Source organism: Paraburkholderia jirisanensis (genome assembly GCF_054782355.1).
Genome location: NZ_BAAGSQ010000007.1, coordinates 55,199 through 156,452 on the forward strand (window position 1 = coordinate 55,199; position 101,254 = coordinate 156,452).

Genomic DNA, 101,254 nt, shown 5'->3' on the forward strand with positions numbered 1-101,254 from the left:
GTTTCAGGGCCAGGATATCGGTGCGCAGTCGCGTGATGGCCTGTACGCGCTGCGGCGCCGGATGGGCATGCTGTTCCAGTTTGGTGCGCTGTTCACCGATATGTCGGTATTCGACAACGTCGCCTTTGCGCTGCGCGAACACACCGACCTGCCAGACGAACTGATCCGCGATCTGGTTCTGATGAAGCTGAATGCGGTCGGCCTGCGCGGCGCGCGCGACCTCGCGCCATCGGAGATTTCCGGCGGCATGGCGCGGCGCGTGGCGCTGGCCCGCGCAATCGCGCTCGACCCCGAGCTGATGATGTACGACGAGCCGTTCGCCGGCCTCGACCCGATTTCGCTCGGCATCACCGCCAATCTGATCCGCACGCTGAACCAGGCGCTGGGCGCGACCTCGATCCTGGTCACGCACGACGTCCCCGAATCGTTCGCGATTGCCGATTACGTGTATTTCCTCGCGAACGGCGGCGTGCACGCGCAAGGCACACCCGACGAACTGCGCGCGTCGACCGATCCAACCGTGCGCCAGTTCATCGACGCGACGCCGGACGGCCCTTTCAAGTTTCACTACCCGAGCAGCCAGTCGCTGGCGGCCGACTTCGGCATCGGCGGAGGCCGCGCATGATTTCCGCAATCGGACGTTCGGTGCTGAGCGGTCTCGGCACGACCGGTTACGCGATGCGCATGTTCGTGCGCCTCGTGCTCGAATTCTTCCCGCTGCTGCGCCGACCACGGCTTGTCACAAAGCAGATTCACTTTGTCGGCAATTATTCGTTGGTGATCATTGCGGTGTCGGGGCTGTTCGTCGGTTTCGTGCTCGGCTTACAAGGCTATTACACGCTGAACCGCTATGGCTCCGAGCAGGCGCTCGGGTTGCTGGTTGCGCTGTCGCTGGTGCGCGAGCTCGGGCCGGTGGTCACCGCGCTGCTGTTCGCCGGGCGCGCCGGCACGTCGCTGACCGCCGAAATCGGCCTGATGAAGGCCGGCGAGCAACTCACCGCAATGGAAATGATGGCGGTCGACCCGCTGAAGGTGGTGGTCGCGCCGCGCATGTGGGCCGGCATCGTGGCGATGCCGATCCTCGCGGCGATTTTCAGCGCGGTCGGCATCGTCGGCGGTTATGTGGTGGGCGTGCTGCTGATCGGCGTCGATGCGGGCGCTTTCTGGTCGCAGATGCAAGGCGGCGTCGACGTGTGGCGCGACGTCGGTAATGGCGTGATCAAGAGCATTGTGTTTGGTTTCGCGGTGACGTTCATCGCGCTCTACCAGGGGTACGAAGCGAAGGCCACTCCCGAAGGCGTGTCGCGCGCAACGACGAAAACCGTCGTGTATGCGTCGCTTGCCGTTTTGGGCCTCGATTTCCTGCTAACTGCACTGATGTTCAGCTAAATCCTGCGCGGCAGTGCCGCGACGCGACGCGCGCCGACGGTGCGCGCTGCCGCGGCGGTGTGCAGCGGGCGCAGCAAGGATTCTCATTGGGATGACGATGAAAAAAACTGCTCTCGACTTCTGGGTCGGCCTGTTCGTGGTGCTGGGCTTCATTGCGCTGCTGTTTCTCGCGCTGAAGGCCGGCAACATGAGCTCGCTGTCGTTTCAGGCAACTTACCCGGTCAAGCTGAAGTTCGACAATATCGGCGGACTCAAGCCGCGTGCACCAGTGAAGAGCGCTGGCGTGACGGTAGGCCGCGTCGAATCGATCGGCTTCGACGGCAACACGTACCAGGCGGTCGTCACGATCGATCTCGACAAGCAATATCAGTTTCCGAAAGACAGCTCCGCGAAGATCCTGACCGCCGGCCTGCTCGGCGAGCAGTACATCGGCCTCGAGCCGGGCGGCGACAGCGAGATGCTGAAAGCGGGCGACACGATTGCGATGACGCAGTCCGCGCTCGTCTTAGAGAATCTGATCGGACAGCTTTTGTATAGCAAGGCCGCCGATGCCGGCGCGTCGAAACCGGGGGCCGCTGCTGCAAGCTCGGCCCCGGCGGCGCCCGCACCCGCGGCTCCCGCTGCTGTCGTGCCGGCGCAACCAGCGTCCGGCTCGGCTCAATAAGGAGAACAAGAATGCAGTTGCTCAAACCATCACGCGTCGCGGCGCTGACGTTCGGCGCGGTGGCACTCGCCGGTTGCGCAACCGTGCAGTCGCCGAGCAAGGAAGACCCGTGGGAAGGCTTCAACCGGACCGTGTTCACCTTCAACGACAAGGTCGACCAGTACGCGCTGAAGCCGGTCGCACAAGGCTACGTGAAGATCACGCCGCAGCCGGTGCGCGATAGCGTCACCAACTTCTTCTCGAATATCGGCGACGTGTATGTCGCGGCGAACAACCTGCTGCAGCTGAAGATTGCGGACGGTGTCGGCGACATCATGCGGGTTGTGATCAACACGATCTTCGGCGTCGGCGGGCTGTTCGACGTCGCGACGCTCGCCAAACTGCCGAAGCACGATAACGACCTCGGCCTGACGCTCGGTTACTACGGCGTGCCGGCCGGTCCGTACATGGTGCTGCCGCTGTTCGGGCCGAGCACCGTGCGCGATACGGCGGGCTACATCGGCAACTACTTCGCGAACCCGATTTCGTATATCGACTCGGATGCGATCAGCTGGAGCCTGTGGGGCGTGCAGCTGGTCAACACGCGTGCGAACCTGCTGAATGCAAGCGACGTGCTGGAAGGCGCGGCGCTCGACAAATACTCGTTCGTGCGTAATGCGTACCTGCAGCGCCGCCAGTATCTGCTGACCGGCGGCAACTCGGGCTCGCTGCCGAACTACGGCGGCGCTGCCGGTGGTGAAGCGCCGTTGCCGAAGTACGATACCGACGACGGTTCGGCCGCGCCGGCTGGTGGTACGGCGGCACCGCAAGGGGCTTCGGGTGCGACGGCTGCGCCGGCTGCAGGCGCAGCGGCGCCGGCCTCTGGCACACAAGCAGCGCCGCAGACGGATGAGAACGGCATGCCGTCGCCGACCACGGTACCGGGCGGCCAGGTTGTGCCGCCGGGCCGGTATCCGAACCTGCGGCTGCGCTAAGCCTGCGCGGAGCGGCGGCAAGGCTGTCCTGCGGGTAACAGCCTTGCGGGGGTAGCCGCCCTGCAGATAGCCGCCCCACGGATAGTCGCGTTACGGAAGGCCGCGGCGCGGTAAACGGCCTGCGGCAGGCCGCCTCGCGTAACAGTTGGATACGACTCTCGCAGGTCGTGAATGGATTAGGATCGAACTTGCGTGATATTGTCGGTTCGAAGCAAGCGTTCTCTTTTTTGCAGGATTGGAAATGAAAAAATTCTTCCTTATTCCGTTTTTTGCAGCTTTGTTTTCGTTTGGCAGCGCTGCGTTCGCGCAGACCGTCGACACCAACTCGCCTGACGGCATGGTGAAAACGGTCACCCAGCAGGTGATCGACACGATCCGTTCGGACAAGTCGATCCAGTCGGGCGACCTCACCCGGATCACGCAGCTCGTCAACGAAAAGATCCTGCCTTACATCGACTTCCGCCGCACCACGCAGCTGGCGATGGGCCGCAGCTGGCGCACCGCCACGCCGCAGCAGCAGGAGCAGGTGATCGAGCAGTTCAAGATGCTGCTGATCCGCACGTACGCCGGCGCGCTCGCGCAGGTGAAGAACCAGGAAATCCAGTACAAGCCGTTCCGCGCGAACCCGGACGACACCGACGTGGTGGTGCGTTCGACGGTGATGAACAACGGCTCGCCGCTCGAACTGGACTATCGCCTGTACAAGACCGCACAAGGCTGGCGCGTGTATGACATCAACGTGCTCGGCGCGTGGCTGATCCAGGCGTACCAGCAGCAGTTCGCCGAGCAGATCAACCAGCACGGCGTCGACGGCCTGATCCAGTTCCTCACGCAGCGCAACCAGCAACTGGCCGCGGGCAAGCAGTCGTGAACGACGCGTCGCAACACGCCGGCAGCTTCAGCACCGGTAACACGCTGACCCACGCCAGCGCGCGCGCCGCGCTGGCGGCGGGGCTCGAGCGGATCGCGGGCGGCGCGCGCAGCGTCGACTGCGCGCCGCTCGCGCAATTCGATTCGTCCGCGCTCGCGGTGCTGCTCGCATGGCAACGTGCCGCCGGCGCACGCGGCGCGCCGCTCGAAGTCGTCAATCTGCCCGCCGGGCTTGCCAGTCTCGCGCAAGCCTATGGCGTCGACACGTTGCTGTCGGCGCGACATTCACGCTCGACCGCCAGCGCCGAGCATCTGTCGACCTGAGCCGTATCGGGCGCCAGGTGCCGCGCGCGGCATGAAGCGCAGCGCGTTGCCGCTTGCTGTGCCTCGACACAGCACCCCGCTCACCTCATCAAACGCACCATCGTGGTCTTCACGCACAGCGAGTGCGTTTGAGTTTGCCCTATAATCAAACGTTTTTTGGGGCAGCCAGTTGGCCCCAATTTAGCCGCCCCCGTTTCGTTTTTTCCAGATTCCCCCTTGCGCGCACTGCGCACTTAAGAGCCGCCGTCAGCCGACGCGGCGCATAGTCATGCCAGCCATAGAATTCCGTAACGTCAAGAAGCGCTACAAAAGTCTGCAAGCGCTCAAGGGCGTCAGCCTGACAGTCGAAGAGGGCGAGTTTTTCGGACTACTCGGCCCGAATGGCGCCGGCAAAACCACGCTAATCAGCATTCTTGCCGGCCTCGCGCGCGCCGATGAAGGCAGCGTCGCGGTGCGCGGCCACGATGTCGTCGACGATTTCCGCCTCGCGCGCCGCGCCCTCGGCGTGGTGCCGCAGGAGCTGGTGTTCGATCCGTTTTTCACCGTTCGCGAGACTTTGCGCATCCAGTCCGGCTACTTCGGCTTGCGCAACAACGACGCGTGGATCGACGAGGTGATGGCCAACCTCGATCTGACCGAAAAAGCCGATGCGAACATGCGCGCGCTGTCCGGCGGCATGAAACGCCGCGTGCTGGTCGCGCAGGCGCTGGTGCACCGGCCGCCGGTGATCGTGCTCGACGAGCCGACCGCGGGCGTCGACGTCGAATTGCGCCAGACCTTGTGGAAGTTCATCTCGCGCCTGAACCGCGAAGGCCACACGATCGTGCTGACCACGCACTATCTGGAAGAAGCCGAATCGCTGTGCGACCGCATCGCGATGCTGCGGCGTGGCGAGGTGGTCGCGCTCGAGCGCACCAGCGAGCTGCTGCGGCGCTTCGCCGGCATGCAGCTGTTTCTGCGTTTTTCCCAGGGCGTGTTGCCGGCCGAACTGCGGGCACTCGAAGTCGATCCGGGCGCGGTCAATGGCCGTACGCATCTGCTGCGCCTCGCGAGCTACGACGACGTCGAGCGGATTCTCGCGCAATGCCGCGCAGCGGGCTGTACATTCGATGAGATCGAGGTGCGCAAAGCCGACCTCGAAGACGTGTTCGTTCAGATCATGAACGGTCCTGAAGTTGTAGAGGGGCTTGCATGAGCGGGTTTCAGACGCTGTTTTACAAAGAACTGCTGCGCTTCTGGAAGGTATCGTTCCAGACGGTGCTGGCCCCGATCATCACCGCGCTGCTGTATCTGACGATCTTCGGCCACGCGCTGCGCGGCCACGTCGAGGTTTATCCGGGCGTCGAGTACACCAGCTTCCTGGTGCCGGGCCTCGTGATGATGAGCGTGCTGCAGAACGCGTTCGCGAACAGTTCGTCGTCGCTGATCCAATCGAAGATCACCGGCAATCTCGTGTTCGTGCTGCTGCCGCCGCTCGGCCACTGGGAGATGTTCGGCGCCTACGTATTGGCCGCCGTGATGCGCGGCCTCGCGGTCGGCTGCGGCGTGTTCATCGTGACGATCGTGTTCGTGCCGGTCAGCTTCACCGCGCCGCTCTACATCATCGCGTTTGCGATGCTCGGCTCGGCGATTCTCGGCACGCTCGGCGTGATCGCCGGCATCTGGGCCGAGAAGTTCGACCAGCTCGCGGCATTCCAGAACTTCATCATCGTGCCGCTCACGTTCCTGTCCGGCGTGTTCTACTCGACGCACACGCTGCCGCCGCTGTGGCGCGAAGTGTCGCGCCTCAATCCGTTTTTCTACATGATCGACGGCTTTCGCTATGGGTTTTTCGGCGTCGCGGATGTGAATCCGCTGGCGAGCCTCGCGATCGTCTTCGGTTTCTTCGTGGTGCTGGCTGCGATCGCGATGCGTCTGCTCGCGACCGGCTTCAAGCTGCGCCATTAGACCAGGAGCCCCCATGTCCACGTTACCGACGCCCGAGCAGATCAAGGGTTACATCGCCGCCGGCCTGCCGTGCGAGCATCTCGAAGTCGACGGCGACGGCCAGCATTTCTTTGCGACCATCGTTTCGCCGAACTTCGAAGGCAAGCGTCTGATCCAGCGGCATCAGCTGGTGTATGCGGCGCTCGGCGACCGCATGCGCGAAGAAATCCACGCCCTGAGCATGAAAACACTGACGCCTGCCGAATGGCAGAGCGCGTAATCTGGAACACTAGTGCGTATTACACAAGACAGCCATGGCGCCATCAGCGGCGCCGCCAAACCTTCCACTGATGCGTCCACCGACGCACGCACAGATCAGGAACTGACCGGCATGGACAAGCTCGTTATCGAAGGCGGCCAGCAGTTAGCAGGGGAGATTACGGTATCGGGTGCAAAGAACGCGGCGCTGCCGATTCTTTGCGCGAGCCTGTTGAGTGCGGATCCGGTGCAGCTGTCGAACGTGCCCGACCTGCAGGATGTGCGCACCATGCTGAAGCTGCTGCGCATGATGGGTGTGGAAGCCGAGGCGCCGGGCGCGGGCAAGGTAATGCTCGACGCGTCGAAGGTGCATTCGCCGGTCGCGCCGTACGAACTGGTCAAGACGATGCGCGCGTCGATCCTGGTGCTCGGCCCGCTGGTGGCGCGCTTCGGCGAAGCGAAGGTGTCGCTGCCGGGCGGCTGCGCGATCGGCGCGCGGCCGGTCGACCAGCACATCAAGGGCCTGCAGGCGATGGGCGCCGAGATCAACATCGAGCACGGCTTTATCGAAGCGCGTGCCAAGCGGCTGAAGGGCACGCGCATCATCACCGACATGATCACGGTCACCGGCACGGAAAACCTGCTGATGGCCGCGGTGCTCGCCGAAGGCGAAACGGTGATCGAAAACGCCGCGCGCGAGCCGGAAGTGGGCGATCTCGCGCATCTGCTGGTGGCGATGGGCGCGAAGATCGACGGCATCGGCACCGATCGCCTCGTCATCCAGGGCGTCGACAAGCTGCATGGCGCCGAGCATACGGTGGTGCCGGACCGCATCGAAGCGGGCACTTTCCTGTGCGCGGTGGCGGCGGCCGGCGGCGACGTGACGTTGCGCAACGTGCGGCCGCAAACGCTCGAAGCGGTGATCGACAAGCTGCGCGAAGCCGGCGTGACGATCGACGAAGGCAGCGACTGGCTGCGCGTGCGGATGAACCAGCGCGCGAAGGCCGTGTCGTTCCGCACCTCCGAATACCCGGCGTTCCCGACCGACATGCAGGCGCAGTTCATGGCGCTGAACGTGATCGCGGACGGCGCGTCGCGCGTGGTCGAGACGATCTTCGAGAACCGCTTCATGCACGTGCAGGAGCTGAACCGGCTCGGCGCGAATATCACGATCGACGGCAATACTGCGCTCGTCACCGGCGTCGACAAGCTGTCCGGCGCGAAAGTGATGGCGACCGACCTGCGCGCGTCCGCCAGCCTCGTGCTGGCAGGCCTGTGCGCGCAAGGCGAAACGCTGATCGACCGGATCTACCACCTCGATCGCGGCTACGACCGGATGGAAGTGAAATTGACCAGCGTCGGCGCAAAGGTGCGGCGCATTTCGGGCAAAGAGGCATGAGCACGCAGCCGCAAACCTCCGCATCGCCGGCCGTCAGCGCGCCGCTGACCCTCGCGCTGTCGAAAGGGCGTATTTTCGAGGAAACCTTGCCGCTGCTGGCCGCGGCCGGCGTGCAGGTAGCCGAAGATCCGGAAAGCTCGCGCAAGCTGATTTTGCCGACTACCGATCCGAACCTGCGCGTGATCATCGTGCGCGCAACCGATGTGCCGACCTACGTCGAATACGGCGCTGCTGACTTCGGCGTGGCGGGCAAGGATGTGCTGATCGAGCACGGCGGCGGCGGGCTGTATCAGCCGGTTGATCTGGACATCGCGCGCTGCCGGATGTCGGTGGCGGTGAAGGCCGGTTTCGACTACGCGAACGCGGTGCGCCAGGGCGCGCGGTTGCGGGTTGCAACCAAATATGTCGAAACCGCGCGCGAGCATTTTGCCGCGAAGGGCGTGCACGTCGACCTGATCAAGCTGTACGGCTCGATGGAGCTGGCGCCGCTGGTGGGACTGGCCGACGCGATCGTCGACCTGGTCAGCTCGGGCGGCACGCTGCGCGCGAACAATCTGGTCGAGGTCGAAGAGATCATGCAGATCTCGTCGCGTCTCGTCGTGAATCAGGCGGCGCTGAAGCTCAAGCGCGCCGCGCTGCGGCCGTTTCTCGATGCGTTTGAACGCGCGTCGCAGCAGGCCGCGGTTTGACGTGGGCACACGATGCGAGACGCCGCAACTGATGCGGCGTCTCACGTCGCAGCAGTCACCGTAGTCGCAGTAAACGCGCATCGAGCCGGACGGACGATGCAAGACGGGCGGGGCGCCACCTGAAGAAAGGCAGCGCCATTCCGCGCGTTCTACCGAAACGGATACCAGCATGTCTATCAAGATTCGCAAACTCGATTCCCGCGACGCAGGCTTCCAGAAGGCGCTGCACGCCGTGCTCGCGTTCGAAGCGAGCGAAGACGAGGCGATCGAACGCTCGGTCGCGCAGATTCTGGCCGATGTGAAAGCACGCGGCGATGCCGCGGTGCTCGAATACACGAACCGCTTCGACCGGCTCGACGCACCGCACGTCTCGGCGCTCGAACTGCCGCTGACGGAGCTGGAAGCCGCGCTGGAAACGCTCGAGCCGAAGCGCCGCGCGGCGCTCGAAGCGGCGGCCGCGCGCGTGCGCGGCTATCACGAGAAGCAGAAGATCGAGTGCGGCAGCCATAGCTGGCAGTACACCGAAGCCGACGGCACGGTGCTCGGCCAGAAGGTGACGCCGCTCGACCGCGCGGGCATTTACGTGCCGGGCGGCAAGGCGGCGTATCCGTCGTCGGTGCTGATGAATGCGATTCCGGCGCGGGTGGCCGGCGTGCGCGAGATCGTGATGGTCGTGCCGACGCCGGATGGCGTGAAAAATCCGCTGGTGTTGGCTGCGGCGCTGCTGGGCGGTGTCGATCGCGTGTTCACGATCGGCGGCGCGCAGGCGGTCGGCGCGCTGGCGTACGGCACTGAAACGGTGCCGGCGGTCGACAAGATCTGCGGTCCGGGCAATGCGTATGTCGCGTCCGCCAAGCGGCGCGTGTTCGGCACGGTCGGTATCGACATGATCGCCGGGCCGTCGGAAATTCTGGTGTTGTGCGACGGCACGACCGATCCGCGCTGGGTCGCGATGGACCTGTTTTCGCAGGCCGAACACGACGAACTCGCGCAATCGATCCTGCTGTGCCCGGACGATGCGTTCATCGCGCGCGTGCACGATGCAATCAACGAACTGCTGCCGGCGATGCCGCGCCGCGATGTGATCCAGCAATCGCTGGAAGGGCGCGGCGCGCTGATCAAGGTGCGCGACATGGCCGAAGCGTGCGCGATCGCCAACGACATCGCGCCGGAACACCTCGAAATCTCCGCGCTCGAGCCGCAGCAATGGGCGCAACAGATCCGCCACGCGGGCGCGATCTTCCTTGGCCGCTATACAAGCGAAAGCCTCGGCGATTACTGCGCGGGCCCGAATCACGTGCTGCCGACCTCGCGCACCGCGCGTTTTTCGTCGCCGCTTGGCGTGTACGACTTCTTCAAGCGTTCGAGCCTGATCGAGGTCAGTGCGGAAGGCGCGCAGACGCTCGGCGAAATCGCGGCGGAACTGGCCTACGGCGAGGGTTTGCAGGCGCACGCGCGCAGCGCGGAATACCGGATGAAGCACACGGGCTGATCCGCCCATGCAGCGCCGCGATATGGCGGCGCCGAACCTCAGAACATAACCAGCCGGCTGTCCGGCGAAGATAGATGGCAGGCCGTATGCGGTATGCCGCGTGCGGCACAGAGCCGTACCGCAGCAGTGCCGCACCACGCGCAGCAGGCAAGCCTCACACCTACCATGACGAAGCCACAAGACATCATCCGCCGCGACGTGCTCGCGATGACGAGCTATCCGGTGCCCGACGCAACCGGCTTCGTGAAGCTCGACGCGATGGAGAACCCGTACCCGCTGCCCGCGCCGCTCGCGGCGCAACTCGGCGAGCATCTGGCAGCCGTCGCACTGAACCGCTATCCGGCGCCGCGCCCCGGCGCGCTGCTCGACAAGCTGAAGCGCGTGATGCAGGTGCCGGCCAACTGCGAGGTGCTGCTCGGCAACGGCTCCGACGAGATCATCAGCATGATCTCGGTGGCCTGCGCGCAGCCGGGCGCGAAAGTGCTGGCGCCGCTGCCGGGCTTCGTGATGTACCAGGTGTCGGCGCAACTCGCGAATCTGGAGTTCGTCGGCGTGCCGCTGAACGCAGATTTTTCGCTCGACACTGACGCGATGCTCGCCGCGATCGCCGAACACAACCCGGCCATCGTCTATCTCGCGTATCCGAACAACCCTACCGGTTCGCTATTCGACGAAGCCGGCATCGAGCGCATCATCGCGGCCGCAACGCGCAGTCTCGTCGTGATCGACGAAGCCTACCAGCCGTTCGCCGAACGCAGCTGGATGCCGCGCGCCGGCGAATTCGACAATGTCGTCGTGATGCGTACCGTATCGAAGCTGGGGCTGGCCGGGATCCGGCTCGGCTATCTGGCCGGGCGCCCGGCGTGGCTCACCGAATTCGACAAGGTGCGCCCGCCGTACAACATCAACGTGCTGACGCAGGCCACCGCCGATTTCCTGCTCGATCACATCGACGTGCTCGATGCGCAAGCCGCGCAACTGCGTGCCGAACGCGCGAAACTGGCGCAGGCAATCGCCGCGCTGCCCGGCGCCGAAGTGTTCACTAGCGCCGCCAATTTCCTGCTGGTGCGCGTGCCGGATGCCGCTGCGACCTTCGAATCCCTGCTACAAGCAGGGATTCTGATCAAAAACGTGAGTAAAATGCACGCATTGCTGCGTAACTGCATCCGTCTGACGGTGGGTTCCGCCGAAGAGAACCAGCAATTGCTCGCTGCGCTGCAAATCGCGCTGCATTGAGAACGCGGTCGTTAAGCCGCTTTTTCCCCACCACATCTTTCAAGCCAGTTTCGAGGAATTGTCATGCGCCTTGCGGAAGTCGTTCGCAACACGAGCGAAACGCAGATCCGTATCAAGATCAACCTGGACGGCACCGGTCAGCAGAAGCTGGCCACCGGTGTGCCGTTCCTCGATCACATGCTCGACCAGATCGCACGGCACGGCCTGATCGATCTGGACATCGAGGCGCATGGCGACACCCAGATCGACGACCACCATACGGTCGAAGACGTCGGCATCACGCTGGGCCAGGCCGTTGCGAAGGCGGTCGGCGACAAGAAGGGCATTCGCCGCTACGGCCACTCGTACGTGCCGCTCGACGAAGCGCTGTCGCGCGTCGTGATCGATCTGTCCGGGCGCCCGGGCCTCGAATTCCACGTGCCGTTCACGCGCGCGCGGATCGGCACCTTCGACGTCGATCTGTCGATCGAATTTTTCCGCGGCTTCGTGAATCATGCGGGCGTCACGCTGCATATCGACAATCTGCGCGGCCTGAACGCGCACCATCAGATGGAAACGGTCTTCAAGGCGTTCGGCCGTGCATTGCGCATGGCGGTCGAACTGGACGAACGCGCGGCGGGCCAGATTCCGTCGACCAAAGGAAGCCTCTAAAGGACGCCCCCAAAGCCGCCCTGAAGTGGATCAACCGGACTGGTCGCGTGGTCGCGCGCCCGGCTTGCGATGGATATCCTCAAGTCGTTTATCTCGCTGTTGGCGCTGATCAACCCGGTCGGCGCGGTGCCGTTCTTTCTGAGCCTGACTGCGCAGCAGTCGGACGTCGAGCGGCGCCGCACGATTCGCATCGCATCGATTTCGGTGTTTTGCGTGATCGCGATCACCGCGCTGTGCGGGCAGCAGATCATCAGCTTTTTCGGCATTTCGGTGGGCTCGCTCGAAGTGGGCGGCGGCATCATCATGCTGCTGATGGCGATCAGCATGCTCAATGCGCAGATCGGCAACGCGCGGGCCACGCCGGAAGAACGCTACGAGGCGGAGTCGAAGGACAACATCGCGGTCGTGCCGCTGGCGATTCCGCTGCTGACCGGGCCGGGTTCGATCAGCACGGTCATCGTCTATTCGGCTAGCTATCGGCATTGGTACGACCGGGTTAGTCTTATCGCTATTGGCGCGGTGCTGGCGGTGATCTGCTTTCTCGCGTTGCGGCTCGCCGAGCCGATCGCGCGCTGGGTTGGCCGCACCGGCATCAATATCGGCACGCGTTTGATGGGTTTGATGTTGTCGGCGCTGGCGGTGGAGTTCATCGTCGACGGTTTGAAGGCGTTACTGCCTAACTTGAAATGAAGACATCGATTGCGATTGTGGATTACGGAATGGGCAACCTGCGCTCGGTGGCGCAGGCGCTGAAGAAGGCGGCGCCCGAGGCGGAGGTGGCGATCGTCGACCAGCCCGAAGCGATTCGCGCGGCCGACCGCGTGGTGCTGCCGGGCCAGGGCGCGATGCCCGACTGCATGCGCTCGCTCGGCGAGTCGGGGCTGCAGGAGGCGGTGCTCGAAGCGTCGCGCAACAAGCCGCTGCTCGGCGTGTGCGTCGGCGAGCAGATGCTGTTCGACTGGAGCGCCGAAGGCGATACGCGCGGCCTCGGTCTGCTGCCGGGCAAGGTGCTCCGCTTCGACCTCGAAGGCCGGCTGCAGGACGACGGCTCGCGCTTCAAGGTGCCGCAAATGGGCTGGAACCGCGTGCATCAGACGCAGCCGCATCCGCTGTGGGACGGCGTGCCGGACAACAGCTTCTTCTACTTCGTGCATAGCTACTACGTCGCGCCTGACCAGGCCGCGCATACCGCAGGCGAAACCGTGTACGGCGCGCCGTTCACGTCGGCGGTCGCGCGCGACAATATTTTTGCTACCCAGTTTCACCCGGAAAAGAGCGCGGACACGGGCTTGCTCGTGTATCGCAATTTCGTGCAGTGGAACCCGTAAGGGCGACGCTGCGCATCGGTTTGCAGGACCTGGCTGGCCGCGCCCCGACATTGGCAAGGCCGCCGAAAGAGTTGTACTAAACTAGCGAGACGGTCCGGTGCCGCATTGCCGTTGGCGGCGCGCCGGCCGAATTTCAACTTTCTTCCCAGACATCACCCGATTGCTATGCTGCTGATCCCCGCCATCGACCTCAAAGACGGTCAATGTGTTCGCCTCAAACAGGGCGATATGGACCAGGCGACGATATTCTCCGAGGAGCCGGCAGCGATGGCCCGGCATTGGCTCGAGCGCGGCGCGCGGCGCCTGCATCTCGTCGATCTGAATGGTGCATTTGCCGGCAAACCCCGCAATGAGGACGCGATTCGCGCGATCATCGAGGCGGTCGGCAGCGAAATCCCGGTACAACTGGGCGGCGGCATTCGCGATCTGAATACGATCGAGCGCTACCTGGACGACGGTCTCGAGTACGTGATCATCGGCACGGCCGCGGTAAAGAACCCGGGTTTCCTGCTCGAGGCGTGCACCGCGTTCGGCGGCCATATCATCGTCGGCCTCGACGCGAAAGACGGCAAGGTCGCCACCGACGGCTGGAGCAAGCTGACCGGCCACGAAGTGGCCGATCTCGCGCGCAAATTCGAAGACTACGGGTGCGAATCGATCATCTACACGGATATCGGCCGCGATGGCATGCTGCAGGGCATCAATATCGAGGCAACTGTGCGGCTGGCGCGCGCGGTCAAGATTCCGGTGATCGCGAGCGGCGGTCTTTCGAATCTCGCGGATATCGAGGCGCTTTGCGAGGTCGAAGACGAAGGTGTCGAAGGTGTGATCTGCGGCCGCGCGATCTATTCCGGCGATCTCGACTTCGCCCAGGCGCAGACGCATGCCGACCGGCTGCGCGAGTCCGACGACGCGTGACGCGCGCCTGAGCCGCTGAGTGCTGCGTCGCCACCGTCTTGCGGTGGCGGTAGCCAGGCGGCTCGACCGGTCTCCCGACACCCGCCACGGTATGCCGCTCCGGCGGCGCGCGCCGCGCCCCCGGCAACTTATGCACGACCCATTGCACGATCATGGCCCTACCTAAACGCATCATCCCCTGTCTCGACGTCACCGCCGGGCGCGTGGTCAAGGGCGTCAATTTCGTCGAACTGCGCGATGCCGGCGATCCGGTCGAAATCGCGCGCCGCTACGACGACCAGGGCGCAGACGAACTCACCTTTCTCGATATCACCGCCACTTCCGACCAGCGCGATCTGATCCTGCCGATCATCGAAGCGGTCGCGTCGCAGGTGTTTATCCCGTTGACGGTCGGCGGCGGCGTGCGCGCGGTCGAAGACGTGCGGCGCCTGCTGAATGCCGGCGCGGACAAGGTCAGCATGAACTCATCGGCAGTCGCCAATCCTCAACTGGTGAGCGATGCAGCGGACAAATACGGCTCGCAATGCATCGTCGTCGCGATCGATGCGAAGCGCGTGTCGGCCGCCGGGGAAGCGCCGCGCTGGGAAGTGTTCACGCATGGCGGGCGCAAGCAAACCGGGCTCGACGCGGTGGAATGGGCGCGCAAGATGGCCGAACTCGGCGCCGGCGAAATTCTGCTCACCAGCATGGACCGCGACGGCACCAAGAGCGGCTTCGATCTGGCACTCACACGCGCGGTGTCCGACGCGGTGCCGGTACCGGTGATTGCATCGGGCGGTGTCGGCTCGCTGCAGCATCTGGCCGACGGCATCACAGATGGCCGTGCAGACGCCGTGCTGGCGGCGAGCATCTTCCACTATGGCGAGCATACGGTTGGCGAAGCCAAGCGTTTCATGGCCGATCAAGGCATTTCGGTGAGGTTCTGACGTGGTCAATGCAGCGGGTGTCGACTGGCTCGACAAGGTGAAATGGGATGCAAACGGCCTCGTGCCGGTCATCGCACAGGAAGCGTCCTCCAACGACGTGCTGATGTTCGCGTGGATGAACCGCGAGGCGCTGGCCAAGACGGTCGAGACCGGCCGCGCGGTGTACTTTTCGCGTTCGCGTCAGCGTCTGTGGTTCAAGGGCGAAGAATCGGGCCACGTGCAGCACGTGCACGAAGTGCGGCTCGATTGCGATGAAGACGTGGTGCTGCTGAAGGTCGAGCAGGTGTCGGGCATTGCGTGCCACACCGGCCGGCATTCGTGCTTCTTCCAGAAATTCGAAGGATCGGTCGACGAAGGCGAGTGGGTTGCCGTCGAACCGGTGCTGAAAGATCCCGAACACATCTACAAATGACTCAACTCTCGCAAGACACGCTGCAACGCCTCGCCGAGGTGATCGACAGCCGCAAGGGCGGCGACCCTGAAATTTCTTACGTGTCGCGGCTGTTTAGCAAGGGCGACGACGCGGTGCTGAAAAAGATCGGCGAAGAGGCGACCGAGGTCGTGCTCGCCGCGAAGGACGTGCGTCACGGTCGCGAGCCGAAGGCGCTGGTCTATGAGATGGCCGATCTGTGGTTTCATTGCCTGGTGGCGTTGTCGCATTTCGACTTGAAGCCGGCCGACGTGCTCGCCGAACTCGCGCGCCGCGAAGGTTTGTCCGGCATTGAAGAGAAGGCGCTGCGCAAGAGCCGCGACCGCGAGCAGAACGGCGACTGAGCGGCGGCTGGGCGTCGACGTGGCGGCATTCGTCGAGCCCGTCGCACGCAGCACGCAGCACGCAGCACGCAGCACGCAGCACAGCACGCGGCAGCTTTTGATCGCACCTGAAGGAGGATGCAAGCATGGAGCACTCGCACAGTGGATATCCGCCGCCGTCGTATCAGAGCGCGCTCGAGATCGACCGGCAGCGCAGCCTGCGCACGCTGACACACGTGTTGTACGCGCTCTATGCGGTGTACTGGCTCACCGGCGGCATTTCGGTGCTGGTGGCGATCATCATCAATTACCTGAAGCGCGCGGAGACCGTCGGCACGCCCTACGAGGCGCATTTCGAATGGCAGATCCGCACCTTCTGGATGGGGCTGATCGGCCACCTGATCGGCGTCGCGCTGTTTATCGTGCTGATCGGCGTGCCGATTTTGTGGGCTGTCGCGATCTGGACGTTGTACCGTATCATCAAAGGCTGGCTGTATCTGTACGATAACAAGCCGCTTGCAAGCCCGCGCGCGTGGTTTTGACGCTCGATTGCGCGCTGCGCGAGCGACTAACGTCCGTCCCGGAAATAGATCATGAGCCACGATCCGAACTGTCTGTTCTGCAAGATCGCCGCCGGCGAGATTCCGTCGACCAAAGTCCATGAGGACGACGAGTTCGTCGCGTTTCGCGACATCCGCCCCGCGGCCGAAACGCACGTGCTCGTGATTCCACGCAAACATATCGAGACGCTCACGCATTGCCACGAAAGCGACGCACCTCTGCTTGGTAGAATGCTGGTGCTCGTCGCGCGTCTTGCGGAGCAGTTGGGGATCGCGTACAAGGGCGGCGACACGGGCTTTCGTACGGTAATCAATACCGGTCCCGGCGGCGGCCAGGAAGTTTATCACCTGCACGCGCATATTCTGGCCGGTCCGCGGCCATGGTTGCGCATGGGGTGAAGCAAAGTCACAAGTTCATAACCTAATGCCCGCCATACTGCGGGTCTCGCGAATGCAGGCACCGGGTTATGGGTTCGTGCAACGAAAAAGAGGAAGCGGCCACGCTTCGATGAAGGCCGCAAGGTCAGATAGGTTTCGCCGCGTCGCATTGCGACCGGAGGTCAAGGAGAGTTTCCATGGGTTCGTTCAGTATTTGGCACTGGTTGATTGTTCTGCTGATCGTTGCACTCGTGTTCGGCACCAAGAAGCTGCGCAACATCGGCGGCGATCTGGGCGGCGCGGTCAAAGGCTTCAAGGAAGGCATGAAGGAAGCGGAAGCCACGCCCGAAGCACAAGCCACGCAGCAGCGTGAACTGGCGCGCGGCACGATCGACGTCGACGCGAAGGAAAAAGCGCCGCATTCGAGCGACTCGCGCTAAGCCGCCACGACAGCGCACTGACGGGAAGCTCATTCGATGCTGGATCTCGGTATAACCAAGATGGCGTTGATCGGCGTGGTCGCGCTGGTCGTGCTCGGGCCGGAGCGCTTGCCGCGCGTGGCCCGTACGGCCGGCGCGCTGTTCGGCCGCGCGCAGCGCTATATCAACGACGTCAAATCCGAAGTGACGCGCGAGATCGAACTCGACGAGTTGCGACGGATGAAGACCGAGTTCGAATCGGCCGCGCAGAACGTCGAAACCACGATCCACGATAACGTGCGCAAGCACGAAGCCGAACTGACCGAGGCGTGGAAGGACGGCACCTCGGTTTCGCCGAGCATTGCCGGCGGCGCGTCTTCATCCGATGAGCCGCGTGCGAGCACGACCTACTCCGACCCTTCGGCGTGGCTTGGCAGCAACGGCATGAATTCAGGCGCGTCGGGCTCGGGCTCGGCTGCGTCGAAGCGCAAGAACTGGCGCGTCAAACAAACTGCCGCACCGACGTGGTACAAGCGCGCCACCGCGCGTCGTACCCGCGTGCAATCGGGCGCTGCGCGTGTTGCGCGGCATACGCCGGTCAGCCTGAAACGCCCGACGCGCTTCTTCTGATGTCTCGTGAATCCATCTCCTACCGAGGGCCGGCGTGAGCGACCCCCAGCACAAGCAGAACGAAGGAACTGAAGAAACCTTCATCTCCCACCTCGTTGAACTGCGCGACCGCATCATCCGCGCCGGCATCGCTGTGATCGTCGTGTTCGTCGGGCTCGTCTATTGGGCGCCGGACATCTTCAAGCTGCTCGCGCGGCCGCTGATGATGAACCTGCCGAAGGACGGCAAGATGATCGTCACCGACGTCACCGGCTCGTTCTTCGTGCCGATGAAAGTGACGATGCTGGTGGCGTTCGTGATCGCGCTGCCGATCGTCCTGTACCAGGTCTGGGCGTTCGTCGCACCGGGGCTGTACCAGCATGAGAAGAAGCTGGTCGTGCCGCTGGTGGGCAGCAGCTACACGCTGTTCCTGTGCGGCATGGCATTCGCGTACTTCGTGGTGTTTCCGACCATCTTCCGCGTAATGGCGCACTACAACGCGCCGCTAGGCGCGGAAATGACCACCGACATCGACAACTACCTGAGCTTCGTGCTGACGATGTTCCTCGCATTCGGCGTGACCTTCGAGGTGCCGATCGTCGTGGTGATTCTGGTACGCATGGGCGTGGTGACGGTTCAGAAGCTCAAGCAGATCCGCCCGTATGTGGTGGTCGGCGCGTTCATCATCTCGGCGGTGGTCACGCCGCCCGATGTGTTCTCGCAGCTCATTCTCGCGATTCCGCTGATCGTGCTGTACGAGGCCGGCATAATCGCGGCGCGGCTGTTCGTCAACAAGCCGGCGGTGGCTGCGGAGAAAGAGGGCGAGGGCAACGCGGCACATTGACGCAGGCGGGGTGTAGCGAACCCGTCATCGAACCCGTAGCGCAGAAAGTTGAAGGGCCGCGTCACTCACAATGAGTCGCGGCCCTTCGTCTTTGGGTTTGTCGTCTTTGGGTTTGTCTTTAGGTTCGCCTCTAGGCAGCCGCGGCGGTTCGCAAGCCCTGAACCTCCACGCCCTCAGCCGCCTTCATCCTGATCGTCATCGTCCTGCGGCTGCTGCTTCGGCGGCGCCGGGCGCTTGCCGATCATCACGGTCAGATCCAGCTCCTTGTTCTTGCGCACCAGATGCACCTTCGCATCGGTGCCCGGCTTGATCTGCGCGATCACGTTCAACAGGCGCGTCGTATCGGTAATATCCTGCCCATTCACGCCGATCAGGATATCGCCCGGCTTGATCCCGGCCTTATCCGCTGGGCCGCCCTTGAGCACCCCTGCGACAATTGCGCCCGATTTCTGCTCGAGCCCGAACGATTCGGCGATTTCTGGAGTCACATCCTGCGGCTCGACACCGATCCAGCCGCGCGTGACGGTACCGGTCGAAATTATGCTCTCCAGCACGCTGCGCGCGGTCGACACCGGAATCGCAAAGCCGATGCCGAGCGAGCCGCCCGAACGCGAATAGATGGCGGTATTGATGCCGAGAAGGTTCCCGTGAATATCGACCAGTGCGCCACCCGAATTACCCGGATTGATCGGCGCGTCGGTCTGGATGAAATTCTCGAAGGTGTTGATGCCGAGGTGATTGCGGCCGAGCGCGCTGACGATGCCCATGGTGACGGTCTGACCGACGCCGAACGGATTGCCGATCGCCAGCACGACGTCGCCCACGCGCGTCTGGTCCATGCGGCCGAGCGTGATGGTGGGCAGATTGGTCATGTTGACCTTCAGCACCGCGAGGTCGGTTTCGGGGTCGACGCCGATCACTTTGGCTTCGGTGGTGCGGCCGTCGGCGAGCGCGATTTCGATCTGATCCGCGCCGTCGACCACGTGCTGGTTCGTTAGAATGTAACCTTCCGAACTCACGATCACGCCGGACCCGAGGTTGGCCGCCGGCTGTTGTTGCTGCTTGCGGTTGCGGTCGCCAAAGAAGTAGCGGAACAGCGGGTCTTTCGCGCGAGGATCGGGAGGCAGCGAGCCGTCCTTGCTCGAGAACACGTTGACCACCGCCGGCATGGCCTTTTGCGCCGCGTCGGCATAGGAGCTCTGCAGGGGGCCGCCGCCGATCCCCGGTGCCACTTCCCGCAGCGCGACGATGGGTTCGGCCAGTTGCTTGCCGAACTGCCCTTGCCGCTGCAGCCATTGCGGCTTGAGCGTCGCGATGATGAACATCAGCGCGAGCAGCACCGTTACCGCCTGGGCAAACAACAGCCAAAAGCGTCTGAGCATCTGGAAAATTAGAGGTTTATATATGGATCGGATCGAACTGGAATTGTACTTGAACAACGTTCTCGAAACCGTACGGTTCAAGGACTACTGTCCAAACGGACTACAGGTCGAGGGGCGCCGCAAGATCGAAAAAATCGCTACGGGCGTCACTGCTTCGCTAGCGTTTCTGGAGGCTGCGCTGGAGTGGGGCGCGGATGCCGTGCTGGTGCATCACGGCTACTTCTGGCGCAACGAGGCGCCGCAGATCACCGGTCGCAAATACCAGCGCCTGAAGCTGCTGCTCGCCAACGACGTCAGCCTGTTCGCCTACCATCTGCCGCTCGACGACCATCCGCTATACGGCAATAACGCTCAACTGGGCGCGAAGCTCGGTCTGATCGCCGACAGCCGCTTCGGCGACAACAACATCGGCTGGCTGTCCACCTCGCCGATGCCGATGTCGCTCAACCATTTCTCGGCGCAGGTCGAGCAGACCTTGGGCCGCACGCCGCTCGTGCTCGGCGACCCAGATCAGGAGTTGCGACGCATCGCGTGGTGCACCGGCGCCGCGCAAGGCTATTTCGACGCAGCGATCGAAGCCGGCGCCGATGTTTATCTGACGGGCGAGATTTCCGAGCAGATCATGCATATATCCGCGGAAAGCGGCGTCGCTTTTATTGCTGCGGGGCACCATGCCACCGAGCGTTATGGTGTGCAGTCACTCGGAACGCATCTTTCCGAGACATTCAATCTCGAACACCTGTTTATCGATATTCATAATCCCGTCTGATTACTCGACAAAATGGTTCGGAATACGGAGGGAACGCTTAAAAAAGCATATGTAAAAGTTAGCGATTGGTTCGGGAATACCCTTACTTTTCAAAGACTTCGCATGGATTTTGTCGCTCGGCCCTTGTAAATGCCGACTCCATTCGCGCAAACTAGCGGCGGTAGAAGCGACAGAAGGAAAAAATCCAACTCAGAAGTGGGGCGTGTGATGCGAGACAAGGAAGATGAGCGCGTCAATGGCAGCCGTCGTACCTGGCTGATTGCGACGACCGTAACAGGTGGCATTGGCGGAGTAGCCACTGTTGTACCCTTTGTTGGTTCATTTGCACCATCCGAAAAGGCCAAGGCGGCAGGCGCGCCGGTCGAGGTCGATATCAGTAACCTGAAGCCCGGCGATATGCTGACGGTCGCCTGGCGCGGCAAACCGGTGTGGATCATCAACCGCACCGACAAGATGCTGGTCGACGTCACCAAGGCGGACAAGGAAGTCGCCGACCCGCAAAGCAAGAACCCGTTTTCGATGCCTGAGCCGGCCTACTGCCAGAACGAGTACCGCTCGCGGGCCGATCGCAAGAATCTGTTCGTCGCCGTGGCGGTGTGCACTCACCTGGGCTGCACGCCGACCCCGCGTTTCCAGGAGGGCGCGCAGCCCAATCTACCGGACGACTGGCCAGGCGGCTTCCTGTGCCCGTGCCACGGTTCGACCTATGACATGGCCGGCCGCGTCTTCAAGAACAAACCTGCGCCGCAGAATCTCGACATCCCGCCCTACATGTTCACCAACAACGGCAACACCCTGGTGATCGGCAAGGACGAGAAAGGAGAAGCGTAAATGGCGACGACCGAAAAAGAGGTAGTAACGACGTCGGGCCTGGTCGGCTGGATCGACCGGCGCTTCCCGCTCACATCGACATGGAAAGCTCACCTTTCCGAGTACTACGCGCCGAAGAACTTCAATTTCTGGTACTTCTTCGGCTCGCTGGCGCTGCTGGTGCTGGTCAACCAGATCGTCACCGGCATTTTCCTCACGATGAACTACAAGCCCGATGCGACGCTCGCGTTCGCTTCGGTCGAGTACATCATGCGCGAGGTGCCGTGGGGCTGGCTGATCCGCTACATGCATTCGACCGGCGCGTCGATGTTCTTCGTGGTGGTCTACCTGCATATGTTCCGCGGCCTGCTGTACGGTTCATACCGCAAGCCGCGCGAACTGGTGTGGATCTTCGGCTGCGCGATCTTCCTGTGCCTGATGGCCGAGGCGTTCTTCGGCTACCTGCTGCCATGGGGCCAGATGTCGTACTGGGGCGCGCAGGTGATCGTCAACCTGTTCTCGGCGATTCCGTTTATCGGCCCGGACCTGTCGCTGTGGATTCGCGGCGACTACGTGGTGTCCGACGTCACGCTGAACCGGTTCTTCGCGTTCCACGTGATCGCGATCCCGCTAGTGCTGCTGGGCCTCGTGGTCGCGCATATCGTCGCGCTGCACGAAGTGGGCTCGAACAACCCGGACGGCATCGAGATCAAGGCGAAGAAGGACGAGAACGGCATTCCGCTCGACGGCATCCCGTTCCACCCGTTCTACTCGGTGCACGATTTCCTCGGTGTCAGCGTATTTCTGATGATTTTCGCCGCGATCATCTTCTTCGCGCCGGAAATGGGCGGCTACTTCCTCGAAGCGAACAACTTCGTGCCGGCCAACCCGCTGCAGACGCCGCCGGAAATCGCGCCGGTCTGGTACTTCACCGCGTTCTACGCGATGCTGCGTGCGACCACCGACCCCTTCAAGATCGTGCTGATGATCGTAGTGCTGCTGCTGGGTCTGGTCGCACTGGTGCGGGCGCGCGGCAAGTGGAAGCTCGGTTTGCCGGTGCTCGCGGTGCTGGTGGTGCTGGCGATGTATTTCACCGAATCGAAGTTTTGGGGCGTGGTGGTGATGGGCGGCGCGGTGGTGTCGCTGTTCTTCCTGCCGTGGCTGGACCGCTCGCCGGTCAAGTCGATCCGCTACCGACCGTTCTTCCACAAGGTGTTTTACGGGATCTTCGTGCTCGTGTTCCTGACTCTGGGGTTCCTCGGCACCAGGCCTCCATCGCCCGCAGCGACGCTGATCGCGCAGATCTGCGCGCTGATTTACTTCGCGTTTTTCCTCGGCATGCCGTTCTGGACGCCGCTTGGCCGTTTCAAGCAGCCGCCCGAACGAGTGCGGTTCAAACCCCACTGATCGCCCACATGATCGCAAGCGAGGAGACAAGAACATGAGAAAGCTGCTTTCGATGCTCGCGCTGGTCGGCGCGACGCTGTGTATGCTGACGGCCGCCCCGGCCTACGCGGATGAAAATTTTCCGCTCGACCGGGCGCCCGATAATGCGGACAATTTCGCTTCGCTGCAGCATGGCGCGCAATTGTTTGTAAACTACTGTCTGAATTGCCATAGCGCGAGCCTGATGCGCTACAGCCGGTTGCAGGATCTGGGCATTCCGCAGAAGGAAATCGAGAATAACCTGTTGTTCACGACCGACAAGGTCGGCAACACGATGACCGTCGCGATGCGTCCGGACGACGCGAAGGCGTGGTTCGGCGCGACCCCGCCGGATCTTTCGGTGGAAGCCCGGGCGCACAACCGCGATTGGCTGTACACGTATCTGCGCAGCTTTTACCGCGACGATACGCGGCCCACCGGCTGGAACAACATGGTGTACGAGAACGTGAGCATGCCTCACGTGCTATGGCAGCTGCAGGGGCAACGCACGGCGAAGTTCGAAGACGATGTCGACGAACATACGAAGGAAAAAGTGCGCAAGTTCGTGGGTTACCAGCAGGTCACGCCAGGGACGATGTCGCCGGTAGATTATGATTCGTCTGTGGCCGATCTCGTCGCGTACCTGTCCTGGATGGCCGAACCGACCCAGAAAACCCGCCAGCAGCTGGGTGTCTGGGTGCTGCTGTTCCTTGGCGTGCTGAGCTTTTTCGCCTGGCGGCTGAACGCGGCGTACTGGAAAGATATCAAATAAACACACCGTAGCGGGTGTGGGGCCGGCGCAAGGTAAAACCTGCAGGACGGTTTTTCCGCGCGACGGCCCTTCAGCTTTTTGAGGAAACGTAAACATGATGGTTCTGTATTCCGGCACTACGTGCCCCTTCTCCCAGCGTTGCCGGCTGGTGCTGTTCGAAAAGGGCATGGATTTCGAAATTCGCGATGTCGACCTGTTCAACAAGCCGGAAGACATTGCTGTGATGAATCCGTATGGTCAGGTGCCGATTCTGGTCGAGCGGGATCTGATCCTGTACGAATCGAACATCATCAACGAGTACATCGACGAGCGCTTCCCGCATCCGCAGCTGATGCCGGCCGACCCGGTGCAGCGCGCCCGCGCGCGATTGTTCCTGCTGAACTTCGAGAAGGAACTGTTCGTGCACGTCGGCACGCTCGAGAACGAGAAGGGCAAGGCCGCCGAGAAGAACCACGAGAAGGCGCGCCTCGCGATCCGCGACCGCCTGACGCAACTCGCGCCGATCTTCCTGAAGAACAAGTACATGCTCGGCGAAGAGTTCTCGATGCTCGACGTCGCGATCGCGCCGCTGTTGTGGCGCCTGGATCACTACGGCATCGAACTGTCGAAGAACGCTGCGCCGCTGATGAAATACGCCGAGCGTATTTTCAGCCGTCCGGCTTATATCGAAGCGCTGACGCCGTCGGAAAAGGTGATGCGTCGTTAAGTTGAGTGTGGCTTTGGGCGCGCGCCGCGTACCGGGACGCGGCCGCTCGCCCGGCATGAGGACTGTTGATGCAAGAAATTTCCACGAAGCCGTATTTGCTGCGCGCGCTCTACGAGTGGTGCACCGATAACGGTTACACGCCGCATGTGGCGGTGCGAGTCGACAACCAGACACGCGTGCCGCGCCAGTTCGTGCGCGACAACGAGATCGTGTTGAACATCAGCTTCGAGGCGACCAGCCAGCTGCAGATGGGCAACGAATGGATCGAGTTTAGCGCGCGTTTCTCGGGCAAGTCGCACAAGATCGAAGTGCCGGTGGCGAACGTGCTGGCGATCTACGCGCGCGAGAACGGGCAGGGCATGGCATTCCCGGTGGAATCGGCGGGCGGTGAGGCGGCCGATTCGGAGTCGGATGCAGACGCTGAGGATGCTGACCGGCCGGCACGCGAAGGCCCAAGAAGCAACGAGATTGCCGTAGTGGATACATCGTCAAGCGCGGCGGCAGACAAGCTCGCTTCCGACGACGACGGTTCGCGTCCCGACGACGACGGCGCAAAAGGTGGAAGGGGTCACCTCAAGGTCGTGAAATGAAGTAGAATCGCGGTCTCACGCCGGCTTAGCTCATCTGGTAGAGCAGTTGATTTGTAATCATCAGGTGGCGGGTTCGAGTCCTGCAGCCGGCACCAAATACCTTTCCGAGGTCGTCCTCGGAATTCAGAAACCCGCGATAGCGCAAGGCTTCGCGGGTTTTTTTATTTCCGCTCCGGTCGATGTCCGATCAAGCTCACTGCACGTACAGATAGCGCACGAGGTGAAAGAACACCGGCGCCGCAAAGCAGATCGAATCGACCCGATCCAGCGCACCGCCGTGGCCGGCGATTATCGAGCCCCAGTCTTTCGCGCCGAGCGAGCGTTTGACGGCCGACAAAACCAGTCCGCCAACGAATCCCGCGACCACGATCGCAAGCGACATCAGAAACGCTGCGCCGAAGTTGAACGGCGTGACCCAATACAGCGCCGCGCCACACAACGTAGCCAGCAAGCCGCCACCGATAAAACCCTCGACGGTCTTCGACGGACTCAAACGCGGCGCGATCTTGTGCTTGCCAAACAGCTTGCCGACCACGTACTGGAATACATCGCTGATCTGCACGACCAGCAAAAAGAAAAACAGCAGCAACGCGTTTTGCCCTTCGTAATGCGGGATATCGAGAATCAACAGCGCAGGGGCATAGCTCAACCCATACACGCAGACCATCAACGCCCAGTGAATCTTCGAGTTGCGGCTCAGGAATTCGTGCGTGTCCTGCGTTAGCGCCGATACCAGCGATAGCGTAATGAACAGATGCACCGGCACGAAAATCGAGAACATCCCATACCAGTTCACCCATAGCAGCAGGTACTGCACCGGAATCGCGATAAAGAACGCGATAAACAGCGTGGTGTGATCGCTCGGCGAAGTAGGCGTGAGCGTGATGAATTCGCGCAGCGCGAGATACGACGCAAGTGCGAAGACCACATACGTAGCCGATGGTCCAAGTCCGATCGCGATCGCCATAATCGCGATCATTCCCCACCAGGCGCGGATCCGCTGGTTCAGATTGGCGATGGTCGCGCTTTTGCCGCCGTCACGCCACGCGAGAATGGCGCCGATCACCGACGCGATCGCCAGAAAGCCGGTCACGCCGGCCACGAGTTCCCAGAACGCTGTGCGCATAGTGTGTGGTGATCCGTATCGTGTTGAACCGCATTCAGGTGGGTTGACGCACCGGTGACAACGCGACGACGGCGTCGCGCGCGCGTTGCAGAAAATCCGCTTTGGGTTCGTTGTCCGCGAGCGCGAGGTTGGCGCCGAAGTTCACCTTGCAGATCAACGGCACCGGCCAGATCGCGCCCTTGGGCATGATGCGCTGGAGGTTCTCGAGATACACGGGACATAGCTCGATGTCCGGGAACTCGCTGGCGAGCCGGAACAGTCCGCTCTTGAACGGCTGCGGCAGCGCGTCGGCACCGCGCGTGCCTTCCGGAAAAATGATGATCGAGTAGCCGAGCCGCAACGCCTCCCGCACCGGCTCGAGCGGATCGCTGTCGCCTTCGTGCTTGCGATCGATCAGCACCACGTTCAGCAAATGATTGGCGATATGCGTTTTCAGCTTGCCGTGCTGCCAGTAATCGCGAGCGGCGACCGGGCGCACGCGCGCGCGCAATTCGCGCGGCAACGCGGCGAGAATCGCCAGCGTATCGATGTGGCTCGTATGATTCGAGAAGTAGATTTTCTGCGTGGCGCCCGGTGCTGTGTCGTGCCAGACCGGATAAGCGCCCGCCACGAGGCGCACCACACCGAGCAGAAAATCCCGCTGCCACGCGTGCCAGATATTCATTGAATGCAACTCATGGACAGCGCTCCTCGCGGCTAGCCGCAGCGTCATGGTGAAGGGCTATTTCAATTAATAATCCGGCAAGGCTTTCAGTCGCCGCATTATGCCGAGTTTCCACGCGACACACCATATCGGCGGTCACCTTTCGAGCGCCTTGACGTTTTGCCGCGTTTAAAAGAGGATGACGCTGTTTCCCATCACGGGAAATGCATCGCGTGGGCGCCGGATATATCGCACGATTACGTTGCTGACCTGGTCGAGATAAAAAAATGAGCGTCTACGCATTGAAGCCGAAGTTCCAGAATTTACTGCGCCCATTGGTGCGGTGGCTCGCACAGGCGGGCGTCACGGCCAATCAGGTTACGCTTGCCGCCGCATTGGGTTCGATTCTGGTAGGGCTGATCGCCGGACTCGGTTTTCCGAATTACCGGTTATTTTTGCTGTTACCGGTCTGGCTGTTCTTGCGGATGGCGCTTAATGCCGTTGACGGGATGTTGGCGCGCGAATTCGGCCAGAAAAGTGCGCTTGGCGCCTATTTCAACGAACTCGGCGACATCGTATCCGACATTGCGCTGGTTTTACCTTTTCTAGTGATTCCCGCATTCAATCCGGCCGATATCTGGGCTTTCGCGCTAATCGCGGTGATCGTCGAATGCGCGGGTTTGATCGGACCGCTCGCCGGCGCGAGCCGCCGTTACGATGGACCGCTTGGCAAGAGCGATCGGGCGGTAGCCGTCGGCGTATTCGGGTTGTGGGTCGGGCTTAGCTTGCCGGTAGCGTCGTGGGCCGACTGGCTGTGGCGCGCACTCGTGGTGCTCTCGCTGATCACGATCGTCAAGCGCGTGAACAACGGTGTCGCTGAAACACGCTAGGTCGCGCTAACCCGCTTGAGAAGAAACGGTTTCATCGGCATCGCTGAACGCAGTTTCGCCTCCACGCGCTGTTTTGCGCAGGATTCTCAGCCGCAGTTCTTGCATCAGGACGCGACCATGACCTTTCGCCACGCCGAAGAACGGACGTTCGCCACGCACGACGGCCAGCAGCTTTTCTACCGGCATTGGCCGGTCGGGAACGACGTGGCGCGCCGCGGCGCCGTGATCCTGTTTCACCGCGGCCATGAGCATTCCGCGCGGATGGCGCATCTGGTTGACGAACTCGATCTGCCCGGACACGCGTTCTTCGCGTGGGATGCACGCGGTCATGGACACTCGTCGGGAGAACGCGGTTATAGCCCGAGCGCGGCGACATCGGTGCGCGATATCCAGACCTTCGTCGAGCATATTCGCGACACCTTCGGTGTGGCGATCGAAGACATCGCGGTGATCGGTCAGAGCGTCGGCGCCGTGCTCGCGGCGGCGTGGGTGCATGACTACGCGCCGCCGGTCCGTGCGCTGGTGCTCGCGTCGCCGGCGTTCAGAATCAAGCTATACGTGCCGCTTGCGATGCCTGGCTTGCGCCTGATGTACCGGCTGCGTGGGCGCTTCTTCGTCAACAGTTATGTGAAGCCGAAGTTGCTCACGCACGACCCGGAACGGATCGCCAGCTATCAGTCCGACCCGCTGATCGCGCGGGCGATTGCAGTCAACATGCTGCTCGATCTGCACGACATGGCCAAACGCGTGGTCGCCGATGCGGCCGCGATCACCGTGCCGACCCAGGTGCTGATTTCCGGCGCCGACTGGGTCGTGCACCGCAAGCCGCAGGAGCAGTTTTTCGAGCGCCTGAGTGCGACCCGCAAGCAGCGCATCGTGCTCGACGGTTTTCATCACGATACGCTCGGCGAACTGGAGCGCAGCAAGGCGGTCGCGCCGATCCGCGAGTTTGTGCTGCGCGAATACGATGCGCGCCAGGCACCTGTGTCGTTGCTCGATGCGCATCTGCGCGGGCCGTTCTTCGACGAATACACGAGCCTGAAGCGCCCGCCGCCGCCGTTGATGGCGGCGTACTGGAGCCTGGTGCGCGCTGGCCTGCGCTTTTCGAGCCTGCTGTCGTCGGGCGTTGCGCTCGGCTTCGAGCGGGGTTTCGACTCAGGCTCGACGCTCGACTACGTGTATCGCAATCGCGCGCAAGGACGCTCGCCGCTCGGCAAGCTGATCGACCGCAACTATCTGGACTCGATCGGTTGGCGCGGCATCCGTCAGCGCAAGCTGAACATCGAAGCGCTGATCGCCGATGCCATCGCGCGACTTCAGCGCGACGGCCAGCCGGTGCGTATCGTCGACATCGCCGCGGGTCACGGCCGTTATGTGCTCGACGCGATTGCCGATGCCACGCGCGGCCGCGCGCCTGTCGAACAGGTTCTGCTGCGCGACTACAGCCAGCCGAATGTCGACGCGGGCCGATTATTGCTGGTTGAAAAGGGCTTCGGCGCCGAGGCGTCGTTCCAGTTGGGCGACGCGTTCGACGCCGAATCGCTGGCCAGGCTCGAGCCTCGTCCGACGCTCGCGATCGTGTCGGGTCTTTACGAACTGTTCAGCGACAACGCGCCGATTCGCGCTTCGCTGGATGGCCTTGCCCGAGCGGTGGCGCCGGGTGGCTACCTCGTCTATACCGGGCAGCCGTGGCATCCGCAGCTCGAATTCATTGCACGTACGCTGAAGAATCATCGCGGCGAACCCGCGTGGGTGATGCGACGCCGCTCGCAGGCCGAGCTGGACGAACTCGTCGCGCGTGCCGGCTTTCGCAAGGTTGCGCAGCAGATCGACGAGTGGGGCATCTTCACGGTGAGTCTCGCGCAGCGGATGGCCGACGTATGAGTTATGCGCTGCCGGGTCCGGCCTCGGATGAAACAAACGAGCAGCCTGCGACGTTTGGCGCCAAAGTACTGTTGCTCGCCGCGATGGGCGCAGTGTTCTTCTCGAGTTACGGTTTCGCGAACTGGCTTGCAGGACAGCATGCACATGTACCGTCGTTCAGCTTCGCGTGGGAGCATGCGATTCCCTTCTGGCCGTGGACCATCGTGCCGTACTGGTCGATCGATCTGCTGTACGCGATTTCATTCTTTCTGTGGAAGTGGCGCGCGGATCTGCTCGATCACGTGAAGCGGCTGCTGACGGTGCAGGTCATTTCGGTGGTGTGCTTCATCGCGTGGCCGTTGCGCTTCGGTTTCGACCGTCCCGTGGCGGATGGCGCGGCCGGCGCGCTCTTCACGCTGCTGGCCGGCTTCGACAAACCGTTCAATCAGGCTCCGTCGCTGCATATCGGTCTGCTGGTCGTGCTGTGGGCCGTGTATGCGATGCGGGCGCGCGGCGTGTGGCGCTGGGTTCTGCATGCGTGGTTCGCGTTGATCGGCATCTCGGTACTGACCACGTATCAACATCATCTGGTCGACGTGCCGACCGGCGCAGCGGTCGGCTGCTTTGCGTTATTTATGTTTCCAGTGCGGCGTCGCGCACGTGTTGCACAAGAGGTGACCGATGTCGCCACGCTCGCTCGCGCACGGCGTATCGCGCGGTTCTATGCAGCCGGTGCAGTGGCGCTGCTTGTGGTGGTCGGCTTCGTGTTGCCGGTTTCGGTACTGGCCGCGTTGCTGGTCGGCTGGGTGGCGTTGGCGTTGCTGTGCGTGGCAGTCGTTTATTGGCAGGTGGACGCGGCGTGGTTTCAGAAGAACGAATCGGGTGCGCTCGCTTGCGCCACTCACGCGCTGTTCGCGCCGACGATGCTCGGCGCGTTTCTCAACTCGCGGGCGTGGACGTTTCGACATCCCGCGCCTTCGCCAGTCGGCGATGCGGTGTTGATCGGCCGCACGCCGACGCGGCGCGATCTGCGTCGTGCGGGCGTGACTGGCATCGTCGATCTGACGGCTGAGATGCCGCGCTGGGCACGCACGGATCCGCAGATTCGCCATGTGTGCGTGCCGCAACTCGATCTGCTAGCGCCGACACTCGCTCAATTGCAGCAAGCCGTCACCGCGATCGACCAGTTGCGCGCCGAAGGGCGCACGGTACTGGTGTGCTGCGCGCTCGGCTATTCCCGCAGCGTCTTGAGCGTTGCCGCGTGGCTCGCTGTGCATCTGGGCCTGCGCGATGCGAACGAGGTGATTGAGCGGTTGCGCGAAGCAAGGCCGCAGGCGGTGGTGTCCGCACAGAGCGTCGCGGTGCTGCAGCGCTTTATCGACCGGTGCGCGGGTGCGGAAGCACTCAAGGAGCGTGCGTGATGAGCGAGCAGGTGGCATCGACACATTTCAAGCTGTCTGCGGCGCGCGGTTTGCTCGACGCTGCGTTGATCGTGGTGCTTTGTTCGCACGTGGCGGCATGGCTTGGGCTTGGCTTGGCGTTCACGCTGCGATCGTGGCCATGCGTCGCGGTGAGTGCCGTGAGCGTTCTGGTCGCCGCGCTGACGCTATGGCTGCTGATTCGCGTGACGATCGACCGCCGCCTGTTCGCCGCGCTCGTTCACGCCACCGTCACGCTGAATGAAGCCGATGGGCTCGGTGCGCTGGATCAGGCCTTGCTGCAACTCGGCTGGATCGATCAGGCGAAAGCCGGCAGGTCGCTCGACGCACGCGTGCGCGGCGTGACGGGCCTGCTTCGGCAAAGCGTCGGGTTGGCCGTGCTGCAGTTGCTGATCGTGGCCGCCGCCGCGTGGTGGGGCGCGTTTCCTTGAGCAGCTTTGACCGCCGTCCACACCACTGAGTCGCTTTCGATTGATGTCAGTATGCTTTCGGTTTTGCGGGATTTTTTCGGGTTTACCGGTATCAAGTTATGGGGCGATGCCGCCGTTAACGACAACAGGGCAAGCCGTCGAAACCGCAGATATCAGGAAAAAATCATGTCGATGTCACCGATCTCCAGCAGCGCCGTCCATCAGCACCAGCAGCCGGCTGGCAACGCGTCGTCAGCCAGCAAGTCGTCCACTGAGATGAAATTTCACATTCCCGGCCACCATGACCATGGCGGCGGCGCTGTGCAAAGCGCGCAGGCTGCTCCCACCGCGGCCAGCGAAGCGGCCAGCGCGATCTCGTCGGTGCTCGGCACGCTAATCACGGTTCTCGCTTAGGGTTTCCAGGCCACACAGCCGCCGCGGAATTTGCCGTTCGAGAAAGCTGAATGGCGAATCCGGGTGCGCTTATGCCGCAGCGACTTACCGCCTAATCCGCGCGATATCGCTCGACGCTGCTTGCGCGCCACTGCAGGCCGAGTCCCGGCCGGTTGGCCGGCGCGATATGACCGTCGGCAATCGCGAGCGGCTCCTCGAGAATCGGCTCGGCCCAACTGGTGTATTCGAGCCAGTGCGCGCCCGGCGTCGCCGCCAGCAGATGCACGCTGATCTCGGGAAACAGATGCGACGACACCGGCACGCCGCGCGCCGCAGCAATCGCGGCGCCGCGCTGCCATCCCGTTACGCCGCCGATCCTCGCGATATCGAGCATCAGAAAGTCCGCGGCATTCATCGACACCGCGTCGTACACGGCATCGGGCCCATCGAGGTTCTCGCCGAGCTGCACAGGGATCGGCAATTCGGAGGCAATCGCCGCGTAGCCGCGCAAATCGCGATGAAGGATCTGTTCTTCGAGCCAGTAGATGTCGAGATCGAGCAGATCGCGGCCGCGCCGGATCGCATCCTGCACCGTCAACGCCTGGTTGTAGTCGACCATCAGGTCGACCGAGTCGCCGATTGCCGCGCGCACTGCCTGCGCGACCGCGCGATCTGTCTTCGGATCGGCGTGACCCAGCCGCAGCTTGACCGCGCGGAAGCCGGGCTCGAGCAGCTTGAGCGCTTCCTGGGCGGCTTCGTTCGCCGGCATCATGCCCAGCCCGTCGCTGTTGTACGCGGGAACCGGCGCAAGGCTGCCGCCGAGAAACATGGCGAGCGGCTGATGGGCGGCGACCGCGAGCGCATCCCACAACGCGATGTCGATGGCCGCGAGCGCCATCCGGGTGACGCCGGTTACGCCGAGCAGCGCGTAGCGTCGTTCGAGGAAGGCACCGATCGCGTGAGGCGAGACGGGCATGCCTGCGATCAGTTCAGCCGCCTCGCTGACGATCTGCGCGATCGCCTTTGCGCCGCTGTCCCGATAGCAGAACAGATAACTGCGGCCGACCACGCCTTCCTTCGTTTCCAGATCGAGCAACAGTAGCGGTGCCGCCGTGACGCGGGCTGCGCTCGTGCCGAGCGGGAAGCGCATCGGTACCTTCACGAAGCGCGTTCGGATGGCCGATATATGCAGGCCTGACGGCAAGGCCGGTGAAGAGTCTTCAACACTCACTTTTCCACTCCTGAGTTGTTGCGAAGGCGTCGACGATGCAGCCTCGACCGAGTCCCGCTGCGAGACGACGTGCTGAGGTTCGTTATAAACCAGCAAAAGCCTGATCGTAACCAAAAAGTGAACCATTGGCAGCGTATCTTACCCTTAATGGGTAGCCATTCGTGATGCCTCTCGCGTGCCGACAAAGCACGCAAATGTTGGCGTCTATCCTTCGAATGCCTTTCGGTGCTTGGTTCCATGCCTGTTGTCGCATCCAGCCGCCGCGCGAAAAGAGACGTCCACATTTGTGTTTGACATCACCGGCTTGTTGAACCAACATAGCCATTATCCAAATTGGCTACCCATCACGACATAAACCATGAAAATCGCAGTAATCGGTTCGGGCGGCGTCGGCGGCTTCTACGGGCTCAAGCTTGTTCAGGCCGGACACGACGTGACCTTCCTCGCGCGCGGCGCTCACCTGCGCGCGATCGAGGAAGGCGGCCTGCACGTCGAGAACGACCTCGGCAACAACTTCTCCGCACGCGTCAACGCGACCGATGACATCGCACAGCTCGGGCGCCCCGACCTGATCATCATCGCGGTGAAGATGTGGGATCTGGAACAGGTCGCGCAGGACCTCAAGAAGATCGCCGGTCCGCAAACCGTGGTGCTTTCGCTGCAGAACGGCGTCATCAAGGACTACATGCTGCACAAGGTGTTCGGCGACGACGCGGTGATCGGCGGCGTCGGCTATGTCGCCACGACGATCGGCCGGCCTGGCGTAATCGCTCAGACGGGCGCGTTGCAACGCATCCGGCTCGGCGAATACGATGGGCAGAAGCGGCCTCGTAGCGCCGAACTGGTGGAGAGCTTCGCTTCGGTCGGCGTCGACGCGACGCTGGCCGACAACATTGCCCGCGTGCTGTGGGAGAAGTACGTGTTCCTCGTCGGGCTTTCGTCGATGACCTGCCTCACGCATCTGACGATCGGCCCGATTCGCGAAAACGAAGGCAGCCGCCGGGTGCTGCGCTCGGTGATTGCCGAAGGCGTCGCGGTTGGCCGCGCGCACGGCGTCGCGCTGCCCGGGAACTATGCGGACGAGTGCATGCGGCTGGTCGACGGCTTGCCGTACACGATGACCTCGTCGATGTTCCACGACATGCAGAAGGGCAATCGCATCGAGTTGCCGTGGCTCGGTGGCGGTGTCGTCTCGCTCGCGCAGGATACGGACGTCGCGGTGCCGGTCAACACGATGATCGCCGATGCGCTTTCGCCTTATGTGAATGGCCGCAAGCCGGGCTGATGTCTGCGCTCGCTGTCGCGCGGGCCTCCGACTGCTCCGAGTGACGACCTGCTGCCGCGCTAAGGCCGGCGCGTTGCTGCGTCATTCAGCTTGCCGCAACAACGCCGATTCGACGCAGCGCAGATGCGCCCGCGTCGCCTTATCCGCGGCGGCCGCATCCCGCTCGCGCAACGCAGTAAGGATCGCATCGTGCTCCTGCCGCGAGAACACGCGGCGTTCGGCCGTCAGGAAACGCTGGCGGATTTTGCCCCATTCCGCTTTTGCGTTGGCGGCCGTGATCGCGTCATAGGCGCGGATCAGCACGGAGTTGTGGGTCGCTAGCGCGATCGCGCGATGGAAGGCTTCGTCGGCGCGCTCGTATGACTCGAAGTCCTGTGCCTGGTGATAGTTCTGCGCGCAGTCGATCAGATGTTCGAGATCCGCGCTGGTGCAATTGATTGCCGCGAGCGCCGCGAGGCTTGGCTCGAGCGCAATGCGCGCTTCGAGGATCTGGCGCGGATTGACGTCGCGCAACGCGAGTTCCGGGCTGATCGCATCGGTGGATTTGCCGGCGGCTGCCGGCGTGCCCGTGGTCTCGACGAGGTAGGTTCCGTTGCCGACCTTGCGAACGATGCGGCCTTCGACTTCCATCGCCAGCAACGCCCGGCGGATCACGTTGCGCGACACGCCGAACTGTTCGGCGAGTGCTCGTTCGGTCGGCAGTTTGTCGCCGTGCTGCACGCCGCTGTTCAGCAGGTGGTCGCGCACTTTTTCGGCAGTCGGATCGTTCCGCACGGCAGGCCCTCTGGGTGGCTATTCAACGCAAGGCAGCATGTCGAGCCACATCGCTTTATTGGGTAGCCAATCATAGCAGATGCCCCGGCTGGTTCAGCGGCGACCGGCTCAGCGCCTACCTTCCGCCTGGCGTCGCACTGGGTAGCCGCAAACGCCGAGCCGCTTTCGGTTGTCAGACAGGTCTATGTGCTGCATTGTGTCGCGTAGTCCGTTTTGCTTTTCCGCGCGACGGCCGCGAATCCTTCTGCTCCGCCTGCGCTATTAGTCCATGACCACACCCACACCCGTTGCATTGCCCACCATCACCTGGCCCGAAGCCGACGGCCCGCGTTCCGCGCGCTGGCACTCCGAAGCCGCCGTGCCGCCGCCCAAACGCGTGGTGATCGCCGACGACCGCACTACCGCCGATGCCGCCTATCGTCTCGCCTGCGAAGGCACCGCGCTGCTCTGGCGCGGCGACTACCAGAACGCGCGGCAACTGCTGCAGGCGATCACCCGCCGTCTCGAACGCAAGCCGCGCAAACAGGCGGCTTCATTGCTCGATGCGTTCAACTTGCATCGTCAGGCGCAATCGCAGCGTGCCCGTACGCTCGGCATGCTGCTGATCCCGCTCGACGCCGACTACACGATCCCGCTGCGCCGCGCGCCCGATGTGCAGCAGGCCTGCGCCGAAGTATATGGGCCGCCCGGCGATGAGGCGTCGGTGGTGTCGCTGCGCGAATTGCAGGGGCTGGTCGGCGCGCATGAGTGGCGCAAGAAGGGCGTCGACATTCCCGCGCTTGGCGAGCGCATTCACCCGCACTACGGCGTGTTCTCGCCGGTGCGCGGCGAATATCTGGATCTGGTGATGCGCGCGCCATTGCTGGCGTTCGCGAAAGCGTTCGATATCGGCACCGGCACTGGTGTGCTGTCCGCGCTGCTTGCCAAACGGGGCGTGCGCAAGATCGTCGCTACCGATCAGGATCCGCGCGCGCTCGCGTGTGCGCGGGAAAATCTCGAGCGGCTCGGCCTGAACGGGCGCGTCGAAGTGATCGAAGCCGATCTGTTTCCGCCGGGCCGCGCGCCGCTGGTCGTGTGTAATCCGCCGTGGCTGCCGGCACGGCCCGCGTCGCCGATCGAATACGCGATCTACGATCACGAAAGCCGCATGCTGCTGGGCTTTCTGAACGGTCTCGCGGAGCATCTCGAGCCTAACGGCGAAGGCTGGCTGATCCTGTCCGACTTCGCCGAACATCTCGGCATGCGCACGCGCGATACGCTGCTCGCGGCGATCGAACAGGCGGGACTCGTCGTCGTCGGGCGCGACGATATCAAGCCGCGTCACCCGAAAGCGACGGATCCGTCCGATCCGCTGCACAAGGCGCGGGTCGCTGAAGTGACGTCGCTGTGGCGGTTGAAGGTGCGTTGAAGGTTGGTTGAAGGGCGCAACACGCCTCGGCTTCTTCGTGTTTGCCGCTGCGGCGGTGAGCGGCACGGCTCTCATGTGTTTGCCGCCGTAGCGGCGAGCAGAACGGCTCCCTTGTGTTTGCCGCCGCGGCGGTGGGCAGAACGGCTCTCTTGTGTTTGCCGCTGCAGCGGTGAGCGGCACGGCTCTCTTGTGTTTGCCGCCGTAGCGGTGAACGGCGCGGCTCCCTCGTGTTTGCTGCCGCAGCGGGAAGCGGCACGGACTCAGGCAACGGCCGTCATTGTCTGAGTCCGCGCATCTGGTTCAGCGCCGCGCGCTCGCCAGATAGTTCAGCGCACCGAGCCCGGCAGCCAGTCCGCTCGCAAAGCAGGCGGTCAACAGATACCCGCCGGTCGGCGCTTCCCAATCGAGCATTTCTCCCGCGCAGAACAGGCCAGGCAGTTGCCGCACCATCAGCTGCGCATCGAGTGCTTCGAACGGCACGCCGCCGGCGCTGCTGATCGCCTCCGCCAGCGGCCGCGCGCGCACGAGCCGCAGCGGCAGCGCCTTGATCGCACGCGCGACCTGCGCGGCGTCGAAGAACGCTTCCTTTGAAAGACATTCGTGCAACAGTCCAAGCTTCACGCCCGCCATGCCGATGCGGCTTTGCAGATGGCTCGACATCGAGCGCGAGCCGCGCGGCCGCGTCACTTCCTCGATCACGCGCGCTTCGCTCAAGCCGGGCGCCAGGTCGAGATGGATCACGGCTTCGCCATCCGCGAGGATGCGTTCGCGAATCGCCGCGGAAAGCGCGTAGACCAGGCTGCCTTCCACCCCGCTCGTGGTCACGACGAACTCGCCCTGACGACGCAACGGCTGCCGGTCGACATCCGTCACCGCGATGGCGACTGCCTTCACCGGCTGCCCGGCGTAGTGCTCGCGAAAGTGTTCGCTCCAGTCGGCATCGAAGCCGCTATTCGTCGGGCGCAGCGGCGCGACCGGCACGCCGCGCTGCTCGAACAGCTCAACCCACGAAGCGTCCGAGCCGAGCCGCGGCCAGCTACCGCCGCCCAGCGCAAACACAACCGCATCGGCATCGAGTAGCTGTTCGCCGTCGGGCGTTTGCATGCGCAGTGCGTGCCGCGCGTGCTTGCCTTCGGTTTCAGCCCAGCCGAGCCACTTGTGCCGCATGTGAAACTGCACGCCCGATTCCCGCAGCCGATGCAGCCACGCGCGCAGCAGCGGCGCGGCCTTCATGTCGGTGGGAAAGACGCGGCCCGAACTGCCGATGAAAGTATCGATGCCCAGTTCGGCGAGCCACGCGCGCAATGCATCCGGGCCGAAGCGGTTGATCAGCGGCGCGATCTGTTCGCGGCGCTTGCCGTAGCGTGCGAGAAACGGTTCGAGCGGTTCCGAGTGCGTGATGTTCATGCCGCCTTTGCCGGCCATCAGAAACTTGCGGCCGACCGAAGGCATCGCGTCGTAGAGATCGACCTGTACGCCGTGTTGAGCGAGTGCTTCGGCAGCCATCAGGCCGGCGGGGCCGCCGCCGATCACGGCGACGCTACGGCGATCGTGCAGAGTCGACATGCGTTGAAGGTCATTCGAAAGCGTGGGAGTGGAGCGGTGTAGGGCATGCCGAGCGCATCGGCGAAGCGGGCCGCGCCGCATTTTCCCATACACCGGTAGCCGTGCCCAAAAGGCTTTGAAGCGAGCCGGCGCGCCGGCCTCGCGGCGGTGGGCCGCATGCCGCCGCAGCTCGCACGCGCCACGCCACGCCACGCTACGCACACGCACACGCACACGCACACGCACACGCACACGCACACGCACACGCACACGCACACGCACACGCACACGCACACGCACACGCACACGCCACGCCACGCGCGACCTGCACGCGCACAGTCCACGACTCCACCAATCGCCCGTCCGTCCCGTGGATCGTGGCTCAGGCGCGCTGCACACGCCGCCCTAAGCGCTTGCACCGAGCGTTTTTCGGTGCCGCGCGACCTATACTTTTTTCACCCACCCCGCCGACGCTTTCTGCGTCGTTTCCACGCGCTCACCTCGCCGACCATCCTTGATCTTGCCGCTACGACGTGGACGCCACGAGGCACGCAGGCCGTGCGTCGCGCTTTTCATCTGAGGAGTATGGCCATGTCACGCGTATTCATCGATTGCCGCGAATGTCCGAGCGATGTCGGATGCTCGGTTGCGCTGAGTGCCAATTCGGAAGGCGAGCTCCTCGAAGCGGCCGTGCAGCATGCGGTTGCCGTGCACAAGCATGAAGACTCGCCTGAACTGCGCTCGCAACTGAAGACGATGTTTCATGAAGGCACGCCGCCTCTGGACCTGCCGCGCAGCGCCTGACTGACCGTGCGCGCATGCCGGCGCATGAACGCGCACGCGAACACATCGCATTTCAGGTCACGACACCGACTTGCCAGGGCACAAACTCGTTCTGCCCATATCCATGCACTTCGCTTTTCGAGCGCGTGCCCGACGCGCAGTCGAGCATCATCTGGAAGATCGCTTCGCCGAGTTCATCGATCGTCGCGCTGCCATCGATGACGCCGCCGCAGTTGATGTCCATATCGTCTTGCTGGCGCGCCCACAGCGCGCTGTTGGTGGCAAGTTTCAGCGAAGGCGACGGCGCGCAGCCGTATGCGGAGCCGCGCCCGGTGGTAAAGCAGATCAGGTTCGCGCCGGACGCGACCTGGCCGGTCGCCGACATCGGGTCGTAGCCGGGCGAATCCATGAACACGAAACCCTTCGCGGCGATCGGCTGCGCGTATTCGTACACGTCGACCAGATTGGTGGTGCCGCCTTTCGCGACTGCGCCGAGCGATTTCTCGAGAATCGTCGTCAGGCCGCCAACCTTGTTGCCCGCCGACGGGTTGTTGTCGAGTGCCGCGTTGTTGCGCGTGCAGTAGTCTTGCCACCACGCGATACGCGCGAGCAGCTTTTCGCCAACCTCGCGGCTTACCGCACGCCGCGTCAGCAGATGTTCGGCGCCGTAGACTTCGGGCGTCTCGGACAGAATCGCGGTGCCGCCATGCCGTACCAGCCGGTCGACTGCCGCGCCGAGCGCCGGGTTTGCCGAAATACCCGAGTAGCCATCCGAGCCGCCGCACTGCAAGCCGACGTTCAGGTGCGAAGCCGGCACCGCTTCGCGCGTCGCGCGATTCGCGTCCGCCAGCATCTCGCGCACCATCGCGATGCCGCGTTCGATGGTCTTCACGGTGCCGCCGCTGTCCTGAATCGTGAAGCTGCGCAGCTTCGGTTGATCGCCGGAAAGACCGCCTGCTTCGAGCACGCCGGCGATCTGGTTCGCTTCGCAGCCAAGCCCGACGAACAGCACCGACGCAAAGTTCGGATGCACCGCATAGCCGGCCAGCGTACGGCGCAGGATCGTCATGCCTTCGCCATGCGTATCGATGCCGCAGCCGAGACCGTGCGTCAGCGCGATCACACCGTCGACGTTCGGGTAGTCGGCCAGTTCTTCAGGGTGAATGTCGCGCCGGAAGTGCTCGGCGATCGCGCGCGCGACGGTTGCCGAACAATTGACGCTGGTCAGCACGCCGATGAAGTTGCGCGTCGCGACGCGCCCGTCGGCGCGGCGGATGCCCATGAAATGCGCGGGCTCGGCGGCGTAGGCGGTCGGATGCACGTCGACGCCGAATTCATGTTCGCGCGCGAACTCGGCCATGCCGAGGTTGTGCATATGAACATGTTGCCCGCGCGCGATCGCGCTGCGCGCGACGCCGATGATCTGGTTGTAGCGTTTCACCGGTTCGCCGCTGGCGATCGCGCGCGTGGCGATCTTGTGTCCGGGCGGAATCAGGCCGGCGACGACGAGGTCTTCGCTGTCGATGCGCGTGCCGGATACCAGCTGGCGGGTGGCGATGATCACGTCGTCGTTCGGATGCAGGCGGATGACGGCGTGGGCGGTGGGGCGTTCAGTCAACATCGGGCAGTCCTCGGGGATGGTGTGCAACCGATATCGCAGCAAGGGGGCGGTAAGCCTGTTGTTATGAACGCAGGCGTGCTGCTGCCGTCCCGCGAACGCTTCACAGGATAGCCGATTGGCGCGTTTGTCTGGATGGTCCTGCGCGTGTGAAAACGCAGACTATGCGCGAACCGCGCGGCACATCTGCGTCATGTGCGGTGCAGCATGCGCAATGCGTGATGCGCGATGATTGACACGGGAAAAGCAGGCGCTGTTCGTAGCCATTGGTTTTGCCGAACCGCGCCGCCTGGAGGTTGAAGCGCGCTCGGGCAACAAGCGCGTCAAGGTTGTCAAAGATCGGCTTGCCCGTTCACCGTGTTGCCCGCACGTCGTAACGTGCCAGACCTTGGGACAAGCATTGTTGCATTGCCGCTCAGCCCGGATAGGCTTCATCTACCTTCAATCCAGCCAGCTTGAAAATCACCCGCAAGGTTTGCGGTTTGATGTCGCGCCGCGACGCGAGCGTCGTCATCACGAAGTCGAGCACCTTCGCGTATTTCAGTAGCGTCAGGCAAGCCTCGAGGTCGACGCTGCCGTCGCGCATGTGTTCGGCGAGCCGCAGCATCTCGACCGAGATATCGCGCGCCATTTCCAGTTCCAGTTGCTGCTTTTCCGACCACTCGGGGGTGGCCGTCAGTTTCGCGAGCAACTCCTGAAATTTCTGCTCCGCATTTCCGTTGGGTATCGTATTCATTGCCGCCTCATTCGTTCCGAGCGCGCTTCCTGTGAACAGTCGCGGCACGCTTCAGGTTAGGTTGCGTCCGTGCCCGCTTGCCGGGTACGACCTTCCCCCATCGTTACCGGTTCGTCATGTCGTATCGGCGACCGGCAGCCTTGTCGTTATGGCGCGCGACGCGCGGCGGCGGCGTATGCCGTCCGTTTGTAGCGCTGCACGTTACGCGGCTCATGCAGCGCCCGTTCGGGGTCCAGCGATGCATAAAGCGTTCCTGAAATGGTGTTCGCGCACCGTTTCGCGGGCTGCCGAAAAGCCGGCCGCTCGCGGTTTGGGTAAACTGGCAGCATCTTTTCCCTTTTTCCGTCACCTGTCGCACGTTGATCGTGCAATCGGTGGCATGGTCCTTCGATGTCAAGCAAAACCCACGAGATTCGGCCGAACCAGTCTGTCGAACTGCTAAAAGAACTGCACATCCTGACCCGCGACGGCAAGATGAATCAGGACAGCCGTCGCAAGCTGAAGCAGGTCTATCACCTGTTCCAGTTCATCGAGCCCCTGCTGAAAGATCTGAAAGAAACGAAAGGCGCGCTCACGCTGGTCGATCACGGCGCCGGCAAGTCTTACCTCGGCTTTATTTTGTACGACCTGTTCTTCAAGGAACTGCGCGATAGCTCGCATATTTATGGCATTGAGACGCGCGAAGAGCTGGTGGCGAAGTCCGAGGCGCTGGCGGCAAGGCTGGGCTTTGGCGGGATGTCGTTTGTGAATCTGTCGGTGGCGGAGTCGATCGAGTCGGACCGGCTGCCGCCGAGCGTCGATATCGTGACCGCGCTGCACGCGTGCAATACCGCGACCGATGACGCAATCCGCTTCGCGTTGCAAAAGCGTGCGAAGTACATCGTGGTCGTGCCGTGCTGTCAGGCGGAGGTGGCGGGTGTGCTGAAGCAGAACAAGAGCAAGTCGCTCGGCGACGCGCTCACCGAGATCTGGCGGCATCCGCTGCATACGCGCGAATTCGGCAGCCAGATCACCAATGTGCTGCGCTGCCTGCAACTGGAAGCGCACGGCTACCAGGTCAACGTGACCGAACTGGTGGGCTGGGAACACTCGATGAAAAACGAGCTGATCATCGCGCACTACAAGGATTTGCCTCGGCGCCGGCCGGCGGAGCGGCTCAATGAGGTGATGGATACGCTCGGGCTGGGGGAATTGCGCGAGCGGTTTTTTGTGGCGGCCTGAAAGGGCGGGATGCGAAACGTCGCAGCGGTCGCTGCAGCGTCAATCGTCGGCGGGCGTCGCCATCCACTGTTGCCAGCCTGCGTGCCCGATACGCCGCAAGATTTCCTGGTTACGTTCGTAGATCTCCGCGGCGTCCGGAAACGCAGCGACGGCGCGCTCGATGCTCGCTTCGCGTAGCAAATGCAGGATCGGGTAGGGCGCGCGGTTCGTGTAGTTCTCGATGTCGTCGGGCTCGCTGCCTTCGAACTGGTATTGCGGGTGGAAGCTCGCAATCTGCACCGTGCCCTCCATGCGCAACTGCTTGAGCAGCCGGTCGGCAAAGAACAGACAGTCGTTGTAGTCGACGAAATCGGCGAGCGCATGCGGAATGATCAGCAGCGTGGTGTCGATTGCGTCTGGATCGGCGGCTTCGAGCCGACGCAATTCGCTTTCGAGGTCTTCCAGCACGCGCTCGAGGTTAGCGGCCTCGCTGACCGCATAGCGGATCTGGCCTTTGACATGCACGGCCTTCGCGAACGGACAAAGATTCAGGCCGATTACCGCGCGCGTCAGCCAATGACGCGTAGCCGCCACGATTGCAGCGTGGGCGGCGTCGGATTCAGCATCGGCGGGGGACGAAGACGCGGGCATGTCGGGACTCGCTACAGGCAGGGCATAAAAACGGGTCCGCTATTCTACTGGTTCATCCGCGCAGGCCGCCGCGATCAGTTGCGCGGCGATGGTCGGTGCAATCGTGATTGGCCCGCAACCGGGGCCGTAGGTCTGGCTCGCTGCGTAAATGCCCTCGATCAGCAGCGCCAGCGCGTCGGCCAGTTCCATCGGATCGCGCGCGCCGGCCTGCATCGCAAGCTGATTGAGCCGCTCGATCAAGCGGGTCTTGTTGCGGCTGACGCACAGCCGCGCAGGGTGCGACGCATCCGGAAACTCCGCGGCTACATTGAGGAACGGGCAGCCCCGATAATCTTCTTTCGACGCACGCCGCGCGAGATCCGCGAAATACTGGTTGAGCTGTTTCGCGGCATCGCCGGGATGCTTGGCGATACTGCGGTCGAAGCGCGCAAAGAACTCGCGATCCGACAATTCGAGGTACGCAACGACGAGATCGTCTTTCGATGCGAACTGCCGGTACAGGCTCATCTTGTTGACGCCGGCTTTCTCGACCACCGCGTCCACGCCGACCGCGCGCACGCCTTCGCGATAGAACAGTTCGGTGGCAGCGCGCAGTAGATGCTCGTGCGCATCGGCTGCGCTGGTATTCGGACGGCGGCTGCCGCCGACGCGCTGCGCCGCACCCGCTGCTGCACGCGGCTTGCCGCGGGCTGGCGCGGCGCGCCGGGCGGAGGCTTTGACGGGCCGTGAGTCGTTCATGACATCCCTTGCTGGCGTATGGTTACCTTGACATGTTACCGATCGGTCAATACCATCGCAACACGATTGTGACGGGTCAGTCACAAGTCGTTCTCGCTTATCGTAAAAATCAGACAAACAACGCGCGGCGTCTTTCGCAGAACGGCCCGTTTTAATGGAGAGTAGAACGGATGAACTGGGTTGCAAGATTAGTCGGCGGGCGTTTCCATTACGGCTGGCTGGCCGTGGCCGTCACCTTCCTCGTGCTGCTAGCCGCGGCGGGCACGCGCGCTACGCCGAGCGTGATGATGGTGCCGCTCGAGCACGATCTCGGCTGGGGCCGCGCGACGATCTCACTCGCCATCTCGGTGAACATCGCGTTGTATGGGCTGATGGGGCCGTTCGCCGCGGCGGCGATGCAACGTTTCGGCATCCGCCCGACGCTGCTTACGGCGCTGGTCGTGATGGCGGCCGGTGTAGCGGTGTCGTCGATGATGACGGCGCCGTGGCAGATGATCATGACGTGGGGCGTGATGGTCGGCAGCGCGACCGGGGTCGCGGCGCTGACGCTGTCGGCGACCGTCGTCAACCGCTGGTTCACCAAGCGCCGCGGTCTGGTGATGGGCTTGCTGACCGCCAGTTCGGCCACCGGCCAGCTGGTATTCCTGCCGTTTCTGGCGGCGATTGCACAACATCACGGCTGGCGGCCGGTGATCTGGACCGTGGCGATCGCTGCGGCAGTCGTGATTCCGCTGGTGGCGTTCCTGCTGCCCGAGCGGCCGGCGGATCTGGAGCTGCGGCCTTATGGCGAGCCGGCCGATGCGCCGCCCCGAACCGACGCTACCAAACAGAACCCGCTGGCAATCGCGTTTGGCACGCTGGCGTCGGCAGGCAAGACGCGCGACTTCTGGCTGCTTTTCTTCAGCTTTTTTATCTGCGGTGCGAGCACCAACGGTTATATCGGCACGCACCTGATCGCGATGTGCGGTGACTACGGCATGTCGGAAGTGCAGGGCGCTTCGCTGCTTGCGGCGATGGGCATTTTCGATCTGTTCGGCACCACGCTGTCCGGTTGGCTGTCGGATCGTTTCAATGCACGTGTGCTGCTGTTCTGGTACTACGGGCTGCGCGGGCTGTCGCTGATTTATCTGCCGCATGCGTTCGGCATCGACTTTTTCGGCTTGCCGATTTTCGCGGTTTTTTACGGGCTCGACTGGATCGCCACGGTGCCGCCTACCGTGCGGCTCGCCAACGACGTGTACGGCAAGGAAGCCGCGCCCGTGGTGTTCGGCTGGGTGGTCGCGGGCCATCAGCTGGGCGCGGCGTTCGCTGCGCTGGGCGCCGGTATGCTGCGTTCGAGCCTCGGCACCTACACGGTGGCTTCGATGATTTCGGGTGGACTGTGCCTGATCGCAGCGGTGATCGTGTTGCGTATCAACCGTGGACCGCGTCGTGTGGCGGTGCAGGCGGCCTGATCGCATCAGGTGGACCGCTTGAGCAGATCGCCAGGACGTGTTGCGCGAGCGGACCGCCCGAGCAATTCACCCGGGCGGACCTTCTCAGCGTGTCTTGACTCACGCCGAACGGCGATACGCGGCGCCCTCCATGCGCGCCGCGTATCGCGGGGCTTCAGCGCAGCGTCAGCGAAGCGAACGATGGTGCGTCGCCGCACCTCCGGGTTATCCTATGCGGCTTCGGGCAGCCGCCCGTCGTTCCTGTACTTCGACCGTGAGACGCGTATGACCACAAAAATCGCACCCACCGACGTACCGATTCACGAACTTCTGGCAGGCCGCTGGAGCCCGCGTGCGTTTTCGAGCGAACCGGTGAGCCACGAGCAGTTGCGCGCCGTGCTGGAAGCCGCGCGCTGGGCGCCTTCGTCGTATAACGCGCAGCCGTGGCGTCTGATGGTGTTCGATCGCACCGCCGATGAAGTCGCTTTCAAGAAGGCCTTTGCCACGCTGGTGCCGTTCAATCAGGGCTGGAATGGCTCCGTGCCGGTGCTGATCGCGGTCACCGCACACACGTTGACCAGCAAGGGCGAAGTGAACCGCTGCGCGCCGTACGATGCGGGCGCCGCGGCGTTGTCGCTGGTACTGCAGGCGCACGCGCTCGGCCTCGGCGCACATCAGATGAGCGGCTTCGATGTCAACGCGTTCCGCAGCGCGTTTGCGATTCCGAACGACGTCGAGGTAATTGCAATGATCGCGCTCGGCCACTATGGCGATGTCGACAAGCTCGACCCGGTGCTGCGCGAGCGCGAGAAATCGGTGCGCACGCGTTTTGCGCTGGGTGAGGTGGCTTACGCCGGCGCGTGGAAGAAGGCGTTTTAATGCCGGCAGAGGTGGAACCGGTGCACGCGGTGGTGGTGGTGGTGGCGGCGATCCGGTGACATCAGGCAATCGACAGCGATCGCCTGCGTGCCACCCGGCGTCACATCGCCGTGCACACTGCATCCGTCAATCGTCATCGACCGCCGAAAGCGGCGCGGCCACGCTCTCCAGCGAGCGCCGCTCCGCGTCCACCCCCCAGATTGCCGCGATGACCGCGGCCGCCAGCATCAACGCCGCTCCCACCAGATAACCCTCAAACACCTCGGTGCGCTGGTGCGTGTCGATCAGCCGGCCGAAGAACGCAGGCCCGGCGACCCCGCCTAGCGCAGTGCCGAACGCATAAAACACCGCGATCGCCAGCGCGCGAATCTCCAGCGGAAACGACTCGCTGACGGTCAGATACGCCGAACTCGCCGCCGCGGACGCGAAAAAGAAAATCACCATCCATGTAATCGTCTGCGTCGTCGCGGTTAGCCAATGCTGCTGGAACATATAGCCGCTCAGCGTAAGCAGTAGCGCGGAGATCGCATAGGTTGCGGCGATCATCTTGCGCCGGCCGATCACGTCGAATAGCCGGCCGAGGAACAACGGCCCGGTAAAGTTGCCGAGCGCGAACGGCAGCAGATACCAGCCGATATGGTCGCCCGGCACGCCATAGAAATCGGTCAGCACCAGCGCATAGGTGAAAAAGATCGCGTTGTAGCAGAACGCCTGGGCGGTCATCAGCGACAGGCCGACCAGCGAGCGCTGCCGGTGCCGCGCGAACAGTGTGTGCAGCACCTCGCGCAGCGTGGTGTGCGCGCGGGCGCGCAGACGCAGGCGCTTGAGCGGTTCGTCGTCGCGCAGCGCATGGCCGTCGCGCCGAAAGCGCGCCTCGATATCTTCGACGATGCCGCGCGCGGCGGGCTCGTCGCCATGCGTGAGCAGCCAGCGCGGACTTTCCGGAATCCATCTGCGCATCGGCAGGATCGCCAGCGCCAGCGCCGCGCCGATCAGGAAGCAGGCGCGCCAGCCCCAGTCGGGCGGCAGCAGGCCCGGATCGAGCAGCACCAGCGAGCCAGCTGCACCGAGCCCGGCGCCGATCCAGAACGTGCCGTTGATCGCGAGATCGGTCCAGCCGCGCACCCGCGCCGGCGTGAATTCCTGGATCGTCGAGTTGATCGCGGTGTACTCGCCGCCGATGCCGGCGCCGGTCAGAAAGCGAAACAGCATGAACGAAGCGAGGTTCCACGAAAGCGCCGTCGCGGCGGTGGCCGCGAGATATAGGGCCAGCGTGATGAAGAACAGTTTGCGTCGGCCGAGACGGTCGGTCAGCCAGCCAAAACCGAGCGCACCCAGCACCGCGCCGGCGATGTACGCGCTGCCGGTCAGGCCGACGTCGGCGTTGCTGAAATGCAGCGTCGGGCTGGCCTTCAGCGCGCTGGCGACGGCACCCGCCAGGGTCACTTCGAGCCCGTCGAGCAGCCACGTGACGCCGAGCGCGACCACGATCAGCGTGTGGAAACGTCCCCACGGCAGCCGGTCGAGCCGCGCCGGCAAGTCGGTATCGACGATCTGCTGCGACGCGCTGCCTGGCGTGGACGGGCCGCGTGTGTCGTCGGATTTGTCTGAACGGGAGGCAGCCGTGCTGGCGGGCGGTTCGGACATGGGCGCAGGTCTCCGTAAATGGGCGGCGCTTCGGCTTAAGCAGCTTTGCGAGCAACTCGATGAGCGGGCGAGCGGCCGAACCGTCTCCGGGCCGCAAATTCCGTTCCGCGCCCTGTTCCTGTTTTATGCGGTAACGAGCGACGCCGACAGATCGAGCAGGCATTGCATCGCAGTGGTTGATGCGTTTTACGCTTTCGTGTTAAAAAGCCCGACTCTCCTATGCTCGCGCTGGCATGAGCGGCAACTGCCGCCATGACGCTGCCCCGATTCCATGACCTTTTGCGCGATTGACTTCGGAACGTCGAATTCGGCTGTCGCGGTGCCCGACGGCAGCGATACGCTGCGCCTCGCGCCAGTCGAGCGCGACCACACGACGCTGCCCACCGCGGTCTTCTTCAATACCGACGAAAACACCCGCGAATTCGGGCGGGCGGCGCTCGAAGCGTATATCGACGGCTTCGACGGCCGCCTGATGCGCTCGATGAAGAGCATTCTCGGTTCCGCTCTCGCCGACACCACCACCGATCTCGGCGACGGCAGCGCGATCCGCTACACGGACGTGATCGCGATCTTCCTGACGCACCTGAAACGCTGCGCGGAAGCGCGCGCCGGCGTGTCGCTCGAACGCGCGGTGCTGGGCCGCCCGGTGTTCTTCGTCGACGACGATCCGCGCGCCGACCGGCTCGCGCAACAGCAACTGGAGGCGGCCGCCCGCGCGGTCGGCTTCCGCGAGATCCATTTCCAGTTCGAGCCGATCGCCGCGGCATTCGATTACGAGTCGCACCTGACCGAAGAGGGGCTGGTGCTGGTGGCGGACATTGGCGGCGGTACCTCGGACTTCTCGCTGGTGCGCGTCGGCCCGCAGCGCATGGCGCGGCTCGAGCGCAAGGACGACGTGCTGGCGCACCACGGCGTGCACGTCGCGGGCACGGACTTCGACCGCCGCGTCGAACTCTCCACCATCCTGCGGCAGCTCGGCTATCAGTCAATCGATCCGGAAGGACGCGAAGTGCCGAACCGGGTGTACTTCGATCTGGCCACCTGGCATCTGATCAACACGGTGTACGGGCCGAAGCGCGCCACTGAACTGGGGCTGATGCGGCATCTGTATTCGAACGCGCGGCACCACGACCGGCTGATGCGGGTAGTCGAGCGGCGTCTGGGTCATGCGCTGGCCGCGCGCGCGGAAGAGGCAAAAATCGGCGTAGCTGCAGGCGGCGAGACGCTGATCGATCTCGATCTCGTCGAAGACGATCTGCGGCTCGCGTTCGACGAGGCGCAACTGGTCGAAGCCGGCCGCGACGAGACACAGCGTATCGTGCAGGCCGCGCGCGACACCGCGCAAGCGGCCGGCGTGGCGGCTCGGGACGTCAGTGCGCTTTACTTCACCGGCGGTTCGACCGGACTGGCGTTTTTGTCCGGCGCGCTGTCCGCTGCGTTTCCGCAGGCGCGGCCGGTGTTCGGCGACCGGCTCGCCAGCGTCGCGACCGGGCTCGGCATTCACGCGCGGCGCGTGTTCGGCCAACCGTAACCGGGCGCGCTGCCGGCTGCTGCGGCCAGGCGTCCGAGGCTTGCGCGACTTAACGGCTAATAATCCGCGAGGTTAATAACCCCGGCGCGCGACAGCCATAAAAAAACCCCGCCAATGCGGGGTTTTTCGTATGTCCTGGCAGGACTCGTCGAGCTTAAGCCGGCTTGATGTTCGCGGCTTGCTTGCCCTTCGGGCCAGTCTTCACTTCAAACGTCACCTTCTGGTTTTCCTGCAGCGTCTTGAAGCCTTCGATGCGGATTTCCGAGAAGTGCGCGAACAGATCTTCGCCGCCGTCGTCCGGGGTGATAAAGCCAAAGCCCTTTGCGTCATTGAACCACTTGACGGTACCGGTTCCCATATTACTTGTTCCTAAAAATGAAAAATAAGGCCGAAGCCTAGTGAGGGGTGCACGAAAATCAAGGAAGGGGTAATAGGACCACCGGAGTACCGTTGAGGGGCGAACCAAGAAAGACCAATTCACTCGCCGCTTGAAATCCTGCCCGATCTTTATACGGTCATTTCGAGAGAAGGTCAATAGTGGTTTTTCTTTCTTCACATGGATTCACGGATAGCCCGGAAATTCGACTTACAAAGCTTGCAAAGTGCAGCATTTCTTTGTAGGAGGCGTGTTTTTGCGCAAGCACGTTCGCGGTGCAACCGTTAAACTACGCGCCTCCGCTTCGGGTTGCACCTTGGTGTTTTAAACCAGCTGGCCCGCAGCGTGCGTATCGTGACCGGCGAACGACCGGCAATCACAGGGCAGCCTCGCGTGCAGCTCGCGGCGCGACGTCCCGATGCGATTTCAGAGATAAGGAGAAGACGTGAAGAGTTCTATTCAACGGAACATCGGGCCGGTCGCGCTGATGCTCACCGGTCTCGGTTCGATCATCGGGTCGGGCTGGCTGTTCGGCGCGTGGAAGGCCGCAAAAATTGCAGGGCCTGCCGCCATTTGTGCATGGATTATCGGTGCGGTCGTCATTTTGGCCATCGCGCTCGCCTATGCGGAACTCGGCGCAATGTTCCCCGAGTCGGGCGGCATGGTGCGTTATGCGCGCTATTCGCATGGCGCGCTGGTCGGCTTTATCAGCGCATGGGCTAACTGGATCGCGATTGTCTCGGTGATCCCGATCGAAGCCGAGGCTTCGATCCAGTACATGAGCACGTGGCCATACCCCTGGGCGCATGCGCTGTTCGTCGGAGGGTCGCTCACCACACCTGGCCTGTTGTTGTCGGCGGTGCTCGTGATCGTGTACTTCCTGCTGAACTATTGGGGCGTGAAGCTGTTCGCGCAGGCGAATTCGGCGATCACGATCTTCAAGTTCCTGATTCCGGGGGCGACGATTCTCGGTCTGATGCTGACCGGTTTTCACCGCGAAAACTTCGGCGAGGCCAGCACGTTTGCGCCGTATGGTTGGTCGGCGGTGCTGACCGCAGTGGCGACGAGCGGCATCGTATTCGCGTTCAACGGCTTCCAGAGTCCGGTGAATCTGGCCGGCGAGGCGCGCAATCCGGCGAAGAGCGTGCCGTTTGCGGTGATCGGTTCGATCCTGCTGGCGCTGGTGATCTACGTGCTGCTGCAGATCGCCTATATCGGCGCGGTGAGTCCGGGCGACGTGGCGAAGGGCTGGAGCCACTTTACGTTCGCATCGCCGTTCGCCGAACTGGCGATCGCGCTGAACCTGAACTGGCTGGCGATCCTGTTGTACATCGACGCGTTTGTGAGCCCGAGCGGTACCGGCACCACCTATATGGCCACCACGACGCGCATGATCTACGCGATGGAGCGCAACAACACGCTGCCGAAGATGTTCGGCAATGTGCATCCGCTGTACGGTGTGCCGCGCCAGGCGATGTGGTTCAACCTGCTGGTGTCGTTTATCTTCCTGTTCTTTTTCCGCGGCTGGAGCTCGCTCGCGGCGGTGATTTCGGTTGCGACGGTGATTTCGTATCTGACCGGCCCGATCAGCCTGATGGCCTTGCGCCGCATTGCCACCGATCTCGACCGTCCGCTGCAGATTCCCGGCATGAAAGCGATCGCACCGTTCGCGTTCGTGTGCGCATCGTTGATCCTGTACTGGGCGAAGTGGCCGCTGACCGGTGAAATCATTCTGCTGATGGTCGTCGCGTTGCCGGTGTACTTCTACTATCAGGCCAAAGCAGGCTTTGCCGGCTGGGGCCGCGATCTGAAGGCCGCGTGGTGGCTCGTTGCATACCTGCCGGTGATGGCCGTGCTGTCGCTGATCGGCAGCAAGCAGTTCGGCGGGCTGGGCGTGCTGCCGTACGGCTGGGACATGCTGGTGGTGATCGTATTCGCGCTGGGGTTCTATTACTGGGGTGTGCATACCGGATATCGCACGCAATATCTCGATGAGCGCGAATCGCATGACGAAATTCACGAAGGGATCGGCGCCTGAGTTGGGCTGCTTTCGTCAAGGCCGGTTGCGGGTGAGGTGAGCCCCGCTGCGGTTCGTCGCCAGAAGCTGAAAAGCCTGCCCGATCGTTTCGATCGGGCAGGCTTTTTTCTTTGGCACGCGCGACGGTAAAACCGCGCGCTCAACAACGTCAGGTCACGCGTCGGCGAAGACGTAATTCGTCATGGCCAGCACCTTCTGGTAGGTACCTAACGGCTGAATCTGCAACCGGTAGTCATCATCGGCTGCGCCGAGCGCGGCGTAGACCGGCAGCAAGTGCTCGTCGGTCGGATGCATGAACGCGGCATGCGGTGCGAGGCGCCGGTAGTCGAGCAAGGCGTCGATGTCGTGTGCGGCGAGGCGCGACTCGAACCAGTCGGTGAATTCGTCCACCCGCGGGTCGGCGTCTTCGCGGCGCGCGGAGAAATCCGCTTCGCGCAGATTGTGCGTGATCTGGCCGGAGCCGATCACCATCACGCCGTCGTCGCGCAGCGTCCGCAGTGCGCGGCCGACGCGATAGTGATGCGCCGGGTCCCGACGCGGTTGAATCGACAGTTGCGCGACGGGGATGTCGGCGTCGGGGAACATCAGCAGCATCGGCACCCAGGCGCCGTGATCGAGGCCATGTGGCTGGGTCGACGACGCGATGCCTTGCGCGTCCAGCAGTTCGGCCGCGTGCTGCGCGAGTTCGGGGGCGCCCGGCGCGGGGTAGCGGATTTCGTAGAGCTGGCGCGGGAAGCCATAGAAATCGTGGATCGTTTCCGGCGTCTTGGCGGAGCTGGCTACCGGCTCGGCGGTCATCCAGTGTGCGGACAGCATCAAGATCGCCTTGGGGCGCGGCAGGTCGGCCGATAACGTGGCGAATTCCCCGGACGGCAGGGTCGGGTCGATCGGCAGCGTTGGGGCGCCGTGCGACAGGAATAGCGAAGGTAAGCGAGCCATGGCGGCGTTGGCCGCGCGGCGTGCGCGGCATCAGGTTTCGTTAGTGCGAATATAAGCGTGCACTGGTGTTTGATAAACGGCCGCGAATGGATTTAATTGCGTCGCCGGCGTTGGCAATTGATTGTGCGGAAAATGGGCGTTGAACGGTTGCTTCGAAGCGCGGGGGAGGCTGTGAACGCGCACCAGATGCGGCTCATAACGTGCGAAGGGCCCCATTGAAGGTGCGTTCGCGTTCAGGCGGGATTCGAAGATGCGGGGGTGGGTGCATTCTGCATCAGCACGGTACCCCAAGCTCGGCTCAAGCCGACCCGTGCAAGCACACAGGATGGAGCGCGTCTGATCGCCGATGATCGCCACGATCGGCCGGCGCGGCGCCGCTTGGAGTGTTTCTATGGTGAGGCTCAGGCGTCCTGGCGGCGCCCGGTCGCACCAACCAACGGCCCTCCGGCTGGGAGGGCGCGTTGTTGAGCAGTTCCCCGCCTGTTACGCCGGGGTAAACAGCTGCTGCAGTTCGCCCGATTGGTACATTTCCATCATGATGTCCGACCCGCCGACGAACTCGCCCTTCACATAGAGCTGCGGGATGGTCGGCCAGCTCGAGAACTGCTTGATGCCCTGGCGGATTTCGTCGTCTTCGAGGACGTTGACGGTCTTGAGCTCGTCGACGCCGCAGGCCTTCAGAATCTGCACCGCCCGGCCCGAGAAGCCGCACATCGGAAATTGTGCGTTGCCTTTCATGAAGAGCACGACGGGATGTTCGTCGACGATTTGCTTGATGCGTTGTTGCGTGTCCATGGCTGACCTTGCGGTTCCGGGTGTAAGTAACGTCAAATGATAGCGGATTTCGCCGATGCCAGCGGCCGCTGCTCTGGTTAAGATTCGCGCGGCTGCGGCCATCGTGAGCGTGCAGTGAAACTGTGTATGGGCACCGATCCGTGAATCCGCGAGTCGCGGCTTTGAGCCGCGAATCCGTGCGGCAGGCGCCGCGAGCTGCGAGTCGTGACGTCGCTCCAAAGCACGCAGGCCGTCGTCAGGCCGGTAGATCTCGCCGCGACACAGCGGAGCGCCGCCGACGGCTATCGATCTGCAACACGCGGCGGCTGCATATCGCCGCCGAGCACGCCGCCGCTAATTCGCTCGATACCCGCAAGATCACGCTCGGAGCTCACCGACGCAAATCCGCCCCCGCTCAGCAGCGCGCGTACCGCCGCAGCCTGGTCGTAACCATGCTCGATCCACAGCTTGCCTTGAGCGGCAAGCCACGCCGGCGCATCTGCAACGATCGCGCGGATGGCCGACAGACCATCTGCTTCATCGGTCAGCGCGCCGCGCGGTTCGAAGCGCAAATCGCCTTGTTCCAGATGCGGATCGCCACTCGCGATATACGGCGGGTTGCTGACGATAATGTCGAAGCGCAACGCCGGATCGAGCGCCGCATACCAGTTGCTTTGCAGTACCGTCAGTGGGCCGCCCGGCCGCGTCGGCGCGACCAGCCGCGCAATATTGCGCAGAGCGATTTGCAGCGCTTCATCCGAGCGGTCGACGGCCCATACCCGCGCGTCAGGCCGCGCATAAGCGAGCGCCACCGCGATCGCGCCGGTGCCGGTACCGAGGTCCAGCACGCGCGGCTCTGCCACCCCTTCAAGCGCAGCGAGCGCGGTCTCGACCAGCAACTCAGTCTCGGGCCGCGGAATCAGCACGTGCGGCGTGACTTCGAAATCGAGCCCGTAAAACTCACGCGCACCGACCAGTTGCGCGACCGGCTCACCGGCCATACGCCGTGCTTCGAGCGCGTGCCACGCCGCCACCGTTTCGGCCGCGAGCGTCTGATCAGCGCGCGTGATCAGCTCGGTGCGCCGCCAGCCGAGCGCGTGGCCGAGCAGAATGCGCGCTTCGAGCGGCGGCAGCGCCGACGCGCTCAGCAATCCCGCAACCGTGGCGGGAGTGGGAGCAGGAGCAGCAGCTTCAGTCATCGCGCGAGTCGCCGCACTTACTCAGCGTCGCCAAGCGACGCGAGCAATTCCGCCTGATGCTCGCTGACCAGCGCGGCGATCAGTTCGTCGAGGTCGCCTTCCATGATGGATTCGAGGCGATACAGCGTCAGGTTGATCCGGTGATCGGTCAGCCGCCCTTGCGGGAAGTTGTAGGTGCGAATGCGTTCGGAGCGGTCGCCGGAGCCGATCAGGCTCTTGCGGGTAGCCGCTTCTTTCGCGTGCTGCTCGTGGTACTGCTTGTCTTTAATGCGCGCCGCGAGCACTTTCAGCGCGCGATCCTTGTTCTTGTGCTGCGAGCGATCGTCCTGGCATTCAACGACGATGCCGGTCGGCAAGTGTGTGACGCGTACCGCCGAATCGGTCTTGTTGATGTGCTGCCCGCCGGCGCCGGACGCGCGGAACGTGTCGATCCGCAAATCGGCCGGGTTGATCTCCACTTCACCGATTTCATCGGCTTCCGGCATCACCGCAACCGTGCACGCGGACGTGTGAATACGGCCCTGCGTCTCGGTAGCCGGCACGCGCTGCACGCGGTGGCCGCCCGATTCAAACTTCAGCTTCGAGTACGCGGCCTCGCCGGCGATCCGCACGATCACTTCCTTGTAGCCGCCCAGATCCGACTCGCTGGCAGACATCATCTCGACGCTCCAGCGGTTGCGTTCCGCATAGCGCAAATACATGCGCAGCAAATCACCGGCGAACAGCGCCGATTCGTCGCCGCCGGTACCCGCGCGGATTTCGACGAAGATGTTGCGCTCGTCGTTCGGATCTTTCGGCAGCAGCATCGTCTGCAGCTCGCCCTGCAGCTGCTCCATCCGCTCGCGCGCCGCGCGAATTTCATCTTCGGCAAACTCTTTCATCGACGGGTCCGACAGCAACTCCTGAGCGGTCGTCGCATCGTTCACCGCCTGACGCCACAGCGCATATTGCTCGACCACCGGCCCAAGCTCGGCGTGTTCGCGCGTCAGCTTGCGGTACTGGTCCATATTCGCGGTGACGTCGGCGCGGCTCAACAGGTCGTTCAGTTCGGCCAGCCGGGTGGTGAGCTGGTCGAGCTTGCTTTGCATGCTCGTTTTCATCGGGCGGTGCGGAGCGCGGGCTCCGGAGAGAAAAGCGTGATTCGGGAAGCGGGCCGAGGGCCACGGACAGAAGCACCGCGCGGCGGATCCGGACGACGGATCGCGGGCGGCGCAGCGGCGCTAGCGCAGCTAACGCTCGGACGTCGGGTTGTTGTGCTTGTAGAAGCCGCTCATCAGCTCGATGAGCGTAGCGCGGTTTTCGCTATTCGCGCGGTTCAGTGCGTGCGTGGGGCCGTGAATCAGCTTGTTGGTGAGCGATTGCGACAGCGCTTCGAGCACCGCGGCCGGATCGTCGCCGCGCGCGAGCGCCTTTTGCGCCTTCTCGACCTCGGCGCGACGCAGCGCGTCTGCCTGCGTGTGCATATGGCGGATCACCGGCACGATGCCGCGTGCGTCGAGCCATTGCATGAAGTTCTGCACGCGCGTTTCGATGATCGTTTCGGCCTGCGCGACGGCCGCCTGACGCGACGCGTTGCCCTCGCGGACAATCGCACCAAGATCGTCGACGGTGTACAGGAACACGTCTTCGAGCTGACCGACTTCCGGCTCGATGTCGCGCGGTACCGCGAGGTCGACCATGAAGATCGGCCGGTGTCGGCGCGCCTTGACCGCGCGCTCGACCGCGCCAAGACCGATGATCGGCAGCGTCGACGCGGTGCACGACACGATGATGTCGAATTCATGCATGCGCGCCGGCAATTCGGACAACGGAATCGCGCGGCCATTGGCGAAGCGTTCGGCGAGCCGCTGGCCGCGCTCGGCGGTGCGGTTCGCGACCACCAGTTCGCGCGGCTGCTGGGCGGCGAAGTGCGTTGCGCACAGCTCGATCATTTCGCCGGCGCCGATAAACAGCACGCGCTGATTGGACACCTTGTCGAAGATGCGCTGCGCAAGCCGCACCGACGCCGCCGCCATCGAAACCGATTGCGCCCCGATTTCGGTCGTGCTGCGCACTTCCTTGGCGACGGCAAACGTACGCTGGAACAACTGGTTCAGATAGGTGCCAAGCGCGCCGGCTTCAGACGCGGTGCGCACCGCATCCTTCATCTGACCGACGATCTGGGTTTCGCCGAGCACCATCGAATCGAGCCCCGACGCGACCCGGAACGCATGCCGAACCGCTTCCGACTGCGGCAGCGCGTACACATGTGGCGCGAGTTCATCGACCGGAATGCCGTGGTACTTCGACAGCCAGCGGATCGCTGCCTCGCGGGCGGCGAGGTCGTCGGTCGCGCAGTAGAGCTCGGTGCGGTTGCAGGTGGAGAGGATCGCGGCCTCCGGCGCATTGGGCGCCGCGCGGCCGAGCCAGAGCTCCTTGAAGGCATCGAGTGCAGGCTTGATCTGTTCGAGCGGAAACGCCACGCGTTCGCGCAGAGCGACTGGCGCAGTGTGGTGATTGATTCCGATCGTTAAGAGCTGCATAAGTGGGGCTATGGTTTAGCCCAATATTATAGCGTTTCCGCGATTCTTTCAGAGTTCGGCGGGCCGGCCCCGCCGTTGTTGTCGTTCGTGGAGCCGGCGGCGGGACCGGTGGCGGAACCGTCGGCGGAAACGGCGTCGAGGCGATAACCGTAGCCGTACAGCGGCGTCAGCGCGTAACCGCGCTCCGGCCGCAGCTCGAGCTTGGCGCGGATGCGTGACGCATGGGTATCGAGCGTGCGCGACTTGATGTCGCGCCGGCCCCAGACCGTTTCCAGAATCTGCGCGCGCGACACCGGCCGCGACATGTTGGTGAACAGGAGCAGCGCGAAACGCAGCTCTTTGGGCGTCATCGAGATGGTCTGGCCCCGGAAGGCGACCTCCGAGCGCCCGGAGTCGAACAGAAACTCGTGGAAGATTTCCCGCGAGCAGTTGCGCGGCCGGCGCACGCCGGCGCGCCGCATCAGTGCGTCGAGGCGCGCCAGCATTTCCGGGCCACGCACCGGTTTCGCGAGGCAGTCGTCGGCGCCGGCGTGCAGCGCGGCGACCAGTTCGCTCTCGCGCGGTGTTTTCATTGTGACGACGATCGGCAGGCCCGGCAGCACGTCGCGGGCGAGGGCGATCACGTCCTCGGCGCCGCGGTCGCCGGCCCACGATGCGATCACCAGGATGTCGAAAAATTCGCCGGCGGCGCCGGCAAGGAACGATTCGCTGGCGGCGAAATGCCGGCATGCGTGACCGGCGGCGAGCAACAGCCGGTCGACGAGTTCCGCGTGGCGGAGGTCCGGCTCGATATGGGCGATTCGCATGAGGATGGGTCGCAGGACTGCGCCATCGGCTCTGGCGGGCGGCGGCATTGCGGCTTGCCTAACCTTATTCCCGCCCCTAAACTCAACCGCTACTCATCGCCGCGCAATTGCGCGACTAACCGCTGATGAACAGCGGCGCCGAAAAGCGCCGTGCTGCCCTTTCTGGTTAATGAGAGAAAAATGCTAGCCGTCGACAAGATGCGCACCTATGGGACAAATCTGAATTTGCGCAGGAAGTTTCACTAATGGGCTGGTTGGGTGTGATCGTGCTTGGCGTGGTAGTCGGGCTGGCCGGCTGGTGGCTGCATCCGTTGCGGCGGGCGAGCCGCACGCGGCTGTGGGTCGCGGTGCTGGCCGGCGTGCTCGGTGCGACGCTGGCGCGCATGGCCGGCAACGTTACAACGCTTTTTCATGATGGCGAGACGCTCGAATGGCCGGTGTGCACGGCCGTCGCGCTTGCTGCGGTGGCTTTGACGGTGGGCATGCGATCCCGCCGATGACACTTTTCAGGTGAACACAATGAACGTCCGACTCCCCGAAACCGCGTCGATCCCGGAGCGGATCGCGCAGCTGCGCAACGCGATGACGCACGCCGGCCTCGCGGCCTTGCTGGTGCCGTCGGCCGATCCGCATTTGTCCGAATATCTGCCGGGTCGCTGGAAAGGGCGCGAATGGCTGTCCGGTTTCACCGGTTCGGTCGGCACGCTAGTGGTCACGGCCGATTTCGCCGGCTTGTGGGTCGATAGCCGCTACTGGGTGCAAGCCGAAGCCCAACTGGCCGGCACCGGCATCCAGCTGATGAAGATGATGGGTGGTCAGCAAACCCAGCCGCACATCGAGTGGCTCGCGCAGAACGTGCCTGCCGGCGCAGCGGTCGGCGTGGACGGCGCGGTGCTCGGCCTCGCCGCGGCGCGCGCGCTGGGCGACGCGTTGCGCGCGCGCGGCGTGCAGCTGCGCACCGACGTCGATCTGCTCGACACGATCTGGCCGCAGCGCCCGGCGCTACCGACCGAAGCGGTCTACGAACACGCGCCGCCGCACGCCAGCGTGACGCGTGCGGCCAAGCTCGCGCGCGTGCGCGACGCGATGCGCGAGCAGGGCGCGCAATGGCACTTCATCTCGACGCTCGACGATCTTGCCTGGTTGCTGAACCTGCGCGGCGCCGATGTGAACTACAACCCGGTGTTCGTCGCCCATGCGCTGATCGGTTTCGAGCAGGCGTCGCTGTTCGTGATCGAAGGCAAGGTGCCGACGGCGCTGGTCGACGCGCTGGCGCGCGACGGCATCCGCGTCGAGCCGTACGCGCAGGCGCCCGGCGCGCTCGCGGCCTTGCCGGCCGGCGCGACGCTGCTGATCGACCCGCGCCGCATCACCTTCGGCATGCTGCAGACCGTGCCGGCGCACGTGAAGACCGTCGAGGCGGTCAATCCGTCGACATTCTTCAAATCGCGCAAGACCGAGGCCGAAGCCGAACAGGTGCGCGCGACGATGGAGCAGGATGGCGCGGCGCTCGCCGAGTTTTTCGCGTGGTTCGAAGGCGCGCTGGGCCGCGAGACGATCACCGAACTGACCATCGACGAAAAGCTGTCCGCCGCGCGGGCGCGTCGGCCGGGTTTCGTCACGCTGAGCTTTTCGACGATCGCGGCGTTCAATGCGAACGGTGCGATGCCGCACTACCGCGCGCTGCCCGAATCGCACGCGACCATCGAAGGCAACGGCCTGCTGTTGATCGATTCGGGCGGCCAGTACCTGAGCGGCACGACCGACATCACACGCGTGGTGCCGGTCGGCACGATCGACGATGCGCATCGCCGCGATTTCACGACGGTGCTCAAAGGCACGATCGCGTTGTCGCGCGCGCGTTTTCCGCGCGGCATCCGCTCGCCGATGCTCGATGCGATCGCGCGCGCGCCGATCTGGGAGGCCGGGGCGGACTACGGCCACGGCACCGGCCACGGCGTCGGCTATTTCCTGAATGTGCACGAAGGCCCGCAGGTCATCTCGTACTACGCGCCGGCCGAAGCATGGACGGCGATGGAAGAAGGCATGATCACGTCGATCGAGCCGGGCATCTACCGACCGGGCAAGTGGGGCATCCGCATCGAGAACCTCGTGTTGAACCGCGCGGCCGGCAAGACCGAGTTCGGCGACTTCCTCGAATTCGAAACGCTGACGCTGTGCCCGATCGATACGCGTTGCATCGCGTTGCCGCTGCTGCGCGACGATGAGCGCGCGTGGCTGAACGCCTATCACGAGACGGTGCGCGCGCGCATCGCGCCGCATGTGTCGGGTGACGCGAAAGCGTGGCTCGAGGCGCGTACGCGGGCAATCTGATCTGCTTCCTGTGCGCGCTGCGACCGTGCACGGCACGACGCAGTGCCGTGCGCGGCGGTGCGGGGCATCGTGTAAAACGCCGCGCCGCGTCACGCTGATCAACCGATCTTTAACCCCGACCCGTAAACAACGAAACAACGGAGCTTGCATGGCCATCAAGGCAGTCGTGTTCGATTTCGGCGGTGTGCTGATCGACTGGAGCCCGCAGTACCTGTACCGCACGCTGATTCCCGACGAAGCCGAGCGCCAATGGTTTCTGACGAACGTCTGCACGATGGAGTGGGTGATCCGCCAGGACGGCGGCCAGCCGATCGCCGAGGGCACGGCCGAGCTGATCGCGAAGTTTCCAGAACATGAAGCGCTGATCCGCGCGTTCTACGAGCGCTGGCACGAGATGGTGGTGGGCGTGCTGCACGACGGCGTGGCAACCGTCGACAAGCTCGAGGCGGCCGGCGTGCCGCTATTCGGCCTGACCAACTGGTCCGACGAGACCTTCCCGTATGCGTGGGAGAACTTCCCGGTGCTGCGGCGCTTTCGCGACATCGTCGTGTCGGGCCGGGTGAAGCTGGTGAAGCCTGATCCGGCCATTTTCAGCGAGATGCGCGCGCGCATCGAAGCGCAACTGCCGGGCGTCGAGCCGCAAGAGCTGGTCTTCATCGACGACAACCTGAAGAACGCCGAAGCGGCGACCGCGCTTGGCTGGCACGGCGTGCATCACACCAGCGCCGCGCAGACCGAAGTGAAGCTGCGCGAGTTGGGGCTGCCGGTTTAAAGCGGCGGGGCGCTACTGCCCGAACAAATTCTTCAACGCGTTCCCCAGCCCTTTAACCGTCTCCCCAGCGCCTTTCGCGATGCCCTCGGCGCTCACGCCGAGCGCTTTCGCGAAGCCCGCGCGCAGCTCCATCGCGAGGCTTTCGTTGAGCCGGAATTTCGGGTCGCGCAGGTTGCCGTCCAGCACGAAATGCAGCGTGATCTCGTCGCCGTGCCTTTTCAGTGCCGCGACGGCGGCGCGCGTCGGGATCGCGAGGAAAGTATCGAGCGGATCGTCCGACGCTTCATCGAGCTGCAGATGATGCAGCGTCACCGTGCCGGGCGCATGAATCCGATAATTGCGCACCGTCGACTCGACGTTCAGGTCGAGCGTGCCGCTGGTCACGCGGGTCTTCGCGCCGGCCTTTTTCAGCAGATACGGATCGAGCGTCACGACATCGACGCCGCGCAAGGTCGTGGTGAGTTGCGAGTCCTTGTTCGATATCCTGATCCAGCCGCCGAAGCTCACCGTGCCGGTATGCTGCGGACCTTTGATCGAGCCGGTGAGCGACACGTTGGTCGGCTCGTTCAGATCGGGCAGATGGATATGATCGACGCTCGCGCTTGCATCGGTGACGCTCACCTTGTACGCGGGCTGGCCGACCATCTCGTCGTAGAAATCAAAGCTGCCGCGCTCGAAGCGCACGTGGTCGATCAGCTTCTCCGCCGGCAGCGGCGCTTTACCGGCTTCGCCGTCGGCCGGCCTCGCGCCAGTCTGTTCGCGGCTCATCGATTCCCGCAGGTTCGGCAGCAACTGGATCGTGCCGTCCGTGGTCCGCAACACGGCGAGCGTGAAATCGCTAACCAGTACGTCGCGTATATGCACGCGGTGCGCGAGCATGTCGCGAATATCCGGCACCAGCGTGATCTGCGCGGCGCGCAGCGCGTCGCCGGTGGGCCAGCCTTTCGGCGCGATCAGACGCACATTCGTCAGGCGGATCGACGTGAAACCGACGTCGATGCTTTCGGCGCTGCCAAGCGGACCGAGCGCGTCGGTAATACGCGCTTTCACTTCGCGTTGCACGAAGTAGAGTCCGGTGAGCGCCGCGACTACGAGCAAGATCACGATCGCCGCCAGCGAGACAGCCACACGCTTGCCCACCGACATCGTCATGCCGCCTCCTCGTTGCCGTGCCGTCACGGCGTTTGCGTTGCCGCGACACCAGCGACACGGGCGTCGCAGCAAATGTCGTACCGCGGATCACGATGTTGCGCGCTGCCGGCGCGTGCTGGCTGCGGCTTTTTAGCCAGACGTTTTAGCTGGCAATAGCTGGCCGAAACGCGCCAGCCGAAACGCGCCGGCTGACGCGCACCGGCTGACGCGCACCGGCTGACGCGCACCGGCTGACGCGCGCCAACCAAAGCGCTGCCCGGCGCGCCAGCCTTAACGGCTGATCGGCTTGTAGCGCAGGCGCTTCGGCTTGGCCGCTTCTTCACCCAGACGCGCACGCTTGTCCGCTTCGTACTCCTGGTAATTGCCGTCGAAGAACGTCACCTGCGAATCGCCTTCGAACGCGAGGATGTGCGTCGCGATACGGTCGAGGAACCAGCGATCGTGCGAGATCACCATCACCGAGCCGGCGAATTCGAGTAGCGCGTCTTCGAGCGCACGCAGCGTTTCGACGTCGAGATCGTTCGACGGTTCGTCAAGCAGCAGCACGTTGCCGCCGGCGATCAGCGTCTTGGCCAGATGCAGACGGCCGCGTTCGCCGCCCGACAGCGTGCCGACATTCTTCTGCTGGTCGCCGCCCTTGAAGTTGAAGCGGCCGATATACGCACGCGAAGGCGTTTCGTACTTGCCCACCGTCAGCACGTCGGCGCCGCCGGAGATTTCCTCGAACACGGTCTTCGAACCGTCGAGCGCATCGCGGCTCTGGTCGACGTAGGCCAGCTTGACGGTCGGCCCTTGCACGATTTCGCCCGAATCCGGTTGCTCCTTGCCGGTGAGCATGCGGAACAGCGTCGACTTGCCGGCGCCGTTCGGCCCGATGATGCCGACGATCGCGCCCGCCGGAATCTTCAGGCTCACGTTATCGAGCAACAGCCGGTCGCCATACGACTTGCTGACGTTCTTGAATTCGATCACTTCATTGCCGAGGCGGTCGCCGACCGGAATGAAGATTTCCAGCGTTTCGTTACGCTTCTGATAATCCTGGCTGTTCAGTTCCTCGAAGCGGGCGATACGCGCCTTCGACTTCGCCTGACGGCCCTTCGGATTCTGCCGCACCCACTCCAGCTCTTTCTTGATCGCTTTCTGGCGCGCCGATTCCGACGCTTCTTCCTGCTTCAGCCGGTCTTCCTTCTGGTCGAGCCAGCTGCTGTAGTTGCCCTTCCACGGAATGCCGTGCCCGCGGTCGAGTTCGAGAATCCACTCGGCCGCGTTGTCGAGGAAGTAACGATCGTGGGTGACGGCCACCACGGTGCCCGGAAAGCGCGTCAGAAACTGTTCGAGCCAGTCGACCGATTCAGCGTCGAGGTGGTTGGTCGGCTCGTCGAGCAGCAGCATGTCGGGCTTTTCGAGCAGCAGCTTGCACAGCGCAACGCGGCGTTTCTCACCGCCCGACAGATGTTCGATCTTCGCGTCCCACGGCGGCAGGCGCAGCGCGTCGGCGGCCACTTCGAGCTGCTGCTCGGGGCTGCCGCCATCGGCGGTGGCGAGAATCGCTTCGTACTTCGCCTGGTCGGCGGCGAGCTTGTCGAAGTCGGCGTCCGGCTCGGCGTACGCCGCGTAGATTTCGTCGAGCTTCTTTTGCGCGCTGAAGGCGTCGCCGAGGCCGTCTTCGACCGCTTCGCGCACCGTCTTTTGCGGATCGAGCTGCGGTTCCTGCGGCAGGTAGCCGATGTTCAGGTTCGGCATCGGCGTCGCTTCGCCTTCGATATCTTTGTCGACGCCCGCCATGATGCGGATCAGCGTCGATTTACCCGAGCCGTTCAGGCCGAGCACGCCGATCTTCGCACCGGGAAAGAACGACAGCGAAATGTCTTTCAGGATTTGACGCTTGGGCGGCACGATCTTGCCGACCCGGTTCATGGTGAAGACGTATTGGGCCATTTGCTTGCAATTGGGCGTTGACGCCGCGGCCTCCGGTCAAGCGGGCGGGCGGCGTGGGTGGATGGATAAAGAGTGGTACAGATTCATCGACCGGCCGTAACCGGCTCCCGCGCGGCGCACTGGCTCGTACCGGTTCGCGCCGGTACGGCACGGGGGCGGCGACTGAGGCGCGCGGCGGGAAGAGCTGCCATTGTACTTCGTGCGTGGCCGGCGAGGCGCGGCCGGCGAGGCGCGCGCGGTGCGTGGCAGTGCATGCAGGGCGGGGGTACGGCGCACGCGCTATGCGGTGCGTGTGCAGCTACCGCACGAGCTACACGAACCGCTTGAGCTCGCTGGCGGCGCCGCAAAGGGCGCGCGCAGTCAAAGCCAGTTCTCGACGCCGCCGTGCCCCGAGCAGGTGCCGCTGCGATGGCGGCTGAAGCTATAGCTGCCGTCGCGACAATGCGCGGTGGCGCCTTCGGGGACTTTCCCAGAGCGCGAACGCGCGGGCGCGTGGACCGTTTCGCCGTCGCGGTTCTGGTAGGTGTTGTGGTTGTTCAGGTCCGATTCATCGGGCGTACCGGTAGGCGCCTGATACGCGAGCGCCGAGCCGGCGAACAACAGCAGGCCTGCTGCAATGCATGCGCGTATCGAAGACGGCCAGGGGTGTGCGGCGGCGTTTTTCATATTTTGAAGTTTTCGTTGTGGTGGTCCGCTAAGGTGCGCCGTAGTGCTTTTCCCGATTGCTCCCCGGAGCCGCGCGCCCTTTGACGCCAGTCATCGTATACAACCACCCGTTCACTTTCGTGCCACATAAACTCGTGCTCACCCTTTTCACCTTTAGAGCGAGAAGCCGCGTGTTCAAATCGCTATGCGCCGCATCGGCGCTGTCGGCGGCCGCCTTGTTGACGGCGGGCTGCACGAGCCTGACAACAAGCCCAACCGCAAGCTCAGCGGCGAGTCCAGCCACGCGCGCAGACAGCGCGACGGCGATGCAGTTGCCGCGCATCATCGCGCATCGCGGCGGGACCGGCGACGCACCGGAAAACACGCTCGAAGCGATCCGCCTCGCGATCGCCAACCACGCCGATGCGCTGTGGCTGACCGTGCAGTTGAGCAAGGATGGCGTGCCGGTGTTGTACCGGCCGGCGGCGCTTTCGACGTTGACCGACGCAAGCGGACCGGTCGGCGCATACACCGCAGCACAACTCGCGCAGATCAATGCCGGCTGGACCTTCAAGACCGTGGACGCAACAGGCCGCGAAAGCTGGCCGTATCGCGCCGCGCCGGCGCACATTCCGACCTTGCAACAGGCCTTGCGCGAGATTCCCGCGAACCTGCCAGTCATTCTCGACATGAAGGCGCTGCCCGCCGATCCGCAAGCGCAGGCCGTCGCGCGCGTGCTGACCGGGGAGGGTGCGTGGTCGCGAGTGACACTCTATTCAACCGAAGCCGCGTATCAGCAAAGCTTCGCGAAGTATCCGCAGGCACGCCTGTTCGAGTCGCGCGACGCGACGCGCACGCGGCTCTTGCGCGTACTGCTGAACGAAGGCTGTCCAGATAGCCCCGCAGCACATAGCTGGACCGCTTTCGAATTGCACCGCACGCTGACCGTCACCGAAAAATTCACCCTTGGCGAAGGGCGCTCCCAGGTCGACGCGACGATGTGGACGCCGTCGACCGTCGCGTGCTTCCGGCAGCAGCCGGACGTGCACATCGTGGCAATCGCCGTGAACACCGCAGACGACTATCGCGCGGCGGCGTGCCTGGGCATCGATGCGGTGCTGGCGGATTCGCCGCAGCAGATGTCGAAGATCCGCGCTGCGTTGAGCCGGGAAACGCAAGCCCAGCGGCAGACGCAATGCGGGCCGCCCGCTCGCACGCCGAAGTAGCGCACGCACTCACCCGTTCACCCGCCCAACCCCTCCGGCAACTCCCCGATCCCCTGCAGCCGCTGCGCCATGAATTCGCGCAGCACGCGCACCTTGGTCGAAAAGCGCCGGTTCGGCAGATAAGCCATGTAGATCTGCCGGCCGGTCAGCGCATTGTCGAGCCGATACTTCGGCAGCACGACCTCCAGCGCACCGCTGACCAGCAGGTCGCGAATCAGCCAGATCTCGAATTCGGCAATGCCGAGCCCATCGCACGTCGCTTCGAGCAGCAACTCCGAATGATCGGATTGCAGATTGCCCAGCGGCAGCACCGACTGCACCGTCTTGCCGTTCGACAGATGCCAGCGCGGGTCGCCTTCCGGATGCAGATAGCGCAGGCAGTTGTGGTGTGCGAGATCGGCCGGCACGGCGGGGCGGCCGCGTAATGCGAGGTAGTCCGGCGCCGCGCACAGGATGCTGTCGTTGCGCGAGATCGGCTGCACGATCAGGTTGTCGAGATAGTTCTCGCCTTCGTGGATGTCGAGGTCGAAGCCGCCGGTCACCATGTCGTTGTGATTGTCGGTGAGCCGCAGATCCAGCTGGATCGACGGATAGCGCTTCAGAAACGGCGCGACCAGCGGCGCCAGATAGCGGCGACCGAAGGCGACCGGCGCGGTCAGTTTCAACGGTCCGCTCGGCGCCGTGTCGAGTTCCGTGACCACGCGCAGCGTGTCGTCGAGGTCCGCGATCATCGATACCGCGCGCGCGTGATACAGGTTGCCGGCCTCGGTCAGCGCGACGTGATGCGTCGAGCGGTGCAGTAGCGGCACGCCGAGCATTTCTTCGAGCGCGTCGATCTTGCGCGCGACGGTCGACGTGGCGACTTTCAGCTCGCGCGCCGCCGCGGACAGACTGCCCAGTTCGACGATGCGCACCAGCGCGCGCATCGCGCCCAGATGATCGAGGCTTACTTCCCTGGCTTTTTTGCGGGCCATCTTGCGTTGCGTCCAATGCAAAACCGTTTTCGAAATTACGCCGGAACATCGATTTTTGCAATAATTAAACTCGCTGTAGTCCGTTCCAGCCGTCGAACGCGCACCTCACGCAGACAACGCCAATCACGCAATGAATCTTCCTTCGCATGTGCCGCTAGCCGTCGCGACCCGCAATTCGCATATCGAGCGTATTCACTGGGGCTCGGTCGCCGTCGTCGATGCGGACGGTGCGCTGCTCGCCTATGCAGGCGATCCGCACGCCTACGTGTTTTCCCGCTCGACGCTCAAGCCGTTTCAGGCGATCCCGTTCGTGCGCGATTTCGGCCCCGAGCATTTCGGTTTCAGCGATGCGGAACTGGCGCTATGCTGCGCGAGCCACGGCGGCGAGGCGATGCACGTCGACGCAGTCACCAGCATGCTGGCGAAGATCGGCGCAAGCGAAGCCGAGTTGCAATGCGGCGTGCATCTTCCGGACTACTACGGCGAAAACAATCTGCCGCCGCGCGGCAGCGTATTCGATCAACGTCACCACAACTGCTCCGGTAAGCACACCGGATTTCTCGGCTACTGCTGCATGCACGGCTACCTGCGCGAGCACTACCTGGAAAGCGACCACCCGCTGCAGCAGCAGATCACCCGCGAGGTCGCGGCGCTGGCGGAACTCCCTGAGCACGAGCTGTGGGTCGGCATCGACGGCTGTAGCGCGCCGAATTACGGCATGCCGCTTGCCCGCCTCGCGCGGATCTGGGCACGTCTCGCGGCGGGCGCGTCAGGCACGGGCGCGAGCACCGATACGGCGTTGCAGCGCATTTTCTCGGCGATGGCGGCGCACCCGGAGATGGTGTCCGGCACCGGCCGCTGCGATCTGGCGCTGGCCCATGCGGCGGATCGCCAGTGGGTCGCGAAGGTCGGCGCCGACGGCGTGCATACGATCGGCGTGCGCAGCAGCGGCATCGGCGTGGCGGTGAAGATCGCCGATGGCGATTTCGGCGCGGTGTACGCCACCACGATTGCCGTGCTCAAACAACTCGGCCTGCCGCTCGACACCGAAGACGGCGCGCCGCTCGCCCGCTGGACCGACCCGCTGCTGCGCAATGTGCGCGGCAAGGCGGTTGGCCGGCTCGAAGCGACCGTCGCGCTGAACTGGGTATGAACGCGCGCGCGCCGCTGCCCGCCGCCGTAGCACCGCTGGTGTCGCTGCGCGGCGTCAACAAGTCGTTTGGCGCGCAGCAGGTGCTGTTCGACGTCAATCTGGACGTCGCACCCGGCGAAGTCGTGGTTGTGATCGGGCCTTCCGGTTCGGGCAAATCGACACTATGCCGCTGCATCAACCGGCTGGAGACGATCGATTCCGGCGCCATCCTGCTGGCCGGCGCGCCGCTGCCGCAGGAAGGCCGCGCGCTCGCGGCGATGCGTGCGCAGATTGGCATGGTGTTCCAGTCGTTCAACCTGTTTTCGCATCGTTCGGTGCTGGAAAACGTCGCGATGGGGCCGCGCAAGGTGCTGCGCCGCTCGCGCGCCGAAGCCGACGCCGACGCGCGGCGCCTGCTGGCGCGCGTCGGTCTCGCGCACAAGGCGGATGCCGCGCCGGCCGAGCTGTCGGGCGGCCAGCAGCAGCGCGTCGCACTGGCCCGCGCACTGGCGATGAACCCGAAGGTGATGCTGTTCGACGAACCGACCTCGGCGCTCGATCCGGAAATGGTCAGCGAAGTGCTGGCCGTGATGCTGGAACTGGCGAAAAGCGGCATGACGATGGTCGTCGTCACGCATGAAATGGGCTTTGCGCGCCAGGCGGCGGACCGCATCGTGTTTATGGACGGCGGCCGGATCGTCGAAGTGGCGGACCCGCAGTCGTTTTTCGCCGCACCGCGCTCGCCACGGGCGCGCGAGTTTCTGTCGAGCATCCTGCCTCACTAGCACTGCAACGCAACGATTCAATCACCGCTTCGACAGGCGCCGACCTGTCGCATAAATAAGGAGGAGTCCAGCATGAAGCTCAAATCGATCGCGCTCATCGCATCGTGCGTCGCGGGGACGCTGCTGACGGCGCTCACGCCGGCGCGGGCGGCCGACACGTTCCCGGCCGATTCGACGATGGCGAAAATCCAGAAGCGCGGCAAGCTGGTGGTCGGCACGTCGCTGAACACGCTGATGTTTTCGGTGCGCAACCCGATGACCGGCCAGACCGAGGGCTTCGAGGGCGATCTGGCGCGGCTGATCGCGGTGAAGCTGACGGGTTCGCCGGACAACATCGAATGGGTCAAGACGACTACCGAAAACCGCTTGCCGTTCGTGCAGAACGGCCGTGTCGACGTGGTGATCGCGACGCTGACGATCAACGATGCACGCAAGAAGGTGATCGGCTTTGCGGGCCCGTATTACGTAGCGGGCCAGGACATCCTGACGCGCGCATCGGCGAAGACGATCAACGGCGTGACCGATCTGAACGGCAAGACCGCCTGCGTGCTGAACGGCACCACGGTGGAAGACAACGTGAAGAAGTTCGCGCCGCAGACGAAGTTCGTCACGTTCAACGATACGGCGGCCTGCGTCGAGGGCGTCGCCGACGGCCGCTTCGATGCCTACGTCGACGACGGCGCGACGCTGGCCGGCGAGGCGCTGCGCCAGCCGAACAAGTTCCGCATCGTCGGCAAACCGTTTACGCAGGAGCCGTACGGCATCGGCGTAGCAAAGGACGATGCCGCGTTCCGCGAATGGCTCGACACGCAGCTCGAACAGTCGATCAAGGACGGCACGTGGAACAAGCTGTACGCGAAGAATCTTGAAGGCACGCTCGGCAAGCCGCAAGTGCCGGCCGTCGAACACTGACGCGCGGCGCCGCATGAATGCCGTGCTTGCCTTCGGGTGGCGCTTCGTCGAGGGGATGGGCGTCACGATCGAGCTGACCGTGCTGTCGTTTGCGATGGCCTTTGTGCTCGGCGTGGCGCTCACGGTGATGGCGGTCGGCCCGTCGGCGCCGTTGCGCTGGTTCGCGGCGGCATACGTCGAGTGCATGCGGATGACGCCGCTGCTCGCGCTCCTGCTGCTGTTCGTATTCGGCTTGCCGAAGCTCGGCTTCATGTATTCGCTGACGGTGTCGTCGGTGCTGGTGCTGGGCTTCTATACCGCGGCGTGGATCGCCGAAGTGCTGCGCGCCGGCATCAATGCGGTGCCGGCCGGGCAGATCGAAGCCGCGCGCAGCATCGGCATGACCTTCGCACAGGTGCTCGCTAACGTCGTGCTGCCGCAGGCGGTGCGCAGTGTGATTCCGCCGCTCGGCAATCTGTTCGTCAACCAGATCAAGGCTTCGTCGATTGCGGCGGCGATCGGCGTGTTCGACATTACGTACACTGCGCAGCGCATCAACTTCGAAACCGCGCAGGCGGTGCCGACCTTTGCCGCTGCGATGTGCGCGTATCTGCTGCTGACCATTCCGCTTGGGCTCTATATGCGGCGGCTCGAACAGAAGATGGCGGTCACGCGATGAACCGCGCGCCGAAACTCTACGAAGCGCCGGGGCCGGTCGGACGGTTGCGGCATCGCGTGTTCTCGGTGGTCAGCGCATGCGCGGTGCTGGGCTTGCTGTGCGCAGTCGGCATGCGGCTCGAATCGAGCGGCCAGTTCGCAGCCGATAAATGGGCGATCTTTTGGCATTGGGGCACGGCGAAGTTTTTGTTCGATGGCCTCGTGTCGACCCTCGAAGCCGCGCTGTGCGCTACGGTTGCTGCGTTTGCGCTGGCTCTGCCGCTTGCGCTTGGACGCCTGTCGACGCGCCGCTGGGTAAGTCGTTGCGCCGGCGTGTATGTGGAATTCTTTCGCGCGGTGCCGCTGCTGCTGCTGATCCTGTTTATGGTGATCGAGTTGCCGGCGCTCGGCTTCGACTGGCCCGCGCTCGGGTTTCTGGTGGTGGCGATGGCGTTGCATCACGGCGCGATGACTGCGGAGGTGATGCGCGCCGGGATCCTTTCGCTGCCGCGCGGACAGCGCGAGGCGGCGCTTGCGCTCGGCATGCGGCCGTATCAGGCGATGCTGTACGTCGTGTTGCCGCAAGCGCTGCGCAACATGCTGCCCGCGCTGATCAGTTCGATTCTGGCGATCGTGCAGGACACGTCGCTTGGCTATGTGATTCCGTACGACGAACTGCTGCACCGCTCGCAGGATGTGTCGAGCTATGCGCCGCAGTCGCTGCTGCAGGCGGCGTTCGTCGTGACGATGATGTATGGCGTGGTGAGCGCGGCGCTGCTTTATCTGAAGCGCTGGGTAATCCGGCGGCAGGGGCGCGCAGTATCGCGCAAGAAGGCGCCTGACGCGCCTCGGCCGGCCGGTGTAGCCGGTGAAGGGGCGCCGCAGAGTTGATTACGTGCGATGTCTTTGCCCGGCCGACCGCTCGCGTGGCTTGCGAGCCAGCCTACAACCGGTCATAGATCCGAATATTTGGTGGCTTTCCCCTTGGCCTTTTCCACCGGATAACGCGCTTCGTTCAGCTTCAGCTTTTCCGCGGTAGCCTCGACGAGATCGAAGCCTGCTGCATCCGCAGTTAACAGCAGATACATCAGCACGTCCGCGCATTCGTGCTCGAGGTGTTTGCGCTCCACCGGATCGGCGACTAACGCGGCGATCTCGTCATCTGTCTTCCATTGCACCGTTTCGAGCATTTCGCCCGCTTCAATGCTGGTGGACATGATCAGGTTGCGCACCGTGTGGAATTGTCGCCAGTCGCGGGCGTCGCGGAATGCCAGCAATTGCTGGCGCAGGTCGTCGATCGTCATCGGTATGTCGTCTTCGCATGAGGAAATTCGCCGCATGCTTATCGGGTGAGGAAATGCGGTGGGCTAAAGCTATCGTGTTTCACCTGTTTCTGACAAGAAAAGCGGCGGTGCCCGTTCCGGACTGGTGGTGCGAGTTGTTTTCAAGGAAAATGTAAACAACGCTGGCTTCGCCTATGCGTACCAGGCTCCTCGCCGAGCCGACGACAGGAATCAATCTACACGCCATGTTCACCCGCCCGTCCGGCACTTTGATTGCCAAGCCCGCGACGCTAACCCAGCAAGTAGCGCAGAAAATTGCCAGCGATATTCTGAGCGGAGTGTATCCGGTCGGCACCCGGCTCCCATCCGGAAAGGACCTCGCGCAAAGCTTCGGAGTGAGTGCGGCAGTCATCCGCGAAGCCACCGAGCGTCTGCGCGCGCAAGGTCTGATCGATAGCCGCCAGGGCTCGGGTTGTACCGTCAAGGCGCGTACACAGAATGTGGGCTTCATGGTGCCCGAAGTCAGCGACACGAACCGTGCGGACCTTGCGCATGTGTTCGAATTGCGGCTCGATCTGGAAGGCGCTGCCGCCGCGCTCGCCGCAGTGCGCCGTACACCTGAAGATATCGAGGCGCTCGAAGCGATTCTCGACGCGCTCGCCGAGAATCTGTACACGCCGGACCGCGCGGTCGAACTCGATATTGCGTTTCACGTCGCGCTGGGCGATGCGACGCACAACCGCTATTTCAAAGACCTGCTGCAGTATCTGAACCTGCAGATCCGCGAGTGCGTACGGGCTGGCCGCACGCACTCGCTCGCATTCCCGCAATTGCCCGACGAAGTGCATCGCGAGCACCTCGCGCTGCTCGATGCGATTCGTGCGGGCGATCCGGGCGCCGCACGCTCGGCCGCGGTGGCTCATCTGCAAAAGGCAGCGGCACGTCTTGAGCTTTCGCTGCCGGGACGCGACGAGCACGGCGAGATAGCCGGCGCGGAGAATTGATTCTTCGTCGAACGAAATCCTGCTGCAGCACGCGAAGCTGAACCCGGGCGCTAATCGACGCGTGCTTCGGCCTCTTGCGCGCGGCTGTGCGTAGTAATGGCCCGCAGCATGCCGGAGTCCGGGTCGCGGCCGGGAATGTCCAGTTCCAGATGACACGCGGCACGCTGCAAGTGCAGCATCACCGCCGCGCGAGCGCCATTCGCGTCGCTTGCGCGAATCGCCTCGAACACGGCCAGATGCTCGCGTTGCACGGTTTGCGGCAACGGCTCGTTGACCAGCGCGTTATAGCGGGCGGCATGCACAGCCTGACGCAACTGCAAATTGAGGTACTTCAGCAAGTTGCCGTAATAGGGGTTGTGAGTCGCAACCGCAATGGCCGTGTGAAAAGCCAGATCGAGTTCCACACCGGCGTCGAGATCATGCAGATTTTCCGCGAGCGCGCTCAGGATGCCTGACAGTTTGTCCAGGTCCGCGTTCGTGCGCCGTACCGCCGCGAGCCCCGCGGCCGCGCCTTCCAGATCGAGGCGCAATTCGAACACGCTCGACAGTTCCACCTGATCGGCGCGCATGCTGTTGAACACCTTGAAGCCATCGGCTTCGGTGCGCGCTTTCACGATGCAACCGGAACCCTGACGGCTGTCGATCAAACCTTTCGAACGCAACCGTTCAGTCGCTTCGCGGATCACCGCCTGGCTGACGCCGTGCATCCGGCCCAGCTCCTTGCCCGACGGCAGCTTGGTGCCGACCGGATAGACCCCTTCTGAAATGGCTTCCTGAAGCAGACCGGCAACCTGCGCCGTCAACGAATTGAGTTTTGCCGCCATAAAGTCCTCGTGCTTTCAGCCGCGATTCCACATAGCGTAAGCCCACCTCGGCCCCAAATCTTCGTTCGCGATTTCAGGGTTTACCTGACCGGTGAGGTGGTCAACTTATCATATAACATGGTTACTCGCTAAGACGACAACCAGCCTGTGATCCGCCGTCGATGCGATCAGCGTGTGCCGTGTGAGCCAGATAACGAATGCCCTTCGAAGGGCAGATACGCAGGTTCAGGAGACGTCCGTGAAGATCTATCAGGCGATAAATCGCGTACCCGGCGGTTTGATGGTTGTACCGCTGTTCATCGGCATGCTGGTCAATACTTTCGCGCCCAACGCGCTGAAGATCGGCGGCTTCACTCAGGCGCTCACCAACGCCGGATACCCGACCATCCTTGCGATGTACCTGTTCACCGCGGGTACCAAGATGACGTTGCGGGGCGCGCCGAAGATGTTGCGACGCGGCTTCGGCATTCTGTTCGCGAAGGTCGGCATCGCCGTCGTGCTGGCTTTAGGCATTGCGCATTTCTTTCACGGCAACTTCGTTGGGCTGTCGACGCTTGCGTTGCTCGCGGCGATGAACGACACCAACGGTGGCATGTTCCTCGCGCTCACCAGCACCTTCGGTACCAAGGAAGACGCCGGCACCTATGTCGTGCAGAGCATCGAGACCGGGCCGTTCGTCACGATGCTGGTGCTGGTCGGTGCCGGGCTTGCGGTGATTCCGTGGCTGACGATGGTGTCGGTGATCGCACCGATCGCCGCGGGCGCGATTCTCGGCAATCTCGACGAAGATCTGCGCGACTTCTTCGGACGGCACGAGCCGATCATCGTGCCGTTCATGGCCTTCACGCTGGGCGAGGGCATCAATCTGAAATCGGTGACGACCGCCGGCTTGCCGGGCATCATGCTCGGCGTGGCGGTGATGGTCATCACGGGCATCGTCTGCATCGCCGCCGATCGCTTGCTGGGCGGTTCGGGCGTGGCCGGCGCGGCAGCTTCGAGCACGGCGGGCAACGCGACCGGCACGCCGCAAGCGGTGGCGATTGCCGATCCGACTTATGCCGCGATCGCGCCGATCGCGACGATTCAGGTGGCCGCGTCGGTGATCGTCACCGCGATCCTGACGCCGGTCCTGACCGCCTACGTACACCGGCGCGTCAAACGCGCAGAACTGGCCGCGCAGCAGACGGCCGGCAGGGGCGCCGCGCGCCCCGAGATCGACGACATCGAGTCGCTCGATCATCCACAACCCGCAATCAATCATCGTTAGAGACGTGAGGCATTAATGGCAGCAGCAGTAGAACTCGATCTGGGCCGTGCGCAACAACTCGTCAGCCATCTTGTCGGAGAAGCGCAGCAACGCTTCGGCAAACCCGTGTGTGTGTCCGTGTGCGACGCGCACGGTTTTCTGCTCGCCTTTGCGCGTGCTGACGGCACGCCGGTGCGTAGCATCGCGTTGGCGCAGCAAAAGGCCTATACGTGCACGCGCATGTTGCAGACCACCACCGCATTTCTCGAACGGCTGCGTCGCGAGGATCTCGCGATCAGTTACTTCTGCGATTCGCTGCTGACCGCGCTGCCAGGTGGCGCGTTGATCGCAGACAGCGCAGGCCAGGTGATCGGTGCGGTCGGGGTGAGCGGGCTCGCCCCGGCTGACGACCAGCAACTGGCCGACAGCGGCAGCGAGTTCATTGGACGTCTGTCGAAGCGCGGCTAAGCGTCGAAGCAAACACCACAACCTGGAAACACGGCAATGGCAAAGAAAAGCGTCTACGTCACGCGGATGATCCCCGCGCAAACCATCGACACGCTGCGCAAACATTTCGATGTGGACGTGAATCCGCACGACCGCGCGCTCACTCGCGAAGAACTGGTGCAGGCCGTGCGCGGCCGCGACGCGGTGGTGAGCCTGCTGACGGACAAGTTCGACGGTGAAGTGCTCGACGCCGCCGGCGCGCAATGCCGGATCGTCGCGAACTATGCGGTGGGTTTCAACAACTTCGATCTCGACGCAGCGACGAAGCGCGGCGTGATCATGACCAACACGCCGGGCGTGCTCGACGATGCCACCGCGACGCACGCATGGGCGCTGCTGCTGGCGACCGCGCGCCGCGTCTCCGAGTCCGAGCGCTATGTGCGCGCCGGCAAGTGGCAGGGCTGGTCGCCGATGGCGTTCATCGGCCAGGACGTCGACAACACGACGCTGGGCATCGCCGGGCTCGGCCGCATCGGTTCGAAGTTCGCGCGCAAGGCCGCGGCGTTCGATATGAACATCATCTATAGCGATGCGCACCGCAACGAAGCGTTCGAGCGCGAATACAACGCGCGTTTCGTCGACAAGGCGACGCTGCTGCGCGAATCGGACTACCTGTCGCTGCATTTGCCGCTGCTGCCCGACACGCATCACTACATTGGCGCCGCCGAACTGGCCGCGATGAAACCCAGCGCGGTGCTGATCAACGCGGCGCGCGGACCGCTAGTCGACGAAAAGGCGCTGGTAGCCGCGCTAAAAGACAAGGTGATCTGGGGCGCGGGGCTCGACGTATTCGAAGACGAGCCTGCGCTCGCGCCCGGCCTCGCGCAACTCGACAACGTCGTGATCGTGCCGCACATCGCTTCCGCGACCACGCAGACCCGTCTCGCGATGGGCAAGATCGTCACCGACAACGTGATTCGCGTGCTGCAGGGCGAAGCACCGCTCAACTGCATCAATCCGCAAGTCCTCAAGTAAGCACGCGGCTGCAGCACAGGATCGATCGGCAGGCAGTCGAACCGAAGCCGGATCGCATGATGTCCGGCACAGCACGGGAAGAGGGAGACGAAGGGCAGCGGCCTGCGGGCACGCTGCCCTTCTCCATATTGGAGACCCGTGTTGCTTACGCAAACGTTTCACCCTGCTTTTCAAGTATTGCGAATGTCAGATGTTCGCAAGGCACGGAATGCCGGATCGCCGCAACGCGACATCGACGCACTTGCGCGGACCCGGCGGATACGGCGCTGCCGTGCGGTCGTGCGGATTCGGCACGGTCTCTCGAATCCGCCTCATAACTTTCGAAGAAAACGAGGACGCAAATGACCCCAGGCTTCAAGCGAACTATCTTTGCAGCGGGCGTGCTGGCGTATGCAGCCGGTGCGGCGTGGGCGCAGGAGGCGCCGCGCATCTACCCGCAAGATCCCGAGGCGATGGCGGCAGTCCAGCAGAACCTGAAGAACATCAAGATGCCCCCCGGCTTCAAGATTGAGCTGTACGCGATGGTGCCTGGCGCGCGCGCCATCGCCGTCGATCCGACCACCGGCACTGCGTATATCGGCACGCGCAAGAATGCCATCTGGGTGCTGCACGACGATGGCAACGGCAAGGTGAGCGAAGTCACGGAGTTTTCCGCGGCAAGCAACTTCAAGGATCCGAACGGCGTGTGCTTCGCGCCCGACGGCAAGCTGTTCGTGGCCGAACTCAACCGCGTTCTGTCGTTCGCGAATCCGGGCAGTGCGACGCCGACGCAACAGATCGTCGTGCCGCAAGGCCAGCTGATTCCGGTCGGCGACGAGGCGTACAACCACGGTGCGCGCGTGTGCCGCGTCGGGCCGGACGGCAAGCTGTACATCGCGGTCGGCGAGCATTACAACGTGCTGCCACCGGAGAAGTACGACGCGTACTACAAGGCCGGCATGGGCGCGATCGTGCGTTACAACCAGGACGGCAGCGGCCGCGAGATCTATGCGCACGGTATCCGCAATTCGGTCGGTCTCGACTTCAACCCGAAGGACAAGACGCTGTGGTTCACGGATAACCAGACCGATACGCTCGGCGACGATCGGCCGCCTGGCGAACTGAACCGCGCCACCAAGGCCGGTGAAGACTTCGGCTATCCGTTCTACGGCGGCGGCCACGACCGCACCGCCGAGTACCAGGACAAGACGCCGCCGGCCGGCGTGGTGTTTCCGCAGGTCAACCTGCCGCCGCACGCGGCCGACCTGGGGATGTCTTTCTACGAAGGGTCCGAGTTTCCGAAGCAGTACGTCGGTGGCATTTTCGATGCGGAGCACGGCTCGTGGGTGCGTAAACACCCGCTCGGCGCACGCATCATGTTCACGCGTCTGAAAGCCGATGGCACCGCAGTCGGTACCCAGGTGTTCGCGTCGGGCTGGCTCACCGCCGACGGTCAGTACAAAGGACGGCCGGTCGACGTCGAGCCGATGAGAGACGGCTCGTTGCTCGTATCGGACGATTTCGCCAGTGCGGTATATCGCATTACCTACGTCGGAAAGTAAGGGGCAAGCAGCGTGAGCAAGATTCTATCGAGCCTGTTTCTGGCGACGATGCTGGTATCGCTAACCCAGCACAGCATGGCCGCGGACATTGCCGCCGGCAAGACGCGCTCCGCGCAATGCGCGGCATGCCACGGGCCTGACGGACACGCAGTGATGCCGCAGACGCCGAACCTCGCGGGCCAGGATGAAGATTACCTGGTCGAGCAGTTGAAGGCTTTTCGTTCGGGAGAGCGGCAAAACGAAACGATGTCGGTGATCGCCAAGCCGCTCAGCGATACGGAGATCGCCGATCTCGCCGCTTACTACCACAGTCTGAAGTGAGCTCGTCGACCGCGCTCGAGCGTGGGTAGACGTGCCAATGCCGGCCGGGCTCGCAACCAGTGCGACCGGCCGAAACGATCAGGAGACGACACATGAAAATCAAAGGGACCGTTGCGCTGGCGTGCAGCTTCGCGGTTGCCGCGCTGGTGGCTGTGACGCCCGCGCGTGCAGCAGCCGACCCGCATGTCTTCACGCAGACCTGTCCGAACGGCGACAAGATCGCCGTCGACATGAACCACAAGACGGTGGCGTTTACGCGTGGCGCGCAGACCTACCACGCGACCTACGACGATGGTTATGCGCTGACGTGGGCCACCAGCAATCCGCCGTTGCCCGCGGGCGTGACCACCATGCCTACCGGTGGCCAGATCGGCACCGACGGTGCGTTTTTCGGTGACGGCGATGTCGATAGCAACGTCGTGTGTCCGCGCGACAAGTGAAGTGAGCGGACGTTTTTTTCTTCTACTTAAGGAGCTTTAGCCATGACCTGGACCACTCCGGCTTACACCGATCTGCGTTTCGGTTTCGAAATCACGATGTATATCGCGACGCGCTGATCACGCTGATCTGGTGATGTGAAACGCCGGGGCGGTTCGCCGCCCCGGCGTTTTTTTGCGCTTAGACGTTGAACAGGAAGTTCATCACGTCGCCGTCGTGCACGACGTATTCCTTGCCTTCCGCGCGCATCTTGCCGGCTTCCTTCGCGCCTTGTTCACCCTTGAACGCGATGTAATCGTCGAAGCCGATGGTCTGTGCACGAATGAAGCCGCGTTCGAAATCGGTGTGAATCGCACCGGCTGCCTGCGGCGCCGTATCGCCGATATGAATCGTCCACGCGCGCACTTCCTTCACGCCCGCGGTGAAGTACGTATGCAGCCCGAGCAGCTTGAAACCCGCGCGAATCACGCGGTTCAGGCCCGGCTCTTCCATGCCCATGTCGGCGAGGAACACTTCCTTGTCTTCGTCGGCGAGATCGGCGATTTCCGCTTCGATCGCCGCGCACACCGCGACTACCGGCGACTTGTCGCTTTCCGCGTACTTGCGCACCAGGTCCAGATGCGGGTTGTTCTCGAAGCCGTCGTCCTTCACGTTGGCCACGTACATCGCCGGCTTCGCGGTGATCAGGCAGAACGGCTTGATCAGCGCCTGTTCGTCTTCGCTCAGATCGAGGCCGCGTACCGCCTTCGCCTGGTCGAGTTGCGCGCGCACTTTTTCCAGCACCGCGGCGAGCTTGATCGCTTCCTTGTCGTTGCCCGACTTGGCGGCCTTCGAATAGCGCGACAGCGCCTTCTCGACCGTCGCGAGGTCGGCCAGCGCGAGTTCGGTGTTGATTACCTCGATGTCCGACAGCGGATCGACCTTGCCCGCGACGTGAATCACGTTGTCGTCTTCGAAGCAGCGCACCACGTGCGTGATCGCGTCGGTTTCGCGGATGTTGGCGAGGAACTGGTTGCCGAGCCCTTCACCCTTGCTGGCGCCGGCCACCAGACCCGCGATGTCGACGAACTCGACTACCGCCGGCACGATGCGCTCCGGCTTGACGATGCCGGCGAGCGCCTGCAGACGCGCGTCCGGCACTTCGACCACGCCGACGTTCGGCTCGATCGTGCAGAACGGATAGTTTTCGGCGGCGATGCCCGCCTTGGTCAGCGCGTTGAACAGGGTGGACTTGCCGACGTTGGGCAGGCCGACGATGCCGCATTTGAGGCTCATGGAAATCTCTCGGTGAACAATGGGTTGCGTGATGCGCTCGACGCTGCGGGCAGGCTGCCGGCAGGCATTCCGCAGTCGTGGCTAAGAGCCGCAGCGGAGCGGGACAACGCATCCGGTCGGGCGCTGGCTCGGCGATCGGGTGCGCGGTTTGTCACGAAACCGCGATTGTAACTCTTTCGGGTGTTGCGCCGGCCACCCACGCCCAGCCCCATCAAGCCTGACAGCTATAATGCGCGGATGAATCCCCACCATCCAAGCTTCGACGTCGCCGTGATCGGCGGCGGCCTCGTCGGCAAGACCGCGGCGCTCGCGCTGACGCAAACCGGCCTGCGCGTCGCGCTGCTCGCGCAGCATTGCGCGCCGCTGCCGGCCGATGCGGTGTTCGACTCGCGTATCTATGCGCTATCGGCCAGTTCGCAGGCGCTGCTCGAACGGCTGCGCGTGTGGCAGGCGCTCGATATCGCGAAACTGTCGCCGGCCTACGACATGCGCGTGTACGGCGATGCGCACGCCGAGCTGCATTTCTCCGCGTTCCAGGCTTCGGTCGCGCAGCTCGCGTGGATCGTCGAATCGTCGCTGATCGAACGCGCGCTGGATGCGGCGCTGCGCTTCCAGCCGAATGTCACGTGGCTCGATGCGCGCGCACAGGCGCTCGACATCAAGCCGGGCGGCGCGACCATTGGGCTTGCCAACGGCAACCTGCTCGACGCGGATCTGGTGGTCGGCGCGGATGGCGCGCATTCGTGGGTGCGCGCGCAGATCGGCTCGAAGGTCAATCAGCGCGATTACAGACAAACCGGCGTGGTCGCCAATTTCAAGGCCGAGCGGCCGCACGGCGAAACCGCGTATCAGTGGTTTCGCGACGGCGAGATCATCGCGCTGCTGCCGTTGCCGGATGGTCACGTATCGCTGGTATGGTCGGCCCACACCGAGCACGCCGAGGAACTGCTGGCGCTTGCGCCGGAGCGCCTCGCCGCTGAGGTCGAACGGGTGACGATGGGCGCGCTCGGTGCGCTGGAGTGTGTAACCCCGGCGAAAGGTTTCCCGCTTGCGCTGCAAACGGTGGAGCGGCTGGCGGCGCCGCGCGTCGTGCTGGTCGGCGATGCCGCGCATCTGATCCATCCGCTGGCGGGGCAGGGCATGAATCTGGGGCTGCGCGACGTCGCGTCGCTCGCCGAGGTGATTGCAAACAAGGAAGCGTTCCGCGATCTCGGCGATATGGTGTTGCTGCGCCGCTATGAGCGCTCGCGCAGCGAAGACATCCGCGCGCTGATGGTCGCCACCGACGGCTTGCAGCGGTTGTTCGCGGTGCCGGGTCTGGTGGCGCGCGCGGTGCGCAATGCCGGTATGGCGTTTGTCGGCGCGCAACCGTTGATCAAGCGCTGGCTGGTATCGTCGGCGTTGGGGTAATCGCATAACGGTGTGGCGCCGCATGACCTTGTGGCGGAACGACATACGCGGACGAATGCGCACAAACGCGGACGAATGCGGCGAGCGTGCGCCGCCGCACAGTCAGCAGACAGACAACAGCGAACGGTGCATAGGTGCGCCGCTCCACCACGACACACACGAGCGGAAGCCATCGCGACCGCGCTCGCCGCATGCATCGCGCACGTGGCGCTACCGAACCGGGAGTCAACAGATGAAGAAACGTATTCGCATCGCCGCGCTCGCGCTGGCTGTCGCTGCTGCGGCGCTCGGCTGCTCCGCGCAGGCCGACCAGACGACCGACAAACTGAAAGCGACGCTGCAGACGCGGCTCGGCGATGTCACGATCAAGAGCATCGGCAAGTCGCCGATCGCCGGGCTCTACGAGGTGAACCTCGGCTCGCAGATCGTCTATAGCGATGCGAACGGCGATTACATCGTGCTCGGCGATATCGTCGATGCGAAGACGCGCAAGAATCTGACCGATGCGCGCCTGCAGGAAACCAACAAGATCGATTTCGCCAGCCTGCCGCTCGCCAATGCGGTGAAGGTGGTGAAGGGCGACGGCAGCCGCAAGATCGCCGTGTTCTCGGATCCGAACTGCCCGTACTGCCGACAGCTCGAGAGCACGCTGAAGTCGTTCGACAACATCACCGTGTACACCTTCCTGTATCCGGTGCTGTCGCCGGATTCGACGGTGAAGTCGAAGTCGATCTGGTGCTCGACCGACCGCGCGAAGGCGTGGGAATCGTGGATGCTGGAGCGTCACGCGCCGACCGCCGCCGGCACCTGCGACACCGCCGCGATCGACAAGAACCTCGCGCTGGGCCGCTCGATGAACGTGAACGGCACGCCGACGGTGTTCCTCGCCGACGGCCGCCGTCTGCCGGGCGCGGTGCCGGCCGATCAGCTGGACAAGGAAATCGCCGCTGCGCATTGAGCGTGTTGGTTTCGAGTTTGCCTCACGTTTGTCTCACGACTGGCCGAAGGCGCCGGGTTGCGCAGTGGCGCGCGATGTCGCGCGCCCACGGCCGGCGCCCTGTTTTTCGCCCGACTGACTCATTTCACCCAAGCCCCGATCCCGTCCGCCGATGAAGCCGATCCGCTACACCATCGTCCCGAAGCAACCCGCCGCTCACCTGTTCGAAGTCACCGTCACGGTTGACGATCCTGATCCGGCGGGCCAGCGCTTCATGCTGCCGGTGTGGATTCCGGGCAGCTACATGGTGCGCGAGTTCGCGCGCAACATCGTCACGCTGCGGGCAGTCAACGATGCGGGCCGCAAGGTGCGCATCGAAAAAACCGACAAGCACACGTGGCAGGCCGCGCCGGTGAAGGGCGCGCTGACGTTGCGCTACGAGGTCTATGCGTGGGATATGTCGGTGCGCGCCGCGCATCTCGACGATACGACCGGCTTCTTCAACGGCACGAGCACCTTCCTTTCGCCGCTGGGGCACGAGAATGCGCCGTGCGTGGTCGATATCCAGAAGCCGGACGGACCCGCGTACCGCAACTGGCGCGTCGCGACCGCGTTGCCGGAAGCGCGCGGCACGAAGCGCTATGGCTTCGGCGAATACCAGGCGCAAAACTACGACGAACTGGTCGACCATCCGGTGACGCTCGGCGAATTCGCGCTTGCGAGCTTCGACGCGCACGGCGTGCCGCACGACATCGTGATCGCGGGCCGCGTGGTCGGGCTCGATATGGCACGCCTGCAGGCGGACCTGAAGCGCATCTGCGAGGCGCAGATCGCGCTGTTCGAGCCGCGCTCGAAGAAGGCGCCGGTCGAACGCTATGTGTTCATGACGCAAGCCGTCGCCGATGGCTACGGCGGCCTCGAGCATCGCGCGTCGACGTCGCTGATCTGCAATCGCTCGGACTTGCCGGTGGCGGGCCGCGACGAGATGACCGACGGCTACCGCACCTATCTCGGCCTGTGCAGCCACGAGTATTTCCATACGTGGAACGTGAAGCGCATCAAGCCGGCGGCGTTCGCGCCGTACGACCTGACGCGCGAAAACTACACGTCGCTGCTGTGGCTGTTCGAAGGCTTCACGTCGTACTACGACGACCTGATTCTGGTGCGCTGTGGCGCGATCAGCGAAGCGGACTATCTGACGATGATCGGCAGGACGGTCGCCGGTGTGCTGCGCAGCAGCGGGCGGCTCAAGCAGACCGTCGCCGAGAGTTCGTTCGATGCGTGGGTCAAGTATTACCGGCAGGACGAGAACGCGCCGAATGCGATCGTCAGCTACTACCAGAAGGGTTCGCTGGTGGCGCTGGCCTTCGATCTGACGATTCGGGCGCAAACCGGCAACCGCCGCTCGCTCGACGATGTGATGCGTCTGTTGTGGCAGCGGTATGGACGCGATTTCTATCGCGGCAAGGCGCTGGGCCTCGAGGAGGGCGATGTCGAGGCGCTGTTTGCCGAGGCGACCGGCGCCGATCTGAGCGAGCTTTTTGCGAACGGCGTGCACGGCACGCGCGACTTGCCGCTCGCCGAACTGCTCGCGCCGGCCGGCATCGAGCTTGCGCCGGAGCTCGCGCCGAACGGCAAGCCGTCGCTCGGCGTGCGCGTGCGCGGCGGCGCGGATTGCACGTTGACGGCGGTGCACGACGGCAGCGCGGCGCAAAAGGCCGGCCTGTCGGCAGGCGACGTGCTGATCGCGATCGACGGCCTGCGCGTGACGGGCGCCAACCTCGATACGCTGCTCGCGCGTTATGTGGCGGGCACCAAGGTCGAGATTCATGCGTTTCGGCGTGATGAACTGCGGGTGGTCTCGCTGAAGCTCGATGGGCCGGAGGTCGTGCGTTACAAGCTGACCGTCAAGGATGAGACGGGCAAGGGCGGTAAGGGGGCCAAAGCGGTTAAGGGTGCCAAAGCAGAGCCAGGCAAATCCGGCAAAAGCGCCAAGATCGATAAGAACAGCGAAGCGGCGCGCAGCTGGCGCGCCGGCTGGCTCGGGCGCTGACGCTTTTCGGCGGTTGCCGGGCGGCGTAGCCGCTCGCGCGCCGCCCCCCGTGCTTTTCATCGATCTTTTCATCGACCGTTCGGACAGCGAGCGGACCTCGGGCAGCGGCGCCGTCAGGGCCACCACGGCCCGTTGCGCCGCCTCGCCGATTCCCGACGGCCACTCCACACAGTCCGATTGTTCTGCTGTTGCAACAATCCGTCGCTCCCGCGCTACTTTTTCGCGGCGCCGTAAAAAAACACAATGCTCCCACTCGCGCAACTTGCGCATGTCCAAATCCGGGAGTTAAAGATGACCACGATTCTGCAAATCAATTCGGCGGCTCGTACGCAAGGTGCGCAGTCGACGCTGCTTGTCAACGAACTGACCGCGAAGCTGCAACAATCCAATCCGGGCGCGAAAGTCGTGACCCGCGATCTGTACAACGACGCACTGCCGCACCTCGACGACGCGATCCTCGGCGCATTCTTCACGTCGGCCGAGCAGCGCACTGCCGAGCAGCAGGCCATCGCGTCGCGCAGCGAAGCGCTGATCGCCGAGCTGATGGCGGCCGACATCGTCGTGATCGGCGCGCCGATGTACAACTTCGGCATCTCGTCGCAACTGAAGACGTATTTCGACTTCCTCGCCCGTGCAGGCATCACGTTCAAGTACGGCGCGAACGGTGCGGAAGGCCTCGTGAAGGGCAAGAAGGTGTATGTGGTGTCGGCGCGCGGCGGCAAGTATCTGGGTACGCCGGGCGATTCGCAAACGCCGTATCTGAGCACCTTCCTCGGCTTCCTCGGCATGACCGACGTTTCGTTCATCTACGCGGAAGGCCTGAACATGGGCCCGGAAGCCGCAGCGGCGGCCTTGGCCGGCGCGCGCGAAGCGATCGCCGCAGCCTGAGGCTGACTGTTCGGGGTGCCCGCTGGCTGTACACGGCGGGCGTCCGATACCAAAACGCCGCGGAACACAATTCCGCGGCGTTTTTCTTTGTGTGTTCGATCTCGGTGATCGATCGTCGTCAGGACTGAGTGCGTTATGCGAACGTCTGCGCTTCTTCAGGCAGACGCCAGTCGATCGGCGCGCGTCCGTTTGCCTGCAGATAGTCGTTGGCGAGCGCGAAATGCCGGCAGCCGAGAAAGCCACGATGGGCGGACAACGGCGACGGATGCGGCGCCTCCAGCACGCAATGCGGCCGGCCGCCGAGCAGCGCGCGCTTGGCCTGCGCGTGCGCGCCCCACAGCATGAACACCAGATGCTCGTGACGCAACGCCAGTTCGTGAATCAGCGTGTCGGTGCATTTTTCCCAGCCGCGTTTGGCGTGGCTGGCGGCGTGGTCGCGCTCCACCGTCAACACGGTGTTGAGCAGTAGTACGCCCTGTTTCGCCCAGGTGTCGAGGCAGCCGTGACGCGGCGACTCATAGCCGAGGCTCGCCGCGATTTCCTTGAAGATGTTGCGCAGCGAAGGCGGCGGACGTACGGCTGGCGGCACGGAGAACGCGAGCCCATGCGCTTGCGGCGTGCCGCGGTCTTCGCCGTGATATGGGTCCTGGCCGAGGATCACGACTTTGACGTCGTCCGGGCTCGTCAGACGCAGCGCGCGGAACACGTCGGCTGGGTAGACGGTTTTGCCCGCTGCGCGTTCGCCGTCGACGAAGCTGCACAGCGACGCATAGGTGCCGCTTTCGATGAACGGCCGCAGATGGGCGCGCCAGGCGGGCGGTAACGCGTCGAATTGGGCTTCGAGCGATGCTGCGGGCGTGGCGGATGGAAGCGGCGGTGTATCGGCGGCGGTTGCCGTGGATGGGGTCGCCGCGGCTGCGGTTTCATCGCCGAACAAGGAGCCTTGCTGCGATGAAGAGCGTGAACGGGTAGCGGAAGTCATGGCCGAAGAGTGTCGCAGCTAATGCGCGTCGGCTCAAGGTGTTCGCGACGATTGCGTGCGGTGCGCGCTGCCGCGAAGCGGCTGAGTGAGCCCTGAGCCTCGCCCGCCGCGCGGTACAGGGGGCGAAGACTGCGCGCTCCGATTCGCGCCGGCACGAAGTGGCCGCTGCTACGCTGCTGCGCCCGCGCCGTTCTCGCGCAGCCGGTACCCGCGTTGCGCCTTGCTGACGTCGTCCGGCATGAGCCCCGGCACGCTTGCGCCGAGTTCCGCCGCCAACGCATGCAGCGCTGCTTCGTCGCCGCGCTTCAATTCCAGCTCGACTTCGCTGATCGGCGCGCGGCGTGTCTCACCGTCTACCTGCGCAACGACTTCCCCTTGATCGATCGCGGCTTCGATATCCGTGTCGTCGTGCACCACATGCCACAGCGTCCGTGTGAAATTCGTGCGGAACAGTTCGACGAGTTGCGGCGCCGCGTTGCGCAGTGCCGTCGCCGCAGTGGGATCGTCGCACGCTTGCAGCAGCGCATCGATTTCCAGCGCCGGGCCGGCCACCGGAATTTCCCACTCGTGCCGGCTGTGCAAACCGGCGTGCGCCTCGCCGACCGTCTTGAACGTCTGCAGCCAGCCGTCCGGCGTGCGGCGCAGCCGCAGCGCGCTCTTCGAGCGGGCCAGCGTCAGCGCAGGCGTGTCGAAGTACAGGTTGTCTAGCATGATCGGCCGTCCCGCTGCGCCGGTGCGCGCGGCGAACCACCGCGCGGCCGTCTCTGCCTGCGCGGGCGGCAGCGCTAGCTTGATTTCGCGTTCGATACCCATCGTGAACCTCGTGTTGACTCGTCTCAGCGTGCATGGCGCACGCGGCGGGCGGCGCGTGGCACATGACGTACCACCGCGCCGCGCCGCGCCATGTCAGAAAAACATCCGCGCGAGCTCGGTGCCCGGTTCTTCCGCGCGCATGAATGCCTCGCCGACCAGAAACGTATTGACGTCCATCGCGCGCAGCCGCTCGACGTCGTCGCGCGTCAGAATGCCCGACTCGGTGACGACGATCCGCTCGTCCGGAATCATCTCGAGCATGCCGATGGTCGTGTCGAGCGAGGTTTCGAACGTGCGCAGATTGCGGTTGTTGATGCCGATCAGCGGCGTGTTCAGCGTCAGCGCTTCGACCAGCTCGTTCTTGTCGTGCACTTCGACCAGCACCGCGAGGCCCAGCGAATGCGCGAACGCCTCGAGGTCCTGCATCTGTGTGGTTTCGAGCGCGGCGGCGATCAACAGGATCGCGTCGGCGCCCATCGCGCGCGCTTCGACCACCTGATACGGGTCGATGATGAAATCCTTGCGCAGCACCGGCAGAGCGCACGCGGCGCGCGCTTCTTCGAGGTACGCGGCGCTGCCCTTGAAGAACTGCACGTCGGTCAGCACCGATAGACACGCTGCCCCATGCTGCGCATACGAACGCGCGATGTCGGCCGGCACGAAGTGCTCGCGGATCACGCCTTTGGACGGGCTCGCCTTTTTCACTTCGGCAATCACCGCCGGCATGCCGGCCGCGTGTTTGGCGCGCAACGCGCCGACGAAATCGCGTTTGTCACGTGCCGACGCTTCTAGGCGCAGCTCTTCGAGCGGTGCGCTCAGCTGCGCGGCGCGCACTTCCTCGCGCTTGACGTCGATGATGCGTTCGAGAATATCGCTCATAGGTAGCTCGCTGCGAAAATCAGAAATCGGGAAGGGTCAAGACTTGAATTGCTGCGTGAAGCGGACCAGTTCGTCCACCTTCGCGCGGGCGCGGCCGCTGGCGATCGTCTCGCGCGCCAGCTCGATGCCGTTCGCGATCGACGGCGCCACGTTCGCCGCATACAGCGCCGTGCCCGCATTCAGCACGACGATCTCGCGCGCGACGCCCGGCTTGTTGTCGAGCGCTTCGAGCAGCATCGCCTTCGATTCGTCCGCGTTGGCCACTTTCAGCGTGCGGTTCGACACCATCTGCATGCCGAAATCCTCGGGGTGAATCTCGTACTCGTGCACTTCGCCGTCGCGCAGTTCGCCGACCAGCGTGGCGGCGCCGAGCGACACTTCGTCCATGCCGTCCTTGCCGTACACCACCAGCACGTGGTTCGCGCCGAGCCGCTGCATCACGCGCACCTGAATGCCGACGAGGTCCGGGTGAAACACGCCTTGCAACTGGTTTGGCGCGCCGGCCGGATTGGTCAGCGGCCCGAGGATGTTGAAGATGGTCCGCACGCCGAGCTCGCGGCGCACCGCCGCGATGTTCTTCATCGCCGGGTGATGGTTCGGCGCGTACATGAAACCCATGCCGGTCTGCGCGATCGATTCCGCCACGCGCGCCGGCGACAGATCGATATTGACGCCGAGCGCCTCAAGCACGTCCGCGCTGCCCGATTTGCTGGAGATGCTGCGATTGCCGTGCTTCGCGACTTTGCCGCCGGCGCCGGCGGTGACGAACATCGTCGCGGTCGAGATGTTGAAGGTATGTGCGCCGTCGCCACCGGTGCCGACGATGTCGACGAAATTCGACGCGTCGGGCACTTCGACGTGATGCGCGAACTCGCGCATCACCGTGGCCGCCGCGGCGATCTCGCCGATCGTTTCCTTCTTCACGCGCAGGCCCGTTAGGAACGCCGCGGACTGCACCGGCGACATCTCGCCGCGCATGATGAGCCGCATCAGATGCAGCATCTCGTCGTGGAAGATCTCGCGGTGCTCGATCGTGCGCTGCAGCGCTTCTTGTGGGGTGATCATGGGGTCTCCTCGAGAGCGGGGTCGATCGTGCGCCTATGCGCCAACCTGTGCACCTGATCGTGCAGCGGCCGCTTTCGACTGCTTGATGAAATTCTCGAGCAGCGCGTGGCCGTGTTCGGACAGGATCGATTCCGGATGGAACTGCACGCCTTCGACCGCCAGGGTCTTGTGGCGCACACCCATGATTTCACCGTCAGGTGTCCACGCGGACACTTCGAGGCAGTCGGGCAGCGATTCGCGTTCGATCGCGAGCGAGTGATAGCGCGTGACGGTGAAATGCTTCGGCAGGTCGGCGAACACGCCTTTGCAGTCGGTTTCGATCTCGCTGACCTTGCCGTGCATGATGCTCTGCGCGCGCACCACGCGGCCGCCGAATGCTTCGCCGATTGCCTGGTGGCCGAGGCACACGCCGAAAATCGGAATCTTGCCGGAGAACGTGCGCAGCACGTCGAGCGTGATGCCCGCATGCTGCGGATTGCTCGGCCCCGGCGACAGGCAGATGCGCGCCGGGTTCAGCTGCGCGATCTGTTCGAGCGTGATTTCGTCGTTGCGATAGGTCCGCACGTCCTCGCCGAGTTCGCCGAGGTACTGGACCAGGTTATAGGTGAACGAGTCGTAGTTGTCGATCATCAGCATCATGGTCTTTCTCCCGGTCAGAAGTCGCTGTCGAGGCCGTCTTGCACCTGCTCGGCGGCACGCAATACCGCGCGTGCCTTGTTCTCCGTCTCCTGCCATTCGGATTCGGGCACCGAATCGGCCACCACGCCCGCGGCCGCCTGCACGTACAGATTGCCGTTGCAGATCACGCCGGTGCGGATCGCGATGGCCAGGTCCATATCGCCGGTGAACGACAGATAGCCGACCGCGCCGCCGTACAGGCCGCGTTTGACCGGCTCGAGCTCGTCGATCAGTTCGAGCGCGCGCACCTTCGGCGCGCCGGACAGGGTGCCGGCCGGGAAGGTCGCGCGCAGCACGTCGAAGTTCGTGATGCCCGGTTTCAGCTTGCCCTCGACCGAGCTGACGATGTGCTGCACATGCGAGTACTTTTCGATCGCCATTTTGTCGGTGACGACCACCGAGCCGATCTGCGCGATGCGGCCCACGTCGTTACGCGCGAGGTCGATCAGCATCACGTGTTCGGCGATTTCCTTCGGGTCGTTCAGCAGTTCGGTGGCGAGTTCGGCGTCGCGCTCCGGCGTGTTGCCGCGCGGCCGCGTGCCGGCGAGCGGGCGGATCGTGACGATGCGGTCTTCGTTACGCTTTTCCTGGCGCACCAGAATTTCCGGCGACGAACCGACCACGTGGAATTCGCCGAAGTTGTAGAAGTACATGTACGGCGACGGGTTTAGCGAACGCAGCGCGCGGTACAGCGACAGCGGATTGTCGCGATACGGCTTGGTCAGACGCTGGCCGACCTGCACCTGCATCAGTTCGCCGGCGGCGATGTATTCCTTCGCCTTGCGGACCGCGGCGAGGTAATCCTCTTTGGCGAATTCGCGATAGATCTCGGTGCGCATGCTGGCCGACGTGACCGGCGGCGCCACCGATGCGCGCAGCCGCTGGCGCAGTTCGCGCAGCCGCTGTTTGGCGCGGGTATAGGCTTCCGAGGTGGTCGGGTCGGCGTAGACCACGAGGTACAGCTTGCCCGCCAGATTGTCGATGACCGCGACTTCCTCGGTGAGCAGCAACTGGATGTCCGGCAGGTTCAGATCGTCTGGCGGCGCGCTGTGGGCGAGCTTCTTCTCCATATAGCGCACCGCGTCGTAGCCGAAGTAGCCGGCGAGGCCGCCCGCGAAACGCGGCAGGCCCGGGCGCTGCGCCACCTTGAAGCGGCCCTGGAACTGCTGGATGAATTCGAGCGGATCGCCTTCGTGCGTTTCGACGACCTTGCCGTCTTTCACCACTTCCGTCACGCCCGCGCGGGTGCGCAGCAGCGTGCGCGCCGGCAGACCGATGAACGAATAGCGGCCGAAGCGCTCGCCGCCCACCACCGATTCCAGCAGGAACGAGTTCGCGCCGTTGCGTTCGGCTTGCGCGAGCTTCAGGTACAGCGACAGCGGGGTTTCGAGATCGGCCAGTGCTTCAGCGATCAGCGGAATGCGGTTGTAGCCCTCGTTGGCGAGAGACTGGAATTCGAGTTCGGTCATGTTCCGATCCTGTTCGTACGTCCGGCCGCGACGGCTTCGGACAAAGCGGGGGCGTTGCGCTGCCGGTCAGGCGGATAGACGAACAAGTCGAGACTGACCGGCGCGCGCTTTCCCGGCGATGCACCACAGCATTCAATGCAGACCGCGAATGTACATCACGTACACAGCGGCCACCATGAACGGTGGCGACGCAAGCTGGAAAACAGGAAAGCGCATCGTGCGCAGCGAACCAAAAACGTGCTGAAGCCACAGTACGAGCTTCAGCGCACCTCAGCGAGAGGTTAGCGCGACCAGCGACGCCAGGGCCATGCTCCCCGGTCGATGCTGCTCAGACTCCGTTTTTTGTTCAGAAACATGAGAGGGATGTTTGGGTCAGTTCGTATCAGGCGATGGGTGCCGCCTGGTTGTGTGCTGCGATGGCCTTGGCGGCCTCCAGCAGGGTTCCAACTATACCATCCGATTTGATGGTTTGCACAGCCTGGCCATGGTTGTAGCCGTAGGGCAGCGTCAAGGTGGCCATGCCCGCGGCGCGGCCCGCGATGGCGTCGTTTTCCGAGTCCCCGATCGCAACCGTCGCCTGCGGCGGCACCTGCATCGCTTCGCAGGCAGCGAGCATCGGGAGCGGATCGGGCTTCTTCTTCGCGAGGCTGTCGCCGCCGATCACGATCGTGAACCGGTCGAACAGGCCGTATTGTTTGAGCAGCTCAATCGCGAAGCGGTGCGGTTTGTTGGTCACGCACGCGAGCTTGAGGCCCGCGTCGCGCAGTGCGGCGAGGCCCGCTTCGACTTCGGGATACAAGCGCGTGTGCAGACCGTTGATCTTCGCGTATTCCGCCTGATAGATCGCCAGCGCTTCGTCGAAGCGTTCCTGCGCGTGGTCGGTCTCGAAGCGCGGCGCAAGCACGCTGCGGATCAGATGCTCGGAGCCCTTGCCGACATAGCCCATCACCTCTTCGCGCGAGGTTTCTTCCGCGTCGAGCTGCGCCAGCATGCCGTTCAGGCCGGCGGTGAAGTCGTCGGCGGTGTCGATCATCGTGCCGTCGAGGTCGATGATCGCCGCGACGATGCGCGGTGCGGAGAGGACCGGGGCGGCGTAGCGGGGCGTCGTCATGTCTGTGTCGGTGTTGGGGTCGCTTGGGGGATCAGTGCTCGATGCCGGCGAGGGCCGTGCGCATCTCGCCGATGATGGTCTTGTAGTCCGGGTGACCGAAGATCGCCGATCCGGCCACAAAGGTGTCCGCGCCGGCGGCGGCAATCTGCGCGATATTGTCGATCTTCACGCCGCCGTCCACTTCGAGGTGGATCTGGCGGCCGGTCTTGTCGCGGTAGGCATCGATGCGCTGGCGCGCTTCGCGCAGCTTGTTGAGCGCTTCGGGAATGAACGACTGGCCGCCGAAGCCCGGATTCACCGACATGATCAGCACCAGGTCGACGCGGTCCATCACGTGATCGAGATAACTGAGCGACGTGGCCGGATTGAACACGAGGCCGGCCTTGCAGCCGTGATCGCGAATCAGCGTCAGCGTGCGGTCGATATGGTCCGACGCCTCCGGGTGAAAGCTGATCACGTTGGCGCCGGCCTTGGCGAAGTCCGGCACGATACGGTCCACCGGGCGCACCATCAGATGCACGTCGATCGGCACCTGCACGTGCGGGCGGATCGCCTCGCACACGAGCGGGCCGATGGTCAGGTTCGGCACGTAATGGTTGTCCATCACGTCGAAATGGATCCAGTCCGCGCCGGCGGCGACCACGTTGCGGACTTCTTCACCGAGGCGCGAAAAATCCGCGGACAGGATGCTGGGGGCGATGTGAAATTGCGTCATGAGCTTGGCCGGGCGGGGAGCGAAGCGGGTATTTTACCGTCACATGGGCGCATCGGCCTTGTCGCGATCGGAATGCGCGCGGTTGCGGGCGTGCGCTTCCTCAAGCAGAATGCCAAAGCAGCAAGACCACCCCCCAGCCGATGTGCTGCGTCCCTTGCGAACGTGCTTGCACGGGCCGCGCTATCTTGAATCAGGCAAAACCAGGATGAGCCAGTACCAATTCAGTGTGTCTTCGGAGGTGCGTTATCTGCCCGACGAGTCGGACCCGGAACGCCACAAGTATGCGTTCGCCTACACGCTGACAATCCGCAATACCGGGCAAGCGCCCGCGCAGTTGATCGCTCGCCATTGGGTCATTACCGATAGTGAAAGCCATGTTCAGGAAGTGAAAGGGCTTGGCGTGGTCGGCCATCAGCCTTTGCTGAAGCCGGGCGAACAATTCGAATACACCAGTTGGGCGGTGATCGCGACGCCCGTCGGTACAATGCGGGGCGAGTATTTTTGCGTGGCCGAAGACGGCGAACGCTTCGATGCGCCGGTGCCTGAGTTCGTGTTGCGCATGCCGCGCACGTTGCATTGACGCGGCGCGGTTCGTTCGGGCTTATGTGGGTTGTTTCGCTTGTTTCTGCTGCTTCGCCTGTTTCGCTCGCGCGCTGGGTAGGGTCGGCTAGCGGTGTTGCGGTGGTTGCTGCGTTGCCTGGGCGGATTGTGCTGCTTTTGCGCCTTGTGCCGGTTGGGCGCCTTGTGGTGCCTGGGCCATTTGTGCCACTCCCCGCTGCGGGTCGGCGGGGTTTTGCTGCCGTTGTTGCTTCTCGCGCTTTTCGCGCTCTTCGCGGGCGACTTTCTTCTTGCCGGATGCGGTCCATACCACGATGAAGATCAGCAGGGACAGCGCTAGAAGCGATTCCAGCGCGAAGATGAGCATCGGATATTCGTCGAGCAGATCAGACATGGCGGTTTCCATCAAGAACGAACATTGTATGCGGTTTGCCCGCGCGGTCGCGCTGTGGGGCATGACGGTTGCGGTTGCGGCTTTCCTTGCGGCGTGCGGCGGCGGCGGTGCGGTGCGGCCGGCAGCGCCGACCGGCGCGGCGCTGATTCCCGGCCAGATCGCCGCCACGCGGCTGACGCCAGTGGGATGGCAGCAGGTGCCGGGCTGGCAGGACGATTCGCTGATCGGCGCAACGGCGGCGTTGCGACAGAACTGCGTGCGGCTCGCACGTCAGCCGAACTGGCAGCGCGCTTGCGGCGCCGTGACGCAGATTGACGATCTGGACGTGGCGGCTGCGCGGAGCTTCTTCGAAACCTACTTCACGCCGTTCCAGTTCTCCAATTCCGACGGCACGCTGGATGGTCTCGTGACCGGGTACTACGAGCCGTTGCTGCGCGGGTCGCGCGTGCGGCACGGCGTGTATCAGACCGCGTTGTATCGCTGGCCGTCGGGATACCGCCCGGGTGCGGCGCTGCCGCCGCGCGCGCAGCTCGAGCGAACGGGGGCGCTGAACGGCAATGAGCTTGTGTGGGTGGACGATCCGATCGAAGCGTTTTTCCTGCAGGTGCAAGGGTCGGGACGCATCGTGATGGAAGACGGCAGCGTGATGCGGGTGGGCTTCGGCGGTACCAATAATCAGCCTTACAAATCGATTGGACGCTGGTTGCTGGACCAGGGTGAAATCACGCCGGCGCAGGCGACCATGCAGGGTATCAAGGCGTGGGCGCGGCAGAATCCGACGCGGGTCGACGCGTTGCTCGATACGAATCCGCGCTTTGTATTCTTCCGTGAAATGGTGGCGTCGGAGCCGGCGTCGGCGGGGGCGGCAGGGTCGGCAAGCGGTGCGGATGGGCCGATCGGCGCACTCGGCGTGCCGCTGACGCCGGAGCGGTCGATTGCGGTCGATCCGTCATCGATCCCGCTAGGCACGCCCGTGTTTTTGCAGACGACGCGACCGTTGACCAATGCGCCGATGAATCGTTTGGTGTTTGCGCAGGATACCGGGAGTGCGATCAAGGGCGGCGTGCGGGCGGATTATTTCTGGGGACTGGGCGATGAGGCGGGGGATCTGGCCGGCAAGATGAAGCAGACCGGGCGGATGTGGTTGCTGTTGCCGAATTCTTGAGGGTGGGGGCGGGTGGTTTGAGGTTGTGGTAGCGGTGGTGGTGGTAGCGGTGGCGGTGATTTGGTGATCGGTGTGGTGGTGGCTGTGCTTGTTCTCGTGCTCGTGCTCGCGCCTTTGCTCCTGTTTGTACTTGTCTCGCGGGCGGGGTCTGGCGATGTTTGCTGTGGCGGCTACTGGCTACTGGCTACCGGCTACCGGCTACCGGCTACCGGCTACCGGTCGCCGTGGCCGTTGCGGTGGCCTTTGTCGATAGGCCGCGACCACCGTATCGCCAGCCCGCGAATCGTGCATTCATGTTCGCCGTGTCAGGCGGGCGTCTTCCGCTTGTCGATCACCCTGCGTGCCTTGCCGACTGAACGCTCGATACCGTTCACCGCCAGCACCGCAACGTTGGCCGTCACGCCGATCAATGACTTGACTTCGTAAGCGAGCGCGTCTCGTGCCGCGTGTAGCACCGCGGTGTCGGGCGCGGTTTCTGGACAGGGTTCGACATTGATCGTCATCACGTCGAGTGGACCTTCCTTCGTCAGGACGATCTGGTAGTGTGGCGCCAGTGCGTGCTGCTTCAACAGCAGTTCTTCGATCTGCGTGGGGAATACGTTGACGCCCCGCACGATCATCATGTCGTCGCAGCGGCCCGTGATCTTCTCCATACGACGCATCGTGCGCGCGGTGCCGGGCAGAAGCCGGGTGAGATCGCGCGTGCGGTAGCGGATGATCGGCAATGCCTCTTTCGTCAGCGACGTGAATACGAGCTCGCCCAGTTCGCCGTCGGGCAATACTTCACCGGTTTCAGGGTCGACCACCTCTGGGTAAAAGTGGTCTTCCCAGATCGTCGGGCCGTCCTTGGTGTCCACGCATTCTGACGCGACGCCCGGCCCCATCACTTCAGACAGGCCATAGATGTCGACGGCATCGATTCCCATCCGTTGTTCGATTGCGATGCGCATATCGTTGGTCCACGGCTCAGCCCCGAAAATGCCGATGCGAAGCGAGCAGCGCGCCGGATCGACGCCTTGCCGCTCGAACTCGTCCGCAATCGACAGCATGTAGCTCGGTGTGACCATGATGATGTCCGGGCGGAAGTCCTGGATCAGTTGAACCTGCTTCTCGGTCTGGCCGCCGCCGAACGGGATCACGGTGAGACCGGCACGCTCGGCACCGTAGTGCGCACCCAAGCCACCGGTGAACAGCCCATAGCCATAGCTGATGTGAACCTTATCGCCGGGTTGCGCGCCTGCGGCACGGATCGAGCGTGCGACGAGGTTGGCCCATGTGTCGATGTCGCGTGCCGTGTAGCCGACGACGGTGGGTTTGCCCGTCGTGCCGGAAGACGCGTGGATCCGCGCAATACGCTGCTGGGGCACGGCGAAAAGGCCGAAGGGGTAGTTGTCGCGCAGGTCTTGCTTGGTAGTGAACGGGAAGCGGGCAAGATCGGACAATGTCTTCACGTCGGCCGGATGGACGCCGGTTTCGTCGAACTTGCGCCGATACACCGGCGAGTTTTCGTAAGCGTGCGTGAGCGACCATTTGAGCCTGTCGAGTTGCAGCGCGGCGAGTTCGTCGCGGCTCGCGGTCTCGATCGGTTCGAGCGGGAGCGTAGCGGTCATTGAGCGTCTCCTTATGTCGTCACTGTGGCGCTCTTGGTGGGTGCGCGCGAAGTGGTGCGTTAATGCGGTTGCTTGCGGCTGCTTGCGGCTTCGGTCAATCGCCCACGGGGATCACAGTGCCTTTGATTTGCGCGGATTTGCCGCGGAACATCGCCACGGTCTCGTTTGCCAGGTTGGTGATGCGGATATCGTAGATGCCGTTGCGGCCGCTTAAGGTTTGCTCGACGGCTTCGGCGATCAGCGTGTCTCCTTCGGGCACCGGGCGTAGAAACTCGATCGAGCAGCCTGCGGCGACTGTGTTCACGTTGTGCGAATTGCACGCGAACGCGAAAGTCGAGTCGGCAAGTGTAAAGATCAGTCCGCCGTGGCAGATGCGATGGCCGTTCAGAAAGTCGGCGCGCACTTTCATCTGCATGCGGGCGTAGCCGGCGCGTACCTCGAGCAGTTCCAGGCCGAGCGAGTGGCTGCATGCGTCGGCGCGATACATTGCGTCGGCGGTTGCGCGCGCCAGATCGTCGGGCAATAGCGGTACGTTCGGTTCGCGATGCGTCGACATGTCAGCGTCCCTCGAAGCGCGGTGCGCGTTTCTCGATGAACGCGCGCACGCCCTCGGCATAGTCGTGCGACGCGCCCAGTTCACGCTGCAGGTCGCGCTCGAGATCGAGCTGCTGGTCGAGCGTCTGGGTTGCGCCCTGCCGCATCGCCAGTCTGGTTGCGACGATCGCGCGCGTAGGCTGCTGCGCTAGCTGTGCTGCAAACGCTGCGGCCGTGCTGGCCAGGTCGCCATCTTCGACCACTTGCCAGACGAGCCCCCAGCTTTCAGCTTTTTCAGCGCCAAGCTTGTTGCCGGTGAGGGCCAGCCCGAGCGCTCGAGCCATCCCAACGCGCTTTGGCAGGAACCATGTGCCGCCCGAGTCCGGGACGAGACCGATCTTCACGAACGACTGAATGAAGCTTGCGGAGCGAGCGGCGAGCACGAGATCGCAAGCGAACGCGAGATTTGCTCCGGCGCCCGCCGCAGTGCCATTGACTGCGGCGATGACGGGTAGCGATAGCGCCTGCAACCGCCTGATGAGCGGGTTGAACTGTTGGTCGATCAACTCGCCGAGATCGGACATCGCGCCGGGCGTAAAGTCTAGGTCTGCCAGATCCTGTCCGGCGCAAAAGCCTCTGCCGGCGCCGGTGAGGATGAGCGCACGCGCATCGGACGATGCGATCTCGTCGAGCGCCGCAGCGAGTTCGGCATGCATCGCACGCGTGAAACTATTGAGTTTGTCCGGGCGGTTGAGCGTGATAGTTGCGACGCGGCTTGCCGCATCGCTTGATACGCGGATCATTTCATACGACATTGATCGCCTCCTCGTCTCCATGAACTGCTGATGCGGGTAGCCACATTGGCCGGGCTTGATACGTGGCGCGCTGGACGCGCGCCACGGCCGTCTTGCAGCGGGGCGCGGCGCCGCGCCCCGCTGTCTAAATGCGCTCGATCATGAGCGTGATGTCTTCGTCGTCGAAGCTCATCGTGCACAGCGCATTGCGCCGGCCGGTGTGCTCGAGGAGAAAGATCGCGGTGGCGATGAGCCGTGCCCCAGCCTCAACGTGGGCAAACGGCCTATCGATCGCGTCGCAAACAGATGTATTGGTCATGTTGAAACCCCTGCGAATTAAGGGCCCGCGGAAGTGCGACCCTTGATTGCATGTTATCTGGCCGTGTATTGGTGCGTAAGTCGACCAGACGGCATATGCCGTTCGGCTGACTTACGCCGGCACCACTTTGGGTTCAACATGAACACGGCTTTGAACGACGCGAAAACGATTCGCGACGAACGCCGCATCGGTGAGCGCTGCGTTCGCTGCCGGATTGGCGCCGGTCCCGTGAAAATCGGAAAACGCAGCAGACTGGTTGACGAATACACCGCTCGTAAGGTTGATCGAAAGCGCAACGCCGCCGCGAATCGAGGCTTCGTGCGCTGCTTCGACAACCTGCTCGTCGGTGCTGTAGATGGAAAGCGTGAGCGCCCCATGCGCCGCCGCCGTGGTGCCGGCCAGATCGAGGGCATGCTCGGTCGAGTCAGTTGCGATCACGAAAGAGACTGGTCCGAACCACTCTTGTGTGAATTGGGCGGTATCGGTCGCGGCATCGAGTTGGACCATCAGCGGCGTGCGGACGCGCGCGCCAGGGAATGTGGGATGCTCGAGCGCGCGGCTGTCCAGCAGCGTCCGGTCAAGTTGTCGGGCTGCGTCGATGCGTTGCATGATGCGGTCGTTCTGCACCGCGCCAAGCAGTTCGACCGCCTTCGCCGGCTCTGCAAGCAGCTGTTCGATGGCACCTGTCAGCGCGCCTGCAACGGCGTCGAACGTCACGACGCCCTCGGCGGTCTTGATGCCGGCGCGTGGCACGTAGATGTTTTGCGGCGCAGTGCACATCTGGCCTGAATACAGCGCGAGCGAGAACGCAATATTGCGTGCTGCGGCCTTAAGGTTGTCCACCGAGTCGATCACGATCTGATTGACGCCGGCCTTTTCGGTGAACACGTGTGCCTGCTGAGCGTGGCGTTCGAGCCAGTTGCCGTTTTGCGTGCTACCGGTGAAATCGATCAGTTTGATTTCCGGGCGCTGGGCAAGATACTGGACGAGATCTCCGTCGTTGGGATCGGTGGCTAGCAGCGTGACGACATTCGGGTCGAAGCCTGCTTCGCGCAAGACGTCACGTGCGATGCGCACCGTGATCGCAAGCGGCAGGATAGCGCCGGGGTGCGGCTTGACGATCACGGTGTTGCCGGTTGCAAGGTCGGCAAACAAGCCGGGGTAACCGTTCCAGGTCGGAAACGTGCAGCAGCCCAGCACCAGTGCCGTGCCGCGCGGCACAATCGCGAAGCGTTTGCGCATCGCCAGCGGCGGGTTTTTGCCCTGCGGTTTTTCCCAGTGCGCTTCGGCCGGGACGCGGCGCAACTGGTCCCATGCATAGGCAACGGCTTCCAGTGCACGGTCCTGCGCGTGCGGACCGCCGGCCTGGAACGCCATCATGAATGCCTGGCCGGTTGTGTGCATGACAGCGTGACCAATCTCGAAACTGGCGAGGTTGAGCCGCGCGAGAATTTCAAGGCTTACGCCGACCCACGCCTCGGGCCCTGCTTCGCGCCACGCGCGCCTGGCATTCTCGGCTGCGCCAATCAACGCAGCAGGGTCGGACTTGGGGTAGCGGATGCCGAGCTGAAATCCGAACGGCGATCGTTCGGCGCCGACTGTCTCGCCAGTGGTTGGCTGGTCGAGCTCGAATGTCCGATTCAGCTGAGCTTTGAACGCGGCTTCGCCATCGGCACCAGCGGTTTGCCCGTACACTTTGGGGCTGGGCATTTCGGGGAATGGGCTCCAATAGCCTCGGGTTTCGATGGCGGCGAGCGCCTTTTGCAGCATGTCTTCATGCTTGCTGAAAAGCGGGTGTGTCATGGCAGAAGGGAGGCTCAGCAAAGGTGGAAGGGGTTCCGTTTAATAATTGACCGACCGGTTGGTTTGAAAATGGTAGCAATTGTTGACGGCGCGCGCGAGAGAAATTTCGCGCATTCAGTACAACCACGGAGGATGCATGGCTTACGAAAATATTCTGGTCGAGACGCGCGGCAGGGTTGGTCTCGTGACGCTGAACCGGCCAAAAGCACTCAATGCGCTGAACGACGCGCTAATCGACGAGTTGGGCGAGGCACTGCGCGGGTTCGATGCCAACGACGAGATCGGTGCCATCGTCGTGACGGGTAGCGAGAAAGCATTTGCTGCCGGCGCAGACATCGGGATGATGGCGAAGTACTCGTATATGGACGTGTACAAGAGCGACTACATCACGCGTAACTGGGAGGCCGTGCGCCAGATTCGCAAACCGGTGATCGCTGCGGTGGCTGGCTTCGCGCTGGGCGGTGGCTGCGAACTGGCGATGCTGTGCGACATCGTGATTGCAGCCGACACCGCGAAGTTCGGCCAGCCGGAAATCAAGCTCGGTGTCATGCCGGGTGCTGGCGGCACGCAGCGGCTGCCGCGCGCCGTGTCGAAGGCGAAGGCCATGGATATGTGTTTGACGGCGCGCTTCATGGATGCGAGCGAAGCTGAGCGTGCCGGTCTTGTGTCGCGGGTGGTGCCGGCGGCATCGCTGCTCGAGGAGGCGCTAGCAGCGGCCGCCACCATCGCTGAGTTTCCGTTGCCTGCAGTGATGATGGTGAAGGAGGCGGTGAACAGCGCGTATGAAACTACGCTTGCGGAAGGGGTGCATTTCGAGCGCCGTCTGTTCCACTCGTTGTTTGCCACCGAAGACCAGAAAGAGGGTATGGCCGCGTTCCTTGAGAAGCGCAAACCCGACTTCAAGCATCGGTAATTTGGCTTCTTCAAATAACGCTTGCGTGCGGCGCATCGAGTGTCTAGAATCTCGATCTTTCGCGCTTCGGCAAACGGGGTGCGAAAGGCGGGAGCGCCAGTAATGGCGGGGGTTTTCGCGGAGTGCAGCAGGTTAGGAAGTTAAAAAAACCTGTTGACGATGTGAGCGAAAGTCTGCATAATCTCGCTTCTCTGCTGCTGATGCGGCAGACACGAAACAGGCGGTAGCAGCGAAAGGCTGCTGTGCAGTTTAAGCCGGTTTTGTGACGCGATCTTTAACAATTCACAGCCGATAAGTGTGGGCATC

General features: G+C 63.7%; 106 protein-coding genes, 1 tRNA gene and 1 pseudogene (1 of these 108 only partly in view). 69 read left to right on the forward strand and 39 right to left on the reverse strand.

The annotated features are described in order from the left end of the window. The 25 genes from ACYVNQ_RS05070 to tatC form a co-directional block, all read left to right on the forward strand. Positions 1–625 carry the 3' portion of an ABC transporter ATP-binding protein gene (locus tag ACYVNQ_RS05070; protein WP_460901174.1) on the forward strand. It extends 197 nt beyond the left edge of the window, so the window shows 625 of its 822 coding nt (coding positions 198–822); its start codon lies off the left edge, out of view; its stop codon occupies positions 623–625. Further along, positions 622–1,389, forward strand: coding sequence for a lipid asymmetry maintenance ABC transporter permease subunit MlaE (gene mlaE, locus ACYVNQ_RS05075; RefSeq protein WP_460901175.1), 768 nt, complete (start codon positions 622–624; stop codon positions 1,387–1,389). Before ACYVNQ_RS05070 ends, mlaE begins: the two co-directional genes overlap by 4 nt. A 97-nt stretch (positions 1,390–1,486) precedes the next feature. Next, positions 1,487–2,053, forward strand: coding sequence for an outer membrane lipid asymmetry maintenance protein MlaD (gene mlaD, locus ACYVNQ_RS05080; RefSeq protein ID WP_460901176.1), 567 nt, complete (start codon positions 1,487–1,489; stop codon positions 2,051–2,053). Between the two features lie 11 nt (positions 2,054–2,064). Beyond that, entirely contained in the window at positions 2,065–3,027 is a 963-nt protein-coding gene (locus ACYVNQ_RS05085; RefSeq protein ID WP_460901177.1) for an MlaA family lipoprotein, read from the forward strand. Between the two features lie 241 nt (positions 3,028–3,268). Continuing rightward, positions 3,269–3,898: an MlaC/ttg2D family ABC transporter substrate-binding protein gene (locus ACYVNQ_RS05090; RefSeq protein WP_460901178.1), complete on the forward strand. Its 630-nt coding sequence runs from the start codon at positions 3,269–3,271 to the stop codon at positions 3,896–3,898. Next, positions 3,895–4,221 carry an STAS domain-containing protein gene (locus tag ACYVNQ_RS05095; RefSeq protein WP_460901179.1) on the forward strand — a complete coding sequence of 109 codons (327 nt, stop codon included), beginning with the start codon at positions 3,895–3,897 and terminating at the stop codon, positions 4,219–4,221. Before ACYVNQ_RS05090 ends, ACYVNQ_RS05095 begins: the two co-directional genes overlap by 4 nt. A gap of 268 nt (positions 4,222–4,489) precedes the next feature. After that, on the forward strand, positions 4,490–5,416 hold the full coding sequence (locus ACYVNQ_RS05100) for an ABC transporter ATP-binding protein (protein WP_460901180.1): 927 nt from the start codon (positions 4,490–4,492) through the stop codon (positions 5,414–5,416). Then, entirely contained in the window at positions 5,413–6,168 is a 756-nt protein-coding gene (locus ACYVNQ_RS05105) for an ABC transporter permease (RefSeq protein WP_460901181.1), read from the forward strand. Before ACYVNQ_RS05100 ends, ACYVNQ_RS05105 begins: the two co-directional genes overlap by 4 nt. Positions 6,169–6,181: 13 nt before the next feature. Further along, the gene (locus tag ACYVNQ_RS05110; protein WP_460901182.1) at positions 6,182–6,427 is read left to right on the forward strand and encodes a BolA family protein; all 246 of its coding nucleotides are present in this window, start codon (positions 6,182–6,184) and stop codon (positions 6,425–6,427) included. Between the two features lie 102 nt (positions 6,428–6,529). Then, positions 6,530–7,804 carry a UDP-N-acetylglucosamine 1-carboxyvinyltransferase gene (gene murA, locus ACYVNQ_RS05115; RefSeq protein WP_460901286.1) on the forward strand — a complete coding sequence of 425 codons (1,275 nt, stop codon included), beginning with the start codon at positions 6,530–6,532 and terminating at the stop codon, positions 7,802–7,804. Beyond that, positions 7,801–8,493, forward strand: a complete 693-nt coding sequence (gene hisG, locus ACYVNQ_RS05120; protein WP_460901183.1) for an ATP phosphoribosyltransferase — start codon at positions 7,801–7,803, stop codon at positions 8,491–8,493. The genes murA and hisG overlap by 4 nt, the downstream gene beginning before the upstream one ends. Positions 8,494–8,662: 169 nt before the next feature. Beyond that, positions 8,663–9,985, forward strand: coding sequence for a histidinol dehydrogenase (hisD, locus tag ACYVNQ_RS05125; RefSeq protein WP_460901184.1), 1,323 nt, complete (start codon positions 8,663–8,665; stop codon positions 9,983–9,985). A 165-nt stretch (positions 9,986–10,150) separates the two neighbouring features. Then, entirely contained in the window at positions 10,151–11,221 is a 1,071-nt protein-coding gene (gene hisC, locus ACYVNQ_RS05130) for a histidinol-phosphate transaminase (protein ID WP_460901185.1), read from the forward strand. A 63-nt stretch (positions 11,222–11,284) separates the two neighbouring features. Further along, on the forward strand, positions 11,285–11,872 hold the full coding sequence (hisB, locus tag ACYVNQ_RS05135) for an imidazoleglycerol-phosphate dehydratase HisB (RefSeq protein WP_460901186.1): 588 nt from the start codon (positions 11,285–11,287) through the stop codon (positions 11,870–11,872). 69 nt (positions 11,873–11,941) lie between these two features. Continuing rightward, positions 11,942–12,562: a YchE family NAAT transporter gene (locus ACYVNQ_RS05140; protein WP_460901187.1), complete on the forward strand. Its 621-nt coding sequence runs from the start codon at positions 11,942–11,944 to the stop codon at positions 12,560–12,562. Next, positions 12,559–13,200: an imidazole glycerol phosphate synthase subunit HisH gene (hisH, locus tag ACYVNQ_RS05145; RefSeq protein ID WP_460901188.1), complete on the forward strand. Its 642-nt coding sequence runs from the start codon at positions 12,559–12,561 to the stop codon at positions 13,198–13,200. Before ACYVNQ_RS05140 ends, hisH begins: the two co-directional genes overlap by 4 nt. A gap of 165 nt (positions 13,201–13,365) precedes the next feature. Beyond that, the gene (gene hisA, locus ACYVNQ_RS05150; RefSeq protein ID WP_460901189.1) at positions 13,366–14,118 is read left to right on the forward strand and encodes a 1-(5-phosphoribosyl)-5-[(5-phosphoribosylamino)methylideneamino]imidazole-4-carboxamide isomerase; all 753 of its coding nucleotides are present in this window, start codon (positions 13,366–13,368) and stop codon (positions 14,116–14,118) included. A gap of 152 nt (positions 14,119–14,270) precedes the next feature. Further along, complete coding sequence (hisF, locus tag ACYVNQ_RS05155; protein WP_460901190.1) at positions 14,271–15,044, forward strand: imidazole glycerol phosphate synthase subunit HisF; 774 nt, start codon at positions 14,271–14,273, stop codon at positions 15,042–15,044. Position 15,045: 1 nt separating this feature from the next. Beyond that, entirely contained in the window at positions 15,046–15,456 is a 411-nt protein-coding gene (hisI, locus tag ACYVNQ_RS05160) for a phosphoribosyl-AMP cyclohydrolase (RefSeq protein ID WP_460901191.1), read from the forward strand. Next, on the forward strand, positions 15,453–15,818 hold the full coding sequence (locus tag ACYVNQ_RS05165) for a phosphoribosyl-ATP diphosphatase (RefSeq protein WP_460901192.1): 366 nt from the start codon (positions 15,453–15,455) through the stop codon (positions 15,816–15,818). Before hisI ends, ACYVNQ_RS05165 begins: the two co-directional genes overlap by 4 nt. Positions 15,819–15,943: 125 nt before the next feature. Further along, a complete protein-coding gene (locus tag ACYVNQ_RS05170; protein ID WP_460901193.1) occupies positions 15,944–16,339 on the forward strand; it encodes a DUF4870 family protein in 396 nt (131 codons plus the stop codon). A 51-nt stretch (positions 16,340–16,390) separates the two neighbouring features. Further along, complete coding sequence (locus ACYVNQ_RS05175) at positions 16,391–16,756, forward strand: histidine triad nucleotide-binding protein (RefSeq protein WP_460901194.1); 366 nt, start codon at positions 16,391–16,393, stop codon at positions 16,754–16,756. 176 nt (positions 16,757–16,932) lie between these two features. After that, entirely contained in the window at positions 16,933–17,175 is a 243-nt protein-coding gene (tatA, locus tag ACYVNQ_RS05180; RefSeq protein WP_460901195.1) for a Sec-independent protein translocase subunit TatA, read from the forward strand. Between the two features lie 36 nt (positions 17,176–17,211). Beyond that, positions 17,212–17,784: a Sec-independent protein translocase protein TatB gene (tatB, locus tag ACYVNQ_RS05185; protein ID WP_460901196.1), complete on the forward strand. Its 573-nt coding sequence runs from the start codon at positions 17,212–17,214 to the stop codon at positions 17,782–17,784. A gap of 34 nt (positions 17,785–17,818) precedes the next feature. Further along, complete coding sequence (gene tatC, locus ACYVNQ_RS05190) at positions 17,819–18,607, forward strand: twin-arginine translocase subunit TatC (protein WP_460901197.1); 789 nt, start codon at positions 17,819–17,821, stop codon at positions 18,605–18,607. Positions 18,608–18,780: 173 nt separating this feature from the next. Here the strand turns inward: tatC and ACYVNQ_RS05195 are convergent, their stop codons facing one another. Beyond that, positions 18,781–19,989 (reverse strand): Do family serine endopeptidase, encoded by a 1,209-nt coding sequence (locus ACYVNQ_RS05195; protein ID WP_460901198.1) that lies wholly within the window; start codon positions 19,987–19,989, stop codon positions 18,781–18,783. 22 nt (positions 19,990–20,011) lie between these two features. Between ACYVNQ_RS05195 and ACYVNQ_RS05200 the strand changes: the two genes are divergently transcribed. The 7 genes from ACYVNQ_RS05200 (at position 20,012) to ACYVNQ_RS05230 (ending at position 25,156) form a co-directional block, all read left to right on the forward strand. Next, positions 20,012–20,758: a Nif3-like dinuclear metal center hexameric protein gene (locus ACYVNQ_RS05200; RefSeq protein WP_460901199.1), complete on the forward strand. Its 747-nt coding sequence runs from the start codon at positions 20,012–20,014 to the stop codon at positions 20,756–20,758. Between the two features lie 207 nt (positions 20,759–20,965). Further along, on the forward strand, positions 20,966–21,589 hold the full coding sequence (gene petA, locus ACYVNQ_RS05205) for a ubiquinol-cytochrome c reductase iron-sulfur subunit (RefSeq protein ID WP_460901200.1): 624 nt from the start codon (positions 20,966–20,968) through the stop codon (positions 21,587–21,589). Continuing rightward, on the forward strand, positions 21,590–22,975 hold the full coding sequence (locus ACYVNQ_RS05210; protein ID WP_460901201.1) for a cytochrome b: 1,386 nt from the start codon (positions 21,590–21,592) through the stop codon (positions 22,973–22,975). 34 nt (positions 22,976–23,009) lie between these two features. Beyond that, positions 23,010–23,765 carry a cytochrome c1 gene (locus ACYVNQ_RS05215; RefSeq protein ID WP_460901202.1) on the forward strand — a complete coding sequence of 252 codons (756 nt, stop codon included), beginning with the start codon at positions 23,010–23,012 and terminating at the stop codon, positions 23,763–23,765. 94 nt (positions 23,766–23,859) lie between these two features. Beyond that, the gene (locus ACYVNQ_RS05220; RefSeq protein ID WP_006052302.1) at positions 23,860–24,471 is read left to right on the forward strand and encodes a glutathione S-transferase N-terminal domain-containing protein; all 612 of its coding nucleotides are present in this window, start codon (positions 23,860–23,862) and stop codon (positions 24,469–24,471) included. Positions 24,472–24,539: 68 nt separating this feature from the next. Beyond that, positions 24,540–25,061: a ClpXP protease specificity-enhancing factor gene (locus tag ACYVNQ_RS05225; RefSeq protein ID WP_460901203.1), complete on the forward strand. Its 522-nt coding sequence runs from the start codon at positions 24,540–24,542 to the stop codon at positions 25,059–25,061. 19 nt (positions 25,062–25,080) lie between these two features. Further along, positions 25,081–25,156: transfer RNA gene (locus ACYVNQ_RS05230), tRNA-Thr, on the forward strand. A 98-nt stretch (positions 25,157–25,254) separates the two neighbouring features. On the opposite strand, the gene ACYVNQ_RS05235 is transcribed toward ACYVNQ_RS05230, so the two are convergent. Together ACYVNQ_RS05235 and ACYVNQ_RS05240 are read right to left on the reverse strand one after the other, a co-directional pair. Next, positions 25,255–26,187 (reverse strand): phosphatidate cytidylyltransferase, encoded by a 933-nt coding sequence (locus ACYVNQ_RS05235; RefSeq protein ID WP_460901204.1) that lies wholly within the window; start codon positions 26,185–26,187, stop codon positions 25,255–25,257. Between the two features lie 34 nt (positions 26,188–26,221). Beyond that, complete coding sequence (locus ACYVNQ_RS05240; protein ID WP_460901205.1) at positions 26,222–26,851, reverse strand: lysophospholipid acyltransferase family protein; 630 nt, start codon at positions 26,849–26,851, stop codon at positions 26,222–26,224. 266 nt (positions 26,852–27,117) lie between these two features. On the opposite strand from ACYVNQ_RS05240, the gene ACYVNQ_RS05245 reads away from it, so the two are divergent. The 5 genes from ACYVNQ_RS05245 to ACYVNQ_RS05265 all read left to right on the forward strand — a co-directional run bounded on the left by ACYVNQ_RS05245 (position 27,118) and on the right by ACYVNQ_RS05265 (position 31,846). Continuing rightward, positions 27,118–27,720, forward strand: a complete 603-nt coding sequence (locus ACYVNQ_RS05245; RefSeq protein WP_460901206.1) for a CDP-alcohol phosphatidyltransferase family protein — start codon at positions 27,118–27,120, stop codon at positions 27,718–27,720. 117 nt (positions 27,721–27,837) lie between these two features. Further along, the gene (locus tag ACYVNQ_RS05250; protein WP_460901207.1) at positions 27,838–29,604 is read left to right on the forward strand and encodes a bifunctional alpha/beta hydrolase/class I SAM-dependent methyltransferase; all 1,767 of its coding nucleotides are present in this window, start codon (positions 27,838–27,840) and stop codon (positions 29,602–29,604) included. Continuing rightward, the gene (locus ACYVNQ_RS05255; RefSeq protein WP_460901208.1) at positions 29,601–31,004 is read left to right on the forward strand and encodes a phosphatase PAP2/dual specificity phosphatase family protein; all 1,404 of its coding nucleotides are present in this window, start codon (positions 29,601–29,603) and stop codon (positions 31,002–31,004) included. The genes ACYVNQ_RS05250 and ACYVNQ_RS05255 overlap by 4 nt, the downstream gene beginning before the upstream one ends. Beyond that, positions 31,004–31,453, forward strand: coding sequence for a hypothetical protein (locus ACYVNQ_RS05260; RefSeq protein WP_460901209.1), 450 nt, complete (start codon positions 31,004–31,006; stop codon positions 31,451–31,453). Before ACYVNQ_RS05255 ends, ACYVNQ_RS05260 begins: the two co-directional genes overlap by 1 nt. 6 nt (positions 31,454–31,459) lie before the next feature. Next, the gene (locus tag ACYVNQ_RS05265) at positions 31,460–31,846 is read left to right on the forward strand and encodes a hypothetical protein (protein WP_460901210.1); all 387 of its coding nucleotides are present in this window, start codon (positions 31,460–31,462) and stop codon (positions 31,844–31,846) included. A 91-nt stretch (positions 31,847–31,937) separates the two neighbouring features. Here the strand turns inward: ACYVNQ_RS05265 and ACYVNQ_RS05270 are convergent, their stop codons facing one another. Continuing rightward, a complete protein-coding gene (locus ACYVNQ_RS05270; RefSeq protein ID WP_460901211.1) occupies positions 31,938–33,056 on the reverse strand; it encodes an enolase C-terminal domain-like protein in 1,119 nt (372 codons plus the stop codon). A gap of 358 nt (positions 33,057–33,414) precedes the next feature. Here ACYVNQ_RS05270 and ACYVNQ_RS05275 point away from each other — a divergent pair, with 358 nt between their 5' ends. Further along, positions 33,415–34,341 carry a ketopantoate reductase family protein gene (locus ACYVNQ_RS05275; RefSeq protein WP_460901212.1) on the forward strand — a complete coding sequence of 309 codons (927 nt, stop codon included), beginning with the start codon at positions 33,415–33,417 and terminating at the stop codon, positions 34,339–34,341. An 81-nt stretch (positions 34,342–34,422) separates the two neighbouring features. Here the strand turns inward: ACYVNQ_RS05275 and ACYVNQ_RS05280 are convergent, their stop codons facing one another. Continuing rightward, positions 34,423–35,115 carry a FadR/GntR family transcriptional regulator gene (locus tag ACYVNQ_RS05280; RefSeq protein WP_460901213.1) on the reverse strand — a complete coding sequence of 231 codons (693 nt, stop codon included), beginning with the start codon at positions 35,113–35,115 and terminating at the stop codon, positions 34,423–34,425. 268 nt (positions 35,116–35,383) lie between these two features. Between ACYVNQ_RS05280 and ACYVNQ_RS05285 the strand changes: the two genes are divergently transcribed. Further along, positions 35,384–36,523, forward strand: coding sequence for a methyltransferase (locus ACYVNQ_RS05285; protein ID WP_460901214.1), 1,140 nt, complete (start codon positions 35,384–35,386; stop codon positions 36,521–36,523). Positions 36,524–36,823: 300 nt separating this feature from the next. On the opposite strand, the gene ACYVNQ_RS05290 is transcribed toward ACYVNQ_RS05285, so the two are convergent. Then, entirely contained in the window at positions 36,824–38,089 is a 1,266-nt protein-coding gene (locus tag ACYVNQ_RS05290) for a TIGR03862 family flavoprotein (protein WP_460901215.1), read from the reverse strand. A 570-nt stretch (positions 38,090–38,659) separates the two neighbouring features. Between ACYVNQ_RS05290 and ACYVNQ_RS05295 the strand changes: the two genes are divergently transcribed. After that, positions 38,660–38,872 carry a DUF1059 domain-containing protein gene (locus ACYVNQ_RS05295; protein WP_460901216.1) on the forward strand — a complete coding sequence of 71 codons (213 nt, stop codon included), beginning with the start codon at positions 38,660–38,662 and terminating at the stop codon, positions 38,870–38,872. Between the two features lie 52 nt (positions 38,873–38,924). Here ACYVNQ_RS05295 and ACYVNQ_RS05300 read toward each other — a convergent pair whose 3' ends face one another. After that, on the reverse strand, positions 38,925–40,472 hold the full coding sequence (locus ACYVNQ_RS05300) for a UxaA family hydrolase (protein ID WP_460901217.1): 1,548 nt from the start codon (positions 40,470–40,472) through the stop codon (positions 38,925–38,927). A gap of 412 nt (positions 40,473–40,884) precedes the next feature. Further along, the gene (locus tag ACYVNQ_RS05305) at positions 40,885–41,205 is read right to left on the reverse strand and encodes a DNA-binding protein (RefSeq protein ID WP_460901218.1); all 321 of its coding nucleotides are present in this window, start codon (positions 41,203–41,205) and stop codon (positions 40,885–40,887) included. 390 nt (positions 41,206–41,595) lie between these two features. Between ACYVNQ_RS05305 and ACYVNQ_RS05310 the strand changes: the two genes are divergently transcribed. Further along, positions 41,596–42,426: a class I SAM-dependent methyltransferase gene (locus tag ACYVNQ_RS05310; protein ID WP_460901219.1), complete on the forward strand. Its 831-nt coding sequence runs from the start codon at positions 41,596–41,598 to the stop codon at positions 42,424–42,426. Between the two features lie 39 nt (positions 42,427–42,465). On the opposite strand, the gene ACYVNQ_RS05315 is transcribed toward ACYVNQ_RS05310, so the two are convergent. Further along, positions 42,466–43,056, reverse strand: a complete 591-nt coding sequence (locus tag ACYVNQ_RS05315) for a DUF1415 domain-containing protein (protein ID WP_460901220.1) — start codon at positions 43,054–43,056, stop codon at positions 42,466–42,468. A gap of 39 nt (positions 43,057–43,095) precedes the next feature. Beyond that, on the reverse strand, positions 43,096–43,794 hold the full coding sequence (locus ACYVNQ_RS05320) for a TetR/AcrR family transcriptional regulator (RefSeq protein WP_460901221.1): 699 nt from the start codon (positions 43,792–43,794) through the stop codon (positions 43,096–43,098). 170 nt (positions 43,795–43,964) lie between these two features. Here ACYVNQ_RS05320 and ACYVNQ_RS05325 point away from each other — a divergent pair, with 170 nt between their 5' ends. Both ACYVNQ_RS05325 and ACYVNQ_RS05330 read left to right on the forward strand, forming a co-directional pair. Then, positions 43,965–45,248: an MFS transporter gene (locus tag ACYVNQ_RS05325; RefSeq protein WP_460901223.1), complete on the forward strand. Its 1,284-nt coding sequence runs from the start codon at positions 43,965–43,967 to the stop codon at positions 45,246–45,248. Between the two features lie 264 nt (positions 45,249–45,512). Then, a complete protein-coding gene (locus tag ACYVNQ_RS05330; RefSeq protein ID WP_460901224.1) occupies positions 45,513–46,106 on the forward strand; it encodes a nitroreductase family protein in 594 nt (197 codons plus the stop codon). Between the two features lie 126 nt (positions 46,107–46,232). Here the strand turns inward: ACYVNQ_RS05330 and ACYVNQ_RS05335 are convergent, their stop codons facing one another. Then, entirely contained in the window at positions 46,233–47,753 is a 1,521-nt protein-coding gene (locus tag ACYVNQ_RS05335) for an MFS transporter (RefSeq protein WP_460901226.1), read from the reverse strand. 271 nt (positions 47,754–48,024) lie between these two features. Here ACYVNQ_RS05335 and ACYVNQ_RS05340 point away from each other — a divergent pair, with 271 nt between their 5' ends. Next, positions 48,025–49,284 (forward strand): Hsp70 family protein, encoded by a 1,260-nt coding sequence (locus tag ACYVNQ_RS05340; protein WP_460901227.1) that lies wholly within the window; start codon positions 48,025–48,027, stop codon positions 49,282–49,284. 154 nt (positions 49,285–49,438) lie between these two features. Here the strand turns inward: ACYVNQ_RS05340 and ACYVNQ_RS05345 are convergent, their stop codons facing one another. Further along, on the reverse strand, positions 49,439–49,642 hold the full coding sequence (locus tag ACYVNQ_RS05345; protein ID WP_460901228.1) for a cold-shock protein: 204 nt from the start codon (positions 49,640–49,642) through the stop codon (positions 49,439–49,441). Between the two features lie 463 nt (positions 49,643–50,105). Here ACYVNQ_RS05345 and ACYVNQ_RS05350 point away from each other — a divergent pair, with 463 nt between their 5' ends. Next, complete coding sequence (locus ACYVNQ_RS05350) at positions 50,106–51,698, forward strand: APC family permease (protein ID WP_460901229.1); 1,593 nt, start codon at positions 50,106–50,108, stop codon at positions 51,696–51,698. Positions 51,699–51,851: 153 nt separating this feature from the next. Here ACYVNQ_RS05350 and ACYVNQ_RS05355 read toward each other — a convergent pair whose 3' ends face one another. The 6 genes from ACYVNQ_RS05355 to ACYVNQ_RS05380 all read right to left on the reverse strand — a co-directional run bounded on the left by ACYVNQ_RS05355 (position 51,852) and on the right by ACYVNQ_RS05380 (position 57,938). After that, a complete protein-coding gene (locus tag ACYVNQ_RS05355) occupies positions 51,852–52,637 on the reverse strand; it encodes a DODA-type extradiol aromatic ring-opening family dioxygenase (protein ID WP_460901230.1) in 786 nt (261 codons plus the stop codon). A gap of 483 nt (positions 52,638–53,120) precedes the next feature. After that, a complete protein-coding gene (grxD, locus tag ACYVNQ_RS05360; protein WP_460901231.1) occupies positions 53,121–53,432 on the reverse strand; it encodes a Grx4 family monothiol glutaredoxin in 312 nt (103 codons plus the stop codon). Positions 53,433–53,713: 281 nt separating this feature from the next. Beyond that, complete coding sequence (gene prmC, locus ACYVNQ_RS05365) at positions 53,714–54,610, reverse strand: peptide chain release factor N(5)-glutamine methyltransferase (RefSeq protein ID WP_460901233.1); 897 nt, start codon at positions 54,608–54,610, stop codon at positions 53,714–53,716. 17 nt (positions 54,611–54,627) lie between these two features. Continuing rightward, entirely contained in the window at positions 54,628–55,710 is a 1,083-nt protein-coding gene (prfA, locus tag ACYVNQ_RS05370; RefSeq protein ID WP_460901234.1) for a peptide chain release factor 1, read from the reverse strand. A 129-nt stretch (positions 55,711–55,839) separates the two neighbouring features. Further along, positions 55,840–57,132 (reverse strand): glutamyl-tRNA reductase, encoded by a 1,293-nt coding sequence (gene hemA, locus ACYVNQ_RS05375; RefSeq protein ID WP_460901235.1) that lies wholly within the window; start codon positions 57,130–57,132, stop codon positions 55,840–55,842. A gap of 26 nt (positions 57,133–57,158) precedes the next feature. After that, positions 57,159–57,938 carry a response regulator transcription factor gene (locus ACYVNQ_RS05380; RefSeq protein WP_460901288.1) on the reverse strand — a complete coding sequence of 260 codons (780 nt, stop codon included), beginning with the start codon at positions 57,936–57,938 and terminating at the stop codon, positions 57,159–57,161. A 245-nt stretch (positions 57,939–58,183) separates the two neighbouring features. Between ACYVNQ_RS05380 and ACYVNQ_RS05385 the strand changes: the two genes are divergently transcribed. The 3 genes from ACYVNQ_RS05385 to ACYVNQ_RS05395 all read left to right on the forward strand — a co-directional run bounded on the left by ACYVNQ_RS05385 (position 58,184) and on the right by ACYVNQ_RS05395 (position 61,044). After that, positions 58,184–58,438, forward strand: coding sequence for a hypothetical protein (locus ACYVNQ_RS05385; RefSeq protein WP_460901236.1), 255 nt, complete (start codon positions 58,184–58,186; stop codon positions 58,436–58,438). A 19-nt stretch (positions 58,439–58,457) separates the two neighbouring features. Then, a complete protein-coding gene (locus ACYVNQ_RS05390; protein WP_460901237.1) occupies positions 58,458–60,272 on the forward strand; it encodes an aminopeptidase P family protein in 1,815 nt (604 codons plus the stop codon). A 148-nt stretch (positions 60,273–60,420) separates the two neighbouring features. Next, positions 60,421–61,044: an HAD family hydrolase gene (locus ACYVNQ_RS05395; protein WP_460901238.1), complete on the forward strand. Its 624-nt coding sequence runs from the start codon at positions 60,421–60,423 to the stop codon at positions 61,042–61,044. 12 nt (positions 61,045–61,056) lie between these two features. Here ACYVNQ_RS05395 and ACYVNQ_RS05400 read toward each other — a convergent pair whose 3' ends face one another. From ACYVNQ_RS05400 to ACYVNQ_RS05410, 3 genes are all read right to left on the reverse strand, one after another. Continuing rightward, complete coding sequence (locus ACYVNQ_RS05400) at positions 61,057–62,196, reverse strand: DUF748 domain-containing protein (protein WP_460901240.1); 1,140 nt, start codon at positions 62,194–62,196, stop codon at positions 61,057–61,059. 270 nt (positions 62,197–62,466) lie between these two features. Beyond that, the gene (ettA, locus tag ACYVNQ_RS05405; protein WP_460901241.1) at positions 62,467–64,134 is read right to left on the reverse strand and encodes an energy-dependent translational throttle protein EttA; all 1,668 of its coding nucleotides are present in this window, start codon (positions 64,132–64,134) and stop codon (positions 62,467–62,469) included. Positions 64,135–64,494: 360 nt separating this feature from the next. Further along, positions 64,495–64,800 (reverse strand): DUF3761 domain-containing protein, encoded by a 306-nt coding sequence (locus ACYVNQ_RS05410; protein WP_460901242.1) that lies wholly within the window; start codon positions 64,798–64,800, stop codon positions 64,495–64,497. A 170-nt stretch (positions 64,801–64,970) separates the two neighbouring features. On the opposite strand from ACYVNQ_RS05410, the gene ACYVNQ_RS05415 reads away from it, so the two are divergent. After that, positions 64,971–66,005, forward strand: a complete 1,035-nt coding sequence (locus tag ACYVNQ_RS05415) for a glycerophosphodiester phosphodiesterase family protein (protein WP_460901244.1) — start codon at positions 64,971–64,973, stop codon at positions 66,003–66,005. Positions 66,006–66,022: 17 nt separating this feature from the next. Here ACYVNQ_RS05415 and ACYVNQ_RS05420 read toward each other — a convergent pair whose 3' ends face one another. Continuing rightward, entirely contained in the window at positions 66,023–66,979 is a 957-nt protein-coding gene (locus ACYVNQ_RS05420) for a LysR family transcriptional regulator (protein WP_460901245.1), read from the reverse strand. 130 nt (positions 66,980–67,109) lie between these two features. Between ACYVNQ_RS05420 and ACYVNQ_RS05425 the strand changes: the two genes are divergently transcribed. From ACYVNQ_RS05425 to ACYVNQ_RS05445, 5 genes are all read left to right on the forward strand, one after another. Further along, entirely contained in the window at positions 67,110–68,132 is a 1,023-nt protein-coding gene (locus tag ACYVNQ_RS05425; RefSeq protein ID WP_460901247.1) for an asparaginase, read from the forward strand. A gap of 35 nt (positions 68,133–68,167) precedes the next feature. Next, positions 68,168–68,896, forward strand: a complete 729-nt coding sequence (locus ACYVNQ_RS05430; protein ID WP_460901290.1) for an amino acid ABC transporter ATP-binding protein — start codon at positions 68,168–68,170, stop codon at positions 68,894–68,896. 72 nt (positions 68,897–68,968) lie between these two features. Then, positions 68,969–69,808 carry a glutamate ABC transporter substrate-binding protein gene (locus tag ACYVNQ_RS05435; protein ID WP_460901248.1) on the forward strand — a complete coding sequence of 280 codons (840 nt, stop codon included), beginning with the start codon at positions 68,969–68,971 and terminating at the stop codon, positions 69,806–69,808. A 13-nt stretch (positions 69,809–69,821) separates the two neighbouring features. Beyond that, the gene (locus tag ACYVNQ_RS05440) at positions 69,822–70,466 is read left to right on the forward strand and encodes an amino acid ABC transporter permease (RefSeq protein ID WP_460901249.1); all 645 of its coding nucleotides are present in this window, start codon (positions 69,822–69,824) and stop codon (positions 70,464–70,466) included. Then, positions 70,463–71,335 carry an amino acid ABC transporter permease gene (locus ACYVNQ_RS05445; protein ID WP_460901250.1) on the forward strand — a complete coding sequence of 291 codons (873 nt, stop codon included), beginning with the start codon at positions 70,463–70,465 and terminating at the stop codon, positions 71,333–71,335. The genes ACYVNQ_RS05440 and ACYVNQ_RS05445 overlap by 4 nt, the downstream gene beginning before the upstream one ends. A gap of 62 nt (positions 71,336–71,397) precedes the next feature. On the opposite strand, the gene ACYVNQ_RS05450 is transcribed toward ACYVNQ_RS05445, so the two are convergent. Beyond that, a complete protein-coding gene (locus ACYVNQ_RS05450) occupies positions 71,398–71,748 on the reverse strand; it encodes a nucleotide pyrophosphohydrolase (protein ID WP_460901251.1) in 351 nt (116 codons plus the stop codon). A gap of 248 nt (positions 71,749–71,996) precedes the next feature. Here ACYVNQ_RS05450 and ACYVNQ_RS05455 point away from each other — a divergent pair, with 248 nt between their 5' ends. Then, positions 71,997–72,731: a FadR/GntR family transcriptional regulator gene (locus tag ACYVNQ_RS05455; protein ID WP_460901291.1), complete on the forward strand. Its 735-nt coding sequence runs from the start codon at positions 71,997–71,999 to the stop codon at positions 72,729–72,731. Positions 72,732–72,781: 50 nt separating this feature from the next. Here ACYVNQ_RS05455 and ACYVNQ_RS05460 read toward each other — a convergent pair whose 3' ends face one another. Continuing rightward, complete coding sequence (locus tag ACYVNQ_RS05460) at positions 72,782–73,555, reverse strand: FadR/GntR family transcriptional regulator (protein WP_460901252.1); 774 nt, start codon at positions 73,553–73,555, stop codon at positions 72,782–72,784. A gap of 238 nt (positions 73,556–73,793) precedes the next feature. On the opposite strand from ACYVNQ_RS05460, the gene ACYVNQ_RS05465 reads away from it, so the two are divergent. The 7 genes from ACYVNQ_RS05465 (at position 73,794) to pqqA (ending at position 78,702) form a co-directional block, all read left to right on the forward strand. Next, positions 73,794–74,822, forward strand: a complete 1,029-nt coding sequence (locus ACYVNQ_RS05465; protein ID WP_460901253.1) for a 2-keto-3-deoxygluconate permease — start codon at positions 73,794–73,796, stop codon at positions 74,820–74,822. Positions 74,823–74,837: 15 nt separating this feature from the next. After that, positions 74,838–75,269 (forward strand): GlcG/HbpS family heme-binding protein, encoded by a 432-nt coding sequence (locus ACYVNQ_RS05470; RefSeq protein WP_460901254.1) that lies wholly within the window; start codon positions 74,838–74,840, stop codon positions 75,267–75,269. A 36-nt stretch (positions 75,270–75,305) separates the two neighbouring features. Further along, positions 75,306–76,283, forward strand: coding sequence for a 2-hydroxyacid dehydrogenase (locus ACYVNQ_RS05475; RefSeq protein WP_460901255.1), 978 nt, complete (start codon positions 75,306–75,308; stop codon positions 76,281–76,283). A gap of 341 nt (positions 76,284–76,624) precedes the next feature. Next, positions 76,625–77,824 (forward strand): PQQ-dependent sugar dehydrogenase, encoded by a 1,200-nt coding sequence (locus ACYVNQ_RS05480; protein ID WP_460901257.1) that lies wholly within the window; start codon positions 76,625–76,627, stop codon positions 77,822–77,824. A gap of 12 nt (positions 77,825–77,836) precedes the next feature. Then, on the forward strand, positions 77,837–78,145 hold the full coding sequence (locus ACYVNQ_RS05485; protein ID WP_460901258.1) for a c-type cytochrome: 309 nt from the start codon (positions 77,837–77,839) through the stop codon (positions 78,143–78,145). Between the two features lie 92 nt (positions 78,146–78,237). Next, a complete protein-coding gene (locus tag ACYVNQ_RS05490; protein WP_460901259.1) occupies positions 78,238–78,585 on the forward strand; it encodes a hypothetical protein in 348 nt (115 codons plus the stop codon). A gap of 42 nt (positions 78,586–78,627) precedes the next feature. Beyond that, positions 78,628–78,702 (forward strand): pyrroloquinoline quinone precursor peptide PqqA, encoded by a 75-nt coding sequence (pqqA, locus tag ACYVNQ_RS05495; protein WP_460901292.1) that lies wholly within the window; start codon positions 78,628–78,630, stop codon positions 78,700–78,702. Between the two features lie 61 nt (positions 78,703–78,763). Here pqqA and ychF read toward each other — a convergent pair whose 3' ends face one another. Beyond that, the gene (gene ychF / locus ACYVNQ_RS05500) at positions 78,764–79,858 is read right to left on the reverse strand and encodes a redox-regulated ATPase YchF (protein ID WP_460901260.1); all 1,095 of its coding nucleotides are present in this window, start codon (positions 79,856–79,858) and stop codon (positions 78,764–78,766) included. Between the two features lie 237 nt (positions 79,859–80,095). Here ychF and ACYVNQ_RS05505 point away from each other — a divergent pair, with 237 nt between their 5' ends. The 4 genes and pseudogenes from ACYVNQ_RS05505 to ACYVNQ_RS05520 all read left to right on the forward strand — a co-directional run bounded on the left by ACYVNQ_RS05505 (position 80,096) and on the right by ACYVNQ_RS05520 (position 85,146). Continuing rightward, on the forward strand, positions 80,096–81,268 hold the full coding sequence (locus ACYVNQ_RS05505) for a UbiH/UbiF family hydroxylase (RefSeq protein ID WP_460901261.1): 1,173 nt from the start codon (positions 80,096–80,098) through the stop codon (positions 81,266–81,268). A gap of 232 nt (positions 81,269–81,500) precedes the next feature. Further along, entirely contained in the window at positions 81,501–82,226 is a 726-nt protein-coding gene (locus ACYVNQ_RS05510) for a DsbC family protein (protein WP_460901262.1), read from the forward strand. Positions 82,227–82,377: 151 nt separating this feature from the next. Continuing rightward, a pseudogene (locus ACYVNQ_RS05515) lies at positions 82,378–84,123 on the forward strand (M61 family metallopeptidase); the annotation flags it as partial. Positions 84,124–84,549: 426 nt separating this feature from the next. Further along, positions 84,550–85,146 carry an FMN-dependent NADH-azoreductase gene (locus ACYVNQ_RS05520; protein WP_460901263.1) on the forward strand — a complete coding sequence of 199 codons (597 nt, stop codon included), beginning with the start codon at positions 84,550–84,552 and terminating at the stop codon, positions 85,144–85,146. Positions 85,147–85,279: 133 nt separating this feature from the next. Here the strand turns inward: ACYVNQ_RS05520 and ACYVNQ_RS05525 are convergent, their stop codons facing one another. From ACYVNQ_RS05525 to rpe, 8 genes are all read right to left on the reverse strand, one after another. Beyond that, complete coding sequence (locus tag ACYVNQ_RS05525; protein WP_460901264.1) at positions 85,280–86,128, reverse strand: uracil-DNA glycosylase; 849 nt, start codon at positions 86,126–86,128, stop codon at positions 85,280–85,282. Between the two features lie 168 nt (positions 86,129–86,296). Next, the gene (locus ACYVNQ_RS05530; RefSeq protein WP_460901265.1) at positions 86,297–86,941 is read right to left on the reverse strand and encodes a CYTH domain-containing protein; all 645 of its coding nucleotides are present in this window, start codon (positions 86,939–86,941) and stop codon (positions 86,297–86,299) included. A gap of 93 nt (positions 86,942–87,034) precedes the next feature. Next, entirely contained in the window at positions 87,035–87,820 is a 786-nt protein-coding gene (gene trpC, locus ACYVNQ_RS05535) for an indole-3-glycerol phosphate synthase TrpC (protein ID WP_460901266.1), read from the reverse strand. 36 nt (positions 87,821–87,856) lie between these two features. Then, positions 87,857–88,885: an anthranilate phosphoribosyltransferase gene (gene trpD / locus ACYVNQ_RS05540; RefSeq protein ID WP_460901267.1), complete on the reverse strand. Its 1,029-nt coding sequence runs from the start codon at positions 88,883–88,885 to the stop codon at positions 87,857–87,859. A gap of 33 nt (positions 88,886–88,918) precedes the next feature. Further along, positions 88,919–89,524: an aminodeoxychorismate/anthranilate synthase component II gene (locus tag ACYVNQ_RS05545; RefSeq protein WP_460901268.1), complete on the reverse strand. Its 606-nt coding sequence runs from the start codon at positions 89,522–89,524 to the stop codon at positions 88,919–88,921. Between the two features lie 14 nt (positions 89,525–89,538). Then, the gene (gene trpE, locus ACYVNQ_RS05550; RefSeq protein ID WP_460901269.1) at positions 89,539–91,032 is read right to left on the reverse strand and encodes an anthranilate synthase component I; all 1,494 of its coding nucleotides are present in this window, start codon (positions 91,030–91,032) and stop codon (positions 89,539–89,541) included. Positions 91,033–91,414: 382 nt separating this feature from the next. After that, positions 91,415–92,143 (reverse strand): phosphoglycolate phosphatase, encoded by a 729-nt coding sequence (locus ACYVNQ_RS05555; RefSeq protein WP_460901270.1) that lies wholly within the window; start codon positions 92,141–92,143, stop codon positions 91,415–91,417. A 31-nt stretch (positions 92,144–92,174) separates the two neighbouring features. Continuing rightward, the gene (gene rpe / locus ACYVNQ_RS05560; RefSeq protein ID WP_460901271.1) at positions 92,175–92,858 is read right to left on the reverse strand and encodes a ribulose-phosphate 3-epimerase; all 684 of its coding nucleotides are present in this window, start codon (positions 92,856–92,858) and stop codon (positions 92,175–92,177) included. Positions 92,859–93,063: 205 nt separating this feature from the next. On the opposite strand from rpe, the gene apaG reads away from it, so the two are divergent. Further along, positions 93,064–93,438: a Co2+/Mg2+ efflux protein ApaG gene (apaG, locus tag ACYVNQ_RS05565; RefSeq protein WP_460901272.1), complete on the forward strand. Its 375-nt coding sequence runs from the start codon at positions 93,064–93,066 to the stop codon at positions 93,436–93,438. Between the two features lie 87 nt (positions 93,439–93,525). Here the strand turns inward: apaG and ACYVNQ_RS05570 are convergent, their stop codons facing one another. Then, positions 93,526–93,810 carry a hypothetical protein gene (locus ACYVNQ_RS05570; protein ID WP_460901273.1) on the reverse strand — a complete coding sequence of 95 codons (285 nt, stop codon included), beginning with the start codon at positions 93,808–93,810 and terminating at the stop codon, positions 93,526–93,528. Here ACYVNQ_RS05570 and mltA point away from each other — a divergent pair. Then, positions 93,731–94,975 (forward strand): murein transglycosylase A, encoded by a 1,245-nt coding sequence (gene mltA, locus ACYVNQ_RS05575; protein WP_460901274.1) that lies wholly within the window; start codon positions 93,731–93,733, stop codon positions 94,973–94,975. The genes ACYVNQ_RS05570 and mltA overlap by 80 nt on opposite strands. 305 nt (positions 94,976–95,280) lie before the next feature. On the opposite strand, the gene paaK is transcribed toward mltA, so the two are convergent. The 5 genes from paaK to paaN all read right to left on the reverse strand — a co-directional run bounded on the left by paaK (position 95,281) and on the right by paaN (position 100,035). Continuing rightward, the gene (gene paaK / locus ACYVNQ_RS05580) at positions 95,281–96,585 is read right to left on the reverse strand and encodes a phenylacetate--CoA ligase PaaK (RefSeq protein ID WP_460901275.1); all 1,305 of its coding nucleotides are present in this window, start codon (positions 96,583–96,585) and stop codon (positions 95,281–95,283) included. A 94-nt stretch (positions 96,586–96,679) separates the two neighbouring features. Next, positions 96,680–97,141 carry a hydroxyphenylacetyl-CoA thioesterase PaaI gene (gene paaI, locus ACYVNQ_RS05585; protein WP_460901276.1) on the reverse strand — a complete coding sequence of 154 codons (462 nt, stop codon included), beginning with the start codon at positions 97,139–97,141 and terminating at the stop codon, positions 96,680–96,682. A gap of 1 nt (position 97,142) precedes the next feature. After that, a complete protein-coding gene (gene paaG, locus ACYVNQ_RS05590; RefSeq protein WP_460901277.1) occupies positions 97,143–97,934 on the reverse strand; it encodes a 2-(1,2-epoxy-1,2-dihydrophenyl)acetyl-CoA isomerase PaaG in 792 nt (263 codons plus the stop codon). A 124-nt stretch (positions 97,935–98,058) separates the two neighbouring features. Further along, entirely contained in the window at positions 98,059–98,232 is a 174-nt protein-coding gene (locus tag ACYVNQ_RS05595; RefSeq protein ID WP_460901278.1) for a hypothetical protein, read from the reverse strand. A 111-nt stretch (positions 98,233–98,343) separates the two neighbouring features. After that, complete coding sequence (paaN, locus tag ACYVNQ_RS05600; protein ID WP_460901280.1) at positions 98,344–100,035, reverse strand: phenylacetic acid degradation protein PaaN; 1,692 nt, start codon at positions 100,033–100,035, stop codon at positions 98,344–98,346. A 136-nt stretch (positions 100,036–100,171) separates the two neighbouring features. Between paaN and ACYVNQ_RS05605 the strand changes: the two genes are divergently transcribed. Further along, complete coding sequence (locus tag ACYVNQ_RS05605) at positions 100,172–100,948, forward strand: enoyl-CoA hydratase (protein ID WP_460901281.1); 777 nt, start codon at positions 100,172–100,174, stop codon at positions 100,946–100,948. The last annotated feature ends 306 nt before the right edge of the window (positions 100,949–101,254 follow it).

What these genes read in the sequence shown, in the direction of transcription:
- ACYVNQ_RS05170 (WP_460901193.1), top strand. Translation starts at nt 15,944, where the DNA reads ATGGAGCACTCGCACAGTGGATATCCGCCGCCGTCGTATCAGAGCGCG.
- ACYVNQ_RS05390 (WP_460901237.1), top strand. Translation starts at nt 58,458, where the DNA reads ATGAACGTCCGACTCCCCGAAACCGCGTCGATCCCGGAGCGGATCGCG.
- prfA (WP_460901234.1), bottom strand. Translation starts at nt 55,710, where the DNA reads ATGAAAACGAGCATGCAAAGCAAGCTCGACCAGCTCACCACCCGGCTG.
- ACYVNQ_RS05425 (WP_460901247.1), top strand. Translation starts at nt 67,110, where the DNA reads ATGAATCTTCCTTCGCATGTGCCGCTAGCCGTCGCGACCCGCAATTCG.
- ACYVNQ_RS05300 (WP_460901217.1), bottom strand. Translation starts at nt 40,472, where the DNA reads ATGTTGACTGAACGCCCCACCGCCCACGCCGTCATCCGCCTGCATCCG.
- hisA (WP_460901189.1), top strand. Translation starts at nt 13,366, where the DNA reads ATGCTGCTGATCCCCGCCATCGACCTCAAAGACGGTCAATGTGTTCGC.
- ACYVNQ_RS05380 (WP_460901288.1), bottom strand. Translation starts at nt 57,938, where the DNA reads ATGCGAATCGCCCATATCGAGCCGGACCTCCGCCACGCGGAACTCGTC.
- ACYVNQ_RS05210 (WP_460901201.1), top strand. Translation starts at nt 21,590, where the DNA reads ATGGCGACGACCGAAAAAGAGGTAGTAACGACGTCGGGCCTGGTCGGC.
- ACYVNQ_RS05395 (WP_460901238.1), top strand. Translation starts at nt 60,421, where the DNA reads ATGGCCATCAAGGCAGTCGTGTTCGATTTCGGCGGTGTGCTGATCGAC.
- ACYVNQ_RS05165 (WP_460901192.1), top strand. Translation starts at nt 15,453, where the DNA reads ATGACTCAACTCTCGCAAGACACGCTGCAACGCCTCGCCGAGGTGATC.
- ettA (WP_460901241.1), bottom strand. Translation starts at nt 64,134, where the DNA reads ATGGCCCAATACGTCTTCACCATGAACCGGGTCGGCAAGATCGTGCCG.
- ACYVNQ_RS05475 (WP_460901255.1), top strand. Translation starts at nt 75,306, where the DNA reads ATGGCAAAGAAAAGCGTCTACGTCACGCGGATGATCCCCGCGCAAACC.
- ACYVNQ_RS05255 (WP_460901208.1), top strand. Translation starts at nt 29,601, where the DNA reads ATGAGTTATGCGCTGCCGGGTCCGGCCTCGGATGAAACAAACGAGCAG.
- ACYVNQ_RS05260 (WP_460901209.1), top strand. Translation starts at nt 31,004, where the DNA reads ATGAGCGAGCAGGTGGCATCGACACATTTCAAGCTGTCTGCGGCGCGC.
- ACYVNQ_RS05250 (WP_460901207.1), top strand. Translation starts at nt 27,838, where the DNA reads ATGACCTTTCGCCACGCCGAAGAACGGACGTTCGCCACGCACGACGGC.
- ychF (WP_460901260.1), bottom strand. Translation starts at nt 79,858, where the DNA reads ATGAGCCTCAAATGCGGCATCGTCGGCCTGCCCAACGTCGGCAAGTCC.
- ACYVNQ_RS05555 (WP_460901270.1), bottom strand. Translation starts at nt 92,143, where the DNA reads ATGACGACGCCCCGCTACGCCGCCCCGGTCCTCTCCGCACCGCGCATC.
- ACYVNQ_RS05310 (WP_460901219.1), top strand. Translation starts at nt 41,596, where the DNA reads ATGTCAAGCAAAACCCACGAGATTCGGCCGAACCAGTCTGTCGAACTG.
- ACYVNQ_RS05195 (WP_460901198.1), bottom strand. Translation starts at nt 19,989, where the DNA reads ATGCTCAGACGCTTTTGGCTGTTGTTTGCCCAGGCGGTAACGGTGCTG.
- ACYVNQ_RS05340 (WP_460901227.1), top strand. Translation starts at nt 48,025, where the DNA reads ATGACCTTTTGCGCGATTGACTTCGGAACGTCGAATTCGGCTGTCGCG.
- ACYVNQ_RS05240 (WP_460901205.1), bottom strand. Translation starts at nt 26,851, where the DNA reads ATGAATATCTGGCACGCGTGGCAGCGGGATTTTCTGCTCGGTGTGGTG.
- ACYVNQ_RS05470 (WP_460901254.1), top strand. Translation starts at nt 74,838, where the DNA reads ATGGCAGCAGCAGTAGAACTCGATCTGGGCCGTGCGCAACAACTCGTC.
- ACYVNQ_RS05090 (WP_460901178.1), top strand. Translation starts at nt 3,269, where the DNA reads ATGAAAAAATTCTTCCTTATTCCGTTTTTTGCAGCTTTGTTTTCGTTT.
- paaN (WP_460901280.1), bottom strand. Translation starts at nt 100,035, where the DNA reads ATGACACACCCGCTTTTCAGCAAGCATGAAGACATGCTGCAAAAGGCG.
- ACYVNQ_RS05520 (WP_460901263.1), top strand. Translation starts at nt 84,550, where the DNA reads ATGACCACGATTCTGCAAATCAATTCGGCGGCTCGTACGCAAGGTGCG.
- ACYVNQ_RS05175 (WP_460901194.1), top strand. Translation starts at nt 16,391, where the DNA reads ATGAGCCACGATCCGAACTGTCTGTTCTGCAAGATCGCCGCCGGCGAG.
- hisF (WP_460901190.1), top strand. Translation starts at nt 14,271, where the DNA reads ATGGCCCTACCTAAACGCATCATCCCCTGTCTCGACGTCACCGCCGGG.
- ACYVNQ_RS05490 (WP_460901259.1), top strand. Translation starts at nt 78,238, where the DNA reads ATGAAAATCAAAGGGACCGTTGCGCTGGCGTGCAGCTTCGCGGTTGCC.
- paaI (WP_460901276.1), bottom strand. Translation starts at nt 97,141, where the DNA reads ATGTCGACGCATCGCGAACCGAACGTACCGCTATTGCCCGACGATCTG.
- ACYVNQ_RS05220 (WP_006052302.1), top strand. Translation starts at nt 23,860, where the DNA reads ATGATGGTTCTGTATTCCGGCACTACGTGCCCCTTCTCCCAGCGTTGC.
- mltA (WP_460901274.1), top strand. Translation starts at nt 93,731, where the DNA reads ATGAAGATCAGCAGGGACAGCGCTAGAAGCGATTCCAGCGCGAAGATG.
- ACYVNQ_RS05275 (WP_460901212.1), top strand. Translation starts at nt 33,415, where the DNA reads ATGAAAATCGCAGTAATCGGTTCGGGCGGCGTCGGCGGCTTCTACGGG.
- ACYVNQ_RS05140 (WP_460901187.1), top strand. Translation starts at nt 11,942, where the DNA reads ATGGATATCCTCAAGTCGTTTATCTCGCTGTTGGCGCTGATCAACCCG.
- ACYVNQ_RS05530 (WP_460901265.1), bottom strand. Translation starts at nt 86,941, where the DNA reads ATGGGTATCGAACGCGAAATCAAGCTAGCGCTGCCGCCCGCGCAGGCA.
- ACYVNQ_RS05100 (WP_460901180.1), top strand. Translation starts at nt 4,490, where the DNA reads ATGCCAGCCATAGAATTCCGTAACGTCAAGAAGCGCTACAAAAGTCTG.
- hisH (WP_460901188.1), top strand. Translation starts at nt 12,559, where the DNA reads ATGAAGACATCGATTGCGATTGTGGATTACGGAATGGGCAACCTGCGC.
- ACYVNQ_RS05445 (WP_460901250.1), top strand. Translation starts at nt 70,463, where the DNA reads ATGAACCGCGCGCCGAAACTCTACGAAGCGCCGGGGCCGGTCGGACGG.
- ACYVNQ_RS05400 (WP_460901240.1), bottom strand. Translation starts at nt 62,196, where the DNA reads ATGACGATGTCGGTGGGCAAGCGTGTGGCTGTCTCGCTGGCGGCGATC.
- tatB (WP_460901196.1), top strand. Translation starts at nt 17,212, where the DNA reads ATGCTGGATCTCGGTATAACCAAGATGGCGTTGATCGGCGTGGTCGCG.
- ACYVNQ_RS05320 (WP_460901221.1), bottom strand. Translation starts at nt 43,794, where the DNA reads ATGAACGACTCACGGCCCGTCAAAGCCTCCGCCCGGCGCGCCGCGCCA.
- ACYVNQ_RS05410 (WP_460901242.1), bottom strand. Translation starts at nt 64,800, where the DNA reads ATGAAAAACGCCGCCGCACACCCCTGGCCGTCTTCGATACGCGCATGC.
- ACYVNQ_RS05435 (WP_460901248.1), top strand. Translation starts at nt 68,969, where the DNA reads ATGAAGCTCAAATCGATCGCGCTCATCGCATCGTGCGTCGCGGGGACG.
- hisC (WP_460901185.1), top strand. Translation starts at nt 10,151, where the DNA reads ATGACGAAGCCACAAGACATCATCCGCCGCGACGTGCTCGCGATGACG.
- ACYVNQ_RS05285 (WP_460901214.1), top strand. Translation starts at nt 35,384, where the DNA reads ATGACCACACCCACACCCGTTGCATTGCCCACCATCACCTGGCCCGAA.
- paaG (WP_460901277.1), bottom strand. Translation starts at nt 97,934, where the DNA reads ATGTCGTATGAAATGATCCGCGTATCAAGCGATGCGGCAAGCCGCGTC.
- mlaE (WP_460901175.1), top strand. Translation starts at nt 622, where the DNA reads ATGATTTCCGCAATCGGACGTTCGGTGCTGAGCGGTCTCGGCACGACC.
- ACYVNQ_RS05385 (WP_460901236.1), top strand. Translation starts at nt 58,184, where the DNA reads ATGGGCTGGTTGGGTGTGATCGTGCTTGGCGTGGTAGTCGGGCTGGCC.
- mlaD (WP_460901176.1), top strand. Translation starts at nt 1,487, where the DNA reads ATGAAAAAAACTGCTCTCGACTTCTGGGTCGGCCTGTTCGTGGTGCTG.
- trpC (WP_460901266.1), bottom strand. Translation starts at nt 87,820, where the DNA reads ATGAGCGATATTCTCGAACGCATCATCGACGTCAAGCGCGAGGAAGTG.
- ACYVNQ_RS05330 (WP_460901224.1), top strand. Translation starts at nt 45,513, where the DNA reads ATGACCACAAAAATCGCACCCACCGACGTACCGATTCACGAACTTCTG.
- hisD (WP_460901184.1), top strand. Translation starts at nt 8,663, where the DNA reads ATGTCTATCAAGATTCGCAAACTCGATTCCCGCGACGCAGGCTTCCAG.
- ACYVNQ_RS05460 (WP_460901252.1), bottom strand. Translation starts at nt 73,555, where the DNA reads ATGGCGGCAAAACTCAATTCGTTGACGGCGCAGGTTGCCGGTCTGCTT.
- trpD (WP_460901267.1), bottom strand. Translation starts at nt 88,885, where the DNA reads ATGATCACCCCACAAGAAGCGCTGCAGCGCACGATCGAGCACCGCGAG.
- ACYVNQ_RS05525 (WP_460901264.1), bottom strand. Translation starts at nt 86,128, where the DNA reads ATGACTTCCGCTACCCGTTCACGCTCTTCATCGCAGCAAGGCTCCTTG.
- ACYVNQ_RS05505 (WP_460901261.1), top strand. Translation starts at nt 80,096, where the DNA reads ATGAATCCCCACCATCCAAGCTTCGACGTCGCCGTGATCGGCGGCGGC.
- hemA (WP_460901235.1), bottom strand. Translation starts at nt 57,132, where the DNA reads ATGCAGCTCTTAACGATCGGAATCAATCACCACACTGCGCCAGTCGCT.
- ACYVNQ_RS05570 (WP_460901273.1), bottom strand. Translation starts at nt 93,810, where the DNA reads ATGTCTGATCTGCTCGACGAATATCCGATGCTCATCTTCGCGCTGGAA.
- paaK (WP_460901275.1), bottom strand. Translation starts at nt 96,585, where the DNA reads ATGACCGCTACGCTCCCGCTCGAACCGATCGAGACCGCGAGCCGCGAC.
- ACYVNQ_RS05440 (WP_460901249.1), top strand. Translation starts at nt 69,822, where the DNA reads ATGAATGCCGTGCTTGCCTTCGGGTGGCGCTTCGTCGAGGGGATGGGC.
- ACYVNQ_RS05315 (WP_460901220.1), bottom strand. Translation starts at nt 43,056, where the DNA reads ATGCCCGCGTCTTCGTCCCCCGCCGATGCTGAATCCGACGCCGCCCAC.
- apaG (WP_460901272.1), top strand. Translation starts at nt 93,064, where the DNA reads ATGAGCCAGTACCAATTCAGTGTGTCTTCGGAGGTGCGTTATCTGCCC.
- grxD (WP_460901231.1), bottom strand. Translation starts at nt 53,432, where the DNA reads ATGGACACGCAACAACGCATCAAGCAAATCGTCGACGAACATCCCGTC.
- tatA (WP_460901195.1), top strand. Translation starts at nt 16,933, where the DNA reads ATGGGTTCGTTCAGTATTTGGCACTGGTTGATTGTTCTGCTGATCGTT.
- prmC (WP_460901233.1), bottom strand. Translation starts at nt 54,610, where the DNA reads ATGACTGAAGCTGCTGCTCCTGCTCCCACTCCCGCCACGGTTGCGGGA.
- ACYVNQ_RS05215 (WP_460901202.1), top strand. Translation starts at nt 23,010, where the DNA reads ATGAGAAAGCTGCTTTCGATGCTCGCGCTGGTCGGCGCGACGCTGTGT.
- ACYVNQ_RS05450 (WP_460901251.1), bottom strand. Translation starts at nt 71,748, where the DNA reads ATGACGATCGACGACCTGCGCCAGCAATTGCTGGCATTCCGCGACGCC.
- rpe (WP_460901271.1), bottom strand. Translation starts at nt 92,858, where the DNA reads ATGACGCAATTTCACATCGCCCCCAGCATCCTGTCCGCGGATTTTTCG.
- ACYVNQ_RS05245 (WP_460901206.1), top strand. Translation starts at nt 27,118, where the DNA reads ATGAGCGTCTACGCATTGAAGCCGAAGTTCCAGAATTTACTGCGCCCA.
- ACYVNQ_RS05290 (WP_460901215.1), bottom strand. Translation starts at nt 38,089, where the DNA reads ATGTCGACTCTGCACGATCGCCGTAGCGTCGCCGTGATCGGCGGCGGC.
- ACYVNQ_RS05355 (WP_460901230.1), bottom strand. Translation starts at nt 52,637, where the DNA reads ATGGCTCGCTTACCTTCGCTATTCCTGTCGCACGGCGCCCCAACGCTG.
- ACYVNQ_RS05110 (WP_460901182.1), top strand. Translation starts at nt 6,182, where the DNA reads ATGTCCACGTTACCGACGCCCGAGCAGATCAAGGGTTACATCGCCGCC.
- ACYVNQ_RS05225 (WP_460901203.1), top strand. Translation starts at nt 24,540, where the DNA reads ATGCAAGAAATTTCCACGAAGCCGTATTTGCTGCGCGCGCTCTACGAG.
- ACYVNQ_RS05595 (WP_460901278.1), bottom strand. Translation starts at nt 98,232, where the DNA reads ATGACCAATACATCTGTTTGCGACGCGATCGATAGGCCGTTTGCCCAC.
- ACYVNQ_RS05235 (WP_460901204.1), bottom strand. Translation starts at nt 26,187, where the DNA reads ATGCGCACAGCGTTCTGGGAACTCGTGGCCGGCGTGACCGGCTTTCTG.
- hisG (WP_460901183.1), top strand. Translation starts at nt 7,801, where the DNA reads ATGAGCACGCAGCCGCAAACCTCCGCATCGCCGGCCGTCAGCGCGCCG.
- ACYVNQ_RS05200 (WP_460901199.1), top strand. Translation starts at nt 20,012, where the DNA reads ATGGATCGGATCGAACTGGAATTGTACTTGAACAACGTTCTCGAAACC.
- ACYVNQ_RS05345 (WP_460901228.1), bottom strand. Translation starts at nt 49,642, where the DNA reads ATGGGAACCGGTACCGTCAAGTGGTTCAATGACGCAAAGGGCTTTGGC.
- ACYVNQ_RS05105 (WP_460901181.1), top strand. Translation starts at nt 5,413, where the DNA reads ATGAGCGGGTTTCAGACGCTGTTTTACAAAGAACTGCTGCGCTTCTGG.
- hisB (WP_460901186.1), top strand. Translation starts at nt 11,285, where the DNA reads ATGCGCCTTGCGGAAGTCGTTCGCAACACGAGCGAAACGCAGATCCGT.
- petA (WP_460901200.1), top strand. Translation starts at nt 20,966, where the DNA reads ATGCGAGACAAGGAAGATGAGCGCGTCAATGGCAGCCGTCGTACCTGG.
- ACYVNQ_RS05605 (WP_460901281.1), top strand. Translation starts at nt 100,172, where the DNA reads ATGGCTTACGAAAATATTCTGGTCGAGACGCGCGGCAGGGTTGGTCTC.
- ACYVNQ_RS05545 (WP_460901268.1), bottom strand. Translation starts at nt 89,524, where the DNA reads ATGATGCTGATGATCGACAACTACGACTCGTTCACCTATAACCTGGTC.
- ACYVNQ_RS05305 (WP_460901218.1), bottom strand. Translation starts at nt 41,205, where the DNA reads ATGAATACGATACCCAACGGAAATGCGGAGCAGAAATTTCAGGAGTTG.
- ACYVNQ_RS05480 (WP_460901257.1), top strand. Translation starts at nt 76,625, where the DNA reads ATGACCCCAGGCTTCAAGCGAACTATCTTTGCAGCGGGCGTGCTGGCG.
- ACYVNQ_RS05335 (WP_460901226.1), bottom strand. Translation starts at nt 47,753, where the DNA reads ATGTCCGAACCGCCCGCCAGCACGGCTGCCTCCCGTTCAGACAAATCC.
- ACYVNQ_RS05420 (WP_460901245.1), bottom strand. Translation starts at nt 66,979, where the DNA reads ATGGCCCGCAAAAAAGCCAGGGAAGTAAGCCTCGATCATCTGGGCGCG.
- ACYVNQ_RS05295 (WP_460901216.1), top strand. Translation starts at nt 38,660, where the DNA reads ATGTCACGCGTATTCATCGATTGCCGCGAATGTCCGAGCGATGTCGGA.
- ACYVNQ_RS05325 (WP_460901223.1), top strand. Translation starts at nt 43,965, where the DNA reads ATGAACTGGGTTGCAAGATTAGTCGGCGGGCGTTTCCATTACGGCTGG.
- trpE (WP_460901269.1), bottom strand. Translation starts at nt 91,032, where the DNA reads ATGACCGAACTCGAATTCCAGTCTCTCGCCAACGAGGGCTACAACCGC.
- ACYVNQ_RS05085 (WP_460901177.1), top strand. Translation starts at nt 2,065, where the DNA reads ATGCAGTTGCTCAAACCATCACGCGTCGCGGCGCTGACGTTCGGCGCG.
- ACYVNQ_RS05510 (WP_460901262.1), top strand. Translation starts at nt 81,501, where the DNA reads ATGAAGAAACGTATTCGCATCGCCGCGCTCGCGCTGGCTGTCGCTGCT.